At 43.8% G+C, this 115,343-nt stretch carries 108 protein-coding genes, 1 tRNA gene and 1 pseudogene (2 of these 110 running past the window's edge); 43 read left to right on the plus strand and 67 right to left on the minus strand.

Features of this window, described 5'->3' with window-relative positions; genetic code table 11:
* Window positions 1–672, minus strand: partial view of a GTPase Era gene (gene era, locus FCL48_RS10335; RefSeq protein WP_371418676.1) — the 5' portion only. 237 nt of this gene lie to the left of the window's left edge; only the first 672 of its 909 coding nucleotides appear in the window; its start codon is at window positions 670–672; its stop codon lies off the left edge, out of view.
* Between the two features lie 220 nt (window positions 673–892).
* Between era and FCL48_RS10340 the strand changes: the two genes are divergently transcribed.
* The gene (locus FCL48_RS10340) at window positions 893–2,893 is read left to right on the plus strand and encodes an RNB domain-containing ribonuclease (protein ID WP_136872203.1); all 2,001 of its coding nucleotides are present in this window, start codon (window positions 893–895) and stop codon (window positions 2,891–2,893) included.
* A 30-nt stretch (window positions 2,894–2,923) separates the two neighbouring features.
* Here the strand turns inward: FCL48_RS10340 and FCL48_RS10345 are convergent, their stop codons facing one another.
* Window positions 2,924–3,229 (minus strand): hypothetical protein, encoded by a 306-nt coding sequence (locus FCL48_RS10345; protein ID WP_136872204.1) that lies wholly within the window; start codon window positions 3,227–3,229, stop codon window positions 2,924–2,926.
* A gap of 122 nt (window positions 3,230–3,351) precedes the next feature.
* On the opposite strand from FCL48_RS10345, the gene FCL48_RS10350 reads away from it, so the two are divergent.
* The 4 genes from FCL48_RS10350 (at window position 3,352) to FCL48_RS10365 (ending at window position 7,068) form a co-directional block, all read left to right on the plus strand.
* On the plus strand, window positions 3,352–4,281 hold the full coding sequence (locus tag FCL48_RS10350; protein ID WP_136872205.1) for a helix-turn-helix transcriptional regulator: 930 nt from the start codon (window positions 3,352–3,354) through the stop codon (window positions 4,279–4,281).
* A gap of 41 nt (window positions 4,282–4,322) precedes the next feature.
* Window positions 4,323–4,730 (plus strand): hypothetical protein, encoded by a 408-nt coding sequence (locus FCL48_RS10355; protein WP_136872206.1) that lies wholly within the window; start codon window positions 4,323–4,325, stop codon window positions 4,728–4,730.
* 262 nt (window positions 4,731–4,992) lie between these two features.
* Window positions 4,993–5,433, plus strand: coding sequence for a hypothetical protein (locus tag FCL48_RS10360; RefSeq protein ID WP_136872207.1), 441 nt, complete (start codon window positions 4,993–4,995; stop codon window positions 5,431–5,433).
* Window positions 5,434–5,628: 195 nt separating this feature from the next.
* Window positions 5,629–7,068 (plus strand): diadenylate cyclase, encoded by a 1,440-nt coding sequence (locus tag FCL48_RS10365; RefSeq protein WP_371418674.1) that lies wholly within the window; start codon window positions 5,629–5,631, stop codon window positions 7,066–7,068.
* 61 nt (window positions 7,069–7,129) lie between these two features.
* Here FCL48_RS10365 and FCL48_RS10370 read toward each other — a convergent pair whose 3' ends face one another.
* The 3 genes from FCL48_RS10370 to FCL48_RS10380 form a co-directional block, all read right to left on the minus strand.
* The gene (locus tag FCL48_RS10370) at window positions 7,130–7,384 is read right to left on the minus strand and encodes a hypothetical protein (protein ID WP_136872209.1); all 255 of its coding nucleotides are present in this window, start codon (window positions 7,382–7,384) and stop codon (window positions 7,130–7,132) included.
* Between the two features lie 67 nt (window positions 7,385–7,451).
* Window positions 7,452–7,646: a 50S ribosomal protein L28 gene (gene rpmB, locus FCL48_RS10375; protein ID WP_136872210.1), complete on the minus strand. Its 195-nt coding sequence runs from the start codon at window positions 7,644–7,646 to the stop codon at window positions 7,452–7,454.
* Window positions 7,647–7,804: 158 nt separating this feature from the next.
* Complete coding sequence (locus tag FCL48_RS10380; RefSeq protein WP_136872211.1) at window positions 7,805–8,122, minus strand: Rieske (2Fe-2S) protein; 318 nt, start codon at window positions 8,120–8,122, stop codon at window positions 7,805–7,807.
* Window positions 8,123–8,235: 113 nt separating this feature from the next.
* Here FCL48_RS10380 and FCL48_RS10385 point away from each other — a divergent pair, with 113 nt between their 5' ends.
* The 3 genes from FCL48_RS10385 to FCL48_RS10395 all read left to right on the plus strand — a co-directional run bounded on the left by FCL48_RS10385 (window position 8,236) and on the right by FCL48_RS10395 (window position 11,099).
* The gene (locus FCL48_RS10385; protein ID WP_136872212.1) at window positions 8,236–9,552 is read left to right on the plus strand and encodes a cytochrome c biogenesis protein ResB; all 1,317 of its coding nucleotides are present in this window, start codon (window positions 8,236–8,238) and stop codon (window positions 9,550–9,552) included.
* A gap of 132 nt (window positions 9,553–9,684) precedes the next feature.
* Window positions 9,685–10,536: a c-type cytochrome biogenesis protein CcsB gene (ccsB, locus tag FCL48_RS10390; RefSeq protein WP_136872213.1), complete on the plus strand. Its 852-nt coding sequence runs from the start codon at window positions 9,685–9,687 to the stop codon at window positions 10,534–10,536.
* A gap of 137 nt (window positions 10,537–10,673) precedes the next feature.
* The gene (locus FCL48_RS10395) at window positions 10,674–11,099 is read left to right on the plus strand and encodes a cytochrome c3 family protein (RefSeq protein ID WP_136872214.1); all 426 of its coding nucleotides are present in this window, start codon (window positions 10,674–10,676) and stop codon (window positions 11,097–11,099) included.
* Between the two features lie 183 nt (window positions 11,100–11,282).
* Here FCL48_RS10395 and glyS read toward each other — a convergent pair whose 3' ends face one another.
* From glyS to FCL48_RS10440, 9 genes are all read right to left on the minus strand, one after another.
* Window positions 11,283–13,355, minus strand: a complete 2,073-nt coding sequence (gene glyS, locus FCL48_RS10400; protein ID WP_136872215.1) for a glycine--tRNA ligase subunit beta — start codon at window positions 13,353–13,355, stop codon at window positions 11,283–11,285.
* Window positions 13,356–13,534: 179 nt separating this feature from the next.
* The gene (locus FCL48_RS10405) at window positions 13,535–14,257 is read right to left on the minus strand and encodes a GTP cyclohydrolase I FolE2 (protein WP_136872216.1); all 723 of its coding nucleotides are present in this window, start codon (window positions 14,255–14,257) and stop codon (window positions 13,535–13,537) included.
* A gap of 46 nt (window positions 14,258–14,303) precedes the next feature.
* Window positions 14,304–14,660 carry a response regulator gene (locus FCL48_RS10410; RefSeq protein WP_136872217.1) on the minus strand — a complete coding sequence of 119 codons (357 nt, stop codon included), beginning with the start codon at window positions 14,658–14,660 and terminating at the stop codon, window positions 14,304–14,306.
* A 19-nt stretch (window positions 14,661–14,679) separates the two neighbouring features.
* The gene (gene galT / locus FCL48_RS10415; protein ID WP_136872218.1) at window positions 14,680–15,678 is read right to left on the minus strand and encodes a galactose-1-phosphate uridylyltransferase; all 999 of its coding nucleotides are present in this window, start codon (window positions 15,676–15,678) and stop codon (window positions 14,680–14,682) included.
* Window positions 15,679–15,683: 5 nt separating this feature from the next.
* Complete coding sequence (dksA, locus tag FCL48_RS10420) at window positions 15,684–16,046, minus strand: RNA polymerase-binding protein DksA (RefSeq protein ID WP_136872219.1); 363 nt, start codon at window positions 16,044–16,046, stop codon at window positions 15,684–15,686.
* Between the two features lie 52 nt (window positions 16,047–16,098).
* Entirely contained in the window at window positions 16,099–16,590 is a 492-nt protein-coding gene (gene moaC / locus FCL48_RS10425; protein WP_136872220.1) for a cyclic pyranopterin monophosphate synthase MoaC, read from the minus strand.
* Window positions 16,591–16,603: 13 nt separating this feature from the next.
* Window positions 16,604–17,731, minus strand: a complete 1,128-nt coding sequence (gene dnaJ, locus FCL48_RS10430) for a molecular chaperone DnaJ (protein WP_136872221.1) — start codon at window positions 17,729–17,731, stop codon at window positions 16,604–16,606.
* A 21-nt stretch (window positions 17,732–17,752) separates the two neighbouring features.
* Complete coding sequence (gene rpoZ / locus FCL48_RS10435) at window positions 17,753–18,022, minus strand: DNA-directed RNA polymerase subunit omega (RefSeq protein WP_136872222.1); 270 nt, start codon at window positions 18,020–18,022, stop codon at window positions 17,753–17,755.
* A 61-nt stretch (window positions 18,023–18,083) separates the two neighbouring features.
* Window positions 18,084–19,382, minus strand: coding sequence for an adenylosuccinate synthase (locus FCL48_RS10440; protein ID WP_136872223.1), 1,299 nt, complete (start codon window positions 19,380–19,382; stop codon window positions 18,084–18,086).
* Window positions 19,383–19,883: 501 nt separating this feature from the next.
* Between FCL48_RS10440 and FCL48_RS10445 the strand changes: the two genes are divergently transcribed.
* Both FCL48_RS10445 and tatC read left to right on the plus strand, forming a co-directional pair.
* On the plus strand, window positions 19,884–20,345 hold the full coding sequence (locus FCL48_RS10445; RefSeq protein WP_136872224.1) for a twin-arginine translocase TatA/TatE family subunit: 462 nt from the start codon (window positions 19,884–19,886) through the stop codon (window positions 20,343–20,345).
* Window positions 20,346–20,351: 6 nt separating this feature from the next.
* On the plus strand, window positions 20,352–21,119 hold the full coding sequence (tatC, locus tag FCL48_RS10450; protein ID WP_136872225.1) for a twin-arginine translocase subunit TatC: 768 nt from the start codon (window positions 20,352–20,354) through the stop codon (window positions 21,117–21,119).
* Between the two features lie 70 nt (window positions 21,120–21,189).
* On the opposite strand, the gene FCL48_RS10455 is transcribed toward tatC, so the two are convergent.
* From FCL48_RS10455 to FCL48_RS10470, 4 genes are all read right to left on the minus strand, one after another.
* Window positions 21,190–22,203 carry a radical SAM protein gene (locus FCL48_RS10455; RefSeq protein ID WP_136872226.1) on the minus strand — a complete coding sequence of 338 codons (1,014 nt, stop codon included), beginning with the start codon at window positions 22,201–22,203 and terminating at the stop codon, window positions 21,190–21,192.
* 157 nt (window positions 22,204–22,360) lie between these two features.
* Window positions 22,361–22,867, minus strand: coding sequence for a nucleoside deaminase (locus tag FCL48_RS10460; RefSeq protein WP_305791015.1), 507 nt, complete (start codon window positions 22,865–22,867; stop codon window positions 22,361–22,363).
* 20 nt (window positions 22,868–22,887) lie between these two features.
* Window positions 22,888–24,132: a hypothetical protein gene (locus FCL48_RS10465; protein ID WP_136872227.1), complete on the minus strand. Its 1,245-nt coding sequence runs from the start codon at window positions 24,130–24,132 to the stop codon at window positions 22,888–22,890.
* Window positions 24,133–24,142: 10 nt separating this feature from the next.
* Window positions 24,143–25,282, minus strand: coding sequence for an SPFH domain-containing protein (locus FCL48_RS10470; RefSeq protein WP_136872228.1), 1,140 nt, complete (start codon window positions 25,280–25,282; stop codon window positions 24,143–24,145).
* 118 nt (window positions 25,283–25,400) lie between these two features.
* Here FCL48_RS10470 and FCL48_RS10475 point away from each other — a divergent pair, with 118 nt between their 5' ends.
* The gene (locus tag FCL48_RS10475; protein WP_136872229.1) at window positions 25,401–25,748 is read left to right on the plus strand and encodes a hypothetical protein; all 348 of its coding nucleotides are present in this window, start codon (window positions 25,401–25,403) and stop codon (window positions 25,746–25,748) included.
* 98 nt (window positions 25,749–25,846) lie between these two features.
* On the opposite strand, the gene aroB is transcribed toward FCL48_RS10475, so the two are convergent.
* Together aroB and sat are read right to left on the minus strand one after the other, a co-directional pair.
* Window positions 25,847–26,920 (minus strand): 3-dehydroquinate synthase, encoded by a 1,074-nt coding sequence (gene aroB / locus FCL48_RS10480; RefSeq protein ID WP_136872230.1) that lies wholly within the window; start codon window positions 26,918–26,920, stop codon window positions 25,847–25,849.
* A 137-nt stretch (window positions 26,921–27,057) separates the two neighbouring features.
* Complete coding sequence (gene sat / locus FCL48_RS10485; protein ID WP_136872231.1) at window positions 27,058–28,335, minus strand: sulfate adenylyltransferase; 1,278 nt, start codon at window positions 28,333–28,335, stop codon at window positions 27,058–27,060.
* An 859-nt stretch (window positions 28,336–29,194) separates the two neighbouring features.
* On the opposite strand from sat, the gene FCL48_RS25450 reads away from it, so the two are divergent.
* The 6 genes from FCL48_RS25450 to FCL48_RS10515 are packed head-to-tail and all read left to right on the plus strand — an operon-like array spanning window position 29,195 to window position 36,271.
* Entirely contained in the window at window positions 29,195–29,773 is a 579-nt protein-coding gene (locus FCL48_RS25450; RefSeq protein ID WP_136872232.1) for a GspH/FimT family pseudopilin, read from the plus strand.
* 12 nt (window positions 29,774–29,785) lie between these two features.
* Window positions 29,786–30,568: a prepilin-type N-terminal cleavage/methylation domain-containing protein gene (locus FCL48_RS10495; protein ID WP_136872233.1), complete on the plus strand. Its 783-nt coding sequence runs from the start codon at window positions 29,786–29,788 to the stop codon at window positions 30,566–30,568.
* Window position 30,569: 1 nt separating this feature from the next.
* A complete protein-coding gene (pilV, locus tag FCL48_RS10500; protein WP_136872234.1) occupies window positions 30,570–31,028 on the plus strand; it encodes a type IV pilus modification protein PilV in 459 nt (152 codons plus the stop codon).
* Window positions 31,028–31,582 (plus strand): PilX N-terminal domain-containing pilus assembly protein, encoded by a 555-nt coding sequence (locus tag FCL48_RS10505; protein ID WP_136872235.1) that lies wholly within the window; start codon window positions 31,028–31,030, stop codon window positions 31,580–31,582. The genes pilV and FCL48_RS10505 overlap by 1 nt, the downstream gene beginning before the upstream one ends.
* A 31-nt stretch (window positions 31,583–31,613) precedes the next feature.
* Complete coding sequence (locus tag FCL48_RS10510) at window positions 31,614–35,828, plus strand: hypothetical protein (RefSeq protein WP_136872236.1); 4,215 nt, start codon at window positions 31,614–31,616, stop codon at window positions 35,826–35,828.
* Window positions 35,829–35,875: 47 nt separating this feature from the next.
* Window positions 35,876–36,271, plus strand: a complete 396-nt coding sequence (locus FCL48_RS10515; RefSeq protein WP_136872237.1) for a hypothetical protein — start codon at window positions 35,876–35,878, stop codon at window positions 36,269–36,271.
* Between the two features lie 133 nt (window positions 36,272–36,404).
* Here FCL48_RS10515 and FCL48_RS10520 read toward each other — a convergent pair whose 3' ends face one another.
* The 10 genes from FCL48_RS10520 to cdaA all read right to left on the minus strand — a co-directional run bounded on the left by FCL48_RS10520 (window position 36,405) and on the right by cdaA (window position 47,941).
* Window positions 36,405–37,775 (minus strand): sigma-54 dependent transcriptional regulator, encoded by a 1,371-nt coding sequence (locus tag FCL48_RS10520; RefSeq protein ID WP_136872238.1) that lies wholly within the window; start codon window positions 37,773–37,775, stop codon window positions 36,405–36,407.
* Between the two features lie 50 nt (window positions 37,776–37,825).
* Window positions 37,826–39,346: a sensor histidine kinase gene (locus FCL48_RS10525; protein ID WP_136872239.1), complete on the minus strand. Its 1,521-nt coding sequence runs from the start codon at window positions 39,344–39,346 to the stop codon at window positions 37,826–37,828.
* 252 nt (window positions 39,347–39,598) lie between these two features.
* Window positions 39,599–40,366 (minus strand): ABC transporter permease, encoded by a 768-nt coding sequence (locus FCL48_RS10530; RefSeq protein WP_136872240.1) that lies wholly within the window; start codon window positions 40,364–40,366, stop codon window positions 39,599–39,601.
* Window positions 40,363–41,280 carry an ABC transporter ATP-binding protein gene (locus FCL48_RS10535; protein WP_136872241.1) on the minus strand — a complete coding sequence of 306 codons (918 nt, stop codon included), beginning with the start codon at window positions 41,278–41,280 and terminating at the stop codon, window positions 40,363–40,365. Before FCL48_RS10535 ends, FCL48_RS10530 begins: the two co-directional genes overlap by 4 nt.
* Window positions 41,277–42,215: a hypothetical protein gene (locus FCL48_RS10540; protein WP_136872242.1), complete on the minus strand. Its 939-nt coding sequence runs from the start codon at window positions 42,213–42,215 to the stop codon at window positions 41,277–41,279. Before FCL48_RS10540 ends, FCL48_RS10535 begins: the two co-directional genes overlap by 4 nt.
* Before the next feature lie 152 nt (window positions 42,216–42,367).
* Window positions 42,368–42,949, minus strand: coding sequence for a type IV pilin protein (locus FCL48_RS25760; RefSeq protein ID WP_136872310.1), 582 nt, complete (start codon window positions 42,947–42,949; stop codon window positions 42,368–42,370).
* Window positions 42,950–43,775: 826 nt separating this feature from the next.
* A complete protein-coding gene (locus FCL48_RS25765; protein ID WP_169309183.1) occupies window positions 43,776–44,345 on the minus strand; it encodes a prepilin-type N-terminal cleavage/methylation domain-containing protein in 570 nt (189 codons plus the stop codon).
* Window positions 44,346–44,646: 301 nt separating this feature from the next.
* Window positions 44,647–45,999, minus strand: coding sequence for a phosphoglucosamine mutase (glmM, locus tag FCL48_RS10555; RefSeq protein WP_136872244.1), 1,353 nt, complete (start codon window positions 45,997–45,999; stop codon window positions 44,647–44,649).
* 17 nt (window positions 46,000–46,016) lie between these two features.
* Window positions 46,017–47,156, minus strand: coding sequence for a YbbR-like domain-containing protein (locus FCL48_RS10560; protein ID WP_136872245.1), 1,140 nt, complete (start codon window positions 47,154–47,156; stop codon window positions 46,017–46,019).
* Window positions 47,153–47,941, minus strand: coding sequence for a diadenylate cyclase CdaA (gene cdaA, locus FCL48_RS10565; RefSeq protein WP_136872246.1), 789 nt, complete (start codon window positions 47,939–47,941; stop codon window positions 47,153–47,155). Before cdaA ends, FCL48_RS10560 begins: the two co-directional genes overlap by 4 nt.
* Before the next feature lie 485 nt (window positions 47,942–48,426).
* Between cdaA and FCL48_RS10570 the strand changes: the two genes are divergently transcribed.
* The 4 genes from FCL48_RS10570 to FCL48_RS10585 all read left to right on the plus strand — a co-directional run bounded on the left by FCL48_RS10570 (window position 48,427) and on the right by FCL48_RS10585 (window position 54,818).
* Window positions 48,427–52,005, plus strand: coding sequence for a DUF748 domain-containing protein (locus FCL48_RS10570; protein WP_136872247.1), 3,579 nt, complete (start codon window positions 48,427–48,429; stop codon window positions 52,003–52,005).
* 69 nt (window positions 52,006–52,074) lie between these two features.
* The gene (locus FCL48_RS10575; protein ID WP_136872248.1) at window positions 52,075–52,467 is read left to right on the plus strand and encodes a PGPGW domain-containing protein; all 393 of its coding nucleotides are present in this window, start codon (window positions 52,075–52,077) and stop codon (window positions 52,465–52,467) included.
* Between the two features lie 395 nt (window positions 52,468–52,862).
* On the plus strand, window positions 52,863–54,182 hold the full coding sequence (locus FCL48_RS10580; RefSeq protein ID WP_169309171.1) for a sigma-54-dependent Fis family transcriptional regulator: 1,320 nt from the start codon (window positions 52,863–52,865) through the stop codon (window positions 54,180–54,182).
* 78 nt (window positions 54,183–54,260) lie between these two features.
* Entirely contained in the window at window positions 54,261–54,818 is a 558-nt protein-coding gene (locus FCL48_RS10585) for a hypothetical protein (RefSeq protein WP_136872250.1), read from the plus strand.
* Window positions 54,819–54,935: 117 nt separating this feature from the next.
* On the opposite strand, the gene FCL48_RS10590 is transcribed toward FCL48_RS10585, so the two are convergent.
* Entirely contained in the window at window positions 54,936–56,501 is a 1,566-nt protein-coding gene (locus tag FCL48_RS10590; protein WP_205747690.1) for an MFS transporter, read from the minus strand.
* 129 nt (window positions 56,502–56,630) lie between these two features.
* Here FCL48_RS10590 and cysS point away from each other — a divergent pair, with 129 nt between their 5' ends.
* The 3 genes from cysS (at window position 56,631) to FCL48_RS10605 (ending at window position 59,053) form a co-directional block, all read left to right on the plus strand.
* A complete protein-coding gene (gene cysS / locus FCL48_RS10595) occupies window positions 56,631–58,103 on the plus strand; it encodes a cysteine--tRNA ligase (RefSeq protein WP_136872251.1) in 1,473 nt (490 codons plus the stop codon).
* Window positions 58,104–58,124: 21 nt separating this feature from the next.
* Window positions 58,125–58,928, plus strand: a complete 804-nt coding sequence (gene amrB, locus FCL48_RS10600; protein WP_136872252.1) for an AmmeMemoRadiSam system protein B — start codon at window positions 58,125–58,127, stop codon at window positions 58,926–58,928.
* Window positions 58,929–58,979: 51 nt separating this feature from the next.
* Window positions 58,980–59,053 (plus strand) — tRNA-Gln (locus FCL48_RS10605).
* Window positions 59,054–59,113: 60 nt separating this feature from the next.
* Here FCL48_RS10605 and FCL48_RS24985 read toward each other — a convergent pair.
* Entirely contained in the window at window positions 59,114–59,281 is a 168-nt protein-coding gene (locus FCL48_RS24985; protein ID WP_169309172.1) for a hypothetical protein, read from the minus strand.
* 488 nt (window positions 59,282–59,769) lie between these two features.
* Between FCL48_RS24985 and FCL48_RS10610 the strand changes: the two genes are divergently transcribed.
* The 3 genes from FCL48_RS10610 (at window position 59,770) to mpl (ending at window position 62,520) form a co-directional block, all read left to right on the plus strand.
* A complete protein-coding gene (locus FCL48_RS10610; protein ID WP_136872253.1) occupies window positions 59,770–60,678 on the plus strand; it encodes a radical SAM protein in 909 nt (302 codons plus the stop codon).
* Between the two features lie 210 nt (window positions 60,679–60,888).
* Window positions 60,889–61,077 (plus strand): hypothetical protein, encoded by a 189-nt coding sequence (locus FCL48_RS10615; protein WP_136872254.1) that lies wholly within the window; start codon window positions 60,889–60,891, stop codon window positions 61,075–61,077.
* Window positions 61,078–61,080: 3 nt separating this feature from the next.
* Window positions 61,081–62,520 carry a UDP-N-acetylmuramate:L-alanyl-gamma-D-glutamyl-meso-diaminopimelate ligase gene (gene mpl, locus FCL48_RS10620; RefSeq protein WP_169309173.1) on the plus strand — a complete coding sequence of 480 codons (1,440 nt, stop codon included), beginning with the start codon at window positions 61,081–61,083 and terminating at the stop codon, window positions 62,518–62,520.
* Between the two features lie 24 nt (window positions 62,521–62,544).
* Here mpl and FCL48_RS24990 read toward each other — a convergent pair whose 3' ends face one another.
* Window positions 62,545–62,796, minus strand: a complete 252-nt coding sequence (locus FCL48_RS24990; protein WP_169309174.1) for an Hpt domain-containing protein — start codon at window positions 62,794–62,796, stop codon at window positions 62,545–62,547.
* A 219-nt stretch (window positions 62,797–63,015) separates the two neighbouring features.
* Here FCL48_RS24990 and tilS point away from each other — a divergent pair, with 219 nt between their 5' ends.
* Window positions 63,016–64,497, plus strand: a complete 1,482-nt coding sequence (gene tilS, locus FCL48_RS10630) for a tRNA lysidine(34) synthetase TilS (protein ID WP_136872256.1) — start codon at window positions 63,016–63,018, stop codon at window positions 64,495–64,497.
* On the opposite strand, the gene selB is transcribed toward tilS, so the two are convergent.
* The 3 genes from selB to FCL48_RS10645 form a co-directional block, all read right to left on the minus strand.
* Complete coding sequence (gene selB, locus FCL48_RS10635) at window positions 64,477–66,411, minus strand: selenocysteine-specific translation elongation factor (RefSeq protein ID WP_136872257.1); 1,935 nt, start codon at window positions 66,409–66,411, stop codon at window positions 64,477–64,479. The two genes, tilS and selB, sit on opposite strands and share 21 nt — an antisense overlap.
* A gap of 91 nt (window positions 66,412–66,502) precedes the next feature.
* The gene (locus tag FCL48_RS10640; RefSeq protein ID WP_136872258.1) at window positions 66,503–67,129 is read right to left on the minus strand and encodes an MBL fold metallo-hydrolase; all 627 of its coding nucleotides are present in this window, start codon (window positions 67,127–67,129) and stop codon (window positions 66,503–66,505) included.
* A 104-nt stretch (window positions 67,130–67,233) separates the two neighbouring features.
* A complete protein-coding gene (locus FCL48_RS10645) occupies window positions 67,234–68,160 on the minus strand; it encodes an Mrp/NBP35 family ATP-binding protein (RefSeq protein WP_136872259.1) in 927 nt (308 codons plus the stop codon).
* 290 nt (window positions 68,161–68,450) lie between these two features.
* On the opposite strand from FCL48_RS10645, the gene ftsY reads away from it, so the two are divergent.
* The 3 genes from ftsY (at window position 68,451) to FCL48_RS10660 (ending at window position 72,001) form a co-directional block, all read left to right on the plus strand.
* Entirely contained in the window at window positions 68,451–69,875 is a 1,425-nt protein-coding gene (gene ftsY / locus FCL48_RS10650) for a signal recognition particle-docking protein FtsY (protein ID WP_136872260.1), read from the plus strand.
* Window positions 69,876–69,910: 35 nt separating this feature from the next.
* A complete protein-coding gene (locus FCL48_RS10655) occupies window positions 69,911–70,738 on the plus strand; it encodes a DnaJ domain-containing protein (RefSeq protein ID WP_136872261.1) in 828 nt (275 codons plus the stop codon).
* A 75-nt stretch (window positions 70,739–70,813) separates the two neighbouring features.
* On the plus strand, window positions 70,814–72,001 hold the full coding sequence (locus FCL48_RS10660; protein ID WP_136872262.1) for a pyridoxal phosphate-dependent aminotransferase: 1,188 nt from the start codon (window positions 70,814–70,816) through the stop codon (window positions 71,999–72,001).
* A gap of 56 nt (window positions 72,002–72,057) precedes the next feature.
* Here the strand turns inward: FCL48_RS10660 and der are convergent, their stop codons facing one another.
* From der to cobO, 14 genes are all read right to left on the minus strand, one after another.
* Window positions 72,058–73,407 (minus strand): ribosome biogenesis GTPase Der, encoded by a 1,350-nt coding sequence (gene der / locus FCL48_RS10665; protein ID WP_136872263.1) that lies wholly within the window; start codon window positions 73,405–73,407, stop codon window positions 72,058–72,060.
* A 164-nt stretch (window positions 73,408–73,571) separates the two neighbouring features.
* The gene (locus tag FCL48_RS10670; protein ID WP_136872264.1) at window positions 73,572–74,657 is read right to left on the minus strand and encodes an aminoglycoside phosphotransferase family protein; all 1,086 of its coding nucleotides are present in this window, start codon (window positions 74,655–74,657) and stop codon (window positions 73,572–73,574) included.
* Window positions 74,658–74,708: 51 nt separating this feature from the next.
* Window positions 74,709–75,596, minus strand: a complete 888-nt coding sequence (locus FCL48_RS10675; RefSeq protein ID WP_136872265.1) for a sugar phosphate nucleotidyltransferase — start codon at window positions 75,594–75,596, stop codon at window positions 74,709–74,711.
* A gap of 76 nt (window positions 75,597–75,672) precedes the next feature.
* Complete coding sequence (locus FCL48_RS10680; protein WP_240744815.1) at window positions 75,673–76,506, minus strand: LpxI family protein; 834 nt, start codon at window positions 76,504–76,506, stop codon at window positions 75,673–75,675.
* A 22-nt stretch (window positions 76,507–76,528) separates the two neighbouring features.
* Window positions 76,529–77,326: an acyl-ACP--UDP-N-acetylglucosamine O-acyltransferase gene (lpxA, locus tag FCL48_RS10685; protein ID WP_136872267.1), complete on the minus strand. Its 798-nt coding sequence runs from the start codon at window positions 77,324–77,326 to the stop codon at window positions 76,529–76,531.
* A 167-nt stretch (window positions 77,327–77,493) separates the two neighbouring features.
* The gene (fabZ, locus tag FCL48_RS10690; protein WP_371418677.1) at window positions 77,494–77,931 is read right to left on the minus strand and encodes a 3-hydroxyacyl-ACP dehydratase FabZ; all 438 of its coding nucleotides are present in this window, start codon (window positions 77,929–77,931) and stop codon (window positions 77,494–77,496) included.
* 33 nt (window positions 77,932–77,964) lie between these two features.
* On the minus strand, window positions 77,965–79,017 hold the full coding sequence (gene lpxD, locus FCL48_RS10695) for a UDP-3-O-(3-hydroxymyristoyl)glucosamine N-acyltransferase (RefSeq protein ID WP_136872268.1): 1,053 nt from the start codon (window positions 79,015–79,017) through the stop codon (window positions 77,965–77,967).
* A 10-nt stretch (window positions 79,018–79,027) separates the two neighbouring features.
* A complete protein-coding gene (locus FCL48_RS10700) occupies window positions 79,028–80,194 on the minus strand; it encodes an exo-beta-N-acetylmuramidase NamZ domain-containing protein (protein ID WP_136872269.1) in 1,167 nt (388 codons plus the stop codon).
* Between the two features lie 169 nt (window positions 80,195–80,363).
* Window positions 80,364–80,840, minus strand: a complete 477-nt coding sequence (locus FCL48_RS10705) for a pyridoxamine 5'-phosphate oxidase family protein (RefSeq protein ID WP_136872270.1) — start codon at window positions 80,838–80,840, stop codon at window positions 80,364–80,366.
* A gap of 60 nt (window positions 80,841–80,900) precedes the next feature.
* Window positions 80,901–81,395 carry a DUF1456 family protein gene (locus FCL48_RS10710; protein WP_136872271.1) on the minus strand — a complete coding sequence of 165 codons (495 nt, stop codon included), beginning with the start codon at window positions 81,393–81,395 and terminating at the stop codon, window positions 80,901–80,903.
* Window position 81,396: 1 nt separating this feature from the next.
* Complete coding sequence (locus FCL48_RS10715; protein ID WP_136872272.1) at window positions 81,397–81,897, minus strand: GNAT family N-acetyltransferase; 501 nt, start codon at window positions 81,895–81,897, stop codon at window positions 81,397–81,399.
* 41 nt (window positions 81,898–81,938) lie between these two features.
* The gene (locus FCL48_RS10720) at window positions 81,939–82,133 is read right to left on the minus strand and encodes a YwbE family protein (RefSeq protein WP_136872273.1); all 195 of its coding nucleotides are present in this window, start codon (window positions 82,131–82,133) and stop codon (window positions 81,939–81,941) included.
* Between the two features lie 38 nt (window positions 82,134–82,171).
* Complete coding sequence (locus FCL48_RS10725) at window positions 82,172–82,684, minus strand: gamma-glutamylcyclotransferase family protein (protein ID WP_205747691.1); 513 nt, start codon at window positions 82,682–82,684, stop codon at window positions 82,172–82,174.
* 73 nt (window positions 82,685–82,757) lie between these two features.
* Window positions 82,758–83,279: a cob(I)yrinic acid a,c-diamide adenosyltransferase gene (cobO, locus tag FCL48_RS10730; protein ID WP_136872274.1), complete on the minus strand. Its 522-nt coding sequence runs from the start codon at window positions 83,277–83,279 to the stop codon at window positions 82,758–82,760.
* A 729-nt stretch (window positions 83,280–84,008) separates the two neighbouring features.
* On the opposite strand from cobO, the gene FCL48_RS10735 reads away from it, so the two are divergent.
* Complete coding sequence (locus FCL48_RS10735; RefSeq protein WP_136872275.1) at window positions 84,009–85,025, plus strand: type I glyceraldehyde-3-phosphate dehydrogenase; 1,017 nt, start codon at window positions 84,009–84,011, stop codon at window positions 85,023–85,025.
* Window positions 85,026–85,325: 300 nt separating this feature from the next.
* Window positions 85,326–85,958 carry a hypothetical protein gene (locus FCL48_RS10740; RefSeq protein ID WP_136872276.1) on the plus strand — a complete coding sequence of 211 codons (633 nt, stop codon included), beginning with the start codon at window positions 85,326–85,328 and terminating at the stop codon, window positions 85,956–85,958.
* 36 nt (window positions 85,959–85,994) lie between these two features.
* Here FCL48_RS10740 and FCL48_RS10745 read toward each other — a convergent pair whose 3' ends face one another.
* A complete protein-coding gene (locus FCL48_RS10745; RefSeq protein ID WP_169309176.1) occupies window positions 85,995–87,194 on the minus strand; it encodes an EAL and HDOD domain-containing protein in 1,200 nt (399 codons plus the stop codon).
* Window positions 87,195–87,700: 506 nt separating this feature from the next.
* Between FCL48_RS10745 and FCL48_RS10755 the strand changes: the two genes are divergently transcribed.
* A complete protein-coding gene (locus tag FCL48_RS10755; RefSeq protein ID WP_136872279.1) occupies window positions 87,701–88,210 on the plus strand; it encodes a DUF1499 domain-containing protein in 510 nt (169 codons plus the stop codon).
* 210 nt (window positions 88,211–88,420) lie between these two features.
* Here the strand turns inward: FCL48_RS10755 and FCL48_RS10760 are convergent, their stop codons facing one another.
* Together FCL48_RS10760 and FCL48_RS10765 are read right to left on the minus strand one after the other, a co-directional pair.
* On the minus strand, window positions 88,421–89,173 hold the full coding sequence (locus FCL48_RS10760) for an enoyl-CoA hydratase/isomerase family protein (RefSeq protein WP_136872280.1): 753 nt from the start codon (window positions 89,171–89,173) through the stop codon (window positions 88,421–88,423).
* 142 nt (window positions 89,174–89,315) lie between these two features.
* Window positions 89,316–90,176, minus strand: a complete 861-nt coding sequence (locus tag FCL48_RS10765) for a hydroxymethylglutaryl-CoA lyase (protein WP_169309177.1) — start codon at window positions 90,174–90,176, stop codon at window positions 89,316–89,318.
* A gap of 255 nt (window positions 90,177–90,431) precedes the next feature.
* Here FCL48_RS10765 and FCL48_RS10770 point away from each other — a divergent pair, with 255 nt between their 5' ends.
* A complete protein-coding gene (locus tag FCL48_RS10770; protein WP_169309178.1) occupies window positions 90,432–90,908 on the plus strand; it encodes a shikimate kinase in 477 nt (158 codons plus the stop codon).
* A 55-nt stretch (window positions 90,909–90,963) separates the two neighbouring features.
* On the opposite strand, the pseudogene FCL48_RS10775 reads toward FCL48_RS10770, so the two are convergent.
* Window positions 90,964–91,251 (minus strand): annotated as a pseudogene (locus FCL48_RS10775) (hypothetical protein); the annotation flags it as partial.
* A gap of 423 nt (window positions 91,252–91,674) precedes the next feature.
* Between FCL48_RS10775 and FCL48_RS10780 the strand changes: the two are divergent.
* On the plus strand, window positions 91,675–92,034 hold the full coding sequence (locus FCL48_RS10780) for a winged helix-turn-helix domain-containing protein (RefSeq protein ID WP_136872284.1): 360 nt from the start codon (window positions 91,675–91,677) through the stop codon (window positions 92,032–92,034).
* A gap of 146 nt (window positions 92,035–92,180) precedes the next feature.
* On the opposite strand, the gene FCL48_RS10785 is transcribed toward FCL48_RS10780, so the two are convergent.
* The 6 genes from FCL48_RS10785 to FCL48_RS10810 all read right to left on the minus strand — a co-directional run bounded on the left by FCL48_RS10785 (window position 92,181) and on the right by FCL48_RS10810 (window position 99,307).
* Window positions 92,181–93,077 (minus strand): formate dehydrogenase subunit gamma, encoded by an 897-nt coding sequence (locus FCL48_RS10785; protein WP_136872285.1) that lies wholly within the window; start codon window positions 93,075–93,077, stop codon window positions 92,181–92,183.
* Window positions 93,078–93,085: 8 nt separating this feature from the next.
* A complete protein-coding gene (fdh3B, locus tag FCL48_RS10790) occupies window positions 93,086–93,652 on the minus strand; it encodes a formate dehydrogenase FDH3 subunit beta (protein WP_136872286.1) in 567 nt (188 codons plus the stop codon).
* A 13-nt stretch (window positions 93,653–93,665) separates the two neighbouring features.
* A complete protein-coding gene (locus FCL48_RS10795; RefSeq protein ID WP_371418675.1) occupies window positions 93,666–96,521 on the minus strand; it encodes a molybdopterin-dependent oxidoreductase in 2,856 nt (951 codons plus the stop codon).
* Window positions 96,521–96,730: a Tat pathway signal protein gene (locus tag FCL48_RS10800; RefSeq protein WP_136872288.1), complete on the minus strand. Its 210-nt coding sequence runs from the start codon at window positions 96,728–96,730 to the stop codon at window positions 96,521–96,523. Before FCL48_RS10800 ends, FCL48_RS10795 begins: the two co-directional genes overlap by 1 nt.
* A 165-nt stretch (window positions 96,731–96,895) precedes the next feature.
* Window positions 96,896–97,615 (minus strand): molecular chaperone, encoded by a 720-nt coding sequence (locus FCL48_RS10805; RefSeq protein WP_169309179.1) that lies wholly within the window; start codon window positions 97,613–97,615, stop codon window positions 96,896–96,898.
* Window positions 97,616–97,645: 30 nt separating this feature from the next.
* Window positions 97,646–99,307, minus strand: coding sequence for a 4Fe-4S binding protein (locus FCL48_RS10810; protein WP_136872290.1), 1,662 nt, complete (start codon window positions 99,305–99,307; stop codon window positions 97,646–97,648).
* 766 nt (window positions 99,308–100,073) lie between these two features.
* On the opposite strand from FCL48_RS10810, the gene FCL48_RS10815 reads away from it, so the two are divergent.
* Both FCL48_RS10815 and FCL48_RS10820 read left to right on the plus strand, forming a co-directional pair.
* Window positions 100,074–100,448: a desulfoferrodoxin gene (locus FCL48_RS10815; RefSeq protein WP_136872291.1), complete on the plus strand. Its 375-nt coding sequence runs from the start codon at window positions 100,074–100,076 to the stop codon at window positions 100,446–100,448.
* A gap of 192 nt (window positions 100,449–100,640) precedes the next feature.
* Window positions 100,641–102,077, plus strand: coding sequence for a lyase family protein (locus FCL48_RS10820; RefSeq protein WP_205747695.1), 1,437 nt, complete (start codon window positions 100,641–100,643; stop codon window positions 102,075–102,077).
* A 15-nt stretch (window positions 102,078–102,092) separates the two neighbouring features.
* Here the strand turns inward: FCL48_RS10820 and FCL48_RS10825 are convergent, their stop codons facing one another.
* Window positions 102,093–102,791 (minus strand): polyprenol monophosphomannose synthase, encoded by a 699-nt coding sequence (locus FCL48_RS10825; RefSeq protein WP_136872292.1) that lies wholly within the window; start codon window positions 102,789–102,791, stop codon window positions 102,093–102,095.
* Window positions 102,792–103,201: 410 nt separating this feature from the next.
* On the opposite strand from FCL48_RS10825, the gene FCL48_RS10830 reads away from it, so the two are divergent.
* The 4 genes from FCL48_RS10830 (at window position 103,202) to FCL48_RS10845 (ending at window position 108,246) form a co-directional block, all read left to right on the plus strand.
* A complete protein-coding gene (locus FCL48_RS10830) occupies window positions 103,202–103,660 on the plus strand; it encodes an Lrp/AsnC family transcriptional regulator (protein WP_136872293.1) in 459 nt (152 codons plus the stop codon).
* Between the two features lie 15 nt (window positions 103,661–103,675).
* Entirely contained in the window at window positions 103,676–104,932 is a 1,257-nt protein-coding gene (locus FCL48_RS10835; RefSeq protein ID WP_136872294.1) for a diaminopimelate decarboxylase, read from the plus strand.
* A gap of 75 nt (window positions 104,933–105,007) precedes the next feature.
* Window positions 105,008–106,456, plus strand: coding sequence for an exodeoxyribonuclease III (locus FCL48_RS10840; RefSeq protein ID WP_136872295.1), 1,449 nt, complete (start codon window positions 105,008–105,010; stop codon window positions 106,454–106,456).
* A gap of 92 nt (window positions 106,457–106,548) precedes the next feature.
* Entirely contained in the window at window positions 106,549–108,246 is a 1,698-nt protein-coding gene (locus FCL48_RS10845; protein ID WP_136872296.1) for a bifunctional sulfate adenylyltransferase/adenylylsulfate kinase, read from the plus strand.
* A gap of 53 nt (window positions 108,247–108,299) precedes the next feature.
* On the opposite strand, the gene mutY is transcribed toward FCL48_RS10845, so the two are convergent.
* Genes mutY through FCL48_RS10865 form a run of 4 tightly spaced genes read right to left on the minus strand, consistent with a single transcriptional unit; the run spans window position 108,300 to window position 111,516 of the window.
* Window positions 108,300–109,442: an A/G-specific adenine glycosylase gene (mutY, locus tag FCL48_RS10850; RefSeq protein ID WP_169309180.1), complete on the minus strand. Its 1,143-nt coding sequence runs from the start codon at window positions 109,440–109,442 to the stop codon at window positions 108,300–108,302.
* A 1-nt stretch (window position 109,443) separates the two neighbouring features.
* On the minus strand, window positions 109,444–109,776 hold the full coding sequence (locus tag FCL48_RS10855) for an AzlD domain-containing protein (RefSeq protein ID WP_136872298.1): 333 nt from the start codon (window positions 109,774–109,776) through the stop codon (window positions 109,444–109,446).
* On the minus strand, window positions 109,761–110,447 hold the full coding sequence (locus tag FCL48_RS10860; RefSeq protein ID WP_136872299.1) for an AzlC family ABC transporter permease: 687 nt from the start codon (window positions 110,445–110,447) through the stop codon (window positions 109,761–109,763). The genes FCL48_RS10855 and FCL48_RS10860 overlap by 16 nt, the downstream gene beginning before the upstream one ends.
* 1 nt (window position 110,448) lies before the next feature.
* Window positions 110,449–111,516, minus strand: coding sequence for an iron-containing alcohol dehydrogenase family protein (locus FCL48_RS10865; RefSeq protein WP_136872300.1), 1,068 nt, complete (start codon window positions 111,514–111,516; stop codon window positions 110,449–110,451).
* A 275-nt stretch (window positions 111,517–111,791) separates the two neighbouring features.
* Between FCL48_RS10865 and FCL48_RS10870 the strand changes: the two genes are divergently transcribed.
* On the plus strand, window positions 111,792–113,099 hold the full coding sequence (locus FCL48_RS10870; RefSeq protein ID WP_136872301.1) for a hypothetical protein: 1,308 nt from the start codon (window positions 111,792–111,794) through the stop codon (window positions 113,097–113,099).
* A 58-nt stretch (window positions 113,100–113,157) separates the two neighbouring features.
* Here the strand turns inward: FCL48_RS10870 and FCL48_RS10875 are convergent, their stop codons facing one another.
* Entirely contained in the window at window positions 113,158–114,225 is a 1,068-nt protein-coding gene (locus tag FCL48_RS10875) for a GDP-L-fucose synthase (protein WP_169309181.1), read from the minus strand.
* Window positions 114,226–114,239: 14 nt separating this feature from the next.
* Window positions 114,240–115,343 carry the 3' portion of a GDP-mannose 4,6-dehydratase gene (gene gmd / locus FCL48_RS10880; RefSeq protein ID WP_136872302.1) on the minus strand. 12 nt of this gene lie beyond the right edge of the window, so the window shows 1,104 of its 1,116 coding nt (coding positions 13–1,116); the start codon falls outside the window, past its right edge; it ends in the stop codon at window positions 114,240–114,242.

Below are 115,343 nucleotides of genomic sequence, written 5' to 3' on the forward strand. Positions count from 1 at the left end.
AGACTCAACCTGTACGGCCGTTGAATAAGGAATTTCCTGGCCCGTGAGGAGAAACACCTTTTCCCGGATGATCTCACCACAAAGAAATCTCTCGGATGCGTCGGTTGGTATATCTTCAGGAAAATAGCGTGGACCTTCCGGCAATAAGGCGAGAATTTCTTTTAACAACAAATCAACACCATCTCCATCAAGGGCTGAGGCCGGAATCACCGCTTTAAATGGAAACAACTTTGTATAGGCAGCTATTAAAGGAAGTACTTTTTTCTTATCGATCAGATCGATTTTATTCAGCACCATGATAGCAGGGCTTTTCAACTGTTGCAGATAGCCGCTGATCTCCTCATCTCTTTTATCCTGAATTTTCTGCGGCAGGGGCAGGGAGACATCAACGAGGAAAAGAACAAGGTCTACATCAGAGAGACTATCCATGGCAATTTTTACCATTTCAACATTGAGAGGCTCTCTTGATTTGTGCAGCCCCGGAGTATCGAGAAAGACGATCTGGTAATTATCGTCATTCACAATCCCAACAATACGGTTCCTCGTTGTCTGCGGTTTGGGTGTCACAATAGAAATTTTCTGACCAAGCAGATAATTCAGGAGCGTAGATTTACCTGCGTTCGGAGGCCCGACGATTGCCACAAGGCCAGACGTAACTGGTTTTTCCATAATATCCATAACCAAATTGTAATAATAATTTCAAAAGAATGATAATAAGTGTGGGCAAAATTACATTCCACACTATACTGTGACACGTTTTGTTTATTTGTGATAGACAAGGTCCTACCGAGGACATTATAATGTAAAATGAAGATATTGCTTACCTCATTGAGTTGCAAGCTATTAAAGCATATATTTTTACCAATGAAAAAACACTAAGTTTAGCGGCCTAATGATTGTAACAGGAAAACTTATCGAATATCTCGATAGCGGCAAATTCATGTGCGCACTGGTAACAGAAAGCCAGGCCAAAAGACTTCGCCTTATCAATCAAAATGGCCGTGAACTGAACCTGCCCGTGTCACGGGTCGTTCACTGTTCCAACGAGACCCACCCTTTTACAATTAATAGAGAACTACTCGTCTCACATCTCAAAGACACCACAGACAAACGCTGTTCTCTCATGGATCAGGTCGACCTAAAGGAACTTTGGGAACTCACCAGCGAAGAAAGTTCTTCGGTATTCAGTCCTTCTTTTCTTGTGGAACTTACCTTTGGCGAAGATGCAAACGATGACAATATTTCAGCCTTTTTACGCTGCGTTTTTGAAGATAAGCTTTATTTCAAATATAAAGAAGGCAAAGTCCTCGCCAACAGTCCTGAAAAAGTAGAACAGCTTATTATTCAGCAGGAAAAGGAAGCAAAGAAAAAACGACTCATTGAAGAAGGTTCCGCTGCCATCGCAGGGATACAATCGTCTCAGTTCAAACAGACAGATCTCACCCCTCTGCACATGGAGTTACTGGACATAATTAAAGATTATTATCTGTATGGTAGTGAATCCAAGGAAGCCGTCGTCGCCATGCAGATTTTAAAAAGTGCTGGCATTACGTCGCCCCACGGGCCGTATCATCTTTTGGTAAAAGCCGGTATCTGGTCTGAAAATGAAAACATTCCACTTCTGCGCAACGACCTGCCGGTCAATTTTTCTTTGGCTGCTCGGCAGCAGGCAGAGCATGTCCTTCAATGCAGTAGTGAGGAGTTGTTCAAGGACCCTGCGAGAAAAGACTACACTCATCTCGCACCCATAACTATTGATGGTCCGACAACCCTTGATTTTGATGATGCCCTGACAATTGGGGAACAGGATGGCAACTACCTTGTAGGCATCCATATTTCCGATGTTGCCCATTATGTGCAGCCCGGAGATCCCCTCTTTCTTGAAGCCATGAGACGGGGCACCTCGATTTATTTTCCTGAATCACAGGTACCGATGTTACCTCGCCACCTCTCCCAAGGTGTCTGCAGTCTGATCCAGGATGAGACCAGAGCAACTTTCAGCTTTATGGTACTCCTCTCTGCTGAGGCCGAAATTCTCAAGGTAAGAATTGTCCCATCCATTATACGGGTAAAGCGTCGTCTCACCTATGATGAAGTTGATAAGATGCTGGAAAGTGATCCTGAAATTAAAATTTTGAATATGTTGCGCAGAAAACTGCGCGACAAACGGCTTGAACAGGGGGCCCTCCTGCTCCCGTTTCCCGATGTAAACATATTTATCGATCACCAGGGAAAAGTTCATGTTAATTTGGCACAAAGTGATACACCAGCAAGAACGATAGTCTCTGAAATGATGATTCTTGCCAATCAGGTTGCGGCAAAGTATGTGGCAGACCGGATGGTTCCAGGTCTTTTCAGGTCTCAGCCACCGCTGAAAAACCGTATTGTTCACGGAGAAGACAGCGATCTTTACCAGAACACCCTGCAGAGAAAAAATATGCCCAGGGGGGAACTTTCCACAATCGCCAAGCCCCACTCAGGCCTTGGTGTGTCACACTACTCAACGGTCACTTCTCCCATCAGGAGATTGCTGGACCTGGTAATGCAGCACCAGCTGAATTCCATCGTACGCCGCCAGGAACCCTGTTTTACTGAGGAGATGTGTAAAGACTTTACCTCCGTACTCAGTCGCACACTCTCCACAGCCAACAACGTACGCCAGCAAAGACAGCGCTACTGGTTACTCAAATATCTCTCAGATCGTCAGGGGCAGACCTTAGATGCTCTGGTCATCAATGTCGGCCCCAAACGAGTCAACCTGCTCCTCACCGATATTCTTATGGATATCGATCTACCTACCCCCGGTGGGCGGCCCATAAGCAGTGGCAGCACAGTGAAGGTGCGCGTAATTAAATCTGACCCTCTTGACAACGTCGTTCGTTTTGACTGGTGATTTTCTCTTTGCAGAACGGCAATAGCGTTACTAGCACCCTTCTACGCTTTTTTGTTTTACAGATTTAATTTTAATTTTGTCATCCACCTTGAACTGGTCGGCCTTTTTCCCACAGTTCAGTATTATTTGGTTCTTCTCCGTTTTAACCACAGTACAATTGTCGCTGGCACTGTAACTCAACGTAGCAAAAAGTATTGCGCCTGGTAACACAACTGTGATCATGAATACCTTTTTCATCTCATCCTCCTCATCTTTACTGTTTATATCTATATTTCCTCCAATTATTCTAGCCACCCCAGGTTGCTTTTCCATAAGTATATATGGATATAGGGTCATGTCGGGTATAATCCCTTCTCACCTCTGAGTTTTGAATCACGGACATTAAATTCTTTATAGTGGCCGCTGAAATTGTTATAAGAAAAAGATCGGTGAAAATCATTTAACTTCAATAGAACAAAATGACAGAAAATTCCTTTCCAGGCCCAATGAGCATGATTCAGATAGACGGGCAAAAAATTAAACTCCTTCGAGAGCAACAGGGACTGACCCAGTTGTATCTTGCCACCGCCGTAGATGTCACCACTGACACAATTTCCAGGTGGGAAAACAAACGCTACCCCAGTATTAAAAAAGAAAATGGCCTCCGCCTTGCCGAAGCGCTTAACGTTGAACTTGAAGAGATCCTCGATAGTACAAAGCAACAACCTGAGCCCCCTCAAGAGGAAACAGTTTCTTCTGTAAGTAAAATTCAGGGGCCAACAAAAGCAAAAGTAAAAACCTGGCCGATAGTCATTCTTTCCACAACACTATTTGCTGTAATACTTGCTTTTATTATCTTTTATTTCCAGTCTACTCCCTCTCCCAATTACGGTGCCAACCGAACCGCTCCCCACCATTTTATTTCAGGCCAGCCATTTCCCGTTGTCATTGAATTGACCGGCAGAAGTGAAAAAGAAAATGCCTTTATTTTAAAAGAAAAAATACCTGAGAATGCCAAAATCCTCCAAGTGGCACCCGAACCTTCAGGAAAAGGTTCCGATCAACTATTTCTTAAATGGATTGCCAAAATAAAAGTTCCAGCTACTTTTTCCTACGTGCTGAACATCAATTTAACCGGGGAAAACAAGGTTAATCTGACCGGGACCATTGCAACTGCCGGGGGGAAAGAACAGGCAGTGGCCGGAGTGACAGAGATACATGCCGGCCTTCACCACTGGGCGGATACTAATACAGACAATATCATAAGCGATAGTGAGATCTTAGCTGTCTACGATAAATATTCAGCTATTCAAGGCTTCGAAGACGAGATTGACCTTATTGAAGAAATCTGGATGGGTGACGGATACAGGTGGAATACTCAAACTAAACATTACGATATAATAGAATAATCAGAGTAATTACTTCTAATACACTATTAAGAGCAGTGACAATGAACAAAACAACAGATAATCGATACCTTATCTCCGCAGTTTTTTTTACGCTGACATGTTTTTATGGTTTCTTTCCAACGGTTGCTCAGGCATCGTCTGTAACAGGGCGATACCTCAGCCACACAGGGCCAACAATTGTTCTTGAAATATCGATTTCAAAGCCAACACCTTCAAGCATTATTGTTGAACAAAGCATCGCAAAGTCAAACACCATCCAATCGGTCAGCCCAAATCCAAAAAAAGTCACAAAAAACGGCCAGATTAAATGGTTGCTCACCAACCTGCGCCCTGGCAAGCAACGCCTTACAACTCAACTCTCGGGGCAATTGAATGGCAATGTCAGAGGGGTATTACGATACCGGGATCCTGACTCTGGTCAATTCACCGAAGTAATCATCACCCCCTGAACCATCCTCCTAAAAAATCGTTTACCCCCGGGGGTGGTCTGGGGCGATCTTTACCCTAAGGCCTGAATTGTTTCAATTTGGACCTCTTGATGTAAAAGGGCCCACTGCGCCACCTATCTCCTTGATACTTGGTCAATGTCTACCAGACATCGAATCAAATTAAGGGTGATATCTCCTCATGTCCACTTCCAATGGGCTGTTTCAGCAACTATAAAAAAAGAAACAGAAACACTGTTCTATAACAATCAGCCCGGAGGAAATTATGAAAAATGTATCAGCTTTAATCGTGGCAGTAACCCTTATTCTCAGCGCCAATAGCTATTCTTATGCGGGAGGCTCTAGAGTAAATGGAGTGATCATAGGTGGAGGAGCAGGTGCAGTTATGGGCCAGGCCATTGGCAGAAACGTGGAATCCACACTTTTAGGTGCAACAGTTGGAGGTATTTTAGGAGCAGTTATCGCAACCGAAAACTCGCGAAATCACCACAATCCGATCGTTGTACAGGACAGACCTCGAGGCCCCCATGGAAGAGATTTCAATTACGCTCCCAGACATCAGCGTCCAGAGATTGTTTACATACCTGTTCATCAGAAAAGATATGCCCATACTCCAAAGAGAGGCTATTCCTCAAATTATCACCACTCCAATAGAGGTCAGCTTATCCATAGACCTGGCCCCCGACCCCCTTTTGCCTGTAAATAGATAAGGTCTAAGTTATAAAGATCAGCACAACAACGAGCCAGAAATGCCAAGCATTTCTGGCTTCTTTTATACCGATTTAAATTGATTAATATGAGAATAAAAATGAAATTTTACAGGATTTTATATAAGATAATCAGTAGATAAAATACAAAACGGGAAAAACTGATACTTTACATCAACAGTTCAGGTGAAATCTTGCAGATAGACCCATTTATTAATAGATGCATAAGAGATACCTTAAGCGGCTTACGCGAAGGACTCTCTCTTTTCTCAGGTCCGAGTAGAACCGCTGTCATTTTTTCCCTTGGGCCAAAAGACAAATTACATATTTGTGACCCTCAGAACTTAATGCGTGGATACGAACCGATACTCAAATCAATATATTTCGACAGCAACGACTGGTGCAGATGTATTGATGACTCGAATGCACATCTTCCTTATAACCATATTGAATCTCAGAAAAACCTGCAACTTGACGGTCTGATATCCTATGGCGGCAGTTCAAGTCCCGTCTTCTACCAAATGTGGTTTACAGAACACCACCCCAACATTTGTTCCGTATCTCCAACGGAATGCTGGCTTGAACACGCGGTACTCAGGCTTTCCCACGATATTGCAAATGACAGCAGCCTCTACACCGGAATATCAGGATCTTTTTTAAAAGAATATGCAGGTCATGCAGTCAGGGACTGCATAGTTGATAAAGCTGGAGCAAGACTCGGCCTGGATGTTCAGATACGAATCTATCCCTTGCTCGACGCGGTTCTTGGCATCTCAAAGACCAATGAAGAAGGCAGACGCCCCTATGGCTCTATTGTCTTTATTGAGCCAAGGTCACTGGATGAAGTTGAGTTTCTTGCAAAATTCGAAGTCCCGGAACAGCCAGCACTTACCTACTTCAAGCATGTGCGCAAATTGCTCCAGGCCGTAGAGTATTCAGACAGAGCTCTGATCGCAAACGGTGTCAGTATCGTGGGAATAGCTGAAAAACCTCTTTTACCATTTCATATAACTGCAGATTTTCAAGGAAAATTCGGTTTTTTGAGTGTCGATGATGAAAAAGTCTGCAGTTTTCAGGACGGGAGTTTTAGCTCAAATACCCACAGGGCCAAACTGTTTGAGATGGAAGAAGCTTTGCTGGACTTCCCTCTTGAACCATCTACCCGAGTAGATCTCTTCAAGATCGTGTCATCGCTTGTTCACAACGCTGAAGATAATATGTACGGATGCACATTTGTGGTCGACCTTGCAAGTGAACCCACGGCAATAGCAGGGCAATCGATCACCCCCCCTATAGATCTCAAACAGTTAAAGACACTTGCGCTTGCAGCCGGCCTTGCGAAAGTGGATGGTGCCTTGCATATTGGGGCAGATCTTCACCTTCATGGCTTTGCCTGTCTGCTCGATGGTCCACAGGTCGAAAATGAAGATAGAGCCCGAGGAGCTCGTTACAACTCGGCCCTCAGATTTACAGCGCAACACAAAGATGTAATTGTGGTTGTCGTCTCTTCAGACCGCCCTGTTTCAATATTTCTTCAGGGAAAAGAAATCGTCAACAGGTATAGCAATGCCTCAATCAGGACATGTACACTTTTCCCAACACCTCTTGAAAACTGGCTGGAGGACTGTGATTAAACAAAGCAGAGACTAGATTGACTATATTACGAAGTTATTCCAACACATTATAAAAAACTTACTACAGTTCTTTAACCCAGACCGGAATTCGCTGTAAAATATAGTTTTGCACCGCTTCCTTTCGCTCTCCCGCTTCAGGTTTGCCAACATCCTTCATGACTTCTTCAAAATCAAACCAGCAAAGTTCTTTGTCATCTTTACTGTATACCGTCAAAATTCGCCTGTTTGCGATCTCGACATCCTCTTCTTCCTGAATAGCTCCGACCAGCTGAGCAGCTTCTGCAAAGCTTAAAAACTGAATTTCTTCATTGCTCATAGTGCATCCTCAAAAAAAAAGGCGAGCAGGATATAATCCTCTCGCCTCTTACAGATCTGTCTAAAAATCAAGCTGTTTTTACAATGGCACCAGAACGAATGCAACGAGTACAAACTCTCATTCTCTTGGTGTTACCACCAGCAGTAGCCTGGCGCACAGTCTTCAGATTTGGTAACCAACGTCTTCTTGTCTTGTTGTTTGCATGGGAAACATTATTTCCAACAATTGGTCCCTTGCCGCAAATCTCGCATACTTTAGCCATGGTATTCTCCTTATATCAGATTTCCCACATCAGCTGACTAGGGAAACAATTTGAAATATGTGTTAAAAATCTATAGTTCGGAATTTGTTTGTTTACCATCTTAAAATCCACATGGCAAGGAATTTCATACTTACACTTCAAATATTCCCATAAAATAATCAATCAACAGGATGTAATGATACATAAATATCTCCATTTTCTATTTTGAGATCATACCTGCGAAGGTCCACGGACTCATGATTAAGACATTTACCAGTGGCCAGATCGTATTGCCAATGATGCCTTGGGCAAGTGACAATTAAACCATCAATTTTTCCTTTGGTAAGATCCGCACGCTGATGTTTACAACCGGCTTCGATTGCAAATAGTTCCTCACCCTTTTGCCGGACAACGGCAATAAACCTGCCCATGATTGAATAAGAAATGATGTCTTTGTTTTCAAAATCGTTTAATCTGCCTACCTTTATATAGTCCATACGTTTTCATATTGTATTGTTTTGATTTAAATCAAAGTCTTTTTGTTGCAAGGTTGTACTTCTTATAATAATGTACAAACGATTCAATAATAATAATTACTATTCTTTTTCTTATGACACTTTTAAAGCAAATCTGGAATTTTTTCGCCTCAGTTAAGCTGGCGATCTTCACCCTCTGTTCACTCGCAATCACATCTATCATAGGGACGATAATTCCCCAGGGGGAAAGTGCGAGCTTTTACAGCAGTCAATATGGTGCAAAGGCCGCCGAGTTCATGCAGATTCTGGATATTCCGGACATGTACTATTCATGGTGGTTTTTACTGCTCCTCGCGATGCTCAGCATTAACCTCCTCGTCTGCAGCATCGAGCGTTTTCCCAGGGTCTGGAAGATTATTCAGAGCGACAATCTTGCAATACCCACTGAACGTATCACTAAAATGGCCATTGGGAATAAATGGCAGATCGCTGCAGATAAAATTCACCTGTTCAATCCCAAAGAACTTTTTGACACAATAGGTATGGTACCCACAAGTAAAGATACAACAAACGGCACCCTCTATTTCAGCCAAAAGGGGAAATACAGTCGTACGGGCGTCTACCTTGTCCACCTCTCCATTCTTATCATCTTTGCCGGTGCGATTATAGGATCAGTCCTCGGCTTCAAGGGCAGTGTCATGATCCCGGAACTGCAGAGCACCAGTAAATTCTTTTCCTCTAAAGACCCTTCATCCATCAACCTTGACTTTGAAGTACGATGCGATCAGTTTATTATCGAATTTTACGATAATGGGATGCCGAAAGAATACCAGAGTACCCTTACCATTTTAGAAAACGGCAAAGAAATTCTCACCAAAGATATCGAAGTCAACAGTCCTCTCACCTACAAAGGAATAACCTTTTATCAATCCAGCTATCAGGGGTATCAGGATTTTATCTTTTCTCTCACTGACAAAAAAACAGGTCAGTCACATCAGGTCATTCTGCCATTCCAGAAACAACAGGAATGGCAGGAGCATGATGTTCGGTTCGGGGTCGTCAATGCTGAGGCTCTTGGCCAACGTGTAACAAGGGCAAAACTCTGGCTGAAAAATGGTCAGACACCAGCTGTACTGACCTGGCTTGACGACAATCAACCGTCTGTTATTTCCACAGAAAACAACAGCTATGAGGTTGTCGTAAAACAGATGTACGCAACTGGATTACAAGTAGCTAAGGATCCTGGTGTTTATATCGTCTACCTGGGATGTGGACTCATGTTACTTGGGTTGTATCTTGCATTCTTCCTCTCACACAGGCGTGTCTGGCTCTTGCATGAACAATCGGGAGATAGCCACTCATTTCTGCTGGGTGCCAACACCAATAAAAACAAGATTGCCTTCAAAAAAATGTTAACAAAAATGGATAACTACTTTGACAATCTCTCTTAAAGAGAAGAAAATTAAAACATTAACTGAACGTTATATTCTTCACCTTTTTATAAAATAATCGTTTGACACTATAATCCCGCCTTACTTTTTGAGTAAACGAGATGAGATTATAAATATTACGGAGCCTACTGAATGAACAGTTCTACTCTACTTGGAATAACAACATTTACTTATCTTTTTTCAACCCTGCTTTATGTTGCCGTAATTGTTTTTAAGGCACAAAAAATTGGCAAGATTGCAACTATCTTTACCGCTGTTGCCTGGCTTATCCAGACTGCTGGAATACTCCTGAGATGGTCCGAATCCTATCAGATGGGTATTGGTCACGCCCCCCTGACAAACATGTACGAGTCTGTGGTGTTTTTCTCCTGGACACTCATCATCCTGTACCTCATCATTGAGATCAAGTTCAAAACCAAAGTTATCGGTGCTTTTACTTTACCCTTTGCCTTTTTAGCCATGGCCTACGCTTCTTTTTCTACGGATATCTCAAAGACCATCAACCCACTGATCCCTGCTCTTCAATCCAACTGGTTGATCTCGCACGTTGTTACCTGTTTTATCGGTTATGCTTCTTTTGCTGTGGCGGCAGCTCTGGGGATCATGTATCTCATAAAACAACAGGGTAAAGCAGGGCAAGAGGATCATGCGGAGTCTTCTTTACATCTCCCGCCACTCACCGTTCTCGATTCAATTATTCACAGTACCATGGTCTTTGGTTTTATCTGGCTCAGTGCCGGGATAATCACTGGGGCAATATGGGCTAATTCTGCATGGGGCACCTATTGGAGCTGGGATCCCAAAGAGACCTGGTCTCTTATAACCTGGTTCTTCTACGCAATTACTCTTCATGCTCGTTATACCCGAGGCTGGAATGGTGCACCAATTGCCTTCCTGGCAATTTTCGGATTTCTCTCAGTACTTTTCACCTATTACGGGGTCAACTTCCTCCTCAGCGGCCTCCACAGCTACGGCTCCAGCTGATTGTCCTACATAGTGGTATGTTTTGGTTTATTTTCGGATGTTTAACTAAATTGACAAATGTGCACTAAAACTGTATATAAAAAGATTATGTGGTTAGGTACATGTAGTATTTATTAATTCATCCTAGAGGATTGATCATGCTGAAAAAGATTATCGCCTGTTCTGTAGTGACTCTTTTTGTTTTTATTGGCTCAGCGAGTTGTTTTGCAGCTGATGCCGGACCTGCCGACATCACCATGGTTGGGGAAAAAAGTGCAAAACCAAAACCAGCACAGTTTCCCCATAAAATGCATCAGGACAAATTCACATGTGGAGATTGTCACCACGGCATGGCTGATGGCAAACAGGTACCCTATGTAGATGGTCAGGAAATCCAGAAATGTGAAACATGTCACAATGCAGAAGTCCTTCCTGGAAAAATGGCAGGTAAATTGAAACTCGACACCATTAAAGGTGCCGGTCATGCGAATTGCCTTGAGTGCCACAAAAAATCTGCAGCCGAAAATCCTGAATTGGCAGCCAAGAAAATAGACAAGTGTGCTGCATGTCATCCAAAGAAATAATTTCAGATCTTCCGCGTTAAATAAAAAAGGGGCTGCGTTCTTTCGAACGCAGCCCCTTTTTTATTTTGTGTGAGCAAGATTTTGGTAAGCCCACCAGCTTTTTTCCACTCAATGCAGTGATAACGTGGTCTACAAGAACAGATTGTAGACCACGTGAGCCCTTTTTTAAAATCACATGGCGGATCAATCCTGAAATTTAGATATATCGCCTACCTGCAGGATAAGATCACCAAGTCCACTTAAAAGATTGAGACGGTTCTGTTTGATGGCCGGATCATCAGCCATGACCATCACTTTATCAAAAAAGCGATCAACAGGCTCTTTCATCTCAAGCATCAAGGTCAGTGCCTTGTAGTATTCTCCAGCGTCGACCAGTTCACTTATCTTTGGAGATAAAGACGAATAGAGACTGAAAAGATTTTTCTCTGCCTCATCCTCAAACAAGCTCTCTGAAACCGTTGTGTCTCTATTATTTTTAATAATATTTCGAATACGTTTGTAGGAGGAAGCGAGAACGGCAAAAGCTGGCTCCTTATAGATTTCAGCCATTGCAGAGATTCTACTCAGACAGTCGTTAACATCGTCAAAACAAATTGAAACACCTGCTTCAACAGCACCGGCACTTTCACCTTTAGCCGTTCGATCATGCTTAAACCGGCCTTCCATAAAACCCAGTATCGTTTGTACCGTATCAGCAGAACCGTCCACCTTGTCACCGTAAAGAGCCAAAGCCTTTGAGACGATTTCTTTGAGTGAAAACCGATAACCTTTTTCTTCAATGATGTGTAAAATTGCAAGAGTAATGCGTCTCAGCCCAAAAGGGTCAGCTGTACCCGTTGGGACAAGGCCAATACCAAAACAGCCCACCAGACTATCTATACGATCAGCAAGAGCGAGAACAGCACCGGTATCGGATGACGGGAGCTCTGCACCGGATCTTTTCGGCATATAATGTTCTTTAATTGCCAGAACTACTTCATTATTTTCCTTATCATTCGTTGCATATGCAGCACCCATGATTCCCTGAAGCGAAGGAAATTCACCAACCATATCAGACAGCAGATCCCCTTTGCAGAGTAATGCTGCTCGACTTACATCGCTTATGCATGCGGGATTCACTTTTTCAGCTATAATTCGGACAAGTTTTACCAGTCGATCCTTTTTTTCCAGCATTGTACCGAGTTTTGCCTGAAAAATAATTCCATCAAGCCCCTTAACTCTCTCTTCAAGAGGTACTTTGAGGTCTCCATTATAAAAAAACAGGGCATCTTCAAGACGTGCCCGGAGCACCCGCTGGTGACCTTTGCGTGTCACATCAGGGTTGTTTACAGTGGTATTATTTACCGCAATAAACCCTGGCATTAACCGCCCCGCACTGTTCACTACAGGGAAATACTTCTGATGTTCCCGCATCGAAGTAATAAGTACCTCTGGAACCAGTTGAAGAAATTTTTCATCAAAGGTCCCACATACACCCACCGGTGATTCCACCAGATTGGTCACAGTATCGACGAGATCTTCATCAATGGCAACCGATCCTCCGGCAAGTAAATTATTATCTTTTAGAGCTGCGTTAATCTCTTTTACGACCATAGCGCGTCTCTTAACAGGATCAATAATCACATGGCTTTTCTCTAAGGTTTCAAGGTATGAGGCAACACCGTTGACCGTAAATTTAGTATTGGCATGAAATCTGTGTCCTCCTGTAGTATTGGAGGAAACAATACCTTCATGTTCAAATTCAATGATTTGATCACCATAAAGGGCAAGTATCCATTGGATTGGCCGGACAAACGCAAGCTTATTTGCCCCCCATTTCATTGATTTAGGAAATGACAGCTCATTAATGATCTCCCCGAGAATTTCTGGAAAAAGCTCCATGGAATCTCTTCCCTTGACCTCACGGATAAGCATCAGGTATTCGCCTTTTGGCGTGGTTACAATCTGCAGAGCAGAGACATCAACACCTTTTGATCCAGCAAAACCCTGGGCGGCCTTTGTGTAATTGCCAGCATCGTCATAGGCTGCACTTTTAGATGGCCCCAGTAGCTCTTCTGTTATATCCTCCTGGGTTTCAGCAACATCCGAGACGATAAGTGTGAGACGCCTCGGCGTACCCATAACTTTGACTTCTTTATGCGCAATTCGCAATTCTTTTGCTTTACGGGTGAATTTCTCACTAATTTGCCTGTACGCAGGTTGCAGATAACCTGCTGGAATTTCTTCCGTTCCTATTTCAAATAATAAATCGCGCATGTTTTTTTATCGTTTTTTTTATCGTTATTAAGTCTTAGCCCGGTACGCGGGAAATATGCCAGCAGATCTCTAAAAAACCTTATTTTGATGGGGTATTATTCGCTCATGTAAAATAGTGCTTCTCGCAAGAATCTCTCAATTTCTGGGGTCGTTTACAGACGCTTTGGTAAGCAGTTACTTTAGCAGGATTCAATTTCGGCAAAGGTTGAAAAGTCATCTCCAAAGTTATGCACCGTTACCGAAAACCATTCGATCTCCTCAACATCCTCAAGAACAGAAGCCACCGTTTTTGATAAAGATTCAACGGAAATGCAATTCTTCAACTGATGGCAATCATCGTTGAGTTCTTTTTCCACGCCATTTTCAATAAGTAAAAGCAGATCCTCAATCCAGAAGAATTGGTTGAAGCGCACGCTGACCACAACAGTCCCCCAACTCCCCATAGAACCGGGTAAGCGTTCTCTCTTTTTTTCCAGGAGGGGCAGACTGATTGGAACCTCGATAGTCAACTTGAAATCATCTTCTTCAAGTAGAGAACCGTGCATTGCGCATTGATAATGAGCAATATATTTTCTGCCATTCTTTTGACATTTTAAAAAATAAGGGAATTCGATTTCAAGATGAGACGCCTCTGCATCAAGACGTTGCTTCATTTTTGCAAGAATAGCAGAGAATCTTTTGATGTTAATTTCGCCATGAAATTCATTGAGAATTTCTACAAAACGGCTCATGTGCGTCCCCTTGAACTTGTGGGGAAGATTCACATACAAATTGGCGATGGCGACGGTATGTTGTGTTTTTTGAGCTTTATCTCTGACTGTTATCGGATATGGAACCTTCTTGACACCGACTTTTTTTATGTTAATCCTTCGACTGTCAAGCTGGCTTTGAATATCTTTCATAATTTGCAGTCCGTGCCCCAGATAATCTTCATTACAAAGATTTTGCTCATTCTTGACCTAATAATCTTTTTACTGCCTGCTTCAGGCTATCAAGATTCCCTGATTTGACAATATATTCTTCGGAAGCCCAACTGCTGATATCTCTTTGAAACTCCTGAAAGGCACTGCTCAAGATAACAGGTATTTCGGGTCTGCGCATTTTCATTTGCCGGAGAACTTCAATGCCGTTCATCCCCGGCATATGGATATCCAGAATAACGATATCTGGGTTTTCTGCATCAAATTTCGTAAGACCTTCTTCGCCATTCAAAGCAGATATTACTTCATATCCCTCATCTTCAAATTCTTCCCGGTAAACGAGTTGAATCGACATTTCATCATCAACGAGTAAAAGCTTTTTCATAGCTTACTCCAAAAATGTTTTACACTAAACAGTCACGTAAATAACCAGCCGCCTCTTCAGGGGGGAGAGGATTAATGTAAAATCCTGTTCCCCATTCAAATCCGGCAATCGACGTTAGTTTCGGTACAATTTCAAAGTGCCAGTGGTAATAATCGAGTCCGCCTGAATGGAGAGGTTCGGTATGAAGTACAAAATTATACGGCACATTTTCAATACATTTACACAATCGTTGCAGAGACTCTCCAAAAAGTGCAGCGAGTTCAAGCAATAAATTGTCATCCATGGATGCATATACAGAGCTGTGTTTCTTGGGCAATATCCACATTTCAAATGGTGTACGCGGTGCAAAAGGGGTGATGGTTATAAAGGAATCATTTTCACAAACCACCCTCTCCTTACTTTTAATCTCCTGACGTATTATGTCACAAAATACACAGCGTTCTTTGTAGTTATAATGTGATTTTGCTCCTTCGATTTCAGAGACTATCATCCGTGGGAGTATCGGCAGAGCAATCAGTTGAGAATGTGAGTGCTCAAGCGAAGCACCTGCCGCCTGACCATGGTTTTTAAAAACCATCACGTATTTAAATCTTGGATCTTTTTCTAAGTCCAGGATCCTTTCCTTATAGGCCCGAAACACCTTTGCCATTCTTTCTTTTGGCATATCGGCAAAGGTCTGATCATGATATGGAGTTTCTATTATAACTTCATGAGCTCCAATTCCATTCATCTGGTCATAAAGCCCAACCCCTTCTTTAGCAAGATCACCTTCAATGACGAGAGCTGGGTACTTATTAGGAACCACCCGAACATCCCAGTCGTATTGTCTTTCGCTGCCTGAATCTCCTTTAATGGTCAACACTTCTTTCGGAGTGAAAGACTCATTGCCAGGACACAAGGGACAAAACCCCCCAGTCCCCTCAAATTTTTCAACAGGGAAATCTGTGGGCCTTTTTCGCCGTTCCTTGGAAATGATTATCCATCTCCCGATGACTGGATCTTTCCGGAGCTCAGGCATCTTGCCTATAATCCTTTAGATTTTTCTTGCGTTTCCTGTGCCGTTTTACAGTCGATGCATAGTGTTGTCACAGGCCTTGCTTCAAGGCGCTTCAACCCTATTTCTTCATCACAGGCCTCACAGATACCAAAGGATCCATCTTCTATGCGAGCGATAGCTTCATCAATTTTGGACAATAGTTTTCGTTCCCTATCACGGATTCTCAGTTCAAAGCTTCTCCCGGATTCAATAGTTGCACGATCATTTGGATCAGGGACATTAGATGTCTGGTCTGTCATCTCGTTCAGGGTTCTACCGGCTTCATCCATAATCTCTTGCTTCTTCGCTTCAAGTTGCTTACGAAAGAGTTCGAGTGTTTTCTCATCCATTAACATTCTCCCCAATACACTTAAATATCATACAAACTGAATTATACTACATTTACGATCGTACGTAAGTACCACTTTTACCGCCAGTTTTTTTCATGAGACGGATATTTCCAATAACCATAGATTTATCAACGGCCTTACACATGTCATAAATAGTAAGAGCTGCAATAGACACCGCAGTGAGAGCTTCCATCTCAACACCGGTTTGACCACTCATCCCTACTGTGGCAAAAATCTCTATGGTATTATCATCATCACGATACGAAAAATCGATATTTACTTTACTGATTAAAAGTGGATGGCATAACGGAATAAGACTATCCACTTTTTTGGCCGCCATTATACCTGCAACTCTGGCAATACCCAGAACGTCACCCTTGGACATAGTGCCGCTCTTAACCATCTGAAATGCCTGAGGTGACATTGTGATAAATCCTGCCGCATTTGCCACACGAACAGTCGCTGCTTTTCCACCCACATCAACCATGATGGCGTTACCGTGATCATCAAAATGAGTAAACGCAGCATCCTTTTCGTTTGACATTGCTTCTATCCTTTTAGTTTTTTCCAAGTACTTCATGAAAAAGCTTCTTAAAAAAGCCTTCTTCCTCAGTGTCCTGACCGCTCTCCTCACAGAGGGTTTCAAACTCACGCAAGGCAATTTTCTGTTTTTCGCAGAGATTGACCGGTGTCATTACCTGGAGTTCAACGACCATATCTCCTTTACCCCGACCTCGGAGATTAACAACGCCTTCCTTTTTCAGGGTAAATCGTTCACCCGACTGACTTCCCGCCGGAATATCAATAGTGTTTTTCCCGTGGATAGTAGGAACTTCAATCTTGGCACCAAGAGCAGCTTTTACCATTGAGACCGGAAGTCTGCAAAAGATTATATCTCCATCACGTTTGAAAAACTCGTGTTCTTTAACGTGTACAACAACATAAAGATCTCCGGCACCACCTCCACGACGCCCACCTTCACCTTCTCCACGGAGGCGCATCCGCGCCCCGGTGTCGACCCCGGCGGGTATCTTCAATGCTACTTTTTTAGTCTTCTCAACGAGCCCTTCGCCGTGGCAGTCATTACATGGATCGGTAACAATCGATCCCTCCCCATGACACTGCGGACAGGTGGAACTCATTTGGAAAAAACCTTGCGAGCGGACAACCTGCCCCCGCCCACCACATGTCGGACATGTCTGTTTCTGATGTCCAGGCCGACTCCCACTCCCCTCACAGGTCCAGCAGGTGTCGCGTCGTGTCAGTTCTACCTCTTTAGACACCCCATGAACAGCTTCCATAAAGGTTATCTCAACATCGTAACGAAGGTCGTTACCTGGAATAGGGCCATCATTTCTCGCCCGAGTTCTCTGTCCACCTCCAAAGCCGAAGAGGTCCCCAAAAATATCCCCAAAACTTGAAAAGATATCGTCGGCATTGCCGGGGCCGTTGTAACCACTATTTTTCAGCCCATCGTGACCATATCTGTTGTATATATCACGCTTTCTTTCATCACTGAGAACTTCATAGGCTTCAGTGCAAGATTTAAAGCGATTCTCTGCTTCTTTATCTCCGGGATTCCTGTCAGGGTGGTATTTCATCGCAAGTTTGCGATAGGCTTTTTTTATTTCACCACTACTGGCTTCCCTGCTTACAGACAAAATCTCGTAATAATCAACACTCATCTTTATTTTACTCTATGGGTCTCAGGATACGGCGGATACATCATCACCAAGGATCACACTATCATCAGTTGATTTGCCATGTTGATCAGGCAGTGTCTCGATATTTCCAAAGGTCACGCTGCCATTGGCTATTTCCCTTAAGGTCATAACAATCTCCTTATTCTTGCCTTGAGCGAGAAAGGGTTCACCATGCCGGTGCTGCTTGATACGCTTGACTGCAAGATGAATCAGGTTGAATCTATTATCGTCGCCTACTTTTTCAAGACAATCTTCACATGTAATTCTTGCCATTTTATCCTCAATTTAAATCTCATCCCAGGCAAAGATATTTTGCCCGGGTGGTGAATACTATCTATTTTTCAAAAGGGTTTTTGAGCAGGAGTGTTTCTTCTCTATCCGGCCCCACAGAGATTATATTTGCGGGTGCTCCAGAGACCTCTTCAACTCTTTTGATATATTCTTTTGCCTTTAAAGGGAGATCATCATAATCTCTGATATGATCAATTTCTTCCTTCCAGCCTTCCAAACTCTCATATACAGGGGTTACCGCCCCAGCTTCTCTAACATTTGAAGGCATTGCTGCATATGACTTGCCATTGAGTTCATAGGACGTGGCAATCTTCAGCTCGCTCTGCCCGCTCAGCACATCAAGCTTGGTAATCGCAAGCCCTGTAACACCATTGAGCCTTGTAGCATCTGCACCAACAACTCCGTCAAGCCAGCCACAACGCCTGCGCCTGCCTGTCGTTGCACCAAACTCATGCCCCTTCTCCTGCAACTCGTTGCCCACCGTATCAAACAACTCGGTTGGGAAAGGACCTGAACCCACCCGGGTGGTGTAAGCCTTCATGATTCCGACTACTGCGTCAATATAGGCTGGGCCAAAACCGCTGCCTGTACAGGCATTACCCGCTATAGTATTTGATGATGTTACAAACGGATAGGTACCGTGATCAATATCCAGATGCGTTCCCTGAGCTCCCTCAAAGAGAATATTCTGATCTTTCTTACGCGCGGCATCCAACTCGACGGAGATGTTTCCGTAAAAAGGTATGAGCTTTTCAGCAAATTCCTGAAACTGCCTGTAGACTGCCTCGAACTCAACGGGTGCGGCGTTATATTTTTTGGTCAGGAGAAAGTTTTTCTCATCAAGGGCAGCTTTGAGTTTATCACGGAAGAGACTTTCATCACGCAGATCACCTGCTTTGATTCCAACCCGCCCAACCTTATCCATATAACACGGACCAATACCACGGCCGGTTGTGCCGATCTTATCACCGTCAGAAAGAGCATTTTCCTTAGCCTGATCGAGACTGGCATGGTACGGCATTATCAGATGAGCGGCCTCGCTGATCATAAGTCTGTCTGGTGTAATAGTTAGGCCCTGTGCCTGCAGCTGCGCCATTTCTTTAATCAGAACGCCAGGATCAATAATTACGCCATTACCTATCATGCACATCTTGTCTTCGTATAGAATACCAGATGGAATGATATGAAATATAAACTTTTTACCCTCGACAACCAAGGTATGGCCAGCGTTATTACCACCCTGAAACCGCACAACAAAATCCGCATATCTGGTAAGCAGATCAACTACTTTACCCTTACCTTCATCACCCCACTGTGTACCTACGACGACAACACTGGACATCTAACTTCTCCTCTCAGAGGTTATTCCATTTGAATACACATTGTGGCATGCGAGAGTCTCATCTCTCAACCACAACAGATCCACACAAGACAAACGCTCAAATATAGTCAAGTCATTGACTATTGTCAATCAATCAAATTTAACAGAGTTTAGCATCAGTATAGTATGCTTTCTCGATGTTTTTTCAAGAGATAGCCTTCTCTTTTCATTTTAAATTTAACGTTTTCGCTTGTGCAAATTGGATCATCCTCAATACCGCCCAGCTTCCCACCTTCAGGCATTGATGTTCAATTATCTTGATTTTTCAGCCAGCACCCGGCAATCATTGACACTCCCGCCTAAATAACTTACATTTGTGGCCAATCGGACGCTTAACGTGCAGGGAGAGAAGAGATGTTTTAGAAGAAAGGGTTTCCCCGCTTCCTTCTAAAATATTTTAGTCCAATTATTAAAATATTGAGCCGCAAATGAAGTCTGACGCGCGGTACAGGGTTGTGAATTATGTTTGGCATTGGTTTACCCGAAATGCTCCTTATTATGGCTATTGCGCTTATTGTGGTCGGACCCGATAAACTCCCTGACCTCGCACGCTCGCTGGCCAAAGGACTAATGGAACTGAAAAAGACGGCAGAAGGCCTCAAAGAGACAATAACCGCAGAGGGCAACCCCTTGGACGAAATTCGTCCGGATCTTGAAAATGCCGCAAAAGCCCTGAAAAACAATCTGCTTGAAACCCCACCATACCTCAGGGATGAAATTGTTGGCTCCGGTGGAGTCAACCCTCCTTCAGAAAACGCGAAGGCAGCCTATGAAGAGGTGATGAAAAACGCAGGTACCATAGAAAGTGAACCACCAGCTACGACCAAGTCTACCCCCGACGCTGCAGTAAACGAGCATCCCGCAGCTGAGACTGCCAAGGCCGCATCCCCAGCAGACGATCAATCCTCGTCTCATCACGGATAACTCTTCATGTCTCAATACAACCTAGAAAAAACTATCCCGGCACTTGAACGGAGCATTGAGTTTTTCAGACCACATCACCTCGAACTTCGCAAAAGACTCATTGTCGTCTGCGGGTCAATTATTGGCTGCACCGTTGTTGCCTACATTTTTGCTGAAAAAATTGCAGCACTTTTCATCTCTCCACTTTTTAAGGCAAGCCCGCTCGTCTACAAACTCGTCTATACCAATCTGCCCGAGGCATTTCTCGCCTACATCAAACTGGCGCTTCTTGTGGGCGTCATCTGCTCAATGCCCGTAGCTATATATCAATTATGGTCTTTTGTAGCCCCTGGACTCAGGGAAAATGAAAAACAATTTGCCGTAACCGTAGTGTTTTGGTCTACCCTGCTGTTTCTGGTGGGCGGCACATTTGCTTTCTTCGCCGTAATCCCCCAAATGCTCACATACTTTATGAGCTACGCCAATGATGGTCTTGAGCCTTTGCCTAAACTCTCCCAGTATCTGACCTTTGTGGCAAGAACAATTCTGGCATTTGGCCTGTCATTTCAGATCCCCTTTCTCATGGTGATGTCCAGTAAAGCCGGGCTGGTACAGGCTGCGTATTTTCGAAAAAAGAGAATGTATTTCTATATAGCAATAATTTTCCTCTCCTTTCTGCTTACCGCAGGAGATTTTATGGCAACGACCCTTCTGGCCATCCCGCTCTTCTTCCTCTACGAAGCTGGAATATTTCTAAGCAAACTTTTCAAGAAAAGACAGCCAACTGCGAAGTAGAGAAAGCAGACACCAAAACGGTTAAATGCGACCAGATGAGGCCGCCTGGCACAAAATACGAAGAGAAGCGTTACTTCTTCTCAGGTACAATCTCCTGCTTTAACAGGCAGCAGGAAATTTTATACTTCGGTTTTTGGTCCTGATCGTACTCGATGGTGTCTGGCTGTAATAGCTTATTCATGACACAGCCCTCATCGATATGTAATTGAAAAAAATCACTCTCGTTAAGACCCGTAACTTTCAGCAACTTTCCGTTTTCTATAACATAACTGTGAATTGGATGATCCTCGCACAGTGGGCACAGATACACCCTGCCATTGGGAAAGACAAAATAGTTCTCCGCCACATTACCTGCACACTGAAAGACTTCCCCGTCATCTAAAAAAACTTTAGGATAGGTAACACGTATTCCCTCTTCGGCCGCCTTTACAGCGACCTGCGGCACGACATCCAGCCACTCTTTCCTCGTTACCTGAGAGGTTTCTGAACTCACGTTTTTAGCAGAGTTGCCACGAAGTCCTATTACCTGAATGAAGAACTTTTTCACCTTCAGTTTTTTCAGAAGCGGTACCATACGTTCAAGGTGGAGAATGTTTTTTTTACTCACCGTGAAAATGACGCTGACATTGAATCCTTTTTTTACGGCTTTTTCTATGTTCTCAGTGCAAATCTCAAACACCCCCTCTCCCCGAATAGGATCATTTACTTCCGCGTCAGGACCATCAAGACTAAAACTTAAATAATCAAGGAGGGCGGGTGTGGTTTTCTCGAGCAAATCATGAAAGAGATAGCCGTTTGAATCAACGGTTACTGCAAAGTCCAATTCTTTTGCTCTGGCAATCGCATAGCCAAGATCAGGGTGCAGAGTCGGCTCCCCGCCTAAGAAAATAACGTTGGACTTTTTTTCGCTGTCGGCGAAAAGCCGCAGCCAGTCCACAATCATTTCTTTACTGAGCTGGTTGGTCCCATGTTGTTCTTTATTTATGTAGCAGTGCTTGCAGGCAAGATTACAAGCAGTAAGGATATGAAAGAAGATATTCCTTTCTCCCTCTTTAAAACCAACGGTTCTTGCAATATTTTTCATGATCGTATTCTTAAGTGAGCTGTCCGAAGCTTTTATTTACAACGGCCCCGCACAATGTTTGTTCAAATTATTAAAAACTGCAGCCCGTATCTATCAAAAGACTCCTCCCGAAGAGAAACAGAAGGACCAAGTTCTTAAATACCTGCTGATTTTTCGGTTACGATTGCTGCAACGTGTACCGGGCCAGGTAACTGTCTTTTAAATAACTATTCTGCTGGTTAGTAAAAAATGTCTTGAACAGTTCAAGACACTCGCTACGCATTACCCCGCCTCGAATCTCAAGATCCATTTTTCGGTACAGCGGTGCAAGTTCGGCCAAAGGTAGATTGGTGCCCCCTCCCATTGCATCCTCATAGCCGTAAATAATTTTCCGCACCCCATTCACAATCAGAGTCGAAAAACACATAAGGCAAGGTTCCATGGTCGAATACACCGTCACTTTACTTAAATCTTCCACCCGACCGTTTGCCACCAGATACCGCAGGGCGTTAATTTCGGCATGGTCTATCTCATTAGCCTGCCCGCCACTATGATCTCGACTGCCAGAGGCGACGACCTCACCACCCAGTTCAATCACACAGCCCACAGGGAATTCGTGTTGTTCTAGGGCAGCCCTTGCCTGGATAAGTGCAAAGCCCATAAAAAATGTATCACGTTCCATCATCGCCAACCTTTTTATACATCTCAAAGACTTCTTCCGTAACGAACGGCCGCGACCTGAAGTGCTGCCGGAGTATGCACTTGAATATAATCATGAACTTTTTTAGCAAAGGGCAAAAAAACAAGTTCGGAACGACTCACCTCTATACGAATCTCTGACAAATGTAATAGCTTTTTCTTTTTACCAACGGTGAGATGCGCCAAGATGCTTTTAATTGACTGAACGGCTTCACTTTTATTTAAGGTAACAGGATGGCTGGAAACCTTTTCCATGGGGCCTCCCTCTGGGATTTTCCCCTGGGCTATTGTCAACTGTGAGGCAATCTGCAAAAAGGTTTTCGGGTTGACCTTAAAGGCAGGGACAAAAAAATAGAGAGGCTCTTGCTGCATTGATTCCGGAGCGATAATTGGTTGATTGGTAAAACGTAGCAACGCGCCATAATCTTTCAGATCATGTCCGGTCGTGGAAAAATGAATCTTCCAAAAAGGAAAGTATTTGGAATATTTTCTGTTATTTTCCGCAACACTCCAGTGAACCTTGACGAGACGTGTTTTCTCCTCAGCCCAGTGAATATTACAGTTACCACACCGCAGAACCCGACTGTCTCTTTCCCCTTGCAGCAGTCCACCACAGGCAGGACATATTGTACTGATAAAAAGAGGTTCCCAGGCTTTTTTACTTTTACAGGTCTTTGGCCTATCTCCAAGCAAATTCACCGCTCCAAGAGATCGCTTATCAACGGCGTCTATGACATTGCCGTTTCGTAGATACAGTGGCTGATAAATCAGACTGATCGTCTCGCCGATAAAGGCTCGGTGCAAAATCTGTTTTTTATTGTTATCTGAGAAAAGATCAACAAGTTTAGCCGCCTGGAGAAACGCCTCTTTAACAGGGACCGTCTGTAGATAAAATTGTCCCTGGACCTTAGATGTAACGGGGCGGATCTTCATGGCCTGAGGGCGCAGGCCAAGGGACGGCGGCAATGTCTGTAATTCCAGTGCCAGTCGGGTGGTATCGACGATTTTATATCGGACCTGATCATTTTCAACAAAATACACGGTCCCTTTGAAACGTAGATATGGAACATAGATAAGTTCACTTTCTTCAACGTCATCAGGAAGGCTAAAGGGCAGAACATACCGGGAAGCAGACAGATCCAGACGAAAATTCGTCACATCACAAAACTCGCACCGAATCAGTTTATCATCTTCGTTCAGGACAATCTGCGCCCCGCAGGAAGGGCAGCTCTGCTCAATGGTCAGATTCATGAGACCAAAATCAGAGTGCCAGACCGCAGTTATTACAAAACATTGAGCCTGAGAGATTTTCCGTCTGACAATTTGGACAGGTCTGCTTTTTCTTTTTTTCGTCGGTGGCCTTGCCACACTGGGAGCAGAACTTGGCCTTTGGCGTGAGATTCTTGCCGCAATGTACACATTTGAGTAACATGAGGACCTGATGGCCACAAATAGGACAAAAACGCGAATCTGCTGGGATGCTGTTCTGACAGTCAGGGCACGAGATCATCGCGGGTGAACTTTGCGCGGAACCATTGTGCTGGCCTGTTACCCCTGCTCCCATTCCTGTAAACATTGAAGGTAACAACATACCCATACCAAGACCAAGGCCTGCCCCTGCCTCACCATGACTGTCAGATATTTTCTCCATGGCCATCGCAGCTTTCAGCTTCATGAACTTTTCCATATCATGGATGAGTTCCATTCTGCTCTTATCATCAATTGCAGATTGCACTTCATCGGGGGGTGTGATCGAGGTTATATATAGCGCAGAGAGCCTTAAACCATAATCAGCAAAATCACCAGCGAGCCTGTTTTGCAGTTCTGCTGAAAGCTGATCAAAACGACCGGGTAAATTGAGAATTGTATCGAGAGTTTCACCCAAATAATCATTGAAGCGTGAAACAATAACCTGCTTGAGATAGCTGGCAATAGCATCTGTATCAAGACTTCCCATCGTTCCAACGAGGCTGTTGATAAAAAGAACGGGCTGGACAATTTGAATATTATAAATTCCATGGGCCCTTAAGCGGATAAGGCCAAGTTCGCTGTCTCTAAAAGCGACAGGATTCTGCGTGCCCCACTTATTGTTGGTGAAATGTTTGAGATTGGCCATGTACACTTCTGCACGAAGTGGGCTGTCGCCTCGCCAGGGAATGGACAGAATCTTGGTAATTAAAGGAAGATTGCCGGTTCTCAAAGTGTATCGACCAGGACCAAAACAGTCACAGGCCTTGCCCTTATAAAAAAACACTGCGGCCTGACTCTCACGCACGGTTAACTGCGCTCCGAATTTAATCTCACCCGACCCGTTTTCCGGAAGACGATGCACAAGCTCCCTGCCAGACTCATCAAACCATTCAATGTTTTCTAAAAATATTCCGCCGTCAAATCTATTCATATTAAATACCTTTATACATCAAGTGTCGTAAGTGTCCTTGCGAAGGATCACAATAAGAATTACTGTAGGGAAATAATATCATAATTATTAACAAGTTGAGCAGGAGTTTTTACAAATTATGCAATTTAAAGATTTATGGGACCTTGAAAGTGCTATGAAGGTTCTCCAACACGATACTGTCGAAAGCAAACTCTGGGCAGAAGCTGTCGAATGGCTGATGTTATACGGACCACCTGAAATTCAGCAACTGCTTCTTGAAGCCTCGGCAACAGCTACCAACAGCTCTTTTCCGGGCCTTACTCCGACACACTTCAGTACAAACGGAGAACCTGTCTATAACGTTAAAGAGCTGGCGGAATCCTTAGGTATACCTGAAGAAGAAGTGCAAAAGATTCTTGCAGAAAAAGAAAATGCCCACGGCACTCCACTGCTTACACCTTTCAAGACAAATGAGACTGTCCACTAAGAGCGGCGTCTAGAAATAACTGGTTGATTGCAGCTCAATACCGGCAACACCGGATAAACCAGGGTGCAACGGCCTGCAACAGGTCATGGAGTCCTCTTTTACCCCAGCACCATATCTATCTGAGACTCAGTGACTTTATCTGTGATGATCGTGTTACCAATGGTTGTTGGCAATACAAAAAAGACCGTTCCAGCAACTGTCTTTTTATCAGTAAGCAGGTATTCTTTAATCCGCCTGCGGTCAAGTTCTCCAGGCACTGTTATGGGCATTTTGTAATCTGTTAGAATCTGCACCACCTGCCCTGCTTCTTCTTTTGGCATTACATTATTTAATACGGCAAGATTTGCTGCTGCCACCATCCCGATAGATACAGCAAGACCATGGATGATGGAATAATCAGAAGCACCCTCCACCGCATGCCCGATGGTATGGCCATAGTTGAGAATACGCCGAACACCCCCTTCCCTCTCATCTTCTGAGACGACGTCTGCTTTAATTTTGCAGCAGGTAAAAATAACCTTTTCAAGACTGGCAGGATCCAGCTGCAGGATTGCCTCGCGTGCCTCTAAAAGATAGTCAAAAAACTCTCGATCACGAATAACACCATATTTAATGACCTCACCAAGGCCTCCAAGCAGTTCTTCCTTTGGCAGAGTGCTAAGAACATCGATATCAATATATACTGCTTTAGGTTGATAAAAAGCACCAACCAGGTTTTTCCCCTCTGGGATATCAACACCGGTTTTTCCACCGACAGAACTATCCACCTGTGCGAGCAAGGTGGTGGGAATTTGAACAAATGGTATCCCACGCATATAGGATGAGGCTAAGAAACCTGCAATATCACCACTCACCCCACCACCAAAGGCGATAATTGCATCCTTTCGATCAAAGCCGAGACGTGCCAACTGACTGGCAAGAGTGGCAACAGTTGCAAGATTTTTATTGGCTTCCCCCATGGGAAAGGTGATTATCTCAGCCTTCAATCCGGCTCCGGCAAGAGTTTTCATCAGCTGTGGTCCGTAAATCTCAGCTACCCTGTCATCTGCAACGACACAATACCGGTTACCGATGGCCCTTTTTTTCAGGTCATCTCCGATACGTTCCAGACAGCCTTTTTCTATAATAATGGGATAACTTCTATCCCCCAAACCTACCGTCAACTCCGCCATAACATTCACCAACCCTTAAGAAAAACCTCAATATCCCAACCAAAATGAATGAAAAACTTACCCTAAATTAAAGAAAAAAAAAAGGGAGATACCGCCTATGACGATATCTCCCTTTTTTGACTAATAAAAGTCAGTGATTACATGGAATCACCAGATGCGGCACCCTGCATCTTCACTTCAACTTTCTCTTTCAAACCTGCATAGTAGACCTTCAGGTGGTCGAGAACTTCATTACGTCCGAAGTGGTCAACAATCTCAGCACCATCAGAAAGCGCTTTACGCAGCTTGGTACCGGAAAGGATAACGCGGGAAGCTTTGTCGTGTGGACAGGTACGAAGAGAAGCCATACCATCACACTCGGTGCAGTAGAAGGTCCAGTCAATTTTCATTGGCTTACAGAGGAGATCTTTTGCATCGTCACCAGTTGTAGGGATACGATCAAATATTTCCTGAGCTTCGAAGAGACCATAGAAATCACCAACACCAGCATGGTCACGACCAATCAGCATGTTGTTAACACCATAGTTCTGACGGAAGGTAGCATGGAGAAGACCTTCACGAGGACCGGCATAACGCATATCAAGAGGATATCCAGCGTTGATAACGTTCTCTTTTACGAAGTAGTTATCGATGAGGATATCGATTGCCTGTACACGGGTCTCTGCAGGAATATCACCTGGCTTGAGGTTACCGATAAGAGAGTGGATGAGAACACCATCACAAACTTCAACAGCGATTTTTGCCAGGTACTCATGTGAACGGTGCATTGGGTTACGAAGCTGAAGAGCAGCAACATTTGCCCATCCACGCTCATCAAACATTGCACGGGTCTCTGCAGGCTTGAGGTAAACGCCTGGGTACTCTTTAGGATAAGAACCCTCAGAAAGTACTTTTACAGGACCTGCGAGGTTGAACTCTTTCTGGGCAAGTACCATGATGACGCCTGGGTGATCCTGTGGAGCGATTTCCCAGAATTTACCATCAACTGACTCTTCGCCTTCGCCAAGGAATACTTTTTCACATTCCCATTTTTTGTCAGCTTCGGTCATCTCGTATTTTTCTTCAACGAGCATGGTAGCATAAACAGTACCTTTGCGAACGAGAGCAATCTCAGAACCTACAGCGATGTCAGCAGCATCTGCGGCAGCAACGTCGAGGGTGATGGGCACTGGCCAGAAAGTACCGTCAGCCATCTGAAAATTCTCACAAACACCTTTCCAGTCAGCTTTTTTCATGAAACCGGTCAGTGGAGAAAAACCACCGATACCGAGCATGATCAAATCACCTTTAGCACGATCAGAGATCTCAATCTGCTTGAGGCCAGCTGCTTTTTTGAGTTCTGCTTCACGTGCATCACCTTCAAGCAACGCACATACCAAACCTTTACCACCATGTGGGGCAACTAATTTAGACATAGAACACCTCTTTTGTTAAAAGTTAAAAAATATAAATAAAACTAACACCACAACAAAACTATGCATGGCATACTGAATCGTTATTCATTTCTAGGGCGTATATATAAAAATATTAGGAAAAATGTCAAGCGAAAACCTCATTGACCATTATGCATTAAATCGGGTGAGCTGATATATTCAATGCAAGCCAACCTGCTTTGCCCTTAAAAGTAGCTGAGCATTAGCTACACAAATGAGTGCTAAGCAGAATCCACTCATAAAATTTTAATAACCCAGGCAGAACAATTCGTCTTAATTTCGGCTAACTGCGTTTCGCTGCTTCACCCAAGAGCTGTTCCTGTTCTCGATTTTTATCCAAAGTGAGGAATACAATCAACTTGATTAGACAATTGGTAAAATGGTGCGTTTCTTCAAAAAGGTTGAATCATACTTACGACTCATATTAGCAACAAACTGTCGAACCATAAAAAATTAAAGTAATATTAGCCTGATCTCCATTTTAGGATTCCTGCCACATGATAAAAAATACAGCGATTTAATTTATCGAATTACTTGAATTAGTGTTGAATAAAAGTTTATCATTTCTGTTGTACTTTTTATGGTTTTTGACGAAGAGATTTATCCACCTCTTTTCTACAACTATAAAAAAGATTAACAACATTGTATTATTTTATAAATATTTTTAACAATAGGCATGAAAACTTATAATTTCCTCTAGTTTTCTAAAAAAGGTACCGTTTACAAGGAATAGATAACCCTTTAATTAAACGTCTTTTATACCAAATTACATACTACAACAAATGGACTGGTTTACATTTTGCAGACTATTTTAAAAACTCCACTTTAACAGACACCTAATATGAAAAATAAAAACATCTATAACTCAAAAAGGCCACAAGGATTTACATTAATTGAAATTCTTATTGTTGTTGCGATTATAGGTATTATGGCCGCAGTAGCGGTACCAAACATCATGCAATGGATGCCGAACTTACGTTTAAAACAGGGGGCTAGAGACTTACTTTCAGCAATGCAAAAGGCAAAACTCGAGGCTGTCAAAGAAAACAGGACTGCAATAGTAGCACTAACAACTGTGAATTGTTCTGCAGCACCTGTTACCAGTGTCCCGAGTCCAGGGGGCAGTTACCGTATCTTCATTGACGACGGTGGCGGAATTCCAGCCAATGCTAACAACCAAACAGAAGACGTCGGTGAAACTTTAGTAACTGCGGGGACGATGCCACAAAATGTAGCTCTTTGTGCAAATGCCAATGGACATACGATGGATTTTCCTGGAGCATGGACCGGCTTCACCTCCCAGGGATTTCCACAAAATCTTCCTCCGGCTGGAGGCAAGGGTACCGCCACGATAGTTAACGATCAAAACCAAGTCTATACACTGACCGTGTCAACAGCCGGTGTAATTCGATTACAGTAGAAAGGAAGATATATGCTAAAAAACTATCATGAGGATGGATTCACCCTGGTTGAGGTGATGATCGCCCTGCTAATGGCGGGAATTATGGTGGCTGCTATTTTCACTGCCTTTACCACACAGCACAAGAGTTACACGATGCAGGAACTAGTGGCCGAGATGCAGCAGAACCTGCGGGTGGCTCAATACGGCCTTACCACAAATATCAGGATGGCAGGATACGATCCCGGAGGGAAAGCAGGTGCTGGTTTTGTCTCTGCTGATGTTTCCCGGTTTAATTTCACCGTTGATATCATAAATAGTGCGGGGCCCACACCTGAATATGATGGAGATGTTGGTGATCTCAATGAAAATATCACGATAGGTTTTTCAGCCGGCAACGATGGTGATAATAACGGGTTAGCCGATGACACAGACGGAGACGGTGAGGCGGATGTAGCTACAATGATTTTAGAGAATAAGGACAACCTAGCAGCAATTACTGTTCCTCCTCAGGACTGGGCATTTGCCGATAATATCGAAGCGATTGAGTTTCAGTATTTGGATGAAGACGGCAATATTCTGGCAACACCAATGGCCGCAGGCTCTGCCCAACTCGACGATATTCGTTCCATCCGGGTTTCCATACTTGCCAGGGCCTCCAGGCCTGACCCGAACTTCCTCAACCAATCGGTTTATACCCCTGCGTCAGGTGTGGCCTGGGACCTGAATGGTGCTGCTGCCGGAAATGCGGCAAATGATAATTTCAGAAGACGGCTGTTGATCACTACTATACATTGCCGGAACATGGGGTTGTAATATGAAACAATTAAAGAATCAAAAAGGTTTTACTTTACTTGAGGTTCTCATCGCTCTTGTTATTTTGGCCATCGGCATACTGACAGTTGCAGCGATGCAGACTACCGCTATTCGAGGTAATGCGACCGCCAGCCACATGACTATAGCCAATGCATCGACCACAGACTTGTTTGAACGTCTTTTGAATGTGAGCTATGACGATGCACTTCTTACTGATGGTGTCCACACCGACGCAGAAATAGTAACGGTACCAGCATTCGTTCTACCAGACAACGTCACTGGCATTACCTGGACCGTTAAGACCGGTACAAGTACCGATGGTGTCGATGATGATGGCGATACAGATATTGATGAAGGTGATGAAGTGGGTATAAAATTCATTAACATGACCGTCACTTACAGCGATGGCGGTAGGAATAAAACTCGCGTTATTAATTTTTTCAAACATGAGCTACTTTGATGAATAATTCACAAAACAAATTTTTAAGGCCTGGCAAAGATGAGCATGGGTTCGCCTTGGTTACAGCATTGCTTGTTTTGGTGGTACTCACACTCATTGGTTTTTCTGCAATGAATACAACTACTTTTGAAATTCAGGTTGCCGGAAATGAGAAAAGCGCGGCAGATCGTTTTTTTGCAGCAGACAGTGGATGGAAACAGGCCGGGTCCTGGCTGAACAGTCACGCCTCTGCTCCTGAATTTTACAATCTGTTAAACCCGATTGCCACCCCAGCAAAGGACTCCATGAATTATTCAACCGACGATTTCGTTCGTAATTTTGGAGGTGGTGCCTATCTGGCTTTGGAACCTCCTTTTGCGGCGAATACCGAAGATGGCAGGATTAATAATACTCAAAGTATCCCCTACTGGTATAGAGTTGTGTACATCAACGATGAAGCTGCCGTTGACTTTGGAACTGGATACAGGAATTTTATATATTTTGCTGAATCCTACGCCGACAACACGGCCAATATCTCAACACGATTAAGCAGAGTATTCAAGGTAGGATATTAGCAATTTTTCAATGGTTACGTAGGAGAAATTTATGTATTTGAAAACAGTAGCAAACAAGATGCCGTATCTATTTCGTCTTTCACTGCTGATCGTGATCTCCATGGTTGCTACAGAGGCTAAAACAGCCTGTCTTGTCGACAAGGATGGCACGTACATTGAGGCAGAACACTTTACCGGGAGCTCACAACTTGCGTCATCTCCCACCTCCGTGAATCAGTTTACTCTACTCGACGATGCAAGTTATAGTAACGGGCAAGCGTTAGTATCTGGAACTGGTGGCTATGCGGCAAATACACCGGGAAATGAAGTAAAAGAATATGAATTGACTTTTCCAGAGGTAGGTACGTATCAGATCTGGATGCGAGGGCGTTCCGGAGGTGATGGCAATAGCGACTCAATGTTTTTCACCCTTGATAACCAGACATGGAAGGCATGGAATTACGGTGGCAATAATTCCAGCATCACCTGGACGTCATCGATGCAGGTGGGTGGAGACAACACGATTGAAGTAACCGTTATTACCCCAGGAACCCATACCCTTAAAATCGCCATGCGCGAAGACAATAGTATCATTGATGGATTCTATATCACTAAGGGGTCGGAGGTGCCTGACAATACTTTTATGGACCCAACGGTCAAAACCGTCCTCAACCCTCAACTTGGCTGTGTTGGTGCTTATTGGTCAACAGATAACAACTTGGTTGGTGTAACAAATTACTATGGCTATAACGCCCCTTCCACTACTGTAACAATTACCAATATCGGTGAAGATGATACCCAGGCAGCCACTATTTCCGTGGATCAAAGCTGGGTCAATATAGACGATACCAGTATGGCTGCACTTTTAGCCGGTGACTCCCATACAATTACTCTCAGTTTTGCCACTGCTGCTTTAGCTGTTGGTACACACAGCGCTGAGATTACGATCACTGGTGGCGCAAACAATAGCGGACTCACTATCCCTATCACCCTGCTGGTAAAGGATGCACCGGCCACGGCTGCTTGCGGGGAAGTACCACTTTACGCGCAAAATCTTGTAACTCCTGCCATCATGGTGCAGCTCGACTCTTCGGGCAGTATGAATACGAGCATGACGCTTGCAACTACAGTTGGCCAAAACACCAGTTCTCTGACAACCATCGTTCAAAACATTGTTAATCGTACGAATTGGCAACCGAACAATGCAATGGGTTTTGTTATCAGCGGAACCGGAATTAGAAGAGCATGGTCATACGATGGCAACGTTAATAATGCTCCCGTACTCAGCATTACATATAGCTCTGGAACGGGAAATACAGTTACTGTAGAACAAAACATATTCGGCTCCGGTAATGATATTCAAGGTTCTACAGGTAACATTAATACAACAGCAACCTATTTAGAACTAGGCCGTTCAGGTGAACCTGTAGGGTTACGTTTTACCGATGTGAATGTTCCACAAGGCGCCACGATAACCAGCGCGTATATAACCTTCACGGCATACCAGCCAGATGCCGCGACATCAAACTTGACGATTAGAGGTGTAGCTGAGGACAATGTTACAGATATCACGACCACCCCGAATCTAACGAGTTCAGTTACATGGTCACCGTCAACATGGAGAGCATCAATGCAACGAATTGATATTGCAGAAGATGTCCTTTCAGAGGTTTTTCAGGATCAAACAATTTCCTGGGGATTTGCCACCTGGGAAGGAGGAAACTGTAATAGTTCAGGTTCGGATGATGCTCCTGACTACTATACCGACTATGTGGTCGGTTGCCACGAACATGATCAAACACATTACGATGCATTACAGCAACATGTTTACGACGGTTATACCGCTGGCTGTACTCCACTGGTTCCAACAATGCGTGCAGGTCTGGAGTATTTTAAAGGGAATCGCTCAGATAACAATTACGGTGAACCCTATACTATACTGAGCTGTCAACCAAGAATCTTGGTTATTGTTACCGACGGACAAGGAAACACTGCCACAGACAATACCCGCATTGACACTGTTGTTGATGATTTAATAGCTGAAGGTGTAAGTATTGTTACTGTAGGATTCGGACTGACGAATGCCGCTCAACTCGATCGCATTGTACAAAAAATGCAGACTGCTGGCGAAGCCGATGATGAGGATGATCTGTTTCATCTGCACAATGAAGATGCCAACGGTGTAGCGATTCCTTTCATGGCACAAAACAGGCAGGAATTTATTGACGCAATGAATGACATTGTCAAAGCCGTTAAAGCACAGGTATTTTACGGCTCTTCTCCAGCTGCGACAACTTCTGCCTCCGATGACACTATAGGAGTTTTACTCAACGCTTCTTTTGATGCAAGTGATTGGTCTGGATCACTTACGGCTAAGGAATTCGATGCCTTTACTGGTGAGTTAAACCCTATAGCAAAGTGGACGACGACAACTACCCTCGCAGGCGCCACCATTAATGGTTTTATAGCTGACAGTATTGGAACTGTGACGGCTTACAACGAAGCAAGTATTACTGGGGACAATTTTCTCTGCAAGCCTATGGGTGATATTATCAATTCGGTTCCAAAACTTATTGCAGACCCACCCTATTTTTATAAGTTCGACAATTATTCTAGCTTTAAATATAACGGAAATGTGAGAGCCAGAGACGATTTAGCGTATGTGGCTTCAAATGATGGTGCGCTTCATGCATTTCTGATAAGTGATGGGACTGAAAAATGGCGCTTTTACCCATCTGCCGTCACTGCTGAATTAGGTTTGGCCACTACCAGTGCGGTGGACGATATGTGTTCATCTGCCTACTGTCACAAATTTCTTCTCGATGGGTCCCCTCAAGCGGCAGATGTTAATGTCTATGAAGATGCTATTAGCACTGTAAAGGAGTGGAAGACCATTTTAGTTACAGGACAGGGAAAAGGGGGAGGATCATTTTTTGGCCTCGATGTTACCTACGGTAATGATTTTGTCGCTGCTACGAATCCCAGTAAATTATTATGGGAGTATAGCAGCGGTGACCTGGGTCTAGCCACATCCACACCTGTCACCCAAAGAGTATCTGTTTTTGAAGAATCATCAATTGCTCCGACTGTTGCAACCTCTGAAAGCAGCTGGGTTACTTTCTTTGGCTCGGGTTCTGCCTCAACAACGCTGCTGCAATCAGAAAAACAGGCATATATTTTTGCCATAAATAGTTGGGATGCAAGCCCTGTTTGGGAAGATTTAGCCGAAAACGATGTTGCCAGTGTAAAACTTTCTGCTACTGAATTAAAAAATGATAAACCAGCATCACCCATTGTCGTTGATATTTTTAACGACGATTATCTCTACGATGCCTTATATGCCGGAAATCTTTATGGCAACATGTATCGAGTGAGCAATATTGGCGTTAATCAGGTCCCCGTTGTTCAGGAAATTTATGACTCAGGTCTTACAGATCATACATCTCCGGTGACCGCTAAAGCCGAAGTAGCATATGCAGACAATAATGACTACTGGGTCTATTTTGGTACCGGACGCTATGAGGACCAAGTCGATAAATTCACTGTAGATCAGCAGTACTTTTTCGCATTACAGGAAAATTTTGATACCCCAGATAATACCGACTCCAGCAAAGATGAACTTCATGAAGTCGCTGAAAAAAACACTCCATTTACAATGAGTGACCTGGTCGTTCTTACAACAGGTATTGTTGAAGGGTATGCAATTGACAGTGACGGTAACCGCGTGGATCAGGATGGAAATGGTAATATTGACGCTGATGATTTACTGAAATATAGAACCCTTAGTTGTCCTTTTCCTGATACGGACGGTAACTGTAACCCCGATGCTGAGTCCTGGGTTTTAAAGCTGGCTATACCAACAGATAGCGGTAGCGAAAGAGTTATATCTCGGCCTCTCATTGTTGCAGGAATTGCGTTTTTCGCAACTTTTGTACCTGATAGTGACGTTTGTGCTGGCGATGGAGACACGTGGCTCTTCGCTATAGATATGAAAACTGGCGGAATCGTCAGTAATGCAGTCTTTGATTTGAACGACGATGGCACATTTGATTCCTCTACTGACAGGCAAATCAAAACAGGTCTGACAGACGAAACAACGACTCTTATTGGTGGAATATATATAGGTGAAGGAAAACCTACAGATGAATTAGTATTGCATAATGATATTTTATTTGTGGGTACAAGTACCCAACCGCCTTTACCAATTAAAGTCAACTTGCCCGACCAGCGTGCAAAACTGAAGGCATGGAGACAGAAATTCAATTAATGTAGCAGTATCTAAACATACTATTGTTGTGCAAGATGAGGTTTGATATGAAAACGATATATTTATTCACACTTATTTGTCTCCTGGGGTTTTCAGGACTTTATTCGAGTGTTTTTGCTGCGGATACTGAAACGGAAAGACTGGAGATTATCGATCAGGTATATGAAATGGCTCCTGATGGTAGTTATTTACAAATTGGTGACTACGGAATAACCGAAGTTGAAAATATCTGGCGAGAAGATTCCTCCGGAGAAAAGATAAGTCTTCCTTTAAATCGAATTCAAACAGGTTCTACTGTCAAGGCACGAATCGTTGCAAATGAGACTCCCGGAATGTGGACAGCCGAAGAAATATATCTGATCGATGAAGGTGAACAAAAAGAGGTTAAAAATGAACCAAGTAGTAGTGAAATTCGTCTTGAAAATGGTACTTGGAAAAATTAGCTACATCCTTTTCCTTTGAAACAAAAAGGCTCTCTGAAAAGAGAGCCTTTTTGTTATCTCATTTTAAATCATCGATACAAATTAACAATATCTTCACAACAAGATTATTCAAATACACACAATACCTACTCCACTACACCTCAATATATTCCTTTATCTTATTGAGAAGCGAAGGATAACTTATTTCTAAAATATCGGCAGCCTTGCTTTTGTTTCCATCTACTGAGTGCAATGCACTGGATATCAGTTTTGCCTCAACTATTTTGCGGGCCTTTTTTAATGAAAGGGTTCCAAGTAAATCGACAAGATCATCACTGTTTTTTGCAGGCCTTGCTGTAGCTACAAAATTATCTATTTCCAATATATGTCCATCGGATAATATTGCGGCACGCTCAATGACATTCTCCAATTCTCTGACATTGCCGGGCCAATCATGACGCATCAGTAGCTGCATTGCGCTTGGGGATATTCCAGTAATTTGTACGCCTATATTTCTATTTATTTTGTCTATAAAAAAAGAAGTTAAACCAGAAATTTCATCTTTACGATCCCTCAGAGGCGGGAGGTGAAAAGCAACGACATTCAATCTGTAAAATAGATCTTTGCGAAAGGTGCCATCAAAAACTGCTGATTCAAGATTTTGGGAGGTTGCCGCAATGATTCGTACATTAATCTTTCTTGCCTGTAGCGCTCCAACGGGCTTTATTTCTCCTTCTTGTAAAACGCGAAGAAATTTAACTTGCAGGGAAATAGGCAACTCCCCTATTTCATCAAGAAACAACGTACCATTATTTGCTTCTTCAAAGAGGCCTTTCTTGTCTGAATTTGCTCCAGTAAATGAACCTTTGACATAACCGAAAAATTCACTCTCCAGCAACTCTGACGGAAAACTGCCACAATTAACTGCGACAAATGGCTTATCCTGCCTTGGACCAGATTGCACTATTCCTCTCGCAAACAATTCTTTACCAGTACCACTTTCTCCAGTAATCAGTACACTTGAATCATATTGAGCAATTTTTTTTGCGATACTGATCAAGCCAAGCATTTTCTTATTGACAACAACCATTGCCTCGAAACCACGTTGACCTTGTAACTCCTTTACCTGTTGTCTGAGAATTTTGTTCTCTCGTCGCAACTCTTCACGCTCACCCGCTTTTTTTAAAGCAAGTAAAACCTCCCCACTCTTAAATGGCTTGGTTATAAAATCATACGCTCCAAACTTCATGGCCTCCACAGCACTATCAATTGTGCCGTAGGCAGACATCATGATAACTACAACCTGTATTTTTTCTTCTCGTAATTTTTGCAGAAATGCCAGGCCATCCATCTTCGGCATTTTCAAATCACAGAGGATGAGGTCGAATTGGCCCTTGATAACTGCCTCAATTCCCTGCAGCCCGTCTTTGGCCAGAGAAACTTCATATCCTGCGCGACTCGTCATAACAGAGAGCATATGCCGCATGTTCTCTTCATCATCGATTATTAATAATTTCTCCGCCATAACATCAGTACAGTAAACTATGGTGCAGAATACTTTCAGATTTTATCATCTCATTCCCCGTCATTATCTCGATACGGCAATTGAATTCTTACACAGGCCCCACCAGATTCATTGTTCACAAGAGACATTTGACCACCAAACTGCTCCACCAGGGTATAGGAGACAGCAAGCCCCAACCCCGTACCTTTGCCAGGTTCTTTCGTTGTGAAAAATGGGTCAAAAACATTTTCTAATTGTTTTGGATCAATCCCCGCACCATTATCCAAAATATCAACAACAACAGTTGGCTGACTTTCATCCTTTCGCTCAAATGATATCGTAATGGAAATTGCCCCTGTATCCATATCACTTCTTTCTTCAATGGCATCAATACTATTAAGCAGGCAATTCAAGAACACCTGTCTCAAACTATCGTGGTCCGCCATAACAGTAACACGAGATGTGTGATAGTTTTCTATAAAATCAATCTGTCTCGATAATTTACGCCCTCTCAACATAACCACTAAATCTCTTAAGATTTCATCAATATTGACATTAGTAAGTTGAGGTTTCGATTGCCTTGAATAGTCAAGCAATTGCGAAATGATAGTATCCATTCTGGCGACCTCACTCCCTGCTCTGGTCGCAAACTGCCGACACTCCAGAGTTGAGATATCATCATGCTGCAACATTTCCAGATAGCCTTTTACAATTCCAAGAGGATTTCCGATTTCGTGGGCTAAACCTGCAGACAAGCGGCCTACAGTTGCAAGTTTCTCGGCTCGAACAACCTCGCTTCGTGCTTGCTGTAATTTTTCATTAGTACGCTGCAAAGAATCAACTGTTGAACGTAAAGTAAGATTATCTTTTTCTATCCTTTGCATCATCTGTCTTAAACGAAATGCCAGCTGTCCAAATTCGTTTTGGTCGCGTCGAAAAAGTTCATCCGTATGATTAGCACTGACATAATTATTCGCTAATTGTACCAGTTGATCAAGGGGGCGAATCAACAATTGCACCAATCGGTAGAATCCGACCACTGTTAAGATAATGGCGTTAACCAAAGTGTATACAGCAACAATGTGCACACATTTTCTAATATTGTTGTACACATGTCCTAAGCTGCCAGATATGGATATACCTCCAAAGAATTCGCCACCACGAGACAAGGTGGAGGTAAGAGTGAATGACTGTTTTTCTAGTAATATTTTATCAAAAAAACTTCCAGACACTTCGATCAAGTCTTCACCAGTAGCGAAAATTTGCATCAATTTCTTCTTATTGAGTGTTTTCTTCTCGCATCCAACAGGCTCCGCACAAAATGCACCGTCTATTAAAATTTCAAAACAAACTTCATCTTCTCCAGCTGACAACGTTAAATCATGTAGTAAACTGGGAAACTGCTCACAACTGAACTCTTCTCTTTGTATTTTCTCAGTTACAACCTGCAAGACCTTGTAAGCATGGTGGATCTCCTTTTTCGTAATGTCTTTATACCATAAAACAAAGACCACCATCGATAATGTAAACATACCTATAGAGAGTAAACCGAAGATAAAAAATGAGATTTTTAGTTTCAGGTTTTGCAGCATAGCTTATCAAGGCTCCAAGCCATCTGAGCTAACAACAGAAGAGAAAGGTAAACAAATGCGTATCGTTTCATTCTTGTTATTATGTGGAGAAAATTCACTTCTACACATCCACCTTCAATAACAGCAGCATATATTCACTACATAATTACTTGAGTATAGCTTTTTTTAACGACTTCGAAAGGTAAACTTAAGACCAGTCGTTAAAATGCGACCGGATAATAGGCAGGGTGTAAATAATTTATACTATTTTGCTTATCTAATGTCTCGTTTGTTAAAAATGTATAAAGACAAAGCCAAGATCATTATGGTGTAAGTTGCAGCATAGCTTAAAGAAAAGATAAATTCAGTCCAAGGAATATCGATACCATGAACGACACGAGCCTTAAAGTTTAACGTTTCGAGATTGGGGAAGGAGTAATAGAGAACATCCGCGGTTTTCTTAAGTGCAGGATTGTCTAAACTAGCAACAAGGACTTTGAAGTCTAAGGTGAGGTGACCTATAATAAAAACAGCTAAGGTCAACATGCCACTTAAAAATGGTGATACGAAGGTTGAAAACAGCAAAGCCACTGCCAGGATGAGCTGCAACTCAAAACATATTGGTACAATCGCCATGAAGAGTTCCCATGGTATTAGCTGCTGCTTTAAATAACAGAGTACAAACAAGCCAGCTGTCATCACAACCACCTCCACCATAAGGGTAAATGAAAGTCCTAAATACTTGCCAAGCACAAACTGATAACGAGAAATAGGGTTGGCGAGAATCACATAGATTGTCCGTTTTTCCATTTCTTTATAGACCAGGCTGATACCGACGAAAATCGCAATAAGTACACCAAAGAGCGAAATAGCTGCCAGGCCGAAATCCTTGATTATTTTTATTTCATCTCCGATTGTCAGGTTACCGAGAATCAATGAGAAGCCTAACATGAGTACAGCAAAGGCGAGCAAGCTGTAAAAAATCTTATCCCGAATCGATTCCCTGAATGTATTCAATGCAAGTACGGCAATTTTTTTCATTTTTCTTCTTTTCCAGATTGATTATAAAATTCTTCAAGATTTACGCGTTGCGGACCAAAAGAGAGCACTCTACCGCCACTCTCTTCAATCTTCTGGATCATTTTTTTTGCCTCTACTTCTCCGTTTGTTTTAAGGAGTATTTGATTTTTTGTTTTATGAACGATACAATCCTCATAAGGAGAATTTTCAGGTAAACTGCTACAGGTGATCTCCCAGTGAGCCACCTTGTTATCAAGCATTTCACTCACCTGAACAATTTCTTGCAATTTCCCCTGCCGGATAATTGCGGCCCTATCGCACATGATTTCTACATCCGAGAGAATATGGGAAGAAAAGATAACCGTTTTTCCCTGATCCCTGCAGCCAAGAATAATATCGCGCATCTGTTTTCGACCATTGGGGTCGAGCCCTGACATCGGTTCATCTAAAATAAGAATGTCTGGATTGTTCACCAAAGCCTGAGCAATTCCTATACGCTGGAGCATTCCTCGAGAAAATTTTTTCAAAGATCTACTTTTAGCATGTTCTAATCCGACCAAATGTAACAATTCCGGAATCCTCTTTTTTCTCGCCTCTCCTTTCATGCCTCTCAGCCGACCATGGAAATGCAAAGTTTCCTCAGCAGTTAGATACATGTAAAAGTAAGGGTTTTCCGGTAAGTACCCTACGCGTTCCCTAGCCTTCTGATCTGCAGGGTCACCAAAAATAGAGAGGGTTCCGCTATCAGGGCGAATAAGGTCGAGTAACACTTTAAAAGTAGTTGTCTTGCCGGCACCGTTGGGACCTAAATACCCAAGGATCTCTCCTTTCTCAACAGAAAGAGAAAGAGCGTCCAATGCAACAAATTTCTTACCCCAAAAACCAGTTCGGTAGGTCTTACTCACTCCGCTGATGGAAATAGCCGCAGTGCTCATTTGGGCTCCTCAAGAAAGATTAAAGGCTGATCCGTTTCCTGTGTCTTTTTATCAAGATGCAAATTTAAGTCGTCCACATCAGAGGTCGATTGAACGATGCCTTTTTTAATAATTTTATATTCACCGCCATATGGCTCTATAGGTAATGATTTCAATATATTAGCACCAACAAGTTCTTTAAGATCTGTGGGGTACCTCCCCGTATACTCATGGAATTTTTTGATTGCTGTGTTAAAAACGCTAATGTGCTGTTTAATCTTAATATCTTTAATTCTCTTATCCAGTTCAGCTATTCTCTCTGGTGTGTCAGCAGATGCAAGCATTTCTTGGAGAAAGGGAAGAGCGAGCTCAGGGTCTTGTGAGTTGGCGTAAAGACGCGAAACAAGAAGTGGTAAATATGGAGGACTCTGTGGAAAAGAAGCCGCTATTTCTAAATATTTGGCTGCCATCAAGTAATCTTCTTTATGGTGCATATAATTATATGCCATGAAAAAGGGTAAATACCAATACCGTCTATCTTTGTGTGGTACATTCGCTATCCCTTTCTCAAGTATTTCAATACTCCGATCAACAGTTTTTGAATCATCAGAAAAGACAATCCCAGCAAATTCATACGGATACTGAAAAAGAGGATCAAGCGTTGTGACTATATTGATTAAAACATGAAGCTTTTCGTTTTTTTTATCTATAACACCTTGACTACCGAAAAAACCTATTGCTTTTATCCATAATAAATCCGCCAAGGCCTCATCATAGGAAAGGGCAAGCCCTTTAAGAAAAGTACCGTTGGGTAAATAACTAATGTCTGAAAAAATTGGAGTTTTTTTTGGAGTTTTATCGATATGCTTCTGTAGACCAAAAACTACACTGTAGCACAAGATTATGAGTACAATTGGTGCAATAGAAAAGAAGTTTTTACGTATTTGAAGGTACATTGTCTTCTAAAATTAATAATCTTTTTTTATTAAATAAACAATCAGAAGAACTGAATGTCAATTTGAAGTCGCCGTCTCCATAAAAGAGTCTGGCCAAATGGCCAGACTCTTTTAAAAATACATTTACTGCAACCAGCCAATATAAGCTAACTTTAAAATTCACCAGGTGCGGCATCTTCAACAGTAGTTACAAGCGTTATTGCGCCAGCCATAAGGGATGTTGCAGCCACAATAGGTGCACCAGTAGCAGTATCATCTGTCGCAAAACCAAATTCACCATTAGTAAGATTTCTATCAAGGTCAGCAACTGCACTAGCTGCGTAGTCGGTTCCTGTTGTATTAGCTACCATATTACCAATTGCTGCAGCGTTGTCTTGCGCTGTTAGGACTTCATATACATAAAAGACATTACCCGCAGGAGCATAACCAATTTCTCCCCAACCAGCTCCAGCTACAGGTGGTACATCCCATGCCTGCTTAGTACCTTGTCCGTTAACTCCTGCATTGGGATTAACTACGCAATCAGCATAAAATTCATTCTCTGCTCTATATGATAGTTGTGATTTTTGTATAGCCCCCAAGTTGGTTTTTGCTTCAGCAGTTTTTGACTTCAGCTGATAAGTCAGAAAATTAGGTACAGCGATAGCTGCCAAAATACCAATAATAGCAACAACGATCATGAGCTCAATCAGAGTGAAGCCTTCTTTGTTTTCTACTTTTTTTGCTAGATTCATTTTCACAATATCTCCTATCGTTTTTTGCTGTTCTTTTATTGAATGGATAGTTGTGAACTATGGTTGTCCATTTCACTCTCAAGTTGCAATATAAAGACCAATTTGCACCAGAAAAGTTTAAATAATTACAATATGGTGTAATTTTTTCTCTACTGCCTTATATACTGTGCCTTATTTTTTTTACCACGAACAAATACGACCATTGTCCTCTTTTTTCTACCAAAAAAGGACAAGGTACTGACAAAATATGTCAGTAGCCTATTTGAGTAATATGTAGCATGTTAATCTTAGTGTGCGTCAATGTTCGTAATCGCCAAGGCAATGACATTTTTTTTCGTGCGTACGACGATGTCGAATGACTGACCGGCTTCGTCTGGAATGAGTGGCCGAAATCAATGAAACATGCGTGAGACAAAGGGCCGCTATCCAGCCTTCAATAGGCCCCACAATAAGAGCATAGAATGGACAGGATCGATTAAAAGGAATAGAAGGTGACCGCCTTAATGCTATCATCTGTGCCGCTGTGATGAACTGCAGGAAGTTGATGAAGTTCATCGAAGGATTTTACGCCAACTTTTTCATTGGCTTTTTGTCCAAGCATTCTGGCCTGAAAAATGGTGGGCGAGTTCGCTATCCAAGAATCGCTTTTTTCAGGATCGACTTGTTAGATCATCACTTTTGTAAAACCCTCTGTTATTCTATATAATAAACAATCAGAAGAGCCAAATGTCAATTCGAAGTCCCTTATCCAAAAAAAAAGAGTCTGGTCAAATGACCAGACTCTTTTTTAAATACATTTACTGCGAGCAGCTAGTATGAGCTAACTCTAAAATTGACCAGGTGCGGTATCTTCAACAGTGGTTACAACCGTTACTGCCCCAGTCATAAGAGCTGTCCCAGTAACAACAGGTGCACCAGTAGCGGCATCATCTGTCGCAAAACCAAACTCACCGTTAGTACCATTTTTATCAAGGTCAGCAACTGCACCAGCTGCGAAGTCGGTTCCTGTTGTATTAACTGCCATATTACCAATTGCCGCAGCATTGTCTTGAGCTGTCAAGACTTCATATACATAATAGACATTACCCGCTGGAGCATAACCAATTTCTCCCCAACCATCACCAGCTGCGGGTACATCCCATGCTTGTTTAGCGCCTTGTCCGTTAACTCCGGCAGCGGGGTTTTGTGCGCAATCAGCATAAAAGTCATTCTCTGCTCTATATGATTGTTGGGATGTTTTTATTGCACCCAGGTTGGTTTTTGCTTCAGCAGTTTTTGACTTCAGCTGATAAGTCAGGAAATTAGGTATAGCGATAGCTGCAAGAATACCGATAATAGCAACTACGATCATGAGCTCGATAAGGGTGAAACCTTCTTTGTTCTGTAGTTTCTTCATAACATTCATCTTCATTTTACATCTCCTATGTGTTTGTTTAGAGGTTCAATTAATGTGAACCAGTTATGAACGTCTTTGTTCGTTCTGGTTTATTTTAAGCAATAGTGATGCCATTTTGAAATTTTTATAAAATATTATTAAAAAGGTTGTCTTTCCTAGGTCTTGAGGGCAGCTTTATTATTTCTTTCATATTATGAACAGGAATATTTGAGATTTTTTGAGAACAAAGTGCCCAAAAAAGACAGGCCACTGACAAAAAATGTCAGTGGCCTGTTTTGGTGACGTAATTTGGTTATTTGTCTTACTGTGCGTCGGCTTTTTCTACTAACCTGCAGAGATTATCTGCAATTTTATTGATTATATCATCATCCTGACCTTCTACCATCACCCGTATAACTGGCTCCGTACCTGAAGCTCTAACGAGAATTCTCCCTTTTTTACCCAAGTCATCTTCATGCTTTTTCAACGCTTCGTCAAACCCTGGAATTGTAGCAATATCAATCTTCCTTGAAGTACGGACATTTTTCAGCACCTGGGGAAAGCTGGTCATAACCTTGGCAAGTGTTGAAAGTGGTTTCTTGCGTTTTTTCATGATGGCAAGGAGTTGAAGGCCTGCAAGAATCCCATCTCCGGTTGTGATATGATCGAGGAAAACAAGATGGCCTGATTGCTCGCCACCAAAGCTGTAACCATTCTTGCGCATGCTCTCTACAACGTATCTGTCCCCAACTCCAGCGCGGACCATCTTGCCACCCATCTTTTCCATGGCGATTTCAAGGCCCATGTTTGACATGACTGTTGCTACAAGGGTCTTTTTCTTAAGCTTTCTCTGGACGATCAGTTCCTGGGCACAGATAGCCATAATATGGTCGCCATCAACAACCTCGCCGTTCTCATCACAGACAATGAGACGGTCGCCATCTCCATCAAGGGCAAGGCCGATATCCGCCCCCAGTTCTTTCACCTTTGCGGCCATCTTTTCAGGATGAAGCGCTCCACACTCATGGTTGATGTTCTTTCCGTCAGGTTCGACACCAATGGTCGTCACCTTTGCCCCAAGCTCCTCAAAGACATGGGGTGCAACTTTGTACGTCGCGCCATGGGCACAATCAAGGACAATATGAAAATCTTCTAAAGTATAATTCTTTGGAAAGGTATTTTTTAAAAAGACGATATAACGTCCTTTGGCATCATCAATCCTTTTTGCCTTGCCGACTTCATCGGCTACTGGCCTGAGCGCCGCCATTTTTTGCGAGAAGATGAGGTCCTCTATCTGCGCCTCTATATCGTCAGGCAGTTTAAAACCATCGCTGGAAAAAATCTTTATGCCATTATCCTGAAAAGGATTATGGGAAGCTGAAATAACCACCCCCGCATCAGCGCGCATGGAGGTTGTAATAAAGGCAATGCCCGGAGTTGGCAGCGGACCAACCTGAAGCACATCAACCCCCATGGAGCAAATTCCTGCGGCCAGGGCATTTTCCAGCATATAACAGGATTGTCTCGTATCCTTTCCTATGACGATGCGGTGCCCTTTCGCCTTGTCTTTGACGATAAAGGCAATGGCCCTACCCACCTGCATTGCGATCTCAGTGGTCATGGGATAAATATTAGCCACGCCGCGAATCCCGTCTGTACCAAATAACTTTCTCATTGATGTTTTCTATGAATTTATAATTTTTTCTTAACTTTGGTTCGCTTGATTTTCCGGATGTTACGGTTGGCCCCAGATACAGAGCCTGTTGCTGTGCCATCACCGGTTAAGGTTGATTCTACTACAGGTGCTATGGAATCACTGGTCTTACTCACCGTTTTTGTGTCATACACAGGAATTGGATTGTCAGCGACCACCATAACGTGACTTGGAATGATCGAGAGAATTTCAATGGGATATTCAATCTCTTTTTTAGGTATAACCTGTACTTCGTAGAGATCACTGTCATCGATCTTTATGGCCGTGACCGAGAACAGGTCTGACATACTGCCATATTTGCCAACCAGCATTTTAGGAATGTTGGCTGCAACTTTCACCGCAGCGGGGCTCACCTTCTGCTCAACCCCTTCAACAGTTACACTGACATTCATCTCTTCGATGGTTTTTGTTACCGTCTCAAGGGCAATTGTCAGATCGGCGGTGACAGAAGTCTCACCAATGAGTTCGATAATTGCAGGATCAAGTTCCAGTGGCACCTGGAGCTGGGCGGACTTCTTTACCCCGTTGAGGTTAATGGCCTTGGTAAAAAGCTCATCAAACTGGGACAGGGTAGTGAGAGGGCCTGTTATTGTAATTACATCCGGGTCGGTTTTCAGCATCTTTACATAATAGCCATCTGCGACTCTTCCAACGGTCCGTGCGCTGACGGGATACTGTTTCTGAACGAGTTTATCCAAAGATAAAATAATAGAAGAAGGCTTCACCCGCTGCACCGTAATTCCGCGCAGCACAGGGATATGATCGTTATCATTTTCTATTACCATGGTGCCGGGAGTAGCTGCAGAAAGATCAACCTGCCTTGTGATTGCCTTGTTGGCCATCTCCAGGATAAGAGATCTTGGGCCACTCACAGTTACTTCTATTTCTTTTTTAAACTGATTAGAAATAACCAGATCACGGGGGAGGTTAATGATTTCGATGGGAAACATAACATTTTTATCTACCCGATCCTCACCGCCCACAAAGGACCAGAGAATGACCGCCAGCACCAAAGAGATAAACTTGAGCATCCAGTCTTTTGAGATCAACTGGGTCAGTTTCTTCTCTTTTACAATTGATGCAATGATATCTTTTATAGACTGTATCATTTTTATCATTTCGTAATCCAATTTTTCCACGCAGATCGATGCCCGCTCTGATCGATGAAAATCGCTTTTAAATTATTTGTCAGAGTAATCTCATTTTCCACAGTGGTTAGAGCCCCATGGCGAACAATTGATATCTCCTGCGTCTCCTCAGAAACAACCAGCACTATGGCATCAGTCTCTTCGGTCAGGCCGATAGCAGCGCGGTGTCTCGTTCCATAGCGCTTGTTAATATAGGGATTTTGGGTGAGTGGCAAAATGCAGCCGGCATGCTTTATACGCCCTTCACTGATAAGCACTGCACCATCATGGAGCGGGGAAACCGGCATAAAAATAGAGATGAGCAGTTCTTTGGTAAGCGTTGCATCAAGCAAAAAGCCCGACTCTATAAAATCTCCAAGCCCCGTTTCTCTTTCAATCACTACCAATGCACCAATGCGGCGTTTTGATAGGTAAAAAAGGGTTCGGATAATTTCTTCCAACTCTTTATCAGCGACATCGGTTGAGGTATGAAAGGGCGACTTCCCAACCCGGGTGAGCGCCCTTCTGATATCATGTTGGAAAACAATGATCACGATGAGCAGGATAGAACTGAGAAACGTCTGCATAACCCAGGACAGTGCTGCAAGATCCAGAGCACCTGCCAGAAAATACACAATTGTGAGAACCCCAAGGCCTGCAACCATCTGCACAGACCTCGTACCACGGATTATTGATATTAACTGGTTGATGATAAACGCCACCACCAGAATATCCACAAAATCCTGCCATCTGAAATATGAAAAATTTTCTAACATGTAAAATTACTGGGCAATTACAGCCTTCAGCAAAATCTCCGACGATTGAAGGTGAAATGGGATGGAGGGCCAATTCTCCAGCCTCCAGACAAACATACCAGAATCGCTCTGCTATTTCATCTGGAGGATAATTTTTATACAAAATCTACGGACCGTCATACCTTTGTCCTTACATCAAGGCTTGATCCCTGTAAAGAATAACGCCTCTTTGCCCGATGAATTATTTTTCAATTAATAAAATATGTTGGCTCGAACAAGTATATAGAAAATTGACGACAATTACAGTAAATTTATAGTGATTTTTCATATTTCTATTCATCTGCACCTTTTTCGGGAACCGGACAAGAGAAATCAAACCTCTTTCATCATTTTTTACTTCTTCAATTTACAGATCGGCCTGCATGCGATAAGAATAGCCATCAAACATATCTTAAGACGCAGTAGCGGCAACATTTAAAACATACGACACACAATTTATACAAATCATGTCAGATTTATTTGGAAACATTTCTATAGAACCGGACGGTTCCCCGTCAAAGCCCAAACCCAGCCCCAAAAAACCGAGCATCCCTCAAAAAAAGAAAAAGTCACAACCTCCCAGAGAAAATCGACCTAAAAAACGATCTGGAAAACAATCCGGGAAACGACCTAAAAACCTGCGGTTTCTATGGGCTATAATTCCCGCGGGCATCGTTTTACTCTACAGCATCATTGGCTTTTTTGCTGTTCCCTATTATCTTTCCACAGCGATACCACAACAAATAAAAGATAAATACAACTTCACCCTTACTCCAGGGAAAGTTAAATTCAACCCGTTCGCCTTTACTTTAACGGTACAAAACAGCGCCGTAACCGATGACAAGGATCATCCAGTATTTGCATTTGACAGCCTTGAACTCGATCTTGCCCCGATCCAGCTCCTGCGCATGGATTTTGTTTGCCATCACCTGAAGCTTACAGCACCATCCCTTTTTATCAACCGTTCCACTGACGGAACATATAACATCCACAGCCTGCTCCCTGATTTTGCCAGCAAGGACAATGGCCTGGGAATGATGAGTTTTTCTGAATTGCCGTTTTTCTTTTCCCTCAACAACATCTCCCTCACCAAGGGATCGGTGATTTTCGAGGACCAGCCAACAAACAAAACCCACAACATAAAAGACCTGGAACTGCAAATTCCCACCTTGTCCAACATCCCATTTCAGGTCGACAATTATATGAGTCCTCATTTTTCGGCAAACATCAATGGAAGCCCGGTTACCTTCACCGGACAGGCCGCAATCGACAAGACTTCGAGCAACCTGCACCCCTCCCAGATGAGCTGGGCCTTAAAAGACATTTCCCTGCAGGATTATGTCAGTTATTTACCCTTTAATCTTCCTTTCTCCATCAACAAAGGAATAACTGACGGCACCATTAATATTGAGTTCAAAGACCAGAAGACCCAGGAGGATAAACTCTCCATATTTTTTGATCTTCATGTTGCAGAAGCACAGCTTGAAACAAAAGAAAAAACCTTTCAAGTCGCTTCACCTCAAATAAAACTTGCAGGGTCATTTGTACCTGTTACTAAAGTTCTCACCATCAAGGACCTCCAGCTCAACTCTCCAGAATTTATTTCCCAGAGTCAGGAATTCACAAAAGATCTTTTGAGAATTCTGCCTCAAAAGAATAAGGAAGAAAGCCAGCCGATCCCAGCGGCCGAACCACTCCTCGTGGCATTAAACAATGTACAATTTGAAAACGGCAGCCTGGTTCAACGTGGCAAGGCAGGGAATACATCCACCGATCAAAAATGGACAGGACTTTCGTTTCAGCTCAGCAACTATGTATCACAGAGCGCCAAAACTTCCGTCACCACTGATTCCACCATGGTGATAAATGGCCAAAAAGCGGACAAAACAGATATCTTTTCTTACTCGGCAGTTTTCAGCTCGCCAACCACACTCGCAGGAGAGCTCGAAATTCAGAATATTTTCTCAGCTGATGTGTTTGCTTTACTGGTTCCCGACTCCAATCAAATAAAAACTGAAGGCAAAGGTGAGCTTAAAGGTGAGCTTGTCATCGCAACTGATAGTGCCAATACCACCCCTCTTTTCTCGTTTAACAACACGGATGTAACCTTAAGAGGCTTCAAATTTTCTCATAAAGATCAGCCTTTTTTTACGGCCGAGGCGATCAGCTTCACAGGCATGAAAAAAAGGCCGGAGAGTTTCAATCTTGGCAATATCAGTTTTGAAAATGCAAAAACGCTCTACACCAGAAACAGCGTGCCAGCTTTTATAACCGACTTTACCTCAGGTAAACACAGTTTTAATTCTTTACAGTATCAGGGTGACATCACCATTACCTCCAAGACGACAAAGAAAAACTTTCACCTCGAAAATGCTGAAATCGTCATTTCAGATAAAGATGAAACATCTCACGGGAAATCGATCAAGCTGTCAAGCCTTGCAAAAAGCGGCCAGCAAGTTGAAGCAACAGGCTCTGCTACCATTAGCCCCTTTCAGCTCCGCCTAAATGCACAGTTCCAGAATATACGGTCCATTGATTTGGCACCACTGATATCAGAGAACACCTTTCTCAGCAAAACTCTGAGCACAGTAAGCGGTAAAGGTGTCTTTACCTTTCCCAAAACTACCTTTGTGGGCGACGTCAATCTGCATGACGGAACAATTGATCAAAATGGACAGGATGGTTTCTCGTGGAGTGAACTCAACTGCCAGAGTATCAATTTCAGTGCACAGCCGTATCACCTGGGGATCGGTGCCGTCACCTTTATTAAACCGCAATTTAGCCTGACAGTACAACAAGCCGATACAAATATTCCTTCAGCAATCTTTAAGGTTTTACGATCTTACCTCAACAAAACCGCAGACAAGTCTTCAGATCAAAAGAAAATTATTATTTCCGCAACAGACATTCAGGAAATATCTTTATCAGATGGGCAATTTACTATCAGCGATGCCAGACTCACTCCACCCTGGAACAGTAAGATTGAAAATTTAAACGGCACTGTCAGTGAAATTCATTCCGCGACATCTGCAGCAAACAGCCCGTTTTCTTTTACGGGGACAATGGACGGAAGCGGTTTCACCTGGCAGGGCAGCTTCAACCCGCTTAAGGAAACGACCACTGACAAATATCAATTCACCCTTACTAAGTATCCACTGTCGAATTTCACCAGCCAGTTAACTTCAATCCCGGACATAAATGCAAAAGCTGGAAGCCTTGACCTCACCTTGAATTCTGAATGGCAAAACGGTGCACTACAATACAGCTGCCAATCGTGGTTGTCCAACCTGTCGCCTGCACAAAATGACTCGGATTCTGCCCTGCCACTCGCCCTTATGCGGGACAAAGACGGTACAGTGAAAATTGACATAGAGTCCTCTGCTTCTGTCACCCCTTCAGATGCCACCCTGTTTGATGGTCTTGTTCGCACCTTCAAAACCCAGATCGTTAAAGGCAACCTCTCTCCCCTGTTACTTGCTAACGGTGACTTTTCAGACTTAATTGACAATGATTTCATAAGCTTTAAACCGGGTCAATTCATGCTCACCGATCAGGGAAGAACAAATCTTACCCGATACGGGGCGCTGCTCCTTGCTCACCCCCATATTAAGTTCCTGTTGTCAGGGGGCTTATACCTCGACGAAGACAAGCAGAGTCTTCGCACTGAGCTGCAGAAAAATGAAAAACAACGAGTGGAAAAAGAAAACGAAAAACTTTATCAGAAGTGGCTGGAAAAGAAAAAAGAGTTCGAAGAAAGCCTCAATGAGAAACAGGTTGCAGGAAACACTCAAGGCCTCATCACAGAAACCGATATACCGTCTAAGGTTCTCTCGGCCTTCAGACCACTTCTTCCCGAGCCTGTTGTCATTTATGATGAAATGCTCTTCGATTTGGCGGATAAACGACTGGAGATTATCAAACAACATTTTGTCACTCAACTCTCCCTTGAAAAAGGCCGCGTTGATATCAGCCATCCTGCCAACCGAAAACTCGCCCAATATCAAGAGGACAAGGGCGTTCATATTACAATATTGCCATTACAATGATCCCATACAACGGTATGATAGCTGTAATAACTGTGCTCACATTATGCATGACGTGAGGTTACAACTCCAGTGCAAAGTATAATTGGCCTGCTGGCCCTTCTCTCACTCCTGACCTTTATCCTTTCTTTACTTTTATTGCCGTATCTGATCAGAAGAATTCCTTCTGATTATTTTCTGAAATTGTCTGAAGAAAGACCAAAACTCAAAGGATACAGTATAAAAGTCCTGTTCCTGACCCTCGTGAGAAATATTTTCGGCATGCTGCTCTTTGCCGCCGGAATTGCCATGCTTTTCCTCCCCGGCCAGGGTTTGATTACTATTTTCATTGCTCTGTTATTAATGAATTTTCCAGGTAAAAGAAAACTCATCACCGTTTTAACCCGTCAGAAAAAAGTGCGCGCAACAATGAATTGGATCCGTGCCAAGGCCGGGAAAAAACCAATCGACTGGCCTTCTGACTAAAAACATTCCCCGTACAGCTGATAGTCTCATCCTCAAAAAACTCTGGCGACCAATAGAAACACAAAACACCTAATAATTCTTCAGTTTGACAGGTACCCGGACAATTCACAAAAATGAAAAAGTTCGTTTTTCTGGATTTATGATGTCGTTTTCCTTAAAGCTGTTGTATATTGGTCAATTTCAATGACATAAGTTGCACTAACTCTCTTTTATTCGCCCAAATTGCCAATATGAAAGTTACTGACCCCAATTGTTTACGACTCATTTCAAATCAAAAGAATCTACTCAACGCCATTCCAGAGATGGTCCTGCTGGTGAAAAATGCGCAATCAGTAGAGTATATGAATCCGAGTGCAATCAGTTTTTTTGGCAATCTGTGTTCCAGCAATACAAAAATGAAACCAAATGAAAAAAAGCTGCTTGGAATCATTCTTAATATTGTAGATACTGCACATGCCAATAAGTCCTTTGGCGAGACAATTGCAACCTCCTATGAAAACACCCATATCGAATATACCCTTGCACCTTTTGAAGGTTATAAAGGCGACAAACTCCAATGGTTTTTCATACGGGATCTTACCGACAACAAAAATCAACTTGAGGAACTCTCTCTTTTTCATAACTCTATAGAAACAATCTTAGCTCATAAGATCAGTGAACTAAAAGAGAGTGAAAGAATGAGAAAATCGCTTACCAACGAACTCAACAGCCTCAAAGAGCACCTTCAGGAACAACCCTCCGAAGGTAACATGGTGGGATCAAGTCGGGCTCTCACGGAACTGCGGGACATGGTCTTTCAGGTTGCCAAATCCGATGCCACTATTCTCATCACAGGTGAATCGGGCACAGGAAAAGAACTTGTCGCAAATCTTCTCAGGGAAAGCAGTAATCGCAACGATAAACCTTTTCTGAAAATCAACTGTAATACGATCTCAGACTCCTTACTGGAAAGTGACCTTTTTGGCCACGAACGAGGAGCATTTACCGGCGCTGACAGCAAACGAAAAGGTAAATTTGAGGTGGTTGATGGTGGTACAATTTTTCTCGATGAAATAGGTGACATCAGTCCAAGAATGCAGGCGGCACTACTCCGAGTTCTGCAGGACGGAGAAATAATACGGGTTGGCGGAAATATTCCAATAAAAATTGACGTGAGAGTTATCGCCGCAACCAACAGAGACCTCACCGTCATGGTTCAGGAAGGAAGTTTCCGACTTGATCTTTTCTATCGTCTCAACATTATCAACATATCCATTCCGCCTTTGAGAGAACGCAAGGAAGACATCATCGACCTGACGACTCACTTCATCAGAAAGTATCGACAGGCCTTTAAAAAGGATATCAGTTTCCTCCCTCAGTCAATCCTGGACAAATTGCTTATGCACAACTGGCCAGGCAACGTCAGGGAGTTGCAAAATGTCATTCAACGTGCCGTTCTTATGGCAAAAAACAACGCTATCACCGAGAATGAATTGTTCTTTGATATGCAACCAGGCGGCCACGAAGACAACTCAAAAAAGAACTATCTCGATCAAATTGATGGCAAATCACTCAAAACCATCATCGCAGAAATTGAGAAAGATGTTATCGAATTCTCCCTGAAAAAGAACAGGGGGAAAGTCGCTGAAACGGTTGAGCAACTCGAAATTGGTAAAACTGCATTCTATGACAAAATGAAAAGGTACAACATCTCCCCTAAAGACCATTCATATTAGATTAAATTCAGGTATCTATCTTGCATAAGAATTAGGGGCTATTTGGAGTTATACTTTTAATATATGTCATAAAACACTATGGGTTCTCAACAAAATACCAGCAGAACGATCTGCCCGTTCTGGTCCACGAACTCCAAAAAATGTCGAGTCTGCAGGGATGGATTATTCATCCCCCTTGACGACCATATAGAAGCATTTTGTATGTCCGAGGATTACCACCATTGCCTGCAATATTCCCTCCACGCCCCAAACGAACAGCAAGCCAACCATCTTGCGAATAAAAATACCGGCAATAGACGTCAGTCTAACCGAATAAAGCTTTCAAACAAGATACAGTTACTCAAGCTGATCAAATCAGGAGAAGTTATCCAAAACCTCGCCGCAAGCGCCGAAACCCTCGATTTCAGTCATATCGGCATGCGACTACTGACCACTGTCCCTCTCATCGACGACTCTGTCATTCAATTTTCTTTTAGCGCTAGCTTTCCGGCCGCAATTAAGACAGGCGCAGGTGTCGTCCATTGGTGTAACAAGCAAATCGATGGTCCAGGCTACCAAGTGGGCATCTCCTTTCAGTCAGGCTGGATCCTTGAAGCCATGGGAAGATTTTTACAGCCTTACTCGACAAACATCTAACCAGATTTACCTGCAAAGATCTAAGAGTTCCGGTTAGAATTTTCCCTCAGATTGTCCGTTGTTTCAGGCACTTTTGTTTAACCGAACTGCCAGCATAAGGCTGATGTTGTCCCTGAATCACGAATGTGTCTTGAGTTCTATCTCCCTTCGCACAATCCATATAAATATAAGGGCAGGAATCCCCATAAGAGCTGTAAAAAGGAAGAATTTTTCATAGCCTACATTTGAGACCATCGTCCCGGAATAGCCGCCAAGGACCTTGGGAAAAAGTGTCATGAGCGAACTGAACACCGCATACTGAACGGCCGTAAAGGATATGTTTGTAAGGCTGGATAAAAAAGCAATAAATGCCGTGGTGGCGATACCTGCAGACAGATTATCTGCTCCTATAACAACGGTAAGAAGGGTGACATCCGCTCCGGTTTTAGCAAGAAGCATAAAGAGAAGATTCGTTCCTGCGGCGAGCAGCCCTCCCAAAAAAAGAATGGAATAGACACTATAGCGCATAGTGAGCAGTCCTCCGACAAACCCACCAACCAGAGTCATCCCCAACCCAAAAGTCTTGGTTATTCCCCCAATTACGTTTTTTGAAAATCCCATATCCACATAGAACACATTTGAAACAACCCCCAAAACGATATCAGAAAAACGATAGCAACCGATCAAGCACAGGAAGATAATGGCAGTTCTTCCACCGTATCGTTGAAAAAAATCAACTGCAGGGGCAACATAGGTCATATGGGCCATTTTTTTGTTTACTAGGCCTAACTTCACCGTAATGTACCCTCCTGCAGCACCGACCACAAAAGAGAGAACAAACCGCATTATTTCAACTATAAACGCACCTACTGGACCACTGAAAAATGATTCTGAGCCAAGACCTGCTGTTACTGCTACAATCTTTTCCCCGCTAACAATAAACGAGACCACAAAACACCCAAGAGCAACAAGAAACATGAGCAGGATACGCAGGTAGTCCCCGGCCGGATAACTATCCCGAACCTTTTCAAGATTTGCTTCAGGTTCACGGATAATCAACGTTGTAATAACACCGATACCCATGATGGCCGACATTGATAGATATGTGGACTGCCAGGCACTATAACTGTAGAGTTCTCTCGACGTTCCAAAATAGGTTGCAATAAAAAGAGAACCTGCACCCGCCACAACCATCCCTATGCGATATCCGGAGATATACATGGCCGCGAGCAGGGCTTGAAGATTTGTTTCGGCGCATTCAATTCTGTAGGCATCGATCACGATATCCTGCGTTGCAGAGGAAAAACCAAGACAAACGGCTGCCATTGCCATGACCGTAAGAGAAATGTGTGCCGCCGGATCTACCATGGACATAGACACAATAGAACCAATTACTCCGCACTGGGCCAGAAGCATCCATGCCCGCCTGCGACCAAGAAACCGAGTCAGAAAAGGCAGAGGCAGGATATCTACCAGAGGGGCCCAGAGAAATTTAAAAGAATAACCTAAAGCGGCCCAGCTGAAAAACGTGACTGCGGACCTTTCCACACCAGCCTCTCTCAACCAGACGGAAAGTGTCGAGAATATCAGCAAAATCGGAAGGCCGGCAGAAAACCCTAAAAAAAGCATAGCTATAGCCTTTGGCTGTATCCACGAGCGGATATTATCTCTCAGGTTCCCTCCCCGTTTGGCCGTATGGCTCATTGTTGTCTTTTCCTTACAATAAGATTATGGTAAATGAGCATTAAATTAATCAGCCCGTCTGTTTGCACTAGCATCAGCGATGTACTTAATACAAGAATTTCGAACTGTCCATAAGCAGTTCTTATCACAATGACTATACGAACTCACAATACACTTACCGGCAAAAAAGAACCCCTGCAGACGATTGAGCCTGGTCACGTCAAACTCTATGTCTGTGGAATAACCTCCTATGACTACTGTCATATAGGTCACGCCCGCTCCTCGCTTGCCTTTGACATGATCGTGAAGTATTTAAAATACCGGGATTACAAGGTTACTTTTGTTCGCAATTTCACTGATATTGACGATAAGATCATTACCCGGGCAAATGAACAGAACACGACCTCGGAAGAACTCGCCAATCGTTTCATTCAAGAGTTTTATACCGATATGGATAAACTTGGGATTGATCGACCAGACATCGAACCGAAGGCGACCGAACATATAGCGGAAATGGTCTCCATGATTGAGGAACTCATCTCCAAGGGAAAGGCCTACGAAGCTGGCGGAGACGTCTATTATATCGTTGACAGTTTCCCTGAATACGGGAAGCTGTCAAAGCGCAACATCGAAGACATGAAGGCCGGGGCTAGAATATCTGTTAACGAGCAGAAACAACACCCCATGGATTTTGTCCTGTGGAAAGCCTCCAAGCCAGGAGAACCAAAATGGCAGAGCCCCTGGGGTGAGGGACGACCGGGCTGGCATATCGAGTGTTCAGCGATGAGCAAAAAGTATCTCGGAGAGTCATTTGATATTCATGGTGGTGGCCAGGATCTTATTTTTCCTCACCACGAAAATGAAATCGCCCAAAGTGAAGGCGCCAATTGTAAGCCATTCGCAAAGAGCTGGATACACCATGGTTTTGTCACCATAAAAGATGAGAAGATGTCGAAATCACTCGGCAATTTCCTGACCATCAGGGATATTTTAAACAATTACCACCCTGAAATACTACGTTTTTTCATCTTTTCAACACATTATCGCAACCCGCTTGATTTTTCTGAAGCTGCAATGCAGGATGCAACGACAGGGCTTGTCCGACTCTATGAATGCGTCGCTGCAGTGGATCAGCTGGACAGTTTACAAACGGATGAAAGCAGCCCGACTGTTTTCACAGACAAAGATCTCAAAAAGATCGAATCTCTTGAAGAACGTTTTCAGCAGGCCATGGACAATGATTTTAACACCGCCCAGGCTCAGGGTATCTTTTTCGACACAATTAAGACCATCAACAAGGTGCGGACCAAACTTTCACCCACCCCGCTTTCAAAGGACATAAAAACCCTGAAGGTTTCCATCGCCACATTGAAAAAACTTGCAGCGATCATGGGACTTTTACGCGAAGACGCCGCAACCTTTCTACATAATAAACAAGAAGCAATGCTTTCAGGTCTTGATATAAGTGCAGAAACCATTGAGGCGCTGATCCTTGAAAGAAACCAATGCCGAATAGATAAAAACTGGTCCAGAAGCGACGAAATCAGGGATGAATTGCTCGCCAAAAATATAGAGCTAAAAGATGGTGCAGATGGAACAGCCTGGATAGTAAAAGCCAACTAAGATTCAATGGGAGGGAAAACTATGAGAGAGCCAGTTGTAGCGGGTCGCTTTTACCCAGATGATGCGGATGAACTTCGTAAGATCATAGGTGGTTATCTTGGAGATACGCAACACCGCTCTCCCCTTCCCGCCGCTGCAGTCATTGCTCCCCATGCAGGCTATATTTATTCAGGAAAAGTAGCGACTCAAACCCTCGGTGCCGTTAATATTCCGGAAACAGTAATGCTATTGGGACCAAACCATACGGGCAAAGGTTCTTCTGCCGCTCTCTCGACACAGCCCTGGCTGACCCCATTGGGTGTCGTACCTGCTAATACCGAACTGGCAAATCTCATTTTGCAAAACAGTGAAATAATTACAGCTGACGAGATCGCTCATAGATTTGAGCATAGCCTTGAGGTGCAACTCCCTATCCTGCAGAAGTTGCAGCCTCACCTTTCGCTTATCGCGCTGACATTGAGCAACCAGAGTTACGACAGCTGTGAAGAGATTGCAGAGTCTTTGTACCAGAGTGTAATGCAATACAAGGGTAAGACGCTTATTGTAGCCTCCACAGATATGAACCACTACGAGGCTCGCTCTGTCTCAAATGCTAAAGATAAACTAGCCCTCCAGGCTATAGAGGCCATGGACCCACAGGCTTTGTATGCAACTGTGAAGAAAAACAAAATCTCCATGTGCGGTGTCATACCTGTTGTTATCACCCTTTTGATATGTCTGAAGATGGGTGCTGATTCGGCAGATATTTCAGCCTACATGGATTCTGGAGATGTTTCCGGGGACACAGGACAAGTCGTTGGTTATGCAGGTGTTATTATTCGATGAAATTCTGTTGACACGGCGAATATTTTTCATTATAAAGCAGTTCTTCAGTGCTGGGGGATGGTCTAATGGCAAGACTGTGGACTCTGACTCCATCTATCAAGGTTCGAATCCTTGTCCCCCAGCCACTCTCCCATTTGAGTACTCTTTTTAGAAAACCATTCTGCAGCACCGTGCCACCCAAAATGTTATTGTCTGTTGGTGAGGCGTTTTACCCGTTCTTTTCTTTTGATCTTGTCTTTTTCCTGCTCAACAAGTTCTTTGGCAAACTTCCTGTCTTCGTGTACTCTCAGGCCAACCCACCAGCAAAATGCGGTTAATGTAAGGCCCATTAATATCATAGTATCTATATCCATATCACTCTCTTTAAATATATTTTCATACGCCCAGTAGATAATAACCATTCTCAGATAAATTTGGCGAAATATTTTATGGTTTTGAAGCAAACTTTGTTCCACATTAACTTTCATAATTAAATCGAAATTTTACAAAGCATACTCATGATGGAAAGTTGATATTTATTACATTTTCGAACCAGCAGTTACACCGACTGGCTATAATTTGCAAAAGTGTAAAATTATATTATCCACTTGGGCTGTAAAAGTATCTCCTGGTTTTCAGCAGCTCGTACACCTGAAATTACTGAAAAACCTCTAACAGTTTAATGAGGAGATTTTACGATGAGACTTCTGCACTATTTTATGTTTTATACTGCAGTCTAAAAATACAACCGAATTCCCCAGCTCAAAATCTGTTTTCTGTGAATGGTTGCAGTAGCCTCACAACCAGCTAAATACCTCTAGCAATCGCCACCCAAACAAAAACACCTGAAGATATCGAGACTATGAGAAACATTGCCTTTGGTTATTCAACACGCTGCAATATTAAATGTGACCACTGTGTTGCTGCAGGAGAAGAGTTTGATCTCTGCAAAATGGACCTCGACGAGGCAAAATCCAGCATTATTGAACTCGCAGCCGCCGGGGTAACCGGTATCAGTTTTACAGCAGGAGAACCCTTTGTTTATTTTGAGGACATATTAGAACTCATCAAAATCTGTCATTCGCTGAAAATCTATTCCCGTATGGTGACCAACTCGTTCTGGGCAAAAAATCAGGAACAAACAGACAGATACCTTGCGGATCTTCAACAGGCAGGACTCTCGCAGTTGCGGCTCAGTTTCAGCCGCTGGCACCAGGAGCACGTACCAAAAGAAAATGTGGTACGGGCAGCCCTTAGCTGCCAACAAAAAGACCTTGATTATTTTGTTTCTTTTGTCAGCGATTTCAGTGCGAAAGATGATCCCTTTGAAGATTATCTACGGAAAAATAGGCTGAAATTTTTCCCCGAACCCCTTATTTACTCCGGCCGGGCCAGAAAATATCTTAAAAAGCCTATTCTTACAGACTATCAAGACAACCGTTGTGCCATGAACTGTTACCTCGCTCCCGATTATAATCTCTACGCCTGCTGCGATGCGGGTAGTCACTTCACCACGACCAATGCTTTTTATTTAGGCAATTTAAAAAAAGATTCAGCTAAAACCTTATTTACAAAAAATGACACGAACCCACTGTTCCACTGCATTCGCACACTTGGCTTATCATCCATTGCATCATATATCGGAATACCTGCCAGAGAAATTGTCACCTACCGCAAATGTGAACTCTGCGAAAAACTGCTCAACAATCACAACAGTCTTATCCAGCTGAACACGCTCGCCAGGAGCCAACTGCAACACTGGCACAGATAACATGACTGCAGGTTTCTGCAGAACGAGTCATAATCTGAGATAAATCTTGGATCAGTACTGGAAAAAAACTCGTTTTTGCCGTAATAATGATAGCGCTGAAAGGATGGCTTAACCGGTTATTCTTCGACTTATCACCTCCGTTGCCACAACGACGAACTGGCCTTCTTCACGCAACGGAGGTGAATTCATTAATACAATTGGGGAACTCCAATGAATGTAACTCCAAAACCAGGGCACAAGGACCCGGTGTCAAACTCTGTCAATGATGAGACGATCCTAAAAATTACCAAAGAAATTGTTGTGAAATATATCGAAATGGGCAAGATTAGCCCTGCCGCATTTGAACTCAATTTTAAAAACATTTATACCTCCATCGAAAAAACCGTACGTACAAAATAGAAAATGATAGAACTTGACCCGCATCTCAATTACGCCCCCGAAAAAACCGAACATATCCATATTATGGGTATATGCGGGACAGGAATGGCAGCACTAGCCGGTATGCTGAAAGATTCTGGCTACACAATTACCGGAAGTGACAGTCAGGTATACCCTCCCATGTCTGGTTTTCTTGCTCAACTCCAGATCCCTGTAAGTAGCGGATACGGAAAAGAAAATCTCAACCCGACACCCGACCTGGTAATTGTCGGCAACGTCATCACCAGGAAAAACCCCGAAGCTATTGCTTTGTCCGGCCTTGACATTCCCTATCTTTCTTTCCCCCAGGCCCTGTCACACTTTTTTATAAAATCGCGCTTGTCTCTTGTCATTGCAGGAACCCACGGCAAAACCACAACCTGCTCTCTGCTTGCTTCATCTCTCTATCATGCGGAGAAGGATCCCACTTTTATGATCGGTGGAATCGTGAAAGAATTTGGTACGAACTTCAGACTTGGAGAGGGACCATATTTTGTCGCAGAAGGTGATGAATATGACACTGCCTTTTTTGATAAAGAATCAAAGTTTCTCCACTACCAGCCCCAGGTCGCGGTTATTACCTCCATTGAGTTTGATCACGCAGATATTTTCAAAGACCTTGAGGCTATAAAAAAGGCTTTCCGTAAATTTGTCGCGCTGATCCCTGAAGACGGGTTACTCATTGCCAATTTTGATGACCCTAATGTTGTTGAAATTGCAAAAGAAGCTCGATGTGCTGTTCAAAGCTACGGCCTCAGCGACACCTACAACTGGGCATTAGGGAAAACAACAACCGTTGATGGCAGAACTGAATTTGCAGTGCTCAAGGATGGTAGTTTCTGGGGAGAACTCACCGTAGCCATGACGGGAATCCATAACTGCCTCAATACCCTTGCCGTATGTGCCCTGATGAATTTTATTGGTACCACTAGAGAGACAATGAACAAAGGTTTCACTGCGTTTAAAGGAGTCAAACGAAGGCAGGAAGTACGCGGCATAGTGGGTGGAATAACAGTAATCGACGATTTTGCGCACCACCCGACCGCCGTTCGAGAGACCCTTGCCGCCTTAAAAGCTGGTTATCCAGGCAGGCGACTCATTGCAGTTTTTGAACCACGGACCAATTCTTCCAGAAGGGCTATTTTCCAAAAGGATTATGTGCAGGCCTTTCGTTCGGCGGACCTTGTTCTGCTGCGGGAACCTTTACCTATTCCAGGCTTTGAGGATGACCTTTTCAGCTCAGCTACCCTGGCGCACGACATCAGCTATCAATTTCAGCTTGATGCCTCATCATTTGCAAACACTGATGAAATATTGATGCGGTTAAAGCAAATCCTACAGAAAGGAGATGTGGTTGCTGTGTTATCCAACGGTGGATTTGACAACATACATGAGAGACTGCTGAGACAACTCCAGCAGTCGTGAGCGTACTTTTTAAAACCTCTGAATTTATTGAAGAATATCTTTAAGATGATGATGCAGCTGATCAATTTTAGCTCTGTAGTCAATCGCCGCATCTTCAGCTTTTCCGCATTCTTCAATATCTCTGGCAATACGGGCGCATTCATTGAGCCCGAGGTTAAGAAAAGCCCCTTTTATTGTATGACCAGCCTTGCCAACCTGCATCAGATTGTTCTTGTTTAATGCTTCTTCAAGGTTTTTCATATGCATGCCAAGGGTTGACAAAAAACTTGGCATCATTGTTTCAACCTGATCAGCAGGAAGGTGAAAATGCTCAGACAAATACTTTTTAATCTCTTCTACACTCATTGTACCATTGTGTACTTGTGAATCGTTCCTGCCAGCATCCCCCGCTGGGCAAATGTTATTCCTATACATATCACTCTTGTATCACTATTATTATATGAAATTGTCTGGTCACGCCCATTATTTTTTTCAAACTTCAACAAATAATCTGCATTGGATCCTAGAATCTGCCAATTTCAAAATAATATAGCAACGACTATCTCCAGATACAGTCTGTTACTCCCTGGCGATGGGCTCATTGTTGCTGTGTCCGGTGGCGCGGATTCCCTTGCCTTACTTGTTGTCCTGCAGGCGTTGCCCCTCAACCTTCAACTCACCCCTGTCTACGTTGATCATGGCCTTCGCCCAAACGAAATACCCCATGAGATAGAACTCATCCAGAATCTTTGTCAGAGCTTAAATCTTACCCTTACTATCAAGCCAGTAGACGTCAAAGGGTATTGTCGGATCCACAAAAAATCCACAGAAGATGCGGCCAGATTTCTCAGATACAGAGCTCTTGAGGAGGTCCGCACTCTTCATAACCATAAAAAAATCGCAGTCGCTCACCACGCGGACGATCAGGTGGAAGAGTTTTTTATACGCCTTCTCAGGGGAAGCGCTGTCAAAGCCTTATCCGGCATGCAAATAGAAAATGGAAAAATCATTCGTCCATTGCTCCTTGAAAACCGACAAACCATTGAACAATTTCTTACCATTCAAAATATACCTTGGTCTACGGATTCCTCGAACCTCAGCAGGGATTATTTACGCAATAGAATCAGATTAGATTTACTCCCAGACCTTGAAAAAGCCTACAATCCTGCTCTTAGAAAAACAGTCCTGCAGACGATGGATGTCCTGCGTGAAGAAGACCGGTTGCTCCATGATCTCACGGGGAAAAGCTATCGCAGATGTGTACAGGAAGTGTACAGTCGAAAGGGAGAAACACAGAACTTTTGCATAACGGTGAATTCAGAAATTTATCTTACACTTGAGCTCGCATTACGCAGGAGAGTGCTGGAAAAAATATGCTGGAAGCTGGAAATCCCTCCTTCTTTTATTATCATTTCAGAAATAGACCACCTGATTACAACAGCGGAGAACAGCAAAACTCTCCATTTAGCCGACGGGGTCAGGGTCGTCAAATCCAAAGGTCAGATACTCTTCAGCCGTCCTTACCTTGGTAAAAACAAACGAGGTTCTACACGTTACCCAAAAGGATATGAGCTAACAATACAACAACCTGGACACTACTTTGTTCCTGGGACTGCCATGACCATAGGGCTGTTGGAGCAGTCATCATTGAAACCTGCAGACAATCCAAAAGAACTGAGGGTTGACCTTACTAAGCTTGCCTTTCCTCTTTTGATCAGAGGATTACATCCTGGGGAAAAATTTATTCCTTGTAACTCTGCGGGAAGTAAAAAAATATCGAGATATTATAACGAACAAAAATTGGACAAACTCCAGCGTCAATCCTGGCCAATTCTCTTTTCAGGTGACTCAGTCGTGGCAATTATCGGATACAATGTCGACCACCGCTACAGAGTGACAGAGACGACGGAAAAAATTCTCCACATAACCTGCAGTGGTACCCTGGAACTACTGCCAAACGATGAGAAAGAGACAGGTTCAGGAGACTTTTTTTCGTAAAATCCTCTTATCCCCGATCCTCATGGTAATTTTTTCACGGTCCAGATACTCGAGAATTGGAATAGAAAATTTTCTGGTAAGCCCAGTCAGCTCCTTAAAAGCTGGTGCGTCAATTTCGCCGTTGGTCTCGATGTGCTTTTTCACAGAATCGATCAGAGGATCCAGGATTCTCTTGGAATAATACAGTGATTCACTGACTTTAATAATTTTTCCATCCCTGATATCAAGGTTGATGACTTCTTTGACCAGTTTTCCAGGATACTCCTCAAAGTGTTCCATCGTCTCCTTTATGGTCGGAGTGGAGAGACCCCGTTGAATAAACCATGCGTCGAGATCTTTTCGGAGCTGCTCTTCGTCAGCTTTCAGGGCCACTTCATGGTCCGCCATGCGCACAATAGACTCTTCCTGAATGACAACGCCTTTACGAATAAGCTCATTCAAACAGTAGCTGTAAACTTTCTGATCTATTTCTCTGCCAAGACTTGTACGTAACTCCTCTTTGGCAAGCCCTTGCAGCAACGGATTTGTCTTATGGTATTGAGTCAGATAATTGACAAACAACTGTTTTATATTTTCGGCGATCTCAGCCACAACATAGCGCTGGGTGGCCGAATCAACGACAACCATCTTTTTCGTCGAGATAGGGTCCTGCAGTGCTTTTTTCAAATGTTTACCAAACAACCCCAGCCGAATTCCGACTTCGTCTGCGGTAAGTCCAAGTTCACGACTCTCTTTGAGAAGAAAAAGAATCTTGTCCTCAACACTGCCATCCTTGAGCTTTTGATACATCTCAAGATTATACTGCCGGTCACCGTCGAGCAGTCGTTTTCTTTTCCGTGGAGAGACGTTGCCCAGGATCACTCCGCCACCAATCGTCGCCACAGGTGAATAGCTTCGAATAACAAATCTGTCTTCCGGCCAGACCACGGCTTTTTCTTCCAGCAGCACCTGCACCGGCACCTCTTCACCAGGCTGAACCTCATCCCGGTCCAGAAGCGATATTCTACCGATAATCTCGGCAGTACCGACATGGACCCTCACCCTTGATCGATGTTTCAACGGTTTGGGATTAGAAGCAAGATAGAAGAATTGACAGTCAAGCATGTAGCTTGCCTGCAGCGTGTTGTCCGGTGCCAGCACCATCCCTCTTTCAATTTCACTTTTGGAGACACCCTGGAGATTTATAGCGGTCCTGTGCCCTGCTTCCACTTCATCAACAGCAGAGGAATGTACCTGTATACCTCTTATTTTTGCCCTTCTCTCGGTTGGATAAATACGTAAGTCTTCCCCCACTGCGGTTCTGCCGGAAATTGAAGTGCCGGTTACGACTGCACCAAAACCCTTGATGGCAAAAATCCGGTCCACAGAGAGACGAAATGGGCCAAAGACTTCATGAAAGCTAAAGCCCGCGACAATCTTGTTTATCTCGTCGCGAACTTCCTCTATCCCTTCCCCGGTGGTCGAAGATACGTTAATTATGGGGGCACCTTCCAGGAAGGAGTCTGCGCAGAATTCTTGAATTTCCTCGTTGACCATCTCCAGCCAATCCGGGTCAACCATATCTTTTTTTGTTACAATAATGATTCCCTGCTCAACCCCCATCAACCGGCAGATTTCAAAATGTTCAACGGTCTGCGGCATGATACCTTCGTCTGCGGCAACAATAAAGGCAAGAATGTCTATCCCAGAAACACCTGAGACCATTGTCTTCACAAACTTTTCATGCCCGGGAACATCGACAATGCCTATTCTGTGCCCACATGGAAGATCAAGATAGGCAAAACCAAGTTCAATGGTAATCCCTCTTTTTTGCTCTTCTTTAAGTCGGTCTGTCTCAAAACCTGTCAGGGCACGGATAAAACTCGTTTTTCCATGATCTACATGTCCGGCGGTACCAAGAACAATCTCACGCATAAATATCGTTACTGTTAAAAGATGTTACCTAAAAGCCTCAACCCCATGAATATTTCCATGAAACAGAAGGAAAGGCCTTGGTCTGGTATTTTTATAAAAAGGGGTTAGAGGCGGCTTCCCTGCCAATCGTCGACTGACTGCCACCGTATCCGTGCCCAGGCCAGACAACTGTTTCAGCGGGCAGAGATAGTAGTTTGGTGCGAATGGAATCCAGAAGTTCCTGGTGCGATCCACCGGGAAAATCAGTTCTGCCGAGCCCTCCGACAAACAAAGTATCTCCTGTTATCAGATGTGGAGCAGAATAGAGGCAGATTCCTCCCGGAGTGTGCCCTGGGGTATGTATTACCTTTAGTACAACTTTACCGATAACAATGTCATCACCCTCCTTCACCAGAATATCTGCCGGTGGTGATGGCTCAAGCCCGAGCATGGAAAAATATTTCTTAACCTCCGGCTTATCAAAAAACTCAGCATCATCTGTGTGCATGATTATTTTTGCACCGGTTATTTCCTGCAATTTTCTATTGCCACAGACATGATCAGGATGACCGTGGGTTGCAATAATATACTCGACAGACAGACCAAGCTTTTCAACTTCAGCAAGAAGGATATCCTCATCTCCACCGGGATCAACGATTGCTGCTTTTTTCGTCTTTTCACAACCGACGATATAACTGCATACCGCCATTGAACCGACAACAAACTGATGTAATATCATATGCATGCCTGATTATATTTTGTTTCAGCCAGGTGTAAGGTGATTTCTTTAACCCCGGACTGAACTGGACTATCGGGAGGCAAAAGCCTCCCGATGGATTTTTCTTATGAACAGGATCCGCCACACCCGCAGCTGGTCTCTTTTGGAGCCATATTCAAACTGACGGGTGCCGCAACGGGTGGCAACCTGATTTCAATGGCCTTAACAACCTCACTAAAGGCCTTTACTGCGGGACTATCGGCATCTGAAGAGAGATAGGGTTTACCATCATCCCCTGCCAGAACGACTTTTGGGTCCATTGGGATTTTACCAAGAAATGGCAGATCCAATTCTCTGGCAAGCTCTTCGCCACCACCGGATTTAAAAATATCCACAGTAGCATTGCAGTGTGGACAGACAAACCCGGACATATTTTCAACCACCCCCGCAATTTCAACTTTTACCGTTTTGCAGAAGTTGATAGACTTCCGAACATCTGCAAGAGCAACTTTTTGCGGTGTTGTGACGACAATCGCCTTCACGTGGGGGATTGTCTGGGCAACGGACAAGGGCTCATCCCCTGTTCCCGGAGGAGCATCAATGATCAGATAATCCAGTTCCCCCCAATCCATATCAGAGACAAACTGTCGAATAGCCTGGATTTTTAACGGTCCCCGCCAGATTATAGCCTCATCCCTGTCTTTCATCATATATTCCAGAGAGACAACTTTTAAATTATCATTAAATTTCAGGGGAGGTACAAGGCCGTCTGGGGTTGCAGGGGGCTCGATGGTGCCTTTAAGATTAAGCATACGTACCACATCAGGTCCATGGATATCAACGTCCATTAACCCAACCTTATGTCCCGCCTTGGCAAGACCTAGAGCAAGATTGACAGAGACAGTCGACTTACCAACCCCGCCTTTGCCGCTCATAACAAGTATCTTATTCTTAATTTTTCCAAGTGATTTATTGATCGCAAGTTCCTGTTGTGCAGCAGCAGCCTTTTGTGACTCCGGTGTACTACAGGATCCTCCACAAGATCCAGCCATTTCCATACCTCCAGTAAAAATATCTAATATATAGGTATTGAGCATTGCCCATTACAACTGTGAACAAACGTCCCAATTTTAACGCTCACTACAGTAATGCGCATATGCCGATTTGCAAAGACATTAATAGCGCGTCAAAAAGCAGAGTACAACCAAAATAAAATAATGCAAAGTATTGAAAATCAAAGTATTGAACTTACTATTATTGAGTTTATCACAACAAATAGAATAGATTTACATTCCCCAGAAAGCTCCGGTTTATGTATCGCAACTCTTACCATGGATAGAAAATGCTAGGTTGGTTCAAAAAAAAATTTGGAAAAAAGGAAACCCCATCTGTACCTGACGTCCCTTCGATTGAACATGAAGGAGGACCGCAACCTGACGAATTACCTGCAGAAATAGAAACTTCTAAACCATCCCCCCCCGCATCACTCCAAGAGGATGCAGCCAGAGTAGACAGCACTCCCTCCACGGAAAGTACAGAGCAATTAGACCAAGACAAGGCTAAAGACACTGTTGACAGAACACCAACTCCCTCCAGAGAAGAAACGGTTCTGCCTAAAAAAGATATAATAGAAAGTGCAAAAAAAGAAGATGTTGACGTGTCAGAACCCGAGTCCCTCCCCGAGATTCTCACTCAAGAAGTGGAAGCAAAAGTAATAGCTGATGAACCTGAACCGCTGCAATCTTTAGAACCTTTAGAAGCTGCAGAACCGGTAGCTGAGGCTACAGATGTTGTTGAAATACAAGACAAACATGAAGAAAAAGTCAAACCCAAAAAAGAGAGTTCCCTCTTTGCACGGCTGACGAACCGTCTTGGTAAGTCCCGTGAAACGTTTACCTACCAGATGGACGCGCTCTTTCTTGGTAAAAAACAGATAGACTCCAACCTTCTTGACTCCCTGGAAGAGATACTCATAACTGCAGATCTCGGCGTTGAAACCTCCGTTGAACTCATTGATTATGCCCGCAAGAAAGTAAAACGCAAAGAATTATCAGATCCGAGTGCACTTAAAGGCATACTCAAAGAACAGATCAAAAAATATATTCTGGCAAATGACGAGGACGCCACTCTTGTCATGCCAAAGTCTGGTCCCTTCGTAATAATGGTAGTTGGCGTCAATGGAGTTGGCAAGACCACCACCATTGGAAAAATTGCCCATAAATTTAAGAAATCCGGCCAGTCTGTCATGCTTGTCGCAGCGGACACCTTTCGCGCTGCCGCAGTGTCACAATTGAAAATATGGGGAGAGCGTAACGGGGTTCCTGTCATCGCTCACAAGGATGGTGCTGATCCTTCCTCCGTTGTCTTTGATGCTCTCACATCTGCTGTCGCCAACCAAGTCGATGTCGTTATCGTCGACACGGCAGGGAGGATGCACACCAAAGATAATCTCATGGAAGAACTGAAAAAAATTAAAAGAGTCATCTCCAAAAAAATGCGCGGTGCCCCCCATGAGGTCATGTTGGTTATCGATGCCACCACCGGACAAAATGGTATCTCTCAGGCACGCCTTTTTGACGCCGCAGTTGATGTGACAGGTCTTACCCTGACAAAACTCGATGGTACTTCCAAGGGTGGAATCGTTGCCAATATCTGCAGGGATATGAAAATCCCTATTCGTTTTATCGGTATCGGCGAACAGATGGACGACCTGCGTGACTTTGATGCAAACGAATTTGTTGATGCGCTTTTTCACAGTGAAAAATAACGTCACTCCCAAATTTTTTCTTATTTAATTATCACATGCAATATCAACGACAGCAACAACCCGGTTGTGGCGGATGTTTGCTCATTCTTCTGCTCTTTGTCTTTTTAACAGGTGGAGCTTCAGGGCTCATCTCTTTTCTTGGCACCCTCATCTATACTGGTTTTATCGGTATCCTCATCTTCATAGCGATGTTCTATGGTTTTTCCTATTGGGTGCAGAAAAAAGTCGTAAATTATGAACAGTCCCAGACAGAGAGCCACAACAGATTTGTCTGGCTTCTTGTTAATGTTCTCATCCATACGGCAAAAATAGATGGTCAGATAACCAGGGACGAAATCCAGACCATCCACAGGTTTTTCCAGAATAATCTACGATACAGCCAGACCCAGATGCACTGGGTGAAAGAACTGATAAAAGAAGCCACAAATTCCAGCCAATCCCTGGACGATCTCCTCCATGAATTCAAGGCCACCTTTGCCTATGAGCCTCGCTTAATCCTTCTGGAGCTTGTCTATCAGGTTCTTTATACAAAAAGCGATGTCCCCGAAAATGAACTTAACATCGCAAGGTACATTGCTTCTTACCTTGAAATTCCGGAATACGATCAACGGACCATTGAGGCAAAATACCGATACCGTCAGCAATACTCAACGGATAGTGGATACGATCAATCCGCTAAACACTACGCCACATTAGGTCTTCAAAAAGGTGCCAGCCCTGAAGAAATTAAAAAAGCCTACAGGAAACTCAGTATGCAGTACCACCCGGATAAAGTGAGACATCTCGGCGATGAATTCAGGAAAATCGCCGAAGAAAAGATGAAGGAAATCAACGCCGCCCATGATTATTTAACCAAACATTAAATTATAGAGCAGCTGACAATACATCCCACGTAAACAAAAATAACGCTATAAATTTATAATTGAAGAGGAATAAAGATGCCAGTTTCTGATAAGATGAGAATGTTCGCTGAAAAATCTTCATGGATTCGTAAAATGTTTGAAGAGGGGGCCAGGATGAAAGCAAAGTACGGTGCTGAAAATGTCTTTGATTTCAGCCTCGGTAATCCTGATGCACCACCTCCAAAAGCATACGAAACTGTCATTCGCGAGATCATTGAAGATACCTCCCCCGGGGTTCATTCCTACATGCCAAATGGCGGATACCCGTGGGTGCGAGAGGCTATTGCGCAGCGAATGTCTGTGGAACAGGAAATGCCAATATCCAACGGCGATATGCTTATGACCTGCGGTGCCGCTGGTGGACTTAATATCGTTATGAAAGCTATCCTCAACCCAGGTGATGAGGTAATCATCCTTGCACCCTATTTTGTCGAATATGGTTTTTATATCGACAACCATGGCGGAGTTGCAAAAGTCGTTTCCACAGATAAGGAGTTCAATCTTGATCTCAAGGCTATTGAGGCAGCAATCTCAGAAAAAACCAGAGCCATCATCATCAACTCTCCCAATAATCCCTGCGGCCAGGTCTATTCCGAAAAAGCTCTGATAGAACTCGGGCAACTGCTTGAGACCATGGAGAGTAAATACAGCTCAATGATCTTTATGCTTTCAGATGAACCGTATAGAAAAATCATATATGACAATTATACGGTACCTTCCATCTTCAAAGCGTACACCAACAGCATCGTAGTCTCCTCCTACTCCAAAGATCTGTCACTTCCGGGGGAAAGAATAGGCTACCTGGCAGTTCATCCAAAAATGCAAGACAAAGCTCAACTCCTTGACGCCCTGACGCTCGCCAACAGAATCCTCGGCTTTGTCAACGCACCGGCCCTCATGCAGCGGGTCGTAGCTGAGCTTCAGGATGAAGTCGTTGATATCAACCTTTATGCAAGAAGAAAAGAACTGATGTGCGGGATACTGAAAGATGCCGGCATTGAATTCACAGAGCCCAAAGGTGCTTTTTATGTCTTTCCAAAATCACCCATAGCCGATGATGTAAAATTTGTGGCCATGCTTCAGGAAGAGAGGATTCTGGCCGTCCCAGGGGTTGGCTTCGGCTCCCCAGGATACCTGCGAATAGCGTTTTGTGTTCCGGAAGAGGTAATCATCAACTCCGCTGACAGCTTCAAACGCGTAATGGCAAAAGTAGCCGCTCTGTAAATTGCAAAAAAATGCTACAAATAAAAAAGGGAACCTGCACAGGGTTCCCTTTTTTGTCAGCCGTCCTTTCGTTGACCGCTCTTATCTTTAAAGATGATCTTAATGGGAACCTTATCAAGACCAAGTCCCTCCCTGAACCTGTTAATCAGATAACGTTCATAGGAAAAATGAACCCCTTTGTACGAATTTGTCATGATGACAAATTTGGGGGGACAGGTGCCGATCTGGGAGGTGTAATAGAATTTTAACCGTTTATTTTTATAGATCGGTGGTGAATGCTGATCAACAGCGTCACTGAGAAGTCGGTTCAGTGCAGATGTTGGAAAAGTGGCACTATACTGACGGTACACAGAACCAATGGTCGGAAAAAGACGTTTTATGCCATAGCCCGTCAAGGCCGAGACATTCAAAAGAGGAGCATAGCCTACAAATGGTAAAAGTCGTGCTACATCTGCGACCACTGCATCCTGTCTTTTTTTGTTATTTTGTAAAAGATCCCATTTATTGATAAGCACGATAAGCCCACGCCCCTGCTCAAGGACATAACCGATCACCTTGGTATCCTGTTCGGTAATACCCTCATCTGCATCAATCAAGACAACTGCAATATCACATCGTCCCATGGCGGCAAGAGACTTCAGAATACTGAATTTTTCCAGTTTTTCTTTGGTTTTGCCTTTTCGTCTGATTCCTGCTGTATCAATAAAGAGATAGCTGTAATTTCCTCTGGTTACAAGGGTATCGACGCTGTCTCTGGTGGTGCCTGAAATGTCAGAGACCACCATTCTCTCCTCACCAAGTATCTGATTGATAATCGATGACTTACCAACATTGGGCCGCCCGAAAAAAGCGACCTTTACCGTGCCCTCGGGCAAGTCAAGACTGCAGTCACTCATCTTAATCGAGGCGCATAGTCCATTCATCAGCGAATAAAAGCCATAACTGTGCTCCGCTGACACCGGCCACAACTCATCGACGCCAAGCTCGTAGAACTGTGAGAGAAGCTCCTGCTCTTTTTCGGGACTGTCCACCTTGTTCACAAGATAGAACACCGGTTTCTTGGTTCGACGCAAAAGATCGACAACCTCCCAGTCAGCCGGGGTGAGTCCCTCTTTCCCATCCATGAGAAAAAGAACAATATCAGCCTCTTCCACAGCAAGTAGTGCCTGTTCACGAATATGATGTACTAAAGCATCTTCCTGATTGTCATCAATACCACCGGTATCAACGAGAATAAAGCCCTTGTCTTCCCAGAGAACCCTCTCATAGTGCCGATCCCTTGTAACACCTGGCGTTGGATCTACCAGGGCTTTGCGCGATTTTGTAATCCTGTTAAAAAGCGTTGATTTGCCAACATTGGGTCTTCCAACAAGTGCAATAATTGGCAGATTTTCATTTTCAGACATTTTAGATATTCCTGGGAATTAAAGAGACCTTCAATCGGTCATATACAATGGACAGACTTTTAGCCTGTGTGCACCCTGCCCCCGATATGCGGGGAATAAAGCGTAGTTGATTACCTGCGAGGTATTTTGATTTTTTTTGAATTTTTTTGAGTTTTCAAGAACTTCTATAGCTGCTCTATACATCGCAGGCCCTGGGTGACCATCTTTTTCAATAGAGGCAAGCCACTAAAAACAGGGTCTACCATTCTATGTTCTGCAGCTTCAAGAGCAGGTTTTAAATACTTTGCAAAAAAAGTCTTTCTCCGCACCCGCGATAAAAACGAAAAAGCCCCAATGATCTGAAGATTTCGCTGAAGGGCCAGCAATGTAAATTCTTCATGAAATACAGCAGAATCAAGGTCAATATACTTTTTGATTTCCCTCAGGTATTCGTCAAAGAGGTCTTCTTGCAAAGAAGAGCTTAGTGCGCAGTACGGATCGATGAGCAGAGATGCGAGATCATAGCCCAGTGGCCCAAGTCGTCCCCCCTGAAAATCAATAAAACGGGGCCGGCTATCGGTGAGCATAATATTGCGCGACTGGAAGTCCCTGTGAAGAAAATAACCATTAGGCGCCTCTGCGGCACGTTCTGCCAAATGAACAAACTCTTCATCGATACCACCAGGCACAGGCTCTCCGAGAAAATCTGTCCAGAATGCCTGTAAAAAATACCCCGATTCCTTCTTGAGCATTACATCTTTATCGTAGCACCCGCCATCCCAACACCAGGAAGGATCAAATCCTCTTCCACCCCTTACCTGCATTGCTGCCAGTTGGCGCACAACCTCCTTGTACTGCTCTCGTACTTGTTCTGGCTCTGCAGCATCCTCTCCTGCCACTATCCCGTGTAACCGCTGGTCGCCAAGGTCTTCAAATAACAGCAATCCAGATTCCTCATTCCAGCCATAGAGTTCTGGTACCGCGCATCTATTTTTAAACAGATGGTTGCCGATATACCATGCAGCTCTTGATTCCCGGCATTCTGTTTCACTGGGGGTAAGCGGGGCTACGGCAATGGCGAGGGCCTTTTTCTCTAAAGAAAACCTCCAGAATCTCCTTGTTGAACCATCGCTTGCAAGAGGCACAATAGCCAAAGCGCTGCGCTCATCACGGCCCATGGCAGCAGTCGTCGTATGCGAGGAAATGATCCCTTTGTCCCGCAGCATTTCTGCAGCAAGCCCCACTATATATTTATCGCTCAGGGCTACCATTTTCTCTCAACACGACCTTTCTGTTCATCTTCGTTAAGACAAATCAATATCTTATATATCTGAGGATACAATGGAATTTACGATTTCCATCCCTCCATGCACAACCACATCATCCCAGACCACACTGCGTTGCAGGTGGCTTTTGTTGCCTATTTGCGCTTCACCAATAGAGACCCAGTCCTTAAGTTGCAGTTGTGCTGGCAGTTTTGCCCGCTTGGCAATGCAATAGGGCTTCCGCACGGAACCAATCTCATGCCAGCAGGGAATTTTGTCCATCAACAATCCTTCATGGAGTGCGAGATAGTCATCAACGGTTCCCATGTCTGTCCAGTAGCAGCCATCCACCCGACAATAGTGGATATTATGCCCATGTTCAAGGAGCGAACTATAATGGTCGATGATACACGAACACCTGTTTTCAGGTATATCTCGAAATATTTTCGGTTCCACTACCTGCAACCCAGTATAGGCCAGAGTCTGGCCTTTCTTTTCTTTTCTAAAGGCAGTGACCCTGTCTCCCTCAATTGACACTGTATTAAAACGCAGATAGTCATGCATCCCAAGGGTAATATCATTACACTTCCTTTGGTGAGAAAGATACATCTCACGCAGGTTGACAGTATGATAAATATCACCATTTGTTATCAGTACTGGCTCATCTCTCATGAGGGGCAAGGCTCCACGAAGCCCACCACCCGTACCCAGAATCACCTCTTCTTCAATAAGAGTAACGCCTTCTACAGATTCCAGGGTCTCAACAATCTGTTCTTTTAAGTGATGACAGTTAACAAGAATATGGTCAAAACCAAAGTTCTTCAACCTCTCTATGGTGAGAAGCAGGATCGGCTTGTTTAAGATCGGGAATAGAGGTTTAGGCCGGATGCTGGTATGGGGAAGCAATCTTGTACCCAGGCCTGCCGCGAGTATCATTGCTTGCATAGTAGCTCTCCACCTGATTTAGAAAAAGGAATGAACCAGCAGATACACTGGTGGATGCATAATCATAAGAATCGGGTTAACCTATTGTCAGAGTGCCGTCATCATTTTCTTTCACACCGACAACGACAATTCCAGCTCTATCTGCCTCTGCCACCATACTTTGTCGATCAAAGAGAAGGGACTGCCCAGCTTCGACCGCAAGGACCTCACCTTTGACCTTTATCAGGTTTTTTATGGTGTTCAAGCCTGTGGCTGGAAGATCAAAGCGAAAATCCTGCCCCGGCTTTTTCACTTTAACGACAACGCATTTCTCTTTTGCAAGTTCTCCACCACGAAGAATGGTTGCATCCGTGCCTTCAATCGCCTCAACGGCAAGTACCGTGCAATTTCTGACAACCACGCACTGACCAATATCCAGGGCACCGATGGCTCTTGCATTCTGCCAGCCAAATTCTATATCCAGGCGCTGCTGTTTAGTGGGTTTCGCTCTGGTAAGCACACCTTCCGGAAACAGAAGATCCTGCAGAAAGAGGGTGGACTCCAGGACTTCTATACCTTCGGCTTCCATGGCCCCTGCTATCGCCCGTAAAATTGCATCATCCTGTTTCCGGTCAATCTTGTTCCACAGGGTCAGCGCCTTGAAATCTGGCAGTACATCTCTAAAGATTTTAGTCTTGGTAATTGTTCCCAGAAACACCGTCTCTTTTACCGCCTGGGCCTTAAAAAAAGAAATCAATTTACCCAGTTGTCCGAGTTTGATCCAGCAGACAGCATCAGCGGCTTCTGCAACACTTTCTTCAGTCTCACCTTTATGGGCAATAACAACCACGCGGCGACCGGCTTTTTTAGCTGCCTTAATAAACAGTTCGGGAAACTGTCCACCGCCTGCAATAATACCTATGTTTTCCATAGAAGAGGTCATAAAACGACAATCAGTCTTCAATTGTCTGTTTGACAACACCGCGCTTGGAATCTTCAAAAAACTTTACCAACACCTGTACCTCGGGGCAATCGGGATAATCGTTTTTAGCAATCTCTATCGCATCTTTCATGAGGAGATTCGGCGAACGAAAGATAAGGCGGAAGGCCTTGTCCAGGTTGGAGATCGTTTCACGATCAAAACCATTACGCCTGAGTCCCACCTTATTCACCCCTGAAATACGTGTACGGTTACGGGTTCCCGCAATGATAACATAGGGAGGAACATCAAGGCTGATTCCTGAGACGCCCCCAATATAACTGAAGGTGCCGATCCTGCAAAACTGATGCACCGCGACAAGGCCGCCGATGGAGGCCCTGTCACCAACCTCGACATGACCTGCCAGGGTTGCAACGTTTGCCATAATGACATTATTGCCAATCTTGCAGTCGTGGGCCACATGCGTATAAGCCATCAATAGGTTTGAATTACCGATGGTGGTTTTTTTTCGGCCAGTGGGGGTACCTCTGTGGATTGAGGCATACTCTCGAATCTGGTTATCATCACCGACAATCAACTCCGTAGGCTCACCTTTATAGCCCAGATCCTGAGGAGCCCCGCCAACCATTGCAAAAGAACCGACAAGATTCCGCTTACCTATTGTCGTTGGCCCCGAAACCACTGCATGGGCACCAATTACTGTATCTTCACCAATAGTTACGCCCTTTTCAATAACGGCGTATGGTCCAACTTCTGCAGAAGAATGAACTTCTGCCTTTGAATCAACCACTGCTGTGGGATGTATAGCCATGATGTAATATATATGTGTGTTGTAGAAGGATGTCTACATACTGCGTATGAATTGTTTATTGCGTTGAAAAGCTGTCTTCCTTACATCTTCGCGCATTTTAATGCAAGTATTTTCGTTGTTTTTACGGGAAATTAAAAGTCAATTCTGCAAACGCTGTAAAAAATATCTTAGGTGAAAGAGGCCATCAATTCCGCCTGAGCAACAACTTGATCGTCTACCGTCGCCTTAGCAGACATAATCATAATGGATTTCTTCTGCTTTACAAGCTCAAGGGTAAAAATCAACTGATCACCCGGGACTACAGGTCTTCTGAATCGGGCTTTATCTATTCCTGCAAAAAACAACAGTTTATTGCCGATAGCCTCCTGATTTGCGTAATATGCCATGATCCCACCTACCTGAGCCATACCCTCAAGAATGAGTACGCCAGGCATAATAGGCCTGCCGGGAAAATGCCCCTGAAAAAATGGCTCATTGATCGTGACGTTTTTAAGCCCCACTATCTCTTTCCCCATCTCTATTGATAAAATTCTATCTACCATTACAAAGGGATACCTGTGTGGCAGCAGTTTGAGAATTTCTACAATATCAATATTAGTCGGTATTACATTATCGCCCATGGAACGTCTTCTCCTTGATTACTTATCGGTTTCTTTGCTACTGCCCATTGATTCTATAGCCTTGCTATTTGCTTTAACTCGTTTTTGCAGCTCTGGCAGCTTGTTAAAGACTGCACAGGATTTGGCCCACTGGCGGATAGGAATCGCAGGTGTCCCCGCAACAACTGAACCTTTTTCAAGGTTAGTGTGGGCTGCACCCCTTGCGGCAATCATCACCTGATCCCCAACAGTGATGTGTCCCGTGGTCGCCGCCTGTCCACCCATTACGACATTTCTACCAAGTGTGGTGGAACCAGAAATCCCAACCTGCGCCACAATGAGACTGTTCTCACCTATGACAACATTATGGCCCACCTGAACCAGATTATCGATCTTACAGCCAGACTTAATAAGGGTTTCCCCGTACGCTGCTCTGTCGACACAGCTATTGGAACCTATCTCCACATCATCTTCGATGCGGACAATCCCAACCTGAGGTCTCTTTACATGCTCTCCTTTTTCATTTGCTGCATAACCGTAACCATCACTGCCGATCACAGTACCCGAATGTATGGTGACCCTTTGGCCAATGACCGTCCCATGGTATAAAGTCACGTTCGCGCAGATCCTGCTATCATCTCCTATTATCACATCATCACCGATCACCGCACCCGGTTCGATACAAACCCTTTCTCCTAAAACGACGCGGTCCCCAAGAACAGCAAGAGGGCCAATGGTGATTTCAGAACCAAGCCGACAACCGTCCCCAACAACAGACCTGCCATGAACACCTTTCGCGACGAAGGGCTTTTTCAGAAAATAGTTATGGATAATAGCAGCGGCAAGATAAGGGTCTTTTACCTGCACCAGAACAGCCCCGCATTCTTCCGTAACGCCCGGTGGAACAAGAACCGCTCCTGCCCCTGTTTCATGGAGTTGTTGAAAGTTCTTTTTCTGGGCTAAAAATGAAACATCGTCCGCCCCTGCACTCTCAAGAGGCGCAAAACCGGTGATCACTATATTTTTATCACCGGTAACCTGTCCCTGAACAAGCTCTGCAAGCTTTGCAACGCTAATATTTTTCCCTTGCATAATAATTCTCTCAATACAAAAAATAGTTTTGTCGTACCATATCATACGCCTCAAGATCGGCTTGCCACCCTTCCTCAAGTGAGGAAATCGGCTCGCCACTCTCAAGGCGCATTCGAATATCTTTGTCTCCAATAATAAGATCCATTGGCAACCTCTCGTATTCATATTCATAGGGAGGCGCTTTATACTCAAAACTCTGGGGGTTAAGTAATATAGACGCCTGCAACAGGGCAAGGCTTGTGCGATAGGGCAGAAACTCTCCAGGGTTTGTCACATGAATCTGAAACCCGTAACATGACTGTCTCGCCCACTTTCCCGAGGTTGGTTCAAACACTATCGGACGCAGAAAACAACCGGGTAGATCCGTCTTCCCAAGATAATCGAGCATTTTTTTATGCTCCCAGAATGGCGCTCCAACAAACTCGAAAGGGAGCGTTGTTCCCCTTCCCTCCGAGACATTTGTTCCTTCCCAGATCACCTGGCCTGGATAAACGAGTGCACATTCAGGTGTCGGCATATTGGGCGACGGTGCCACCCAGGGAAAACCAGTATCACGGAAAAGCATGCTTCTTGTAAGACCTCGAACGGGGACGATCGCCAAATCTGCATTAATGTCATACTCACGATTCATGAGCAGGGCGAGTTCCCCCATGGTCAGACCATGGCGCATGGGCAGCGGAAACAACCCAACAAATGAAGTGCAGTCATCTTTAAGAATATTTCCTTCTATCCGCTCACCACCAATGGGGTTGGGGCGATCGAGTATAACTATTTTTTTTCCTGTCACCGCAGCCGTCATCAGACAATAGGCCATGGTATACATGAAGGTGTACACCCGGGTTCCAACATCCACCAGATCTATGAGCAGAACATCAAAATGAGCAAACATCTCTGCAGTAGGTTTGCGCAACTCACCGTAAAGACTATATATCGGCAAGCCCGTCACAGTATCGACGCTGTGACCCGACTCGATCATATTATCCTGTTTTTCAGCAAAAAATCCATGCTGAGGCGAAAACAGACAGGTGAGACGTTCTCGGTACTTCTCCTGCAGCACAACTCTGCCATGTACAAGCCCGCTGGTTGTTGAAGCCTGGTTTGACAGGTAGGCAATCCTCTGTCCTGGAAAAACAAAGTCGCCACCTTCAGAAAGAACTTCTAGTCCAATTCGTATCATATTATTTTTATGTGTTTTTTAACAACGCAACATTTAGCACGATAAAGCGTAATGCGCCTTATCTGCGCCGTGTTCCAGTGCAGAATCGTTCATATTCAGGCGTAAAAAGTGCTGGTCAGCCTAATGATATTTGTGAAAAAAGTCAAAAGCCAATCTCCCAAAGATCTCATTATTGGCCGCTAAAATTGAGCGACTGCTTACCCGTCATGCTTTCAATAACTATTTTCCAGACCCTAACTCCGGCAAGGGAAATGTTTTTAAAATCCCATTTTTCTGTAGAATAATGAGCCATTATACAGTCAAGACCTGCTCTTTTTTCTTCATCTGTTGTTATTTCGAGTACTTGTCCAAAACCTATGACTGACTGGAAGGTAAAGGACCAGTCACAGGGCTTCTGATCGTGGGGTCTCACCTCCACATTATGTTCAAACTCGAAGCATACTGCGCTGTTTGAAGACATATAATCTATCTTCATGCCACCACTCGCTGCAGTATGAAAATAAATTATCCCCTCGACATAGCCAAATGAAACGGGGACAATATACGGCAGATTATCTTTTGCCAATCCAATCCTGCACACCTGACAGTGTCGAATCACCTCACTCATTGCGTCAACAGATGTAATTTCTTTATCAACCCTTCTCACATGGCCCACCGAATGTCACTTCAGGTTATAAAAAACCCGGTATTTTTCACTGTCCTGAGTTCAATCTTTCCAGACAAAATCGGATTGAGCCAGAGTTTCGCCTCGGAATTGTATCTGAAGCCCTGTCAAAAAGTTTCTCAGCACCTGATCCTTACACACCCTGTAATTCTTGTGCCCTTTTTTACGAAAGAAGGCGCTCAGTTCATGTCGACTCAACTGTAGTTCTGCAAGAGCCAGAATCTGCAGAAGATCATCGTCTTTTAAATCAAGTGCAATTTTTAGTTTCCGCATTATCTGGTTGTTTGAGAGATAGCTCTCTACTGCAGGCGCCGCACCCTCCTTTGGACCACGTTTTTCACAGATAAAACCGTTGAGAAAGGTTGCAAGAGATGCATCCTTACATTTTTCAATTTCAGGATCGGTGTCTTTTTTCAGCCACGCACTCACCTCGGCGCGCGTTACCTGCTGTCCGCCCTTCTGGAAGACCTCCATCATCTGCGAATCGCTTAAATCAAAAACGTAACGCAGTCGTCTTAACACATCATTATTTCTCACATTATTTCCTTTTTTTATCAAATTCCTGCAAACCGAATTCCTTTTCGTAACCGACCGTAAAATGTTCAGAGGCGCTATTGCGTAAACCTAAAAAATGTTTGTTATTTTTAGTAAACGGACAGACAGGGTTCTGACAGGGAGTAAAGCCAAATTTCATATAAAATTCCGGATTGCCCAGGACAAAAAGCGTGCTGTTTTTAATCTTTTCCTGGCGAAGAGCAAAACGAATAAGCTCCGCACCAATTCCCTGGTTCTGATATTCAGGTTTTACGGCAACCGGAGCCATGTGCAGACCACAAACCTCACCATTTTTATAAGCTTTTGTAAAAGCAATATAGCCTATAACCTTGTTGATATGAAGACAGACCCACTCTTCCATTTCGCACTGATTTTTATGCAGCTTTTCAACAAGGTTTACTTCATAATTACTTCGCACAAAGGATTGTTTTAACAGACCAAGGACCTTGGGATAGGTTTCAGTGGACACTCTACGTATTTTCATTCTCAGGCCTGGCTCAAAGGTTCTTCACTCTCAAAAACGTTTCACTCAACAACTTCCTTTACTCGTCCCACAGCACCATTTTCCAAGCGTACTTTAATACCATGGGGGTGTGTTGGAGATTTGGTCAGGATGTCCCTGACGATACCCCGCTTCAACCTCCCGGAACTCTGATGCTCCTTGAGCACGATATCCACAACAGCACCTGCCCGAATATTTTTTCTACTTTTTCCATCCATCCTTATTTCTTCCTCACCTCCCAGCCTAGCCTGGCAGGTTATGATATCTGCTCAAAATATAAAGAACGCTCTCGGTGGTCTCTGTTACGATCTTCATCCTCGATCGTTTCGACACCACAGATTTTATCGACATACGGTTCTGGTAGCGCAGCAGCTCTTGCCCCAACGACGATGTGTTCGATGTACCAGCTAAAAGGGTGAAGGGTGTTATCAATCGTTGTCGCATAGTAGAGAAAACCAGTCGCCTTTTCCCCTGTTCTTGTCTTTAATTGGACCTTTTTCTCCGCATAGCCATAGCCAAGCCCTTCTGCATCATCGAGCAATGATTTGTCCCGGTATTGCATGGAGTAGAGGACTCCAAAAACTGAATCGGTTTTCAGTCCGGTGAAATAGGCATCACCTTTACCGGATCCATCCATACCCGCTTTATGAAATTTCAACAGATGCCCGGCCAGGATATACACGCCAAGGGCTTTGGCACTTGGCACCCTTTTTTGCATGCGCAGCAAGGACATGTTCGAGCCGTAAGCAAAATAATTAATTTCTGTCATCTGAGCCGCCTTCCTCTTTAACCTGCTTATTCGATAGCAATATTTTTTTTTAGGCCTCAACTAAGAAAAAAAGTTAAAACTCTATACCTTTCTGAGCCTTAATGCCATTTTCATACGCGTGCTTCAAAGGCTCCATAACCGTCACAGTATCGGCAACCGCTATGAGCTCAGGCACGGCATCCCGCCCTGTCAAAATGAGAGAAAGACGTTTGGGTTTATTTTGAATTAACTTAACAATTTCTGTAACGTCTAAAAAATCATAAAGGGGTAAATAGGTAATTTCATCTAGAATAATGAGATCATACTGGTCGCTGAGAACCTTCTCCCGGGCGATCTCAAACCCCTGCCGAGCGACCTCCCGGTCTTCGTCAATATTATCTTTTTTAAAAACAAAACCTTTACCGCAGATAAACCAGTCAAGATTCTCTGTTTTACCAGCCATAACTCGCTCACCGTACTGACCCTGGCCTTTTAAGAACTGAATAACACAAACTCTGCCGCCATGGCCCAGGGTACGAAATGCAGTACCAAGAGCTGCCGTGGTTTTACCTTTCCCATTACCGGTATTTATAATTACTCGCCCGCAAGTCTCCATAGTTTCTCCATTAAAATCTTACAAAATGACAAAAGAGTATATTCAAAGGATTCAAAGAAGGTCCCTGGTTTTTATTACTCTTTAGTCAATCAAAGAGAGGATAGCAACAGAAGAGGAGGGTATAAAAGCAGAATTACAAAGAGCCACCACAGGAAAAAATTCTCAGTAATGATGTTTTGAAAATATTTTCTGGTTCTGTGAACAATGATATCAGCAGAATCAAGACACTACGACCTCGTTGCACAGTACATGTGTATGCACCTCTCTTGAGAAGCAGAGCATCTGACCGAGGCCGCATCTATCCTTTTATCCATTATTTTACGAATGATACTGTCTCTTGCCTTTGCACAACAATTATTTTCAGTCACTCCTTACTCTACCTCAAATTCAAAGAACCTGCCCAGGATAGGGAATACCGCAGAGCAAACCTGCAATCGGATCGTAGAAACTACAGGCCATACTTTCTGCCAATCCTTTGAAGATGCTATTGTTATCTGATGCAAATCGCAGTAATGATGAACAGGCTGTATGAGGCTTAAATGCCATCTGGTTTTATCTGAATAACGAACAGTAGTTGTTGAGATAAAAAGAAAAATTGTTGCAGGTCTATACCTAAGTCATCACGGTTTGGCTTTATTGACTTAACCACAAACGATGCACCGCAGTACAAAATTTCCATGGACTGCGATGAAAAGCAAAAATATTACATATCAGGACGATTACACAGGCATGAGTTTTAAAGTTGCTATAAACGGTTACGGACGAATCGGACAATCGGTGCTGAGAGCCATCTACTCATCACCCTTTCGCTCAAAGTTCTCAATAGTTGCGATCAATGAACTGGCTGACATTGAGACCCTCACATATCTCACACGCTACGACACCACCCACGGCCGATTCCCCTATCCCTTGTCATTTAAAGGTGATCAGTTGCGCATTGGAGACGATACCATACGGATATTCAGCCAGACTGACCCAGCATTTCTACCGTGGGCTGATCTTGATGTGGATCTGTTGTTTGAATGCTCAGGGACATTTTCTGACCGGGAAACGGCGGAAGTCCACCTGCAAAGCGGAGCCAGGCGTATCCTGCTCTCTCATCCCGCTACCCCGGCAGTGGATTCAATCATAGTTTATGGTTACAACCACTCACAACTCCATGCAGATCATAAAGTCGTCTCAAATGCCTCGTGTACCACCAATTGCATCGTGCCTATCCTGGATTTACTCCATCGTGAATTTGGCATCATAAACGGGGTAACAACAACCATTCATTCCGCCATGAATGACCAACCTATTATCGACAGCTACCATCACACCAACCTGCGCCTTACCAGAAGTGCTCTACATTCCATAATCCCGATCGACACAGGTCTTGCCAAGGGGATTGACAGGTTGATGCCCCACTTGAGCGGCCGGTTTGAATGTCTTCATGTTCGTGTACCAACAATCAATGTCTCGGCACTTGACCTTTCTATTAATGTGAAAAGACCCACCACCGCAGATGCAATTAACAGAGTTGTCAAAGCCGCATCTGAGGGTTCTTTACAGGGGCTCGTCGGTTATACAGAAGAGCCCCATGCCTCAATCGATTTTAACACAGATCCAAGATCTTCAATATTTGATGGCAGCCAGACGAAAGTTTGTGGAGATACCCTTGTAAAAATTTTCTGCTGGTTTGACAATGAATGGGGCTTTGCTAACAGAATGCTTGATGTTGCCAATAAATGGCTCAGCCTTAAGTGATATTGCAGGTTATTTCGACAAGGTCTACTCCAGACTCCCCCCAGGCAATTGTACCATTGATTACATAACCTGGAACTTTGAAACAATTAAAAATAGTAACTTTCGTCAATCAAACAGAGAGTTTTCTATGAAAAGATTACATTATAAAAAGTGCTGCAATTTCTTTTTGTCTGACAGGATATTGATAAAAGGCATACCCGCCATCCTCGCCATAGTCACCATCTGCAATATACGCTTGAAATACATGCAACATGCTCAATCCGTTTATTAACCTACGTGATGATAACAGGAGATTTTACGATGCAATGGAAACTCAACGACATACGCTTTCTTCATCCCCCATTTGATTTTGTCGGAACTTTTAGCAATGAAAAAATGCAGGAACGTCATAAGGCAATGCAGGATGCAAAAATAAAAGAAATCCGGGCCGAACTTAGAAAGGCCACATTGCCAGCAGAGGCGATGTATGTTCTCAACCCCACAGAACATATTCAGTTTCTCCTTAACAACCTTGAAAAATTTAGAGAAACAGAGACACTGGAAAGTACTGTTCTAAAACTGTACTACCGTAAAAACACCCCGTTTGCACCCGCCGGGGATTATGAAACCTGGGTTATGCTTTTTGGCTTATGCGATAAAAAAAAGCTAAAAGCACTCGGTAAACCGTTTCCTAAGGAAGGTTGTACCGCCTACAGAGGCTCCCTTACGAATATCCCCCATGGGCTCAGTTGGACAACGGATACAAAAGAGGCCAAATGGATCCTCAACCGCTGGGAGGATAAGACGATGGGGGGAGGAACAGTCTATTCCGCCGTGATCAGGGAAGAAGATATTCTCATCTATTACGTTGATGGCAGGCAACAGGAGGTGATTGTCAAACCTGAAATTGTACAGCACATTGAGGCCCAGCCGATAACCTCAGTTACACTGTAATGGCCACCTGTAGTCGGAGAATGTTATTACGATTATCTAGTCAAAAGAATCTGCCCAGCCGAGGGCCTCGACATAAAAATCACTGATCATGGTATCCGTAATATTGAGCTTTTTCTGAGCAAAGCGGAAAGCAATCCAATTACCCGCCTCATAGGTTTCGATCAGGCGTACAAAGATGAACAGCTCGCCTTTTCTGGCAACAAGAGCCTCTTTCAGTTTTTCGGAAAGAGGCATTTTACCAATAATGTTCTCAATACTTTGGTCGAGCATTGCATCAATCGACATGAATAATCCAAGCAAAAAAAGTTCACTGCTCTCTTTTTTCAAATATCCGCCGACTTGCTCTAAAAACTTCGCCCTGATAATGGAGGCACGGATAAGTTCTCCCGGTTTATTTTCAGAGAGTTTGCTCGTGGCAATAAGGGAGACAAACATCTTAAAACCATTTTCACCTAAAAATGAAATCGCCTGCCGAATTGATGACAGAGGTTGCAACCGTGAAAAATGTGATGAATTTATATATTTTAGCAACTTGTAGGTTAAAGAAACGTCCTGAGCCACCAACTCTGCCAGGGAATCTACATCAAATTCTGCAGAATTTATTTGGGAGATAAGCCGTATCAGCCCCATCTGAGATGATGAAAGATCCTTATTTTTTAAAACCTCGGGTTTTGAAAAAAAATAACCCTGAAAATAGTCAAACCCCAGTTCTACAGCCTTATGGAATTCCTCATAGGTCTCAACCTTTTCTGCAAGCAGCTTGCAATTATACTGCTTGAGAGTTTTGACCATTTCCCCCAAAGTTGCCACAGGGGTGAGACGAAAGTCTATTTTAATTATATCACTAAGATGAAGAAGCTCATCAAACTGTTTGGAATAGACAAAATCGTCCAGGGCAAGCAAGTAGCCTTTCTCTTTTAGCTCTGCACATGCAGAAACGATTTCCGGACCAGGACTTACATCTTCTAATATCTCAACCATCATTTTTTGTGGTGGAAAGAGCTGTGGTGTCCGGTTCAATATCAGATCTTCCGTAAAATTTATAAATACAAGTTTTCCAGCACCAACCTTTTCTATTCCAACTGTAAAAAAGGACGACGACAACAGGCTCGTTGTTGCGGTCTCCCCGTCTATGTCGGGAAATCCATTTGATTCACCTGAACGAAACAAAAGTTCGTAGGCATATATTTTTTTATCGATATCGAAAATAGGTTGTCTTGCGACAAATACATCCATCTTATTCTCCAGATTATTACAATTCTCATCACAACTCATTTTTTTTCAAACACAGGATAATGGTAGTGTATCACTACAGCTTGAAATTACAAAATTTTCTCTCAGATTATCTATTATTTTCGTGATCTATGCTTTCATCTTGGAAAACTTGCACCCTGGATCAAAGACATAGCCTATTGTCTCTTTGCCTCCCTCTCAGACCTTCGGTCACCATGTAAAAAAGTCCAGCAGATTTTTTAGACAATGTAAACAACTGGGGCATTACAGCAAGGCAAGACATCGATTATCATGAGCCCTTGAGCTCAACTGTGGCAGGGTCGCAGGGTGTTTTTTATTTTTGCTAGAGCGATATGAGGTGCATTGCGATGGTAGCAGAACACAATTGGTTGGAATTTTAACCCGTTATGGTATAAAAAGAACGTTGCAGACACTTATCAGCAGTTGCCAGGACAACTGTAGCAGGTTGAAAAAGAGGCTTTTACTCATCCAAAAAATCATCAATAATTATGAACATTTTCTATATTCTGTCCGCACTCTTTTTGTTGTTGATTATTGGCTCAATTATAAAAAACCAGAAAACACCGCCGACCATAGGAGTAAAGAACGGCCAATTGGCCCCTGTGCCAAGAACCCCAAACGTGGTGTCCAGTCAATCTGAAGCTGAAGCGACCAGGGTTGAACCCTTTCCTTTTAAACAGAGCGGGCTAAAAGAAAGCAAAAATGCCCTGCTGAAAATACTTAACAATTATAACGACATTGACATTATCAAAGAAGAGAAAAACTACATCCACGCGGTGAGCACCACCGCAACCTTGCATTTTCATGATGACCTTGAATTTTTCTTTGATGAGCGCATACGGGCAATACATTTTCGCTCAGCATCCAGAGTTGGCTACTCTGATTTAGGACTCAATAGAAAACGATATAAGCAGTTGCTCTCTGACTATCTGGCATATAACAATTCATTTAACGGGCAAGGCCCAAAAGGTCATCTTGACAGTGCAGGGAGCCTTTGACACGGTACACTACTTATCAGGGTACGGTGTTATCCTATAGGGCGATTTGACACCGTATATGCCAGTGGCAAATCACCCTGTAAAGCAGTCACAAAGAGAACATCATTTGACAAGGGTCTGCTTACCTTATCGTCATTGCAGCTCTCACCTGACTTTAGCACAGAACATGACGCCCCCCTGCGATGCGCGATACCGGCGTCCGGCACCCTGTTACTTTTTCAGCAGCATCGTGATCCGTTTGCGTGTTTCTTCTGTTGCCAGCAAAGTACCAAAAATCTTCAACTCATTGTCAATAACATCTTCAATGTTTGGCTGCTCTGCCTTCATAAGCTGCTTTGTTGCCATCAGAGAAGCCAGCGGTTGCTGTAACAGGAGCCGAACATACTCTTCTGCCACTTCTGAGGCTTTCCCCGGCTCAGAAACTGCATTTATGAGTCCCCAGGTATAGGCCTCGTCTGCCGAGAAAAATCGTCCTGAAAACAACACGTCTCTTGCTCTTTTTTCTCCAATAATTTTTGAGAGCAGCACACTGGAACCACCTTCAGGACCTACGCCGAGATTCACAAAGGGGAGCCGAAATTTGCTTTTGCCAGAGGCAACAGCATAGTCACAGTGGAGTAAAAGAGTCGTCCCAATTCCCACGGCAACTCCTTCCACCGCGATAACAAGAATTTTTTTTAATCGGGCCACTGTTTTAAAAATACCTTGTACACATTCCATAAGAGGCAACAGATCATCACCAACAAGGTCAAGAAGATCATTCCCTGCTGAAAAATGTCCGCCTGCTCCTTCCAGTACAATGAGATGACATTCCGGCAAACCGTCAACGACTTCAAAAGCGGAAATCAACTCACGATAGGTCTGCATACGGATGGCATTCAATTTATCCGGTCTATTTATCTGTATACGTGCGACTTTATTTTCACAGCTGACAATGATATCTTTATACTCTGTAAATTCCATGCTCTCCCCTCCTCGCTTTATCTTTACCAGAAACTCAACCTCATTCTACACTGTATGAAGAGGTACAATACTTTTACGTTAAGGTCAACATTGATATCTACTTGTACTGAACAGAAAAGAATACGGGAACAACGTATGTTTTTTACATGTTCCGACCTAAATTCCGATAGATCCAAGTCGTGAGAGAACGGATTTTTTGTTGATCGACCCCTGTCTGGGCACCAAGGGAGTCAAAAAGTTCTACAGCATCTTCCGTTGCGACATTTCCACCTGCATTTTGTACAAAGGGACAACCTCCAAGCCCACCTGTAGTAGTGTCAAATATTCTCACTCCGGCTTCATAGGCTGCTTGCATATTGGCAAGACCGAAACCACTCGTGTCGTGGGCATGCATCGATACAGACAGATCTGGAAGTTTATTTTTCACCAGCGGGATTAATGCTCTGACATCTTCAGGCTGGGCCATTCCAGCGGTGTCTGCCAGATTTATTTCTATGGCTCCCGCTTCACTGAAAGATACTGCAGTATCTACCACGCTTTTTTTATGAACAGGTCCCTCATCTGTACAACCAAAGGCACACTGAATCCCGGCCCGAACTGTTATCCCATTATGACAGGCGCTGCGAATGAGCTCTTCCATTGCACGGCATGCTATCTCTGAGCTCACCCCGGCATTTTTTCTGCTATGGGAATCACTGACAGAAACAGACATTGTAAGATGGGTAAGACCGCACTCCATTGCCCGCTCCAGTCCTTTTGCATTCAACACTAACGCCGTCAATAAACAGTTATCGTCGAGCCCATGAATTGCCCTTACAAACTCTGCTGTCTCAGCCATTTGCGGCACAATACGCGGGTGAACAAATGAACCGACCTGAACACGCCGCACCCCAGCCTCTAAAAGTTTCTGATATATAAATATTTTTTCTTCCAGTGAAAATATTTTCTGCTCAGCCTGCAATCCATCACGCAGGGTCTCATCCTCTAACAGTACTTGTGTCAAACATTTCATGGTTACTATGTATTTCTCTGGTTATATCTCTACCCTATCGTCTTGTCGAAATTAGGAATTATCTTCAAGCCTGCTTTTTGAAAGCTAGGATTTAGACTTTATACTCTTTTTTAGGCAGTGTATCGTAGACAAACAAACAAGCGGGTCTGTTGCAGATGTATTACCGGCAGATTTATCATTATATCTCAGCTTTTTTTCACTTATTTCAAAATGAGACAAAAATCAAATATTATACTGACAGGATTCATGGCCACAGGTAAAACAACTATCGGCAAATTACTTGCCCAGCAATTGTCCTGGGAGTTCGTTGACACCGATGAGATCATTGTCTCCCAGCAGGCAATGAGCATAGAAAACATTTTTAGTCAATTTGGTGAAGAGGCCTTTCGAAAACTGGAAAATGAAGTCGCCAGAGACCTCGCCAAACGAGAGCACCTGGTCATATCCACAGGTGGTAAAATGATGCTGGATCCTTTAAACGCAGAAATTTTAGAAAAAAACGGCAATGTTTTCAGCCTCCTCGCAACACCTGAAGAAATCCTGTCCCGGCTTAAACAAGATCAGATCAATACAAGACCTTTACTGAAAGGTGCCAACCCAAAGGCCAAAATTGTCCAACTGTTACAAGAAAGAGAAAAAGGCTATCAGCGCTTTCAGACAGTGGACACAGGATCCAAAACACCTGCGGAAGTAGCCGAAAACATTCTATCTCTCCTGAAGTGAAAAAGCAGTCAGGGAGTATGGCAATGGCCAGACTCCCCTCTGTTTTCAGCCATCGTCATGAAAAGGTTTTTTCGTACATTCCAGAATTAAAGCCGATGTAATAGACATTACCGATTTTAAGAGCCGGAGCCCTTAAATTGCCGGTTCGACCGGTGATTTTACTGAGCAACTCATCTTTATCCGCGGTTTTTGGCTCATACTCCAGGGTTTTCTGGCCACTTGCAACAACCACCTTATCAGCATTTTTCACAAGTGCATAGGCCTCTTCTCTTTGACACACCGCTTTTTTCGCGTCTACTTCAGTATCTACAGTTACACTTTTTTCCTCAAAAACCATCCAGGCTTTTTTGCAGGAAACTCAACCTTTACGCATATAGGCCCAATCAATATTCATTTTTCTCCTCTCTTTAGTTTTTCTTAGTCACCTGACTCATACATATTCTGTAGCCAGGAGCATGGCGTAACAGAGACAGCGCCCCTGTCACAATTAAAGTTCTGTCTGAAGACATCTTTTGTCGTTTAACATAACGATCAAAATCCGATCCGCCACCTCACCACAGAGAAAAATTAAAGACACTAACTGGGCTATTATGAATACAGTCCGACAGTCACAATAAGATCTGTTTCCTTCAGACCCACTCGAGTCTTCAGCGCCATAAATATATATTATGTATTGCTCAGCAGATACAATGTTGCTTATACTACCGAGCGATCACACTGAGACGTCCAACCAACAAGCCCATAAAAATGATTCCGGTGCTGAAATATGAAGCCAAGCAACTCATCGTCTTTACACATAAAGACGAAAATTTGGATTGAGAATGAACACAAAGATCTCCTTTTTGGTAAAGGAAAAACCGAAATCCTTGAAAAAATCGAACAGGAAGGAAGTATCGCCAAGGCCGCTGAAACCATGGGTTTAAACTATAAAAAAGCCTGGACCCATGTAAAAATACTTCAGGAAAACATCGCGGATCAACTCGTCGTTTCCAACAAGGGCCGGGGGGATAGTAGTGGAACAACTCTTACTCCAAAGGCAAGAGAGCTGATCAACAATTATAAGAAGCTGCAACGCGAAGTAGAGGAATTTGCCGATAAACGATTTCGTGAATTGTTCAAAATATAAATCTAACGATTAACGTATACACTAAAAACTGCAGCCGAGATGTCCTCCGTATCGGGGCCATCTCAACTGCAGCCTAAAGAAATATGCTCACCTAATTATGGCGGGGGAGTAACTTATGCATAGGACCTTTTACTCACCTTTCTACGCTAGATCTGTCCCTGTTTTTTAAGCTTTTTATAGAAAGAACTGTGAAGATATTTCACCTCGTCATTTTCCTTATAACCTGTAATGATACTGTGAATAGCACCCTTGATTGCAAAGAGTGACATGTAAGCATGGGTGAAGAAAAATGCTGTGATCAGCACCGCCAGCACATTATGGATTAGCGCCGATGCTCTCAAGAAATCAATTTGTGAGAGCCCAAAGCTTGCAGCTATATTGTAATTGAAATCCTGTAAGTACATTGCAGCACCGGTTGCGATCATCACAACGCCGCCCAGAGAGGCCACCCAAAACCACATTTTCTGCCCGGCATTAAATTTCCCTGCAGGAATTTCTTTAATTTCCTTGCTGAGATATCCACCAAGAATAAATACCCACTTAATATCATCCAAGGTTGGCAGCATCTCGATCAGCCAGAACAGAAACATCGGGATGACCGAAACAATAAACATCAGCGTTGCAACTCCATGAAGATATCTGGCGCCAAGTACAAGCGATCCTCCACCTAAATATTTGCCGAAGATTATCATAAGCCCGGTGGGGATCAATATGAGAAAAGCTACGGCGGCGATAAGGTGGATGATTCTTTGAAACAGGCTGAAAACATAGATCTTGTCACCATCATGTGAAAAGACCTTTGGCCCGATAATCAGATAGTGCAGAAGAAAAACAGTAGGTACAGCCAAAACAACGACCAGAAATATCTTTGAAAAATATGCACTCTGCAACAATACAAACAGGGGGCCGAGAGAAAAGGACGACACCTCTCCATAGGCCTTAATGTTTGACAGTATCATCTCGCCCCATATTTGGCTGTCAGCTGCATACGCAGCTGACGCCAAAATCAGGGGAGTGATGATAGAAAATATAATTTTCTTCATCACATGCCTCAGGCCCCCTGTCCTTTTGAGCTGACTCTCTTTCTGTATATAGCTGAAATTTCCTCAGCATCTCCAACGAGCAAGGCATTGGTACCACAGACGGCAGCACAAATGGGTACTTTACCTTCTGCTATACGGTTGTGCCCATAAAGATGTCGCTCTTTTTCACTATTCGTCTCCTCCGGGCCACCTGCGCACATGGTACACTTATCCATGGCACCCTTGGTTCCGAATGCACCATCCCGTGGAAACTGAGGTGCTCCGAAAGGACAGGCATAAAGGCAGTAACCGCAACCAATACACTTTTCTTTATCGTGAAGAACAATACCGTCCTCTCTGATATAGAAACAGTTAACGGGACAAACCTGAGCGCAGGGTGCATCGCTACAATGCATGCAGGCTATGGAAGTTGAAACTTCTTTTCCTTCTATACCCTCATAGAGGGTAATAACCTTACGTCTGCTTATACCGACAGGTAACTCGTGCGCTTCCGCACAGGCAACAGAGCAACCATAACACTCAATGCAACGATTATTGTCGCAATAAAACTTCATTCGAGCTTGTTCACTACTCATGATTCATCCCTCCCTATGCTTTTTCAATTCGGCACAAACCTGCGTTAAACTCAGGTATCTGCGTAATAATATCGAATCCATAATTGGTGATTGTGTTAGAACTTTCACCAATCGCATAAGGTTTGGTTCCCTCTGGATAGTTCTGGCTCATATCCACACCTTGCATTAAGCCCGCAAAGTTATACGGCAGGGCAATTCGATCCGGTGTTACACTGTAATTATACTGTGCCTTCACCTTGATTTTTGTTCCCTGGGGAGCATGCAACCACATCATGTCACCGTCACGCAGACCGTACTCCATGGCCAGATCAGGGTGAATATTTGCAAACATTTCCGGAGTTATATGGGAGAGGTATTTGCTCGTACGTTCAAGCATTCCAGCCCCACTGAGGTTCACCACCCGCATCGACACCAGCATTGTAGGAAAATTCTTGGCCCATACCTGGGCATTTTGCTCAGAGATGAACTTCACGTCTACCCTGAAGTTATTCTCTTGATCTTCATAGGTAGGATATTTTGCTACCAGATCCGGCCTTGGAGAGTGAATGGGCTCTCTGTGCTTTGGAATCGGATCTGGGAATGTCCAGACAATAGTCCGTGCCTTTGCGTTACCATATGGGGCGACACCTGCTGCTCTACATTTTGCCTGGATGATACCGCTATGGTCGACTTTCCAGTTCGCTCCAATTTTCGCCTTTTCTTCGGCTGTCAATTGAATACCAAGCACCTCTTCGATGTTTTCCTTGGTAATCTCAGGATAACCGCCTTTAACCTTGGATCCAGCAATATCAACACCGCTCTCAGCAAGCTGGCTGACTCCATTATGCTCTAAGCCGAACCTGTTCCTAAAGCCCATACCACCTTCATTAACAGGTGTATCAACATCATAAAGAATAGGACTGCCGGGATGCTTTTCATCCCAACTGGGCCATGGAAGTCCATAATACTCCCCTTTCATGGGTCCACTTCCGGCAAGAGTTAAAGGATCAAACATATGCCAGTTTTCCTGATGAGCCCTCAGACGCTTGGCTGTCCAGCCACCAAGTCCAATGGTTTTGATTGTTCTGGCAATTTCATCGGAGGCATCGTCTGGCCAGTTGAAATCCTTTTTCACCTCTGTCAGTACGCCGTCTTTCACAGCCATTTTCATGGCCCTGGTGTACTCATCATAAAAGCCAAACTCTTTGGCAAAGGCAAACATCACCTCATGGTCTGGTTTACTTTCATACAGAGGATCGACAACCTTGCTTCTCCACTGGGAAGTTCGGTTCGTTGCTGTAACACTACCTTCAGTCTCAAACTGGGTTGCAACCGGAAGAATGTAAATATCGTCCTTTTTATTTGTAATAACTGCGGCTTCATTGACAAATGGCTCAGCAATGACCAGGAGATCGAGTTTATCCAGAGCCTCCTGGATTTTTGCCGTCTGGGCCATTGAAGTAATACCGTTGCCCTGTACCCATAGAGCTCTGATTGGACTTGAAGAATAGGTTTTTTCTTCCTGCAGGACACCCTGCCACCATTTGGCCAGAGAAAAACCTTTGGCCTCCATCCACTCAGGTGCGTAAAACCTCTTCTGGAGCCAGTCAAAATCCACACCCCAGGAGTTCGCAAAATATTTCCATGCCCCCTCTGCCAAACCATAGTACCCTGACAGACTATCAGCGAGACAACACATATCTGTTGAACCCTGAACATTATCATGGCCGCGGATGATATTCGTACCACCACCTTTTTTACCCATATTTCCAAGAACTAACTGAAGAATAGGGATAATCCTGGTGTTTGAGGTGCCTGTGCTATGCTGGGTGATACCTAAAGCCCATACCACAGTCGTGGGTTTTGTTTTTGCCAGAATAGTCGCAACTTGAATAATCTTGGCAGCGGGAATACCGGTGACATCGGAAGTCTCTTCAGGAGTCCACTTCTCAGCCTCAACCCTGATGTCATCCATTCCATAAACCCGAGAGTTAATGAAATTTTTATCTTCCCAACCATTTTTAAAGATTACATGAAGCAGGCCATAAATAAAGGCCACATCTGTACCTGTACGAATCCGTAAATAATGATCAGCTTTTGCTGCAGTTTTTGTGTAAACCGGATCAACAACAATGAGCGGCGCATTATTTCTATCTTTTGCCTGGAGGAAGTGTTTCATTCCTATAGGATTTGCAGCGGCTGGATTTGCACCAATAACCAGCATTGCTTTTGAATGTTCAACAACATCACCGAAATGATTTGTCATAGCCCCATAACCCCATGTGTTCGCCACACCGGCGACCGTTGCGGAGTGTCAGATACGGGCTACGTGATCAATGTTGTTTGTACCCCACATCGCAGCAAACTTTCTAAAATAGAAGGCCTGTTGCAGGTTGAATTTTGCCGAACCGAGGAACATTGCGACATCAGGACCATTTTCCTTACGCAATGCGAGCATCTTCTCTGAAATTTCTTTGACTGCAGTTTCCCAGCTGATTCGCTTCCACTCGCCGTTAACTTTTTTCAGGGGAAATTTCAGACGTTGCTTACTTTTGACAAGATCAATCTGGTCAATACCCTTACAACAATGGCTGCCTTCGCTAATGGGATGATCCTGGGCAACATCCTGACGGACCCAAACTCCATTGTGCACCTCTGCAATAATACCGCAGCCGGCAGAACAGATGGAGCAGATTGTTTTCACCTTCTTGGAACCTGGAAACGGATCTTTTATTTCTTCTTCAGTAGCCGGTCTGATCGACTCGCTTGCGGCAAGAGCTGCTGTAGCGCTCATACCTGCCCCGACCGCTGCAAGTTTCAAAAAAGATCTCCTGCCAATCTTTGATGACATATGCTTAAATGTATCGTTGATCACAAACTTTCCTCCCATTAGTATGAAGATTTATAGTAAATATCCCAGTGTTGTGTCTTTTTATACAGGATCTCTTTTTTGGGAGAATTCCCTGTCACAACTCCATTGGAAGCGCTGGGCTTTACATCATCACCGGCCAGGCCGGATTGAGCTGCAAGCAATGTCCCGACTCCTGCGACTCCAGCCCCAAGAGTTACTTTCAAGAAACTTCTTCGCTGCTCATGCATAATTCCTCCTCTCGTTTGATATTTACAATCACGGGACGTAATATGCATATTTTGCACATTACCTCAACAAAACAACTTTCCCTAACATATCAGCTGACAAAGACAACACACCGCAACAGAGCGCTGTGGCAGTGACTTTTTTGCTGTCAGGCGACTATCTTGTGTTTATATGCTTACAAATTCCTCAACATTTCGTTCTACGAGTTGACGAGGTGGTTTTTTCACCTTTCGCGCTTTAATGTCCGGTCCAGCGATCTCGTCATATGCACTTACAGCTGGCCTGCTGACGTTTAAAAAGAGTCTTTCAAATTCAGCAAACGAACGCAAAACAATGGCAGCATTTTTATAGAACAGACTGTTTTCGTGGTTGAATACCTTTTCACTTAAGGTATCAATCATTGGGTTGAGGATTTGCTCAAAGACTTCTCTGGCCAGGCACTGCGCATACTCTTGTCCTTTGATTTCTTCTTCGATGAGTGTTTTCAAAAAAAGAGCGATAAACTCAATGTGGTCTTCATTTTCTTTAAAGATGTCTGTATTGCGCCTATAGTTTGAATTGAGGACATAATTCATCATTGCTACACGCTTTTTACCGTCATCGCGTTTCTCATCGTAGAATGAGGCCGTCATTGGAACATGGGAGGTTGTCGGAGAGAAAAATATTTGGTTCCCCTCATTTTTCAACCCTTCAAAAGTTAATGCCTCAAGCTGCTGTATCATTGCCTTCAGAGCCATACCTGACTCTTCATCCATCGGATGTTCCGCTAAAACATTCACGGCTGCAATGATAGAATCATGGTGACTTTCATTAAAATTAAAGGCGAACAGAGAGGCAAACATACCGTAATATACGCTACGTGCTTTGTTTATAGAGGTGCGATCCATTTCCATATCCTTTTTTCCCGAATTTCAGGTTCAAATATCCTGGCTCAAAGACTCAAACATGACCTTGGCCTTACAGTCGGGACAGCAGGAAAGTGCACGACTGCGTAAAGGGTCTCCAGCAAAAGCCTCGGTCATGATTGTAACGATTTTTGCGATTGATTTTGCAGGAGCAAAGCCTTTACCGCATTCCACACAATTAAAAATCTCATCCTTGGCCATAATTTTCTGTTCAAAATAAGAGGCTTGTAAAACCAGTTGACCATGAGCAACCTTGAGACAATCAACCTCTGGACAGATCTGCTCGCACCAGCCACACTGAACGCAGAGAGCTGGAGTAAAGCGCAGGGTGTTATCTTCAGCATGAGCCTCCAGAGCGTGTAGCGTGCAGGCGTCAACACAGCTCAAACAAAGGGTACAGTGTTCTTCGTTTATGGTGATCGCTCCATAGGGCATGTCAGCGTCTGGAGTAATGCAACCATGATCGGCGTTGCCGACAATGTAGGATAACCGTTCTACCAGCCTCACTCTTCTACTAACACCTTCATCGACATGTTGAATGAGATCCTCAGGAAGGCAAACAGCAGCCTCGGCGTTTTCTCGGACTTGCCCGGAACTCGTGCAGAGGTAAATGACCTGCCTCCCATATATTTTACCAAATATTTCGTTGAGCAGTCTCACACTGCCCATTTGAATTTTTGATTCTTCCCGGGCGTAGATGAGTATCGGATGATTGGAATTTTGAAGAAGTGTTAACAGGTATTCCTCATCAAGAAATCCATAATCCTCAACTGCAAGGGGCAGAATATTCGCTGGAAGAGGACCCTCCAACTCTGTGAGATCCGTATCCTTTGAGACGATCAAAGGAATACTTCCTCTGTAAAAGACAGTTGCTCTTTCAAAAGTTGACCGTGGAGATGGTGCATACTCCAGGGCTCCTGTCGGACAAACTCCTGCACACAGGCCACATCCGATACACTGAATACTCGAAAGTAAAATCTGTTTTTCTTCAGCTGAATAAGCAAGGGCATTTGCAGGGCAGATTTCCACACATCTATTGCAGACTTTACCGTTTTTATTGCTTTGAAGACACGAGGAGCGGATATACCTGACCGTATTTCTGTAGGTAAAGATCCCGTCACAGCCCAGTAGATCCTGATATGTATTTCCCAGGCCCCTCTGTAAAGGATCATGAACCCCGACAAGCTCGACAATATTGGCTGGTGCCTGAAACCAGATGACCTGATCTGCATCGATATTGACGACCCCTTGATCAGTTTTGAACTGGGCCACAAAATTTCCCAGGCTTCCAGCAAAACCTAAAATATCTGCCGAGTTTTGTACCACCAGGGTAAAATCTTGCAGATTGAGCTGAGCTACAAGCTGCTGCTGAGCAGTATCCGCGATAACCAGTATTTTTTTCCCAACCCGAATGGAGGATTCCACATCCTCAGCCCCTTCAAAGGCAATGCGGCGAGCGTCATAGAGATTATTCAGTTTATCCGCTTTTACAGACCAATCATCTGTACTACTTTCAAAATACCAGTTTATCTCAGGAGCATATATCTCTGCATCAGCGTCTCTCGTATTTGAAATGAGATATCTCTTGGAACCTTCCTGTATCGAAAGGTCAAAGTGTTCCCCCAGACAGACAGAATGGGAGAGTTCATGATGAAACAGGTAGTCTTTGCTCATAATAATAATCCTGATATTTCAACATATTGGTAAACATCAAAGCTCCAGTCGTTAAAAAACCGAGCATATCTTCAATCACTTTTCGTTTATCTCCACCGACCATCCCGCACAATTCTCCCATTCAAAGCGAAGCTCTTGATCATTTGTGACGCCCATATCGCATATATCGTCGCACAAGCTCTGAGTTATCACTTAAAAACAGAAGGACTTTGAAAGCTGCCTGACGATGAATTCGGAATATATATAACAGATGAAAAATTAATATGCAATCTCTGCATATTAATTTTATCATGTATTTACAGGGTGTTATTGATGGTTATTTTTGGTTGACATACAATCTTTGGTCGTAGGGAGAAACCCTACAAATATGAACAATACGGTGAATGATCTCGCACACTGCAGAAAACTGACAGAAAACTGACAGAAAAATTTTACTGATAAGAATAAGAACCACACATTCTTTCTTGCAATCCCCATCCAGAGCTTTACAATAAAAGCTCATAATGTTTGTTTCCAGCAACTCATACAGCTTGCTAGAAAGATATTGTGATGGCTTGGTTGAGCAAATAGACCATAGATAGATTCCTTCCGTTTCATTTTTAATTTTAACAATTGCCCCGCACAAAGACTGTGATTACTATTGTAAGTGTTGGTTGAGTTGGAAATATTTAGTATCACACTAAATAACTTGGCCGGGATAATGTGAAGATACGCTCAGTACTCCACATGAATACGTACTATAAAATCAAACAAAGGAGGTTTTTCAATGGCACAAAAACTGGCTGTCTATAAATGTGATATCTGTGGCAATGTAGCTGAAATACTCACTGCCGGTGGCGCAGAACTTATGTGTTGCGGACAACAGATGACCATGCAGACAGAAAACACCACCGACGCAGCGGTAGAAAAGCATGTTCCCGTTTTAGAGAAAAAGGACGGCGGATGGCATGTGTCAGTGGGCTCAGTTGACCACCCTATGACGGAGGCTCATTGGATAGAATGGATCGAGCTCTCTGCAGGAAACGCAGTATACAGACAATTTTTAAACCCTACAGACAAGCCTGAAGCTTTTTTCCCTTGTCCAGTAGACACAGTAACAGCCCGCGCATATTGCAACCTGCACGGCTTATGGAAAAAGTAATTTGACTTCTGGCTGGCTGTACCCGATACAGTCAGCCACTCCTGGTAGATTTTGAATATCTAGCAAGCATCTCTTAAAGTATAAAAATACTTTTTCCTTTCTTTATTGTAAATCAACCCCGCAACTCCAGACCAGCCGCAGTGATTCAATATATCGGTAAATAGAATTACAACTGTTCTTATAGGAAGGGGGTTGCATGAAGATTACAAACGCCCGGCAACCACATCGAGCAAGCAGAAGACCATGGTAAAATACCGAACCGAAAGAGATACGATGGGTGAGATGAAAATCCCAGCGACAGCACTTTTTGGAGCGCAAACCCAAAGAGCCGTTGAGAATTTCACGATAACACAAGATGTCATGCCCTGGAGTTTTATTGATGCGGTCCTGCACATCAAACTCGCCGCAGCAAAGACCAACGGGGACCTCGGCCTGCTCACCAAAGAACAATCCATTCGCATATGCACAGCAGTGGATTTTATTCTTGAACGAAAACCACTCGATCAATTTCCCGTCTCTGTTTACCAGACCGGTTCAGGCACGAGTACAAACATGAACGTCAATGAGGTCATTGCAAAAATAAGCAGCCAAAAAGATGCTCCGATTTCTGCAAACGACCACATAAACCTCTGTCAAAGCAGCAATGACGTTATTCCTTCAGCAATTCAGATTTCTGCAGCCAGAAAGACCACACAGCAACTCATTCCCGCACTCAAGTCTCTTATTCAGACTATTAATGGTTTTGCCAACAACCATAGAGATGTTATTAAAACAGGCAGAACCCACCTCATGGACGCCCTCCCGATAAAACTCATCGATGAATGCAAGGCCTGGAGCAGCCAGCTTGAGGAATGTATAGAACGGTTAGAAAGTGCACTGCCAAGACTCATGCGTCTTCCCCTTGGCGGAACAGCGGTCGGCAGTGGAGCGAACTGTCACCCTGAATTCGCAAAAAAGACAATTCGTACCCTGAGTAGAATTCTGGAGCTTGATTTTACCCAGGCCAGGTCTCTTTTCAAAGGTCTAAGCAGTCTCGACAGCGTTGTAGAACATATGTCACATCTCAAGACCTGCGCCATTTGCATGAGCAAAATCGCCAATGATTTACGATTCATGAATTCAGGACCCCACAATGGCTTTGGAGAAATTCAGCTTCCAGCTCTCCAGCCCGGCTCTTCCATTATGCCAGCCAAAATCAACCCAGTCATACCGGAAGCCGTCTTAATGGCCGCAGCCAGAGTTATCGGCAACGACGCAACAATGAGTATCGCAGGCCTTGGTGGTAATTTTCAGCTCAACACTATGCTGCCGCTTGCAGCAGCAACAATCCTTGAATCAATCAATCTGCTTTCTGAGAGTGCCCATGCCCTGAGCGAAAAGACCATTAAAGGAATCACAGTAAATAGAGACAAGCTCGCCTCCGCCCTCCCCCACAACCCAATACTTGTGACCTCACTGACACCTTACATTGGCTACAACAAAGCTGCTGAAATAGCTAAAATAGCCGAAAAAGAAAGAAGGCCCTTGATCGAAGTGGCGCTTGAGCAGACAGAAATTCCCAAAGAAAAACTACAACAGCTGCTAGACCCACAACACCTGGCAGATGGGGGTCTAGCTACTCATACATAAAAGGGCGCAACGGCCTTAAAAGCCCATGCGAGTTCTCATGAGTCCAGCAAGCTGACGCAGATAGTCGTAGATGACACCCTTGCCCATTTTAGACTGACCAAAGTCCCTGTCCCTGAATTGAATTGGTATTTCTTTTATCCGGATTTTCTTGTTGTACTCCGCGAGGATCGCAAAACCGATCTTAAAACCTGGCACATGAAGAGACAAGTCAGTTATCAACCTTCTTTTCAAAGCAAAAAAACCGGCGAGTGGGTCTTTTGCACTACAAAAACAGAGAGCTGGCAGGGTCGCAAGCTTCGATGATAGCTTTCTGGAAAATGGCCAGTCAGGAGTAGCGCCGCCGTCAACATAGCGGCTGCCAATGACCATATCGTATTCCTCAGAGAGGAGTGGAGCCAATAGTTCAGGTATTTTTTCTGGAGGATGACTCAAATCAGCATCCATGACGAGGACATATTCACTGTCAACAAAATGTGCTCCTGCTATCACGGCCGGAGCAAGGCCAACGTTCACCTCGCGCTGCAATAACTTTACAGGACGCTGTCCCTGCCATTTTTTGATGCAATCGGAAGTACCATCAATCGAAGCGGAATCAACAAAAAGTACATCAAAATCAAGACCTGAAGAATCTTTTACTTTAAAGATGCGTTCCAGAAGAAAGTCAATATTTTCTTCTTCATTGAGTGTTGGAATAATGATCGTTATTTTTGCCATTCATCCTCCCCTGCATCAGATTTTCTGGACAAGAAACTTACTGAAATCACAGTGCTGCATAATGTACAAATTCATTCCGGATCTACCCCACAATTGCCCTCCTACTTTTCACCAGACAGAACAGATCATAAGACAACTCCAGTCCAATCGGCGTATCGCTGATTGTCACATGCCACATCCAAATTATAGATACGATTTAATAATTTTGAAGATATGACGATTTAATATTTCTCTATAATCTGTAGAATTTACCAGCAACCAATATTTTTTCCGTAGGTAGACAGAACATTATCCTGAGCGTGTGATTAAATTATGAATTATAAAACATATAAATAAAATAATTCAGTACATTATTCTTGACAACACATTATGCGAAGAATAATATCATTCTAAACACAAGAGGATCAATCATGATAGACAATATAAGTTTAGAGATACTCAAAATCCTTCAGGAAAAAGCACGTATCCCCAACATTGAGGTCTCACGCCAGGTAGGCCTTGCTCCTTCAGCCGTTTTGGAACGAGTAAAAAAAATGGAAAAAATGGGGGTGATCGACGGTTATGAGGTCACGCTAAACCCTGAGCTTTTCAATCGAGCACTCATTGCATATATACAGGTAAGCACTGAAAAAAATATGGATGAAAACGTGGGCAGGCAGCTTGCGGAGATAACCGACATCCAGGAGGTCCATTTTATTTCAGGAAATGATTGTTACCTTGTAAAACTGCGTTGCAAGGATACCCCCGCACTTGAAGCAGTTTTAACAAAAAAAATAAAACCTATTCCAGGGATAATCTCCACGAAAACGAATATTGTTCTTTCGACCAGAAAAGAATCGAGCAGATTCCCCCTCCCCCAATCATTTTAATAAACGAGTAAGACAATGCCAATTTCACAATCCTATAAAAACAGACTCTTCCCGGCCCTCAGGCAAATCGCACATCACTATCAGACACCATTTCACATCTATGACGAGGCTGGAATCCGGGAAACCGGCAACAAACTCAAAGAGGCATTTAAAGATTTAGCCAGCTTTAAAGAATTCTATGCCGTAAAAGCCCTGCCAAACCCAAAAATTCTCTCCATTATGAAGGATATGGGATTTGGTTTTGACTGCAGCTCCGTAGCGGAACTGCGAATGAGCAGAGAAATAGGGGCGACACCCGAAGACCTTATGTTCACTTCCAATAACACAAGTCAGACCGACTTTGATGAAGCGGCTCTGGCTGGGGGGTGTATCCTGAACCTTGATGATATCAGTCTGATTGACAAGGTTCCGGTCCTTCCAGAGCTTATCTGTTTTAGATACAATCCAGGAGCAAAAAGGACAGGCAATGACATCATAGGCAAGCCTACTGAGGCGAAATATGGGGTAAGTCACGAGCAGATTGTCGAGGCGTATCGGCGAGCACAGCAAAAAGGTGCAACCAGGTTTGGCATCCACACGATGCTCGCATCCAATGAACTCAACTACGAATATATGGTGCAGACCGCTGAAATGCTGCTGTCACTTATCACGGAAATCTCACAAAAACTTAACATCCGTTTCGAATTTATTAACATTGGTGGAGGACTCGGGATTCCCTACAAGCCAGACGTCCCCGAACTGGATCTCAAAGCCATGGGAGAGGCTATCACAGCACTGTTTAAAGATTTTTCAAAAGCAAATGGATATGAACCAGCACTTTACATGGAGAGTGGTCGTTTTATAACCGGACCACATGGAGTACTGGTTACCACAGCCATCAACCGGAAAAACATCTATCGTACCTATATTGGCGTTGACGCCTCCATGAGTGCACTTATGCGCCCTGGAATGTACGATGCCTACCATCATATAGAGGTCGTGGGGAAAGAAGGTGGAGAAACTGAAATTGTCGACGTGGTAGGCTCGCTTTGCGAAAATAACGATAAATTTGCTGTACAAAGAGAGCTGCCTGTGATTGAAGACGGTGATATCCTGGTGATACAGGATACCGGCGCCCATGGCATTGCAATGGGTTTCAATTATAACGGCAACCTGCGCCCGAAAGAACTGCTCCTTAAACCAGAAGCCACGGTTGAACTCATTCGTCGGGAAGAGACTGTTGATGATTTATTTGCAACCTTACATTTTGAGCATAACGCCCTCGTGCTGTAACCAAGGTATTATTTTCATTTCTTATTTATCAGAAACACAACAGCCACAAGAAAAGGCGACGACACGTGAGGGTAAATGAAACAAAAAACATTTGATATCGAATATTTTCTCCAAACAGTGGCCAAAGCTGTCAAAGACAAAGACGTTCCGGTCGTCGATCTCATCGCCGTTCAGACAAAAGATCCCTTCAAGGTTCTGGTTGCGACGATTCTCTCGGCCAGGACCAAGGATGAAGTAACCGCAAAATCCTCTGCGAGACTTTTTAAAAAGGCCGGGAACATCCACGACCTTGCCACACTGAGTGAAGAAGAAATTGCAAAATTGATTTACCCCGTTGGCTTTTATAAAACGAAAGCAAAACACCTCTGTAAGCTCAAAGAAGCACTTGCTCAATTTGACTATAGAGTTCCGGAAACTATCGAAGAGCTGATACTTTTACCTGGAGTTGGTCGAAAGACGGCCAACCTCGTTGTCAGTGTCGCCTATCAAAAGCCTGCTATCTGCGTTGACACTCATGTACATAGAATTATGAATATATGGCAGTACGTGAAGACAGATACACCATTAAAGACAGAGATGGCACTTCGTGACAAACTTCCACAAAAACATTGGATTACTGTCAATTCCATTCTGGTCGCTTTCGGTCAATCCATTTGCCGGCCAATAAGCCCACATTGTGATATCTGCCCCCTGGACAACAACTGTGTAAAAAATGGGGTCCGTCCCCGCAAAACTGGTGGAAAAATGACGAAAAATGCAGGACTGAAATTTATCTCATGGAATGTTAACGGCATTAGAGCTGTTGAGAAAAAAGGCTTTATTGATATGTTGCAGGCATTTGATGCGGATATTATTGGTATCCAGGAAACAAAGGCCCAGCCGGATCAGCTTTCACAGGAAATAAAGGAAATTGCCGGATACACCTCCTACTGGCATAGTGCGGAACGTAAAGGCTACTCAGGTGTTGCCTTTTACACACGACTCGAACCTCTGGAAGTGCATTATGGCTTAGGTGATGAGGAATTTGACAGTGAAGGAAGGGTCCTAACCCTTGAATTCGAAAACTATTACCTCATAAACATATATTTCCCCAATGCCGGGGAAAAGCTCAAAAGACTCGACTATAAACTCCGTTTTGATGCAAAGCTTCTCACTTTTGCCCAGAATCTTGAACAGAAAAAAAATGTCATCCTCTGCGGGGACTTTAATGTCGCTCACAAGGAAATTGACCTGAAAAATCCCAAATCCAACGAAAAAAACGCGGGTTTCAGTCCTGAAGAACGAGCCTGGATGGATAATTTTGTCGAGGCTGGTTTTGTTGATACCTTTCGCATATTCAATCAGGAACCCGAACAATATACATGGTGGAGCTATCGCTTCAGTGCTCGAAGCAAGAACATTGGCTGGCGTATCGACTACTTTTGTGTCAATAATAAGGCGAAGGCAAACGTTGAAAATGCAACTATCCGCCAGGATATCATGGGTTCAGACCACTGCCCTGTAGAACTTTATTATAGACCTTAATTCCCCTTTTGTTTTGATCAAACCTCCATCTTGGTTTAAAGTGCTGTCCATTCCATCAGGACAATCTTACAACCAGAGAGACATGTAATCCCATGAACAAAGACCATTCCGAAAGCCTGCTTGTTCACTTCAGGCGTATCGAAGCATTGCGCTCTGAAGCGCTTGATCTCAAAGCTATAGATCTTACTTCAAGACAGCTCTGTGATCTCGAACTTTTGCTCAACAGAGGCTTTTATCCCCTTGGCGGCTACCTCAACCGCACTGAGTATGAATCGGTCATCGCCACCATGCGTTTACCTGGGGGCGAAATATGGCCCATGCCCATTAATCTGGACATAAATGAACAACTGGCCACGACCTTGAAACCTGGAGAAAGAGTCGCTCTCAATGATCAGGAAGGCTTTTTACTTGCGATCCTGACCGTCAGTGATATCTGGCAACCGGATAAAACTCTTGAGGCACGAGCCGTATATGGTACAGATGATCCAGGCCTCCATCCTGGTGTAGTGCAGCTTTTTGACAGAAACCACAACTGGTATGTGGGAGGCAGCCTTGAAGGTGTCAGCCTGCCTATCCACTACGATTTTCGTGAACTCCGGCTGAGCCCGTCTGAGACCGCCCGAACCTTCAGCATGAATGGCTGGAGGCGTGTTCTTGGCTTTCATACCGAGGATTATCTGCACTGTGCCCACCGGGAGATGATCCTGAATGCGGCAAGAGAACACGGTACAGCTCTATTTTTGCAACCCGTGGCAGACCTCAGCCATCCTGGGGCACTGGACTATTACACCCAGATTCGCTGCTATCAGATTTTTGCTGACAAGTTCCCCTCTAACATGATCAAGCTCGGCTTGACCCCATTTGCCAGCCGCAAGGCAGGTCCTGTCGAGGCCCTGTGGCAGGCCATTACCCGGAAGAATTTTGGCTGCAGTCACTTTATGGTGGCCCCTGACCACGCAGACCCATTTGTAAAAAGACACAATGGAGACCGCTTTTACCCGCTGGGCAGCGCTCAGGAGCTTGTTGCAAAGCATGCCAATGAAACCGGAATAGAAATGGTACCGCAGCAGGTTATGGGGTACCAGCAGGAAACTAAAAAATATGTTTTTATCGATAATACTGTCAGCGAGGATGTTTCAACCATCAGCTCCGATGAACTCAAACGCAGACTGAAAGAAGGTGAGCATATACCGGAGTGGTTTTCCTACCCGGAGATTGTGGCAGAGCTTCACAACTCTTTTCCACCCAAGGCAAAGCAAGGTTTTACTATCTTTATGACTGGATTTTCCGGATCAGGAAAATCGACAATTGCCAAGGTACTGCTGGTCAAATTCATGGAGATGAATGATCGTCCCGTAACACTTCTTGATGGTGATATCGTCAGACAAAACCTCTCTTCTGAACTTTCATTTTCAAAAGAACATCGAAATCTTAACATCACCCGTATCGGTTTTGTCGCAAGCGAAATCACCAAAAATGGTGGTATCGCCCTGTGTGCCCCGATTGCCCCATACGAAGAATCCCGACAGGCCAACAGGGAACTGATCTCCAGTTACGGAGGGTACGTCGAGGTACACGTCTCAACCCCACTTGAGGTTTGTGAACAACGAGACCGCAAGGGGCTCTATGCAAAAGCCCGGGCGGGAAAAGTCAAAGGGGTCACCGGTATCACAGATCCTTACATTCCTCCATCAAATCCTGAATTAACGATTGATACAACTCACATGACACCAATGGAAGCCGTTCAGGAAATTCTTCTCTACCTCGAAGAACAGGGATATTTCGGCTGATATCTTTCGGGTATTTTTACCAAAAAAGATGAACGAACTATCAACGAAGTGCATTAGCCTGAAAAGAGCTCAGGCCGATGTTGTTTAAGATACTCCATGACCTTTCGCACCCCGGAAGGACAGGCGAGCCTATCCGCCTCCCCGGGACTCAGCCAGCTGTATTTTTCAGCCGACCGCAACTGAGGAGTATCAGCTTTATGCTCTTGTAACCTGCAAAAATAACAATGAAGAACAATTTTATGATGGGTGTACTGGTGTTTAACCTCCACTGCGAATTGCTCAGCAATAACGGCCAGCCCCGTATCTTTTTTGATTTCCAACGCCACATCAAGCTGTGAATTTTCATCGTCTTCAACAACGATCTCACCTCCTGGAAATTCCCACAATCCGCCCCAGACTGCAGATCTTTTTCTTTGCTGCATAAAGATCCTGCCGTTTTGTAATATTATGCCGGCGACACGTTTAATCTGGATATTTTCCTGGGCCTTTTGCAAAACAGGTCTGACACTGACGAGTCCAAGAGCGTAAGACCTGCAAAACTCCCGTACCGGACAAATATGGCAGAGCGGTGCCTTGGGACTACAGAGCAGACCTCCAAAATCCATGAGGGCTTGATTAAATATTCTTGCTTTGCCCGGAGGAAGCAATGCTGTTGCAACAGCTCGAATCTTCTTTTGTACCTCTGTAGTTTTTACAGGTTGATCAATATTAAACACTCTTGCAAAAACTCTGTTAACATTGGCATCAACGACAACAACATCTTCATTGCCTGCAATACTCGCTATTGCTGCAGCGGTATAGGGGCCGATACCTGGCAATTCCAGCAGTGTTGCATATTCAGAAGGAACCTTGCAGTTATAATCTTCAACAATTACCTTGGCAGCCTTGTGTAGATTTCTAGCCCTCGCATAGTAGCCCAACCCCTCCCAATATCTGAGGATCTCGTCTTCAGCCGCTAAGGCGACGTCTACAACAACGGGGAATCTCTCCAGCCAGCGGTTGAAATAAACAATGCCACGTTCCATCTGCGTCTGTTGCAGCATGATTTCAGAGATCCAGACATGATAGGGATCATAGGTCTGTCTCCAGGGCAGTGCTCTTTTTGTTGTGCGAAACCAATGCAACAGCCTGGTTACAAACAGATCTTGTTCAGAAAAAGAAAGGTGGAAACAGGATTCCGGCTTACCGTTGTGCAACTTATTGCCCCACGCCCATAAAGCGTCCAAGGGCAACTAGGCCCATACCCAGGAGAACCGTGGCTGAAAGGCTTTTAAACTTCCAGGCTACAGGAAAGGCAAACAGAGCCGCCACAAGAAACAGATTATCAAAAGAAAAACTGACCCTTTCTTCCCGAATCAGCAGAGAAGGTACCAGCATTGCTGCAAGCACTGCTGGGGGAATAAGACGTAACCAGGCCGTAAGAAGAGGTCGCAAGGTCTTGCCACTGAGAAACAGTGCAGGGAGAAGTCGTGGGATATAGGTTACCACGGCCATGCCAACAATGGTCCAGAAAATCAGCGTTTGATCCATTGTTCCACGCCCAGACCTATTGTAGCGCCGATAACCGTTGCTAAGATAATATGAAACTGATGCAGCCCAAGGAGATAAAGACCTGTCGCTAGCCCCCCGGAGATTATCGCCGTAACCACCCGCATCCTGTTTGCACACTGACTGACGAGAAGACCAATAAACATGGCGGACAGTGCATAATCAAGACCAAGAGGTTTCACATCCCCAATGAGACCAGAGGCAAAAATTCCAAGAACTGAGCCTAAGACCCAGGAGAGTTGAGCTGTCAGATTCAGGGACAGGGCCTCAACCATAGATTCTCCGAGTTCCTGGGCCTTGGATGAGTGCAGCGCAAAGGTTTCATCTGTCAGCTCATAGGAAAATAAGGCGAGATACCTTTTTTTCCAGCCCGAGAGATATGGAGCCAGTGATGCTGCCATTAGCATATGCCGGAGATTCACTATAAAAGTGGTGAGTATTATAGCGGCAGGCCCGGTACCACTTGCAAAAAGCCCTACCGCTATAAATTGTGCGGAACCTGCAAATACAATCAAAGACATGAGCAGGGTATTAGTCTCGGACAGACCACTTTTTCCAGCCAATACCCCGTAGGCAAACCCAATTGGAACATACCCGAGGACTATGGGAAGCGCTCTCCTGATACCAGTTACACTGGATCTGTTTAAGAGCATCCTACATCCTGAGATATAATTTTTTACAACGCTCTCGTGTCATAAGGTTTTTCCAGTCAGAACCAAGACAGTTCTCCCAAAGAGGTACAAGGTTGAGAGCTGTTGTAACCATAAGTTCCAGCGCATCATTACCTAAATCAGCAGTAATATTTTTAGGCAGTTGTATATCGTGTTTTTTCATCATCTGTCTAAATTCGGCAACCCCGTCTGGATAGATATCTTCCAACACATCAAAGGCAATGCAGCAACCAATTCCATGATGGATACCGAGGACATAAGAGAGCCCATAAGAAAGTGCGTGACAGGCACCAACCTGGGAGTAAGCAATAGACATCCCCCCAAAATAAGAAGCCATCATCAGCTTATCATCCTTGTCCGGATGGTCATCCAGAAAGACCTGTCGACAGAGATCGAGTGACTTTTCACCATAAGATTTACTGAATTCATTGATAAAAGTTCCCTGAAGTGACTCAACATCATGAATATAGCAGTCCATCCCTGTATAAAACCACTGATCTTTCGGCACACCGGCAATAAGTTCCGGGTCGAGAATCAACTGGTTATAGAGAGTGTAGTCTGAATTGATACCCAACTTTTTCTCGGGCCCTGTAAGAATAGTGGTTCTTGAAATTTCGGCCCCCGTCCCTGCCAGTGTCGGTACCGCAAGATGATACACTGATGGTATCTCAATGAGATCCCAGCCTTGATAATCAGCCGAGGATCCTGGGTTTTTCAGCAGGAGTGATATGGCTTTGGCAATGTCCATTGTAGAACCGCCACCAATGCCTACGATACCATCGGGTAAAATCTCGTTATATTGTTTGATCTGTTGAACAAGAGCGTCGATATAACTTGTCTTGGGCTCATCATCTACGTTCACATGGAGCAGAAGATCACCTTTTTCCAGAGGAATGCGTGACTCAAGGGGCTTACCGATAAAGATATCATCTAAGACAAAAACAAAATACGATCCTGGAGTAACACGTTCAGGAGCAATAACCTCCGCAAGTTGGTTAAATGAACCCCGACCAAACATAATTTTAGGTACGATACTGAAATTTCTATACATAATATATTAACTCATAGAGTAATGGAAAAAATGGAAAATAAAAACGACCCAAATAATATGGTAAAGCTTCCCGTAACAATTTTCAGGTAAAAATTCAAGCTCCTTTTGTCTGAGAAATGAGTTGTCTCATTTTAGAATTGGGCTATTATAGCTTTTTTTGACGTACCGAAGACTTTCTTTTACGCAGGAGCGGGTGTACCTAGACCTTCTCTTTTCGTTTGAACAATGAGAAACAAACCCTCCTCTATTATAGAGTAACAGCCAGGAAATACTTGATGTCAGTCATTAGCGAAGATAGTGTATTTACGTCACTTCAGCAACATGGTCCTCTTGCAGTTGAAGAAAACATCAACATAGATGAACCCTTTTCCCCTGCAACACGACGGTGGGTTAAAAATCTCTGTAAAACGCGGATCAATGCAACCAAGTACCGCGCACTGAGAAATCAGGTCTTTACTTTTCTCAACATATCCAGTTTTTCTCAAATAGCCGAACTCCTTGAGGATCCTATCCGACAAAAAGAGATGAGTAAAAGAGCCTGCGCACTGCTCGGCAACATGTTTGGTTTAAACGGTACGCAGCGAGAAATAGAAGCACGGGTTCATCAATACGCCCGTACTGCAGATGCTGTTATCAACTCACTTAAAGTTAAAATTCTTAAGCCATATGCCTCACATATAGCTACAACGAACGAAATAGAAGTAACTAACGATCCGGTAAGTCTACTGCTTATCATGTTTGATAATCATTACAGTAAGAAAGCACGTTTTGAGGCCCGCCGTAAACTTGTGCTGATGAACCTTGCAGGCTCTATCGACCAGCGTGAAACAGAAACTGCAATTGAAGAAAAGTTCTCAAATTTCCTGAGCTTTTTGAATAAATACGTCTGGAGTCGTAGTCTCAAGATAGGCGAACTTGATGTCATCTATCTTTACTCCAAACATTCCACAGAGGATTATGGCTGTAAATCTGTGATTCCCATCTCCCCTGCCACCGCCAAAACCATAAAGCTTGAAAAAGACAGCAAGTTGACCCTGATCAAACGAAGAAGATTTTACAGTGGTCATCGGGAAATTCCCATTTACGTTTCTATCAGGAAAAAGCCACCCGAGGCAAAAGTTCTTAAGCTGCTCCGGAAAAACGAAAAAAATCCGTCTGTCGCAGTTGATGATGAGCTCGGGCTCATGGCGGTTCTTGATTCTGTTGCCGATATTAAAACCTTTCAGGATCACTTAACCCGCAGTGCATCAAAAGCAGATAGTTTCATGGTACTTGAAGATATATCAGACACCCTCACGGGCAAAACCCCCTATAAGGCATCCAGTACTGGGTCAAGCAGCAAGACAGAGATGATGAAGTTTTTCGCAAGGCTTGGCGGAATGCGTGTGGAATTTATTATCCATACGAACCAGAGCTGGCTCAATTATATGTACAAGAACGATGTAGCACATGATGAATACGAGGTAAAAAGGGTGTTCGATTCAGGGGTTATGGAGCTTCTCTTTCCAGATGATATCTATCAGTTAGATCACAAACAGATCAGAGAGGAGATGATCCAGAACTTTCGCAGCCATTTAAAATAGCAAAAAAGCGGCAATCACAAAGTGATTGCCGCTTTATACTTGTACTTATCTAAAGCCTTTACAGTCCTCGTTTGTAGGCCGCGTATGTATCCTTGAGGCCCGCCTCAAATGTCATCTTAGGCTTCCAGCCAAGATTGTTGAGCAAGGTGGTGTCTAAAAGCTTTCTCGGTGTTCCGTCAGGCTGGTCGCTATTAAAAACAGTCTCTCCTGTAAAACCAACAAGGTCTGCAATAATTTCTGCAGTCTTTGCTATAGTAATATCCTCTCCGGTTCCCACATTGACAAAAGAGGGGTTATCTTTTTCGAAATAGCTTTGATCAAGTTGCATGACATGTGTGCAGGCAGCAGCCATATCATCTACATGAAGAAACTCACGCCTTGGTGTACCTGAGCCCCAAAGAATAACTTTTGGCGTAACGTCTTTTACGAGATTTCTTCCGGAAGAAGAATAACCAATAGCCTCCTGAATATCTTGGGGGATGCTCCCATATCTTTTCTCATCGTTGATAATCTCATCAAGCTTTGATTCCTGAGCAAGTTTTGCTAAATGAAATTTTCGAAGCATTGCAGGAATCACATGACTGTTTTCAAGATGATAGTTGTCACCAGGTCCGTATAAGTTAGTTGGCATAACCGAACGAAACGAGGTGTTGTACTGACGATTATACGCTTCGCACATTTTAATCCCGGCTATTTTAGCAATTGCATAAGGTTCATTTGTCGGCTCAAGAGTCCCTGTGAGTAAATGGTTCTCCTGCATCGGCTGGGGAGCCAACTTCGGATAAATACATGATGAACCTAGAAATAGAAGATCCTTGATTCCTGTAATATATGCCTGATGAATCACATTAGATTGTATCATCAGATTTGTATAAATGAACTCGGCCGGAAAAATATTGTTTGCATGTATTCCGCCAACTTTGGCTGCAGCAAGCACAACTCTGTCCGGTTTATTCTTCTGATAAAAATCTTGCACAGCATGCTGGTCGGTAAGATCCAATTCCTTATGGGTACGAGTTACTATATTCTCACACCCAAGTCGCTGCAGTTGACGCACAACAGCAGCACCAACCATACCTCTGTGCCCCGCCACATAAATCTTCTGATCCTGTATTCTCTTTGCCATTTTAGAAACCATTGTTACTCATGGTGGTTAAGCACAGAAAAACCTTCATTCTTACACAGCTCATCTTTTTTGGCTTCTTCGAAATCAGATCGCATCATTTCAGCGACAAGTTCTGAAAAAGTTGTTTCAGGTTCCCAGCCAAGTTTTTCTTTTGCTTTTCTGGGATCACCAAGCAGGGTTTCCACTTCTGTCGGTCTAAAATACCGGCTATCCACCCGCACAATCACATCCCCTTGTTTTATGGCCCCTGAATAGTTATCCGGTAATCCTGAAAGAATACCAACCTCATCGATTCCAGTTCCCTGCCAGCTCATGGTCATGCCAAGTTCTGCGGCTGCGGCATCGACGAAGTCACGGACGGAGTGCTGCTCACCACTTGCAATGACAAAATCTTCAGGTTTTTCCTGCTGGAGCATCATCCATTGCATTTTCACATAGTCCCTGGCATGGCCCCAGTCGCGCTTTGCATCCATATTCCCAAGATAGAGGCAGTCCTGAAGACCGAGAAATATTCTCGCCATGGCACGGGTGATCTTTCTCGTGACAAAGGTTTCACCACGAAGTGGGGATTCATGGTTAAAGAGGATTCCATTACAGGCAAAAATGTCGTAGGCCTCCCTGTAGTTAACGACAATCCAGTACGCATACATTTTTGATACGGCATAGGGAGATCTTGGATAAAACGGGGTCGTTTCTGTCTGTGGTATCTCCTGCACCTTACCGAAAAGTTCAGAAGTCGAGGCCTGGTAAAATTTCGTTTTCGTAGAGAGATTGAGGATTCTTATCGCCTCAAGAAGACGCAGTGTTCCGAGCGCATCAGAATTTGCTGTATATTCAGGTTCTTCAAAAGAAACTGCAACATGTGATTGAGCAGCAAGGTTGTATATCTCATCCGGCTTCACCTTACCTATAATATTGATAAGGCTGGAAGAGTCCGTTAAATCCCCATGATGCAAAATAAAATTTCGATCTTTTGCATGGGGGTCCTGATAGAGATGATCAATCCGGTCGGTATTAAAAAGCGATGCTCTTCGTTTGATACCGTGAACTTCATATCCTTTTTCTAGAAGGAATTCAGCAAGATAAGCTCCGTCTTGTCCGGTAATTCCGGTAATTAA

This window comes from Desulforhopalus sp. IMCC35007, from assembly GCF_005116575.1.
Classification (GTDB): Bacteria; Desulfobacterota; Desulfobulbia; order Desulfobulbales; family Desulfocapsaceae; genus Desulforhopalus_A.

What these genes read in the sequence shown, in the direction of transcription:
- FCL48_RS10340 (WP_136872203.1), top strand. Translation starts at nt 893, where the DNA reads ATGATTGTAACAGGAAAACTTATCGAATATCTCGATAGCGGCAAATTC.
- FCL48_RS10345 (WP_136872204.1), bottom strand. Translation starts at nt 3,229, where the DNA reads ATGACCCTATATCCATATATACTTATGGAAAAGCAACCTGGGGTGGCT.
- FCL48_RS10350 (WP_136872205.1), top strand. Translation starts at nt 3,352, where the DNA reads ATGACAGAAAATTCCTTTCCAGGCCCAATGAGCATGATTCAGATAGAC.
- FCL48_RS10355 (WP_136872206.1), top strand. Translation starts at nt 4,323, where the DNA reads ATGAACAAAACAACAGATAATCGATACCTTATCTCCGCAGTTTTTTTT.
- FCL48_RS10360 (WP_136872207.1), top strand. Translation starts at nt 4,993, where the DNA reads ATGAAAAATGTATCAGCTTTAATCGTGGCAGTAACCCTTATTCTCAGC.
- FCL48_RS10370 (WP_136872209.1), bottom strand. Translation starts at nt 7,384, where the DNA reads ATGAGCAATGAAGAAATTCAGTTTTTAAGCTTTGCAGAAGCTGCTCAG.
- rpmB (WP_136872210.1), bottom strand. Translation starts at nt 7,646, where the DNA reads ATGGCTAAAGTATGCGAGATTTGCGGCAAGGGACCAATTGTTGGAAAT.
- FCL48_RS10380 (WP_136872211.1), bottom strand. Translation starts at nt 8,122, where the DNA reads ATGGACTATATAAAGGTAGGCAGATTAAACGATTTTGAAAACAAAGAC.
- FCL48_RS10385 (WP_136872212.1), top strand. Translation starts at nt 8,236, where the DNA reads ATGACACTTTTAAAGCAAATCTGGAATTTTTTCGCCTCAGTTAAGCTG.
- ccsB (WP_136872213.1), top strand. Translation starts at nt 9,685, where the DNA reads ATGAACAGTTCTACTCTACTTGGAATAACAACATTTACTTATCTTTTT.
- FCL48_RS10395 (WP_136872214.1), top strand. Translation starts at nt 10,674, where the DNA reads ATGCTGAAAAAGATTATCGCCTGTTCTGTAGTGACTCTTTTTGTTTTT.
- glyS (WP_136872215.1), bottom strand. Translation starts at nt 13,355, where the DNA reads ATGCGCGATTTATTATTTGAAATAGGAACGGAAGAAATTCCAGCAGGT.
- FCL48_RS10405 (WP_136872216.1), bottom strand. Translation starts at nt 14,257, where the DNA reads ATGAAAGATATTCAAAGCCAGCTTGACAGTCGAAGGATTAACATAAAA.
- FCL48_RS10410 (WP_136872217.1), bottom strand. Translation starts at nt 14,660, where the DNA reads ATGAAAAAGCTTTTACTCGTTGATGATGAAATGTCGATTCAACTCGTT.
- galT (WP_136872218.1), bottom strand. Translation starts at nt 15,678, where the DNA reads ATGCCTGAGCTCCGGAAAGATCCAGTCATCGGGAGATGGATAATCATT.
- dksA (WP_136872219.1), bottom strand. Translation starts at nt 16,046, where the DNA reads ATGGATGAGAAAACACTCGAACTCTTTCGTAAGCAACTTGAAGCGAAG.
- moaC (WP_136872220.1), bottom strand. Translation starts at nt 16,590, where the DNA reads ATGTCAAACGAAAAGGATGCTGCGTTTACTCATTTTGATGATCACGGT.
- dnaJ (WP_136872221.1), bottom strand. Translation starts at nt 17,731, where the DNA reads ATGAGTGTTGATTATTACGAGATTTTGTCTGTAAGCAGGGAAGCCAGT.
- rpoZ (WP_136872222.1), bottom strand. Translation starts at nt 18,022, where the DNA reads ATGGCAAGAATTACATGTGAAGATTGTCTTGAAAAAGTAGGCGACGAT.
- FCL48_RS10440 (WP_136872223.1), bottom strand. Translation starts at nt 19,382, where the DNA reads ATGTCCAGTGTTGTCGTCGTAGGTACACAGTGGGGTGATGAAGGTAAG.
- FCL48_RS10445 (WP_136872224.1), top strand. Translation starts at nt 19,884, where the DNA reads ATGTTTGGCATTGGTTTACCCGAAATGCTCCTTATTATGGCTATTGCG.
- tatC (WP_136872225.1), top strand. Translation starts at nt 20,352, where the DNA reads ATGTCTCAATACAACCTAGAAAAAACTATCCCGGCACTTGAACGGAGC.
- FCL48_RS10455 (WP_136872226.1), bottom strand. Translation starts at nt 22,203, where the DNA reads ATGAAAAATATTGCAAGAACCGTTGGTTTTAAAGAGGGAGAAAGGAAT.
- FCL48_RS10460 (WP_305791015.1), bottom strand. Translation starts at nt 22,867, where the DNA reads ATGATGGAACGTGATACATTTTTTATGGGCTTTGCACTTATCCAGGCA.
- FCL48_RS10465 (WP_136872227.1), bottom strand. Translation starts at nt 24,132, where the DNA reads ATGAATCTGACCATTGAGCAGAGCTGCCCTTCCTGCGGGGCGCAGATT.
- FCL48_RS10470 (WP_136872228.1), bottom strand. Translation starts at nt 25,282, where the DNA reads ATGAATAGATTTGACGGCGGAATATTTTTAGAAAACATTGAATGGTTT.
- FCL48_RS10475 (WP_136872229.1), top strand. Translation starts at nt 25,401, where the DNA reads ATGCAATTTAAAGATTTATGGGACCTTGAAAGTGCTATGAAGGTTCTC.
- aroB (WP_136872230.1), bottom strand. Translation starts at nt 26,920, where the DNA reads ATGGCGGAGTTGACGGTAGGTTTGGGGGATAGAAGTTATCCCATTATT.
- sat (WP_136872231.1), bottom strand. Translation starts at nt 28,335, where the DNA reads ATGTCTAAATTAGTTGCCCCACATGGTGGTAAAGGTTTGGTATGTGCG.
- FCL48_RS25450 (WP_136872232.1), top strand. Translation starts at nt 29,195, where the DNA reads ATGAAAAATAAAAACATCTATAACTCAAAAAGGCCACAAGGATTTACA.
- FCL48_RS10495 (WP_136872233.1), top strand. Translation starts at nt 29,786, where the DNA reads ATGCTAAAAAACTATCATGAGGATGGATTCACCCTGGTTGAGGTGATG.
- pilV (WP_136872234.1), top strand. Translation starts at nt 30,570, where the DNA reads ATGAAACAATTAAAGAATCAAAAAGGTTTTACTTTACTTGAGGTTCTC.
- FCL48_RS10505 (WP_136872235.1), top strand. Translation starts at nt 31,028, where the DNA reads ATGAATAATTCACAAAACAAATTTTTAAGGCCTGGCAAAGATGAGCAT.
- FCL48_RS10510 (WP_136872236.1), top strand. Translation starts at nt 31,614, where the DNA reads ATGTATTTGAAAACAGTAGCAAACAAGATGCCGTATCTATTTCGTCTT.
- FCL48_RS10515 (WP_136872237.1), top strand. Translation starts at nt 35,876, where the DNA reads ATGAAAACGATATATTTATTCACACTTATTTGTCTCCTGGGGTTTTCA.
- FCL48_RS10520 (WP_136872238.1), bottom strand. Translation starts at nt 37,775, where the DNA reads ATGGCGGAGAAATTATTAATAATCGATGATGAAGAGAACATGCGGCAT.
- FCL48_RS10525 (WP_136872239.1), bottom strand. Translation starts at nt 39,346, where the DNA reads ATGCTGCAAAACCTGAAACTAAAAATCTCATTTTTTATCTTCGGTTTA.
- FCL48_RS10530 (WP_136872240.1), bottom strand. Translation starts at nt 40,366, where the DNA reads ATGAAAAAAATTGCCGTACTTGCATTGAATACATTCAGGGAATCGATT.
- FCL48_RS10535 (WP_136872241.1), bottom strand. Translation starts at nt 41,280, where the DNA reads ATGAGCACTGCGGCTATTTCCATCAGCGGAGTGAGTAAGACCTACCGA.
- FCL48_RS10540 (WP_136872242.1), bottom strand. Translation starts at nt 42,215, where the DNA reads ATGTACCTTCAAATACGTAAAAACTTCTTTTCTATTGCACCAATTGTA.
- FCL48_RS25760 (WP_136872310.1), bottom strand. Translation starts at nt 42,949, where the DNA reads ATGAATCTAGCAAAAAAAGTAGAAAACAAAGAAGGCTTCACTCTGATT.
- FCL48_RS25765 (WP_169309183.1), bottom strand. Translation starts at nt 44,345, where the DNA reads ATGAAGAAACTACAGAACAAAGAAGGTTTCACCCTTATCGAGCTCATG.
- glmM (WP_136872244.1), bottom strand. Translation starts at nt 45,999, where the DNA reads ATGAGAAAGTTATTTGGTACAGACGGGATTCGCGGCGTGGCTAATATT.
- FCL48_RS10560 (WP_136872245.1), bottom strand. Translation starts at nt 47,156, where the DNA reads ATGATAAAAATGATACAGTCTATAAAAGATATCATTGCATCAATTGTA.
- cdaA (WP_136872246.1), bottom strand. Translation starts at nt 47,941, where the DNA reads ATGTTAGAAAATTTTTCATATTTCAGATGGCAGGATTTTGTGGATATT.
- FCL48_RS10570 (WP_136872247.1), top strand. Translation starts at nt 48,427, where the DNA reads ATGTCAGATTTATTTGGAAACATTTCTATAGAACCGGACGGTTCCCCG.
- FCL48_RS10580 (WP_169309171.1), top strand. Translation starts at nt 52,863, where the DNA reads ATGAAACCAAATGAAAAAAAGCTGCTTGGAATCATTCTTAATATTGTA.
- FCL48_RS10585 (WP_136872250.1), top strand. Translation starts at nt 54,261, where the DNA reads ATGGGTTCTCAACAAAATACCAGCAGAACGATCTGCCCGTTCTGGTCC.
- FCL48_RS10590 (WP_205747690.1), bottom strand. Translation starts at nt 56,501, where the DNA reads ATGAGCCATACGGCCAAACGGGGAGGGAACCTGAGAGATAATATCCGC.
- cysS (WP_136872251.1), top strand. Translation starts at nt 56,631, where the DNA reads ATGACTATACGAACTCACAATACACTTACCGGCAAAAAAGAACCCCTG.
- amrB (WP_136872252.1), top strand. Translation starts at nt 58,125, where the DNA reads ATGAGAGAGCCAGTTGTAGCGGGTCGCTTTTACCCAGATGATGCGGAT.
- FCL48_RS24985 (WP_169309172.1), bottom strand. Translation starts at nt 59,281, where the DNA reads ATGGATATAGATACTATGATATTAATGGGCCTTACATTAACCGCATTT.
- FCL48_RS10610 (WP_136872253.1), top strand. Translation starts at nt 59,770, where the DNA reads ATGAGAAACATTGCCTTTGGTTATTCAACACGCTGCAATATTAAATGT.
- FCL48_RS10615 (WP_136872254.1), top strand. Translation starts at nt 60,889, where the DNA reads ATGAATGTAACTCCAAAACCAGGGCACAAGGACCCGGTGTCAAACTCT.
- mpl (WP_169309173.1), top strand. Translation starts at nt 61,081, where the DNA reads ATGATAGAACTTGACCCGCATCTCAATTACGCCCCCGAAAAAACCGAA.
- FCL48_RS24990 (WP_169309174.1), bottom strand. Translation starts at nt 62,796, where the DNA reads ATGATGCCAAGTTTTTTGTCAACCCTTGGCATGCATATGAAAAACCTT.
- selB (WP_136872257.1), bottom strand. Translation starts at nt 66,411, where the DNA reads ATGCGTGAGATTGTTCTTGGTACCGCCGGACATGTAGATCATGGAAAA.
- FCL48_RS10640 (WP_136872258.1), bottom strand. Translation starts at nt 67,129, where the DNA reads ATGATATTACATCAGTTTGTTGTCGGTTCAATGGCGGTATGCAGTTAT.
- FCL48_RS10645 (WP_136872259.1), bottom strand. Translation starts at nt 68,160, where the DNA reads ATGGCTGGATCTTGTGGAGGATCCTGTAGTACACCGGAGTCACAAAAG.
- ftsY (WP_136872260.1), top strand. Translation starts at nt 68,451, where the DNA reads ATGCTAGGTTGGTTCAAAAAAAAATTTGGAAAAAAGGAAACCCCATCT.
- FCL48_RS10655 (WP_136872261.1), top strand. Translation starts at nt 69,911, where the DNA reads ATGCAATATCAACGACAGCAACAACCCGGTTGTGGCGGATGTTTGCTC.
- FCL48_RS10660 (WP_136872262.1), top strand. Translation starts at nt 70,814, where the DNA reads ATGCCAGTTTCTGATAAGATGAGAATGTTCGCTGAAAAATCTTCATGG.
- der (WP_136872263.1), bottom strand. Translation starts at nt 73,407, where the DNA reads ATGTCTGAAAATGAAAATCTGCCAATTATTGCACTTGTTGGAAGACCC.
- FCL48_RS10670 (WP_136872264.1), bottom strand. Translation starts at nt 74,657, where the DNA reads ATGGTAGCCCTGAGCGATAAATATATAGTGGGGCTTGCTGCAGAAATG.
- FCL48_RS10675 (WP_136872265.1), bottom strand. Translation starts at nt 75,596, where the DNA reads ATGCAAGCAATGATACTCGCGGCAGGCCTGGGTACAAGATTGCTTCCC.
- FCL48_RS10680 (WP_240744815.1), bottom strand. Translation starts at nt 76,506, where the DNA reads ATGGAAAACATAGGTATTATTGCAGGCGGTGGACAGTTTCCCGAACTG.
- lpxA (WP_136872267.1), bottom strand. Translation starts at nt 77,326, where the DNA reads ATGGCTATACATCCCACAGCAGTGGTTGATTCAAAGGCAGAAGTTCAT.
- lpxD (WP_136872268.1), bottom strand. Translation starts at nt 79,017, where the DNA reads ATGCAAGGGAAAAATATTAGCGTTGCAAAGCTTGCAGAGCTTGTTCAG.
- FCL48_RS10700 (WP_136872269.1), bottom strand. Translation starts at nt 80,194, where the DNA reads ATGATACGAATTGGACTAGAAGTTCTTTCTGAAGGTGGCGACTTTGTT.
- FCL48_RS10715 (WP_136872272.1), bottom strand. Translation starts at nt 81,897, where the DNA reads ATGAAAATACGTAGAGTGTCCACTGAAACCTATCCCAAGGTCCTTGGT.
- FCL48_RS10720 (WP_136872273.1), bottom strand. Translation starts at nt 82,133, where the DNA reads ATGGATGGAAAAAGTAGAAAAAATATTCGGGCAGGTGCTGTTGTGGAT.
- FCL48_RS10725 (WP_205747691.1), bottom strand. Translation starts at nt 82,684, where the DNA reads ATGACAGAAATTAATTATTTTGCTTACGGCTCGAACATGTCCTTGCTG.
- cobO (WP_136872274.1), bottom strand. Translation starts at nt 83,279, where the DNA reads ATGGAGACTTGCGGGCGAGTAATTATAAATACCGGTAATGGGAAAGGT.
- FCL48_RS10735 (WP_136872275.1), top strand. Translation starts at nt 84,009, where the DNA reads ATGAGTTTTAAAGTTGCTATAAACGGTTACGGACGAATCGGACAATCG.
- FCL48_RS10740 (WP_136872276.1), top strand. Translation starts at nt 85,326, where the DNA reads ATGCAATGGAAACTCAACGACATACGCTTTCTTCATCCCCCATTTGAT.
- FCL48_RS10745 (WP_169309176.1), bottom strand. Translation starts at nt 87,194, where the DNA reads ATGGATGTATTTGTCGCAAGACAACCTATTTTCGATATCGATAAAAAA.
- FCL48_RS10755 (WP_136872279.1), top strand. Translation starts at nt 87,701, where the DNA reads ATGAACATTTTCTATATTCTGTCCGCACTCTTTTTGTTGTTGATTATT.
- FCL48_RS10760 (WP_136872280.1), bottom strand. Translation starts at nt 89,173, where the DNA reads ATGGAATTTACAGAGTATAAAGATATCATTGTCAGCTGTGAAAATAAA.
- FCL48_RS10770 (WP_169309178.1), top strand. Translation starts at nt 90,432, where the DNA reads ATGGCCACAGGTAAAACAACTATCGGCAAATTACTTGCCCAGCAATTG.
- FCL48_RS10780 (WP_136872284.1), top strand. Translation starts at nt 91,675, where the DNA reads ATGAAGCCAAGCAACTCATCGTCTTTACACATAAAGACGAAAATTTGG.
- FCL48_RS10785 (WP_136872285.1), bottom strand. Translation starts at nt 93,077, where the DNA reads ATGAAGAAAATTATATTTTCTATCATCACTCCCCTGATTTTGGCGTCA.
- fdh3B (WP_136872286.1), bottom strand. Translation starts at nt 93,652, where the DNA reads ATGAGTAGTGAACAAGCTCGAATGAAGTTTTATTGCGACAATAATCGT.
- FCL48_RS10800 (WP_136872288.1), bottom strand. Translation starts at nt 96,730, where the DNA reads ATGCATGAGCAGCGAAGAAGTTTCTTGAAAGTAACTCTTGGGGCTGGA.
- FCL48_RS10805 (WP_169309179.1), bottom strand. Translation starts at nt 97,615, where the DNA reads ATGGATCGCACCTCTATAAACAAAGCACGTAGCGTATATTACGGTATG.
- FCL48_RS10810 (WP_136872290.1), bottom strand. Translation starts at nt 99,307, where the DNA reads ATGAGCAAAGACTACCTGTTTCATCATGAACTCTCCCATTCTGTCTGT.
- FCL48_RS10815 (WP_136872291.1), top strand. Translation starts at nt 100,074, where the DNA reads ATGGCACAAAAACTGGCTGTCTATAAATGTGATATCTGTGGCAATGTA.
- FCL48_RS10825 (WP_136872292.1), bottom strand. Translation starts at nt 102,791, where the DNA reads ATGGCAAAAATAACGATCATTATTCCAACACTCAATGAAGAAGAAAAT.
- FCL48_RS10830 (WP_136872293.1), top strand. Translation starts at nt 103,202, where the DNA reads ATGATAGACAATATAAGTTTAGAGATACTCAAAATCCTTCAGGAAAAA.
- FCL48_RS10835 (WP_136872294.1), top strand. Translation starts at nt 103,676, where the DNA reads ATGCCAATTTCACAATCCTATAAAAACAGACTCTTCCCGGCCCTCAGG.
- FCL48_RS10840 (WP_136872295.1), top strand. Translation starts at nt 105,008, where the DNA reads ATGAAACAAAAAACATTTGATATCGAATATTTTCTCCAAACAGTGGCC.
- FCL48_RS10845 (WP_136872296.1), top strand. Translation starts at nt 106,549, where the DNA reads ATGAACAAAGACCATTCCGAAAGCCTGCTTGTTCACTTCAGGCGTATC.
- FCL48_RS10855 (WP_136872298.1), bottom strand. Translation starts at nt 109,776, where the DNA reads ATGGATCAAACGCTGATTTTCTGGACCATTGTTGGCATGGCCGTGGTA.
- FCL48_RS10860 (WP_136872299.1), bottom strand. Translation starts at nt 110,447, where the DNA reads ATGCTCTTAAACAGATCCAGTGTAACTGGTATCAGGAGAGCGCTTCCC.
- FCL48_RS10865 (WP_136872300.1), bottom strand. Translation starts at nt 111,516, where the DNA reads ATGTATAGAAATTTCAGTATCGTACCTAAAATTATGTTTGGTCGGGGT.
- FCL48_RS10870 (WP_136872301.1), top strand. Translation starts at nt 111,792, where the DNA reads ATGTCAGTCATTAGCGAAGATAGTGTATTTACGTCACTTCAGCAACAT.
- FCL48_RS10875 (WP_169309181.1), bottom strand. Translation starts at nt 114,225, where the DNA reads ATGGCAAAGAGAATACAGGATCAGAAGATTTATGTGGCGGGGCACAGA.